The 115,343-nt window shown below is 64.0% G+C and carries 107 protein-coding genes, 1 tRNA gene, 1 other RNA gene and 10 pseudogenes (2 of these 119 cut by a window edge); 52 read left to right on the top strand and 67 right to left on the bottom strand.

Going from position 1 to position 115,343, the window contains the following annotated elements; translation table 11 throughout:
• Positions 1-266, bottom strand: the 5' end (the start) of a protein-coding gene (locus tag B586_RS12710) for an alpha/beta fold hydrolase (protein WP_082607614.1). 604 nt of this gene lie to the left of the window's left edge; only the first 266 of its 870 coding nucleotides appear in the window; it begins with the start codon at positions 264-266; its stop codon lies off the left edge, out of view.
• Between the two features lie 232 nt (positions 267-498).
• On the opposite strand from B586_RS12710, the gene B586_RS12705 reads away from it, so the two are divergent.
• Positions 499-996: a hypothetical protein gene (locus tag B586_RS12705; protein WP_054879756.1), complete on the top strand. Its 498-nt coding sequence runs from the start codon at positions 499-501 to the stop codon at positions 994-996.
• Between the two features lie 14 nt (positions 997-1,010).
• Positions 1,011-2,507: a molybdopterin-dependent oxidoreductase gene (locus B586_RS12700; protein WP_054879757.1), complete on the top strand. Its 1,497-nt coding sequence runs from the start codon at positions 1,011-1,013 to the stop codon at positions 2,505-2,507.
• A gap of 52 nt (positions 2,508-2,559) precedes the next feature.
• On the opposite strand, the gene B586_RS22415 is transcribed toward B586_RS12700, so the two are convergent.
• Together B586_RS22415 and B586_RS12695 are read right to left on the bottom strand one after the other, a co-directional pair.
• Positions 2,560-2,682: a hypothetical protein gene (locus tag B586_RS22415; RefSeq protein WP_257720464.1), complete on the bottom strand. Its 123-nt coding sequence runs from the start codon at positions 2,680-2,682 to the stop codon at positions 2,560-2,562.
• An 85-nt stretch (positions 2,683-2,767) separates the two neighbouring features.
• The gene (locus tag B586_RS12695; RefSeq protein ID WP_054880923.1) at positions 2,768-3,139 is read right to left on the bottom strand and encodes a hypothetical protein; all 372 of its coding nucleotides are present in this window, start codon (positions 3,137-3,139) and stop codon (positions 2,768-2,770) included.
• Between the two features lie 448 nt (positions 3,140-3,587).
• On the opposite strand from B586_RS12695, the gene B586_RS12690 reads away from it, so the two are divergent.
• Genes B586_RS12690 through B586_RS12680 form a run of 3 tightly spaced genes read left to right on the top strand, consistent with a single transcriptional unit; the run spans position 3,588 to position 5,844 of the window.
• A complete protein-coding gene (locus B586_RS12690) occupies positions 3,588-4,148 on the top strand; it encodes a hemerythrin domain-containing protein (RefSeq protein ID WP_054879758.1) in 561 nt (186 codons plus the stop codon).
• A gap of 40 nt (positions 4,149-4,188) precedes the next feature.
• A complete protein-coding gene (locus B586_RS12685; RefSeq protein ID WP_054879759.1) occupies positions 4,189-5,145 on the top strand; it encodes a TIGR03557 family F420-dependent LLM class oxidoreductase in 957 nt (318 codons plus the stop codon).
• A 12-nt stretch (positions 5,146-5,157) separates the two neighbouring features.
• Complete coding sequence (locus tag B586_RS12680) at positions 5,158-5,844, top strand: UdgX family uracil-DNA binding protein (protein WP_054879760.1); 687 nt, start codon at positions 5,158-5,160, stop codon at positions 5,842-5,844.
• Here B586_RS12680 and B586_RS22775 read toward each other — a convergent pair.
• The 7 genes and pseudogenes from B586_RS22775 to B586_RS12650 all read right to left on the bottom strand — a co-directional run bounded on the left by B586_RS22775 (position 5,809) and on the right by B586_RS12650 (position 14,069).
• Positions 5,809-7,371 (bottom strand): FAD-binding and (Fe-S)-binding domain-containing protein, encoded by a 1,563-nt coding sequence (locus B586_RS22775; RefSeq protein WP_418001105.1) that lies wholly within the window; start codon positions 7,369-7,371, stop codon positions 5,809-5,811. The genes B586_RS12680 and B586_RS22775 overlap by 36 nt on opposite strands.
• Positions 7,350-8,576 (bottom strand): annotated as a pseudogene (locus B586_RS22770) (FAD-binding oxidoreductase); the annotation flags it as partial. The pseudogene B586_RS22770 and the gene B586_RS22775, both read right to left, overlap by 22 nt.
• Before the next feature lie 20 nt (positions 8,577-8,596).
• Positions 8,597-9,675, bottom strand: a pseudogene (locus B586_RS12670) (enolase C-terminal domain-like protein).
• Between the two features lie 61 nt (positions 9,676-9,736).
• A complete protein-coding gene (locus tag B586_RS12665) occupies positions 9,737-11,530 on the bottom strand; it encodes a thiamine pyrophosphate-requiring protein (RefSeq protein WP_054879761.1) in 1,794 nt (597 codons plus the stop codon).
• A 47-nt stretch (positions 11,531-11,577) separates the two neighbouring features.
• On the bottom strand, positions 11,578-12,615 hold the full coding sequence (locus B586_RS12660; protein WP_054879762.1) for an SDR family oxidoreductase: 1,038 nt from the start codon (positions 12,613-12,615) through the stop codon (positions 11,578-11,580).
• Between the two features lie 182 nt (positions 12,616-12,797).
• Positions 12,798-13,177, bottom strand: a pseudogene (locus tag B586_RS12655) (superoxide dismutase).
• Between the two features lie 10 nt (positions 13,178-13,187).
• Positions 13,188-14,069 (bottom strand): SDR family oxidoreductase, encoded by an 882-nt coding sequence (locus B586_RS12650; RefSeq protein WP_082607611.1) that lies wholly within the window; start codon positions 14,067-14,069, stop codon positions 13,188-13,190.
• A gap of 231 nt (positions 14,070-14,300) precedes the next feature.
• Here B586_RS12650 and mbp1 point away from each other — a divergent pair, with 231 nt between their 5' ends.
• Complete coding sequence (gene mbp1 / locus B586_RS12645) at positions 14,301-14,537, top strand: microaggregate-binding protein 1 (protein ID WP_054879763.1); 237 nt, start codon at positions 14,301-14,303, stop codon at positions 14,535-14,537.
• A gap of 282 nt (positions 14,538-14,819) precedes the next feature.
• On the opposite strand, the gene B586_RS12640 is transcribed toward mbp1, so the two are convergent.
• From B586_RS12640 to B586_RS12635, 3 genes and pseudogenes are all read right to left on the bottom strand, one after another.
• A complete protein-coding gene (locus B586_RS12640) occupies positions 14,820-15,584 on the bottom strand; it encodes an endonuclease/exonuclease/phosphatase family protein (RefSeq protein ID WP_054880924.1) in 765 nt (254 codons plus the stop codon).
• Positions 15,585-15,624: 40 nt separating this feature from the next.
• Positions 15,625-15,786: pseudogene (locus tag B586_RS20960) on the bottom strand (acyl-CoA dehydrogenase); the annotation flags it as partial.
• Between the two features lie 30 nt (positions 15,787-15,816).
• Positions 15,817-16,311, bottom strand: coding sequence for a glycosyltransferase family 2 protein (locus B586_RS12635; RefSeq protein WP_054879764.1), 495 nt, complete (start codon positions 16,309-16,311; stop codon positions 15,817-15,819).
• Between the two features lie 99 nt (positions 16,312-16,410).
• Here B586_RS12635 and B586_RS12630 point away from each other — a divergent pair, with 99 nt between their 5' ends.
• On the top strand, positions 16,411-16,986 hold the full coding sequence (locus B586_RS12630; RefSeq protein ID WP_054879765.1) for a nucleotidyltransferase: 576 nt from the start codon (positions 16,411-16,413) through the stop codon (positions 16,984-16,986).
• A 3-nt stretch (positions 16,987-16,989) separates the two neighbouring features.
• On the opposite strand, the gene B586_RS20210 is transcribed toward B586_RS12630, so the two are convergent.
• Both B586_RS20210 and B586_RS22090 read right to left on the bottom strand, forming a co-directional pair.
• On the bottom strand, positions 16,990-17,247 hold the full coding sequence (locus B586_RS20210) for a DUF7218 family protein (protein WP_082607610.1): 258 nt from the start codon (positions 17,245-17,247) through the stop codon (positions 16,990-16,992).
• Between the two features lie 83 nt (positions 17,248-17,330).
• Positions 17,331-18,603: pseudogene (locus B586_RS22090) on the bottom strand (catalase).
• 330 nt (positions 18,604-18,933) lie between these two features.
• Here B586_RS22090 and B586_RS12615 point away from each other — a divergent pair.
• Positions 18,934-20,124 (top strand): glycosyltransferase, encoded by a 1,191-nt coding sequence (locus B586_RS12615; RefSeq protein ID WP_054879768.1) that lies wholly within the window; start codon positions 18,934-18,936, stop codon positions 20,122-20,124.
• Between the two features lie 187 nt (positions 20,125-20,311).
• On the opposite strand, the pseudogene B586_RS12610 reads toward B586_RS12615, so the two are convergent.
• Positions 20,312-20,983, bottom strand: a pseudogene (locus B586_RS12610) (PAS and ANTAR domain-containing protein); the annotation flags it as partial.
• Between the two features lie 376 nt (positions 20,984-21,359).
• Positions 21,360-21,806: an HSP20 family small heat-shock protein gene (locus B586_RS12605; RefSeq protein WP_054880925.1), complete on the bottom strand. Its 447-nt coding sequence runs from the start codon at positions 21,804-21,806 to the stop codon at positions 21,360-21,362.
• 141 nt (positions 21,807-21,947) lie between these two features.
• Here B586_RS12605 and B586_RS12600 point away from each other — a divergent pair, with 141 nt between their 5' ends.
• Complete coding sequence (locus tag B586_RS12600) at positions 21,948-22,322, top strand: MerR family transcriptional regulator (protein WP_054879769.1); 375 nt, start codon at positions 21,948-21,950, stop codon at positions 22,320-22,322.
• A gap of 31 nt (positions 22,323-22,353) precedes the next feature.
• On the opposite strand, the gene B586_RS12595 is transcribed toward B586_RS12600, so the two are convergent.
• Entirely contained in the window at positions 22,354-23,814 is a 1,461-nt protein-coding gene (locus B586_RS12595) for an aminotransferase class I/II-fold pyridoxal phosphate-dependent enzyme (RefSeq protein ID WP_054879770.1), read from the bottom strand.
• 175 nt (positions 23,815-23,989) lie between these two features.
• Between B586_RS12595 and B586_RS12590 the strand changes: the two genes are divergently transcribed.
• Positions 23,990-24,553 carry a trehalase-like domain-containing protein gene (locus B586_RS12590; RefSeq protein WP_054879771.1) on the top strand — a complete coding sequence of 188 codons (564 nt, stop codon included), beginning with the start codon at positions 23,990-23,992 and terminating at the stop codon, positions 24,551-24,553.
• Between the two features lie 351 nt (positions 24,554-24,904).
• Here B586_RS12590 and B586_RS12585 read toward each other — a convergent pair whose 3' ends face one another.
• Entirely contained in the window at positions 24,905-25,363 is a 459-nt protein-coding gene (locus B586_RS12585; RefSeq protein WP_054879772.1) for a GNAT family N-acetyltransferase, read from the bottom strand.
• A 19-nt stretch (positions 25,364-25,382) separates the two neighbouring features.
• Positions 25,383-26,282 (bottom strand): haloalkane dehalogenase, encoded by a 900-nt coding sequence (locus B586_RS12580; protein WP_054879773.1) that lies wholly within the window; start codon positions 26,280-26,282, stop codon positions 25,383-25,385.
• A 60-nt stretch (positions 26,283-26,342) separates the two neighbouring features.
• On the opposite strand from B586_RS12580, the gene B586_RS12575 reads away from it, so the two are divergent.
• A complete protein-coding gene (locus B586_RS12575) occupies positions 26,343-27,074 on the top strand; it encodes a DUF2652 domain-containing protein (protein ID WP_047314746.1) in 732 nt (243 codons plus the stop codon).
• Here the strand turns inward: B586_RS12575 and B586_RS20200 are convergent.
• From B586_RS20200 to B586_RS12535, 9 genes are all read right to left on the bottom strand, one after another.
• A complete protein-coding gene (locus B586_RS20200) occupies positions 26,991-27,536 on the bottom strand; it encodes a CbrC family protein (protein ID WP_418001138.1) in 546 nt (181 codons plus the stop codon). The two genes, B586_RS12575 and B586_RS20200, sit on opposite strands and share 84 nt — an antisense overlap.
• A gap of 51 nt (positions 27,537-27,587) precedes the next feature.
• Positions 27,588-28,796, bottom strand: coding sequence for a MalY/PatB family protein (locus B586_RS12570; protein WP_054879774.1), 1,209 nt, complete (start codon positions 28,794-28,796; stop codon positions 27,588-27,590).
• 399 nt (positions 28,797-29,195) lie between these two features.
• Positions 29,196-30,191, bottom strand: a complete 996-nt coding sequence (locus B586_RS12565; RefSeq protein ID WP_054880926.1) for an alpha/beta fold hydrolase — start codon at positions 30,189-30,191, stop codon at positions 29,196-29,198.
• Positions 30,192-30,326: 135 nt separating this feature from the next.
• Positions 30,327-31,685 carry a M23 family metallopeptidase gene (locus B586_RS12560; RefSeq protein ID WP_054879775.1) on the bottom strand — a complete coding sequence of 453 codons (1,359 nt, stop codon included), beginning with the start codon at positions 31,683-31,685 and terminating at the stop codon, positions 30,327-30,329.
• 125 nt (positions 31,686-31,810) lie between these two features.
• Positions 31,811-32,665, bottom strand: a complete 855-nt coding sequence (locus B586_RS12555; RefSeq protein WP_054879776.1) for a sulfurtransferase — start codon at positions 32,663-32,665, stop codon at positions 31,811-31,813.
• A gap of 420 nt (positions 32,666-33,085) precedes the next feature.
• Positions 33,086-34,615 (bottom strand): FAD-dependent monooxygenase, encoded by a 1,530-nt coding sequence (locus B586_RS12550; RefSeq protein WP_054879777.1) that lies wholly within the window; start codon positions 34,613-34,615, stop codon positions 33,086-33,088.
• Positions 34,608-35,252, bottom strand: coding sequence for a TetR/AcrR family transcriptional regulator (locus B586_RS12545; protein ID WP_054880927.1), 645 nt, complete (start codon positions 35,250-35,252; stop codon positions 34,608-34,610). Before B586_RS12545 ends, B586_RS12550 begins: the two co-directional genes overlap by 8 nt.
• 67 nt (positions 35,253-35,319) lie before the next feature.
• Positions 35,320-36,522 (bottom strand): AAA family ATPase, encoded by a 1,203-nt coding sequence (locus B586_RS12540; RefSeq protein WP_054879778.1) that lies wholly within the window; start codon positions 36,520-36,522, stop codon positions 35,320-35,322.
• Positions 36,523-36,561: 39 nt separating this feature from the next.
• Complete coding sequence (locus tag B586_RS12535; protein ID WP_054879779.1) at positions 36,562-38,154, bottom strand: Na+/H+ antiporter; 1,593 nt, start codon at positions 38,152-38,154, stop codon at positions 36,562-36,564.
• A gap of 97 nt (positions 38,155-38,251) precedes the next feature.
• On the opposite strand from B586_RS12535, the gene B586_RS12530 reads away from it, so the two are divergent.
• The 5 genes and pseudogenes from B586_RS12530 (at position 38,252) to B586_RS12510 (ending at position 41,420) form a co-directional block, all read left to right on the top strand.
• Positions 38,252-38,686 carry a protease inhibitor I42 family protein gene (locus tag B586_RS12530; RefSeq protein ID WP_054879780.1) on the top strand — a complete coding sequence of 145 codons (435 nt, stop codon included), beginning with the start codon at positions 38,252-38,254 and terminating at the stop codon, positions 38,684-38,686.
• 30 nt (positions 38,687-38,716) lie between these two features.
• A complete protein-coding gene (locus B586_RS12525) occupies positions 38,717-39,094 on the top strand; it encodes an NYN domain-containing protein (RefSeq protein ID WP_054879781.1) in 378 nt (125 codons plus the stop codon).
• Positions 39,095-39,198: 104 nt separating this feature from the next.
• Positions 39,199-40,167 (top strand): prolyl aminopeptidase, encoded by a 969-nt coding sequence (gene pip / locus B586_RS12520; protein WP_257720463.1) that lies wholly within the window; start codon positions 39,199-39,201, stop codon positions 40,165-40,167.
• Between the two features lie 10 nt (positions 40,168-40,177).
• Positions 40,178-40,795 carry a class I SAM-dependent DNA methyltransferase gene (locus B586_RS12515; protein WP_054879782.1) on the top strand — a complete coding sequence of 206 codons (618 nt, stop codon included), beginning with the start codon at positions 40,178-40,180 and terminating at the stop codon, positions 40,793-40,795.
• Positions 40,792-41,420 (top strand): annotated as a pseudogene (locus B586_RS12510) (ion transporter). The gene B586_RS12515 and the pseudogene B586_RS12510 overlap by 4 nt, the downstream one beginning before the upstream one ends.
• Here the strand turns inward: B586_RS12510 and B586_RS12505 are convergent.
• From B586_RS12505 to B586_RS12485, 7 genes and pseudogenes are all read right to left on the bottom strand, one after another.
• A complete protein-coding gene (locus B586_RS12505) occupies positions 41,417-41,734 on the bottom strand; it encodes a DUF202 domain-containing protein (RefSeq protein WP_156166440.1) in 318 nt (105 codons plus the stop codon). The pseudogene B586_RS12510 and the gene B586_RS12505 sit on opposite strands and share 4 nt — an antisense overlap.
• Positions 41,735-41,745: 11 nt before the next feature.
• Positions 41,746-42,081, bottom strand: coding sequence for a YidH family protein (locus B586_RS12500; protein ID WP_414738711.1), 336 nt, complete (start codon positions 42,079-42,081; stop codon positions 41,746-41,748).
• Between the two features lie 175 nt (positions 42,082-42,256).
• A pseudogene (locus tag B586_RS22085) lies at positions 42,257-42,422 on the bottom strand (hypothetical protein); the annotation flags it as partial.
• Between the two features lie 83 nt (positions 42,423-42,505).
• Complete coding sequence (locus tag B586_RS12495; RefSeq protein WP_236971405.1) at positions 42,506-43,135, bottom strand: PPE domain-containing protein; 630 nt, start codon at positions 43,133-43,135, stop codon at positions 42,506-42,508.
• Between the two features lie 479 nt (positions 43,136-43,614).
• Positions 43,615-43,794, bottom strand: coding sequence for an FAD-dependent monooxygenase (locus B586_RS22765; protein ID WP_418001137.1), 180 nt, complete (start codon positions 43,792-43,794; stop codon positions 43,615-43,617).
• A 273-nt stretch (positions 43,795-44,067) separates the two neighbouring features.
• Positions 44,068-45,369 carry a cytochrome P450 gene (locus B586_RS12490; RefSeq protein ID WP_054879784.1) on the bottom strand — a complete coding sequence of 434 codons (1,302 nt, stop codon included), beginning with the start codon at positions 45,367-45,369 and terminating at the stop codon, positions 44,068-44,070.
• A 370-nt stretch (positions 45,370-45,739) separates the two neighbouring features.
• Complete coding sequence (locus tag B586_RS12485; protein WP_054879785.1) at positions 45,740-46,693, bottom strand: SDR family oxidoreductase; 954 nt, start codon at positions 46,691-46,693, stop codon at positions 45,740-45,742.
• 79 nt (positions 46,694-46,772) lie between these two features.
• On the opposite strand from B586_RS12485, the gene lnt reads away from it, so the two are divergent.
• Both lnt and B586_RS12475 read left to right on the top strand, forming a co-directional pair.
• The gene (gene lnt, locus B586_RS12480) at positions 46,773-48,281 is read left to right on the top strand and encodes an apolipoprotein N-acyltransferase (protein WP_054879786.1); all 1,509 of its coding nucleotides are present in this window, start codon (positions 46,773-46,775) and stop codon (positions 48,279-48,281) included.
• Positions 48,278-48,859, top strand: a complete 582-nt coding sequence (locus B586_RS12475) for an SHOCT domain-containing protein (RefSeq protein WP_236971281.1) — start codon at positions 48,278-48,280, stop codon at positions 48,857-48,859. Before lnt ends, B586_RS12475 begins: the two co-directional genes overlap by 4 nt.
• A 30-nt stretch (positions 48,860-48,889) precedes the next feature.
• Here the strand turns inward: B586_RS12475 and B586_RS12470 are convergent, their stop codons facing one another.
• A complete protein-coding gene (locus B586_RS12470) occupies positions 48,890-49,519 on the bottom strand; it encodes an MBL fold metallo-hydrolase (protein WP_047314637.1) in 630 nt (209 codons plus the stop codon).
• Complete coding sequence (locus B586_RS12465; RefSeq protein ID WP_054879787.1) at positions 49,516-50,601, bottom strand: S-(hydroxymethyl)mycothiol dehydrogenase; 1,086 nt, start codon at positions 50,599-50,601, stop codon at positions 49,516-49,518. Before B586_RS12465 ends, B586_RS12470 begins: the two co-directional genes overlap by 4 nt.
• A gap of 82 nt (positions 50,602-50,683) precedes the next feature.
• Here B586_RS12465 and B586_RS12460 point away from each other — a divergent pair, with 82 nt between their 5' ends.
• The 3 genes from B586_RS12460 (at position 50,684) to B586_RS12450 (ending at position 53,254) form a co-directional block, all read left to right on the top strand.
• On the top strand, positions 50,684-51,769 hold the full coding sequence (locus B586_RS12460; RefSeq protein WP_054879788.1) for a class I SAM-dependent methyltransferase: 1,086 nt from the start codon (positions 50,684-50,686) through the stop codon (positions 51,767-51,769).
• A 13-nt stretch (positions 51,770-51,782) separates the two neighbouring features.
• Complete coding sequence (locus B586_RS12455; RefSeq protein ID WP_054879789.1) at positions 51,783-52,604, top strand: serine hydrolase domain-containing protein; 822 nt, start codon at positions 51,783-51,785, stop codon at positions 52,602-52,604.
• 137 nt (positions 52,605-52,741) lie between these two features.
• Positions 52,742-53,254 (top strand): DUF3145 domain-containing protein, encoded by a 513-nt coding sequence (locus B586_RS12450; RefSeq protein WP_047314641.1) that lies wholly within the window; start codon positions 52,742-52,744, stop codon positions 53,252-53,254.
• 4 nt (positions 53,255-53,258) lie between these two features.
• Here the strand turns inward: B586_RS12450 and B586_RS12445 are convergent, their stop codons facing one another.
• Both B586_RS12445 and B586_RS12440 read right to left on the bottom strand, forming a co-directional pair.
• Complete coding sequence (locus tag B586_RS12445; protein WP_054879790.1) at positions 53,259-54,188, bottom strand: diacylglycerol kinase; 930 nt, start codon at positions 54,186-54,188, stop codon at positions 53,259-53,261.
• A complete protein-coding gene (locus B586_RS12440) occupies positions 54,185-55,774 on the bottom strand; it encodes an FAD-binding oxidoreductase (protein ID WP_054880928.1) in 1,590 nt (529 codons plus the stop codon). Before B586_RS12440 ends, B586_RS12445 begins: the two co-directional genes overlap by 4 nt.
• Before the next feature lie 47 nt (positions 55,775-55,821).
• Here B586_RS12440 and B586_RS12435 point away from each other — a divergent pair, with 47 nt between their 5' ends.
• Positions 55,822-56,391 carry a TetR/AcrR family transcriptional regulator gene (locus B586_RS12435; protein WP_054879791.1) on the top strand — a complete coding sequence of 190 codons (570 nt, stop codon included), beginning with the start codon at positions 55,822-55,824 and terminating at the stop codon, positions 56,389-56,391.
• Complete coding sequence (locus B586_RS12430; protein ID WP_156406768.1) at positions 56,391-57,944, top strand: glycerol-3-phosphate dehydrogenase/oxidase; 1,554 nt, start codon at positions 56,391-56,393, stop codon at positions 57,942-57,944. Before B586_RS12435 ends, B586_RS12430 begins: the two co-directional genes overlap by 1 nt.
• Before the next feature lie 18 nt (positions 57,945-57,962).
• Here B586_RS12430 and B586_RS12425 read toward each other — a convergent pair whose 3' ends face one another.
• From B586_RS12425 to aceE, 7 genes are all read right to left on the bottom strand, one after another.
• The gene (locus B586_RS12425; protein WP_047314645.1) at positions 57,963-59,384 is read right to left on the bottom strand and encodes an acyl-CoA carboxylase subunit beta; all 1,422 of its coding nucleotides are present in this window, start codon (positions 59,382-59,384) and stop codon (positions 57,963-57,965) included.
• A gap of 30 nt (positions 59,385-59,414) precedes the next feature.
• A complete protein-coding gene (gene kasB, locus B586_RS12420) occupies positions 59,415-60,677 on the bottom strand; it encodes a 3-oxoacyl-ACP synthase KasB (RefSeq protein ID WP_054879793.1) in 1,263 nt (420 codons plus the stop codon).
• A 27-nt stretch (positions 60,678-60,704) separates the two neighbouring features.
• Positions 60,705-61,955: a 3-oxoacyl-ACP synthase KasA gene (kasA, locus tag B586_RS12415; RefSeq protein ID WP_054879794.1), complete on the bottom strand. Its 1,251-nt coding sequence runs from the start codon at positions 61,953-61,955 to the stop codon at positions 60,705-60,707.
• The gene (gene acpM, locus B586_RS12410; protein ID WP_047314648.1) at positions 61,952-62,299 is read right to left on the bottom strand and encodes a meromycolate extension acyl carrier protein AcpM; all 348 of its coding nucleotides are present in this window, start codon (positions 62,297-62,299) and stop codon (positions 61,952-61,954) included. Before acpM ends, kasA begins: the two co-directional genes overlap by 4 nt.
• Positions 62,300-62,397: 98 nt before the next feature.
• On the bottom strand, positions 62,398-63,312 hold the full coding sequence (locus B586_RS12405) for an ACP S-malonyltransferase (RefSeq protein WP_047314649.1): 915 nt from the start codon (positions 63,310-63,312) through the stop codon (positions 62,398-62,400).
• A 140-nt stretch (positions 63,313-63,452) separates the two neighbouring features.
• Entirely contained in the window at positions 63,453-64,772 is a 1,320-nt protein-coding gene (locus B586_RS12400) for a PucR family transcriptional regulator (protein WP_054879795.1), read from the bottom strand.
• A 155-nt stretch (positions 64,773-64,927) separates the two neighbouring features.
• On the bottom strand, positions 64,928-67,747 hold the full coding sequence (aceE, locus tag B586_RS12395) for a pyruvate dehydrogenase (acetyl-transferring), homodimeric type (protein ID WP_054879796.1): 2,820 nt from the start codon (positions 67,745-67,747) through the stop codon (positions 64,928-64,930).
• A gap of 221 nt (positions 67,748-67,968) precedes the next feature.
• Between aceE and B586_RS12390 the strand changes: the two genes are divergently transcribed.
• The 6 genes from B586_RS12390 (at position 67,969) to B586_RS20180 (ending at position 71,704) form a co-directional block, all read left to right on the top strand.
• Positions 67,969-68,535 (top strand): hypothetical protein, encoded by a 567-nt coding sequence (locus B586_RS12390; protein ID WP_082607605.1) that lies wholly within the window; start codon positions 67,969-67,971, stop codon positions 68,533-68,535.
• Between the two features lie 109 nt (positions 68,536-68,644).
• Positions 68,645-69,067 carry a DUF3052 domain-containing protein gene (locus B586_RS12385; RefSeq protein ID WP_047314653.1) on the top strand — a complete coding sequence of 141 codons (423 nt, stop codon included), beginning with the start codon at positions 68,645-68,647 and terminating at the stop codon, positions 69,065-69,067.
• Complete coding sequence (locus B586_RS12380; protein ID WP_054879798.1) at positions 69,067-69,528, top strand: peroxiredoxin; 462 nt, start codon at positions 69,067-69,069, stop codon at positions 69,526-69,528. Before B586_RS12385 ends, B586_RS12380 begins: the two co-directional genes overlap by 1 nt.
• A gap of 45 nt (positions 69,529-69,573) precedes the next feature.
• Positions 69,574-69,645 (top strand) — tRNA-Val (locus tag B586_RS12375).
• A 773-nt stretch (positions 69,646-70,418) separates the two neighbouring features.
• Entirely contained in the window at positions 70,419-70,889 is a 471-nt protein-coding gene (locus B586_RS20185; protein WP_082607604.1) for a PE family protein, read from the top strand.
• 251 nt (positions 70,890-71,140) lie between these two features.
• On the top strand, positions 71,141-71,704 hold the full coding sequence (locus tag B586_RS20180) for a PPE family protein (RefSeq protein ID WP_168162534.1): 564 nt from the start codon (positions 71,141-71,143) through the stop codon (positions 71,702-71,704).
• Between the two features lie 422 nt (positions 71,705-72,126).
• On the opposite strand, the gene B586_RS20950 is transcribed toward B586_RS20180, so the two are convergent.
• From B586_RS20950 to B586_RS12355, 3 genes are all read right to left on the bottom strand, one after another.
• On the bottom strand, positions 72,127-72,273 hold the full coding sequence (locus tag B586_RS20950) for a hypothetical protein (RefSeq protein WP_156406767.1): 147 nt from the start codon (positions 72,271-72,273) through the stop codon (positions 72,127-72,129).
• A 386-nt stretch (positions 72,274-72,659) separates the two neighbouring features.
• Positions 72,660-73,121: an N-acetyltransferase gene (locus B586_RS12360; protein ID WP_236971280.1), complete on the bottom strand. Its 462-nt coding sequence runs from the start codon at positions 73,119-73,121 to the stop codon at positions 72,660-72,662.
• Between the two features lie 3 nt (positions 73,122-73,124).
• Positions 73,125-73,394: a type II toxin-antitoxin system TacA family antitoxin gene (locus B586_RS12355; RefSeq protein WP_054879801.1), complete on the bottom strand. Its 270-nt coding sequence runs from the start codon at positions 73,392-73,394 to the stop codon at positions 73,125-73,127.
• 38 nt (positions 73,395-73,432) lie between these two features.
• Here B586_RS12355 and B586_RS22075 point away from each other — a divergent pair, with 38 nt between their 5' ends.
• From B586_RS22075 to B586_RS12340, 3 genes and pseudogenes are all read left to right on the top strand, one after another.
• Positions 73,433-73,822: a hypothetical protein gene (locus tag B586_RS22075; RefSeq protein WP_236971279.1), complete on the top strand. Its 390-nt coding sequence runs from the start codon at positions 73,433-73,435 to the stop codon at positions 73,820-73,822.
• Positions 73,823-73,853: 31 nt separating this feature from the next.
• Positions 73,854-74,050 (top strand): annotated as a pseudogene (locus tag B586_RS20175) (hypothetical protein); the annotation flags it as partial.
• A 109-nt stretch (positions 74,051-74,159) separates the two neighbouring features.
• On the top strand, positions 74,160-75,095 hold the full coding sequence (locus B586_RS12340; RefSeq protein WP_054879803.1) for a cobalamin biosynthesis protein: 936 nt from the start codon (positions 74,160-74,162) through the stop codon (positions 75,093-75,095).
• Here B586_RS12340 and B586_RS12335 read toward each other — a convergent pair.
• Both B586_RS12335 and B586_RS12330 read right to left on the bottom strand, forming a co-directional pair.
• Positions 75,077-75,889 (bottom strand): SURF1 family cytochrome oxidase biogenesis protein, encoded by an 813-nt coding sequence (locus tag B586_RS12335; RefSeq protein WP_047314661.1) that lies wholly within the window; start codon positions 75,887-75,889, stop codon positions 75,077-75,079. The two genes, B586_RS12340 and B586_RS12335, sit on opposite strands and share 19 nt — an antisense overlap.
• On the bottom strand, positions 75,889-76,386 hold the full coding sequence (locus tag B586_RS12330; protein ID WP_054879804.1) for a low molecular weight protein-tyrosine-phosphatase: 498 nt from the start codon (positions 76,384-76,386) through the stop codon (positions 75,889-75,891). The genes B586_RS12335 and B586_RS12330 overlap by 1 nt, the downstream gene beginning before the upstream one ends.
• Before the next feature lie 176 nt (positions 76,387-76,562).
• Between B586_RS12330 and cobC the strand changes: the two genes are divergently transcribed.
• The 4 genes from cobC to B586_RS12310 are packed head-to-tail and all read left to right on the top strand — an operon-like array spanning position 76,563 to position 80,630.
• Positions 76,563-77,627, top strand: a complete 1,065-nt coding sequence (gene cobC, locus B586_RS12325; protein WP_054879805.1) for an Rv2231c family pyridoxal phosphate-dependent protein CobC — start codon at positions 76,563-76,565, stop codon at positions 77,625-77,627.
• Entirely contained in the window at positions 77,624-78,784 is a 1,161-nt protein-coding gene (locus B586_RS12320) for a Nif3-like dinuclear metal center hexameric protein (protein ID WP_054879806.1), read from the top strand. The genes cobC and B586_RS12320 overlap by 4 nt, the downstream gene beginning before the upstream one ends.
• Positions 78,781-79,518 carry a zinc ribbon domain-containing protein gene (locus B586_RS12315; protein ID WP_047314665.1) on the top strand — a complete coding sequence of 246 codons (738 nt, stop codon included), beginning with the start codon at positions 78,781-78,783 and terminating at the stop codon, positions 79,516-79,518. Before B586_RS12320 ends, B586_RS12315 begins: the two co-directional genes overlap by 4 nt.
• Positions 79,515-80,630 carry a bifunctional RNase H/acid phosphatase gene (locus B586_RS12310; protein ID WP_047314666.1) on the top strand — a complete coding sequence of 372 codons (1,116 nt, stop codon included), beginning with the start codon at positions 79,515-79,517 and terminating at the stop codon, positions 80,628-80,630. Before B586_RS12315 ends, B586_RS12310 begins: the two co-directional genes overlap by 4 nt.
• Before the next feature lie 39 nt (positions 80,631-80,669).
• Here the strand turns inward: B586_RS12310 and B586_RS12305 are convergent, their stop codons facing one another.
• Positions 80,670-81,476, bottom strand: a complete 807-nt coding sequence (locus B586_RS12305; protein WP_047314667.1) for a M15 family metallopeptidase — start codon at positions 81,474-81,476, stop codon at positions 80,670-80,672.
• Positions 81,477-81,679: 203 nt separating this feature from the next.
• On the opposite strand from B586_RS12305, the gene rnpB reads away from it, so the two are divergent.
• Positions 81,680-82,110: RNase P RNA component class A (gene rnpB / locus B586_RS19655), an RNA gene on the top strand.
• 24 nt (positions 82,111-82,134) lie between these two features.
• Here rnpB and B586_RS12300 read toward each other — a convergent pair.
• Positions 82,135-83,667: a CYTH and CHAD domain-containing protein gene (locus tag B586_RS12300; RefSeq protein WP_054879807.1), complete on the bottom strand. Its 1,533-nt coding sequence runs from the start codon at positions 83,665-83,667 to the stop codon at positions 82,135-82,137.
• A gap of 434 nt (positions 83,668-84,101) precedes the next feature.
• On the opposite strand from B586_RS12300, the gene B586_RS12295 reads away from it, so the two are divergent.
• Positions 84,102-84,392, top strand: coding sequence for a PE domain-containing protein (locus tag B586_RS12295; protein ID WP_236971278.1), 291 nt, complete (start codon positions 84,102-84,104; stop codon positions 84,390-84,392).
• A gap of 78 nt (positions 84,393-84,470) precedes the next feature.
• On the top strand, positions 84,471-85,103 hold the full coding sequence (locus B586_RS12290) for a PPE family protein (protein WP_054879808.1): 633 nt from the start codon (positions 84,471-84,473) through the stop codon (positions 85,101-85,103).
• Between the two features lie 88 nt (positions 85,104-85,191).
• Here B586_RS12290 and panB read toward each other — a convergent pair whose 3' ends face one another.
• The gene (gene panB, locus B586_RS12285) at positions 85,192-86,028 is read right to left on the bottom strand and encodes a 3-methyl-2-oxobutanoate hydroxymethyltransferase (RefSeq protein WP_054879809.1); all 837 of its coding nucleotides are present in this window, start codon (positions 86,026-86,028) and stop codon (positions 85,192-85,194) included.
• A gap of 145 nt (positions 86,029-86,173) precedes the next feature.
• On the opposite strand from panB, the gene B586_RS12280 reads away from it, so the two are divergent.
• From B586_RS12280 to B586_RS12270, 3 genes are all read left to right on the top strand, one after another.
• Positions 86,174-87,568, top strand: a complete 1,395-nt coding sequence (locus B586_RS12280; RefSeq protein ID WP_054879810.1) for a WS/DGAT/MGAT family O-acyltransferase — start codon at positions 86,174-86,176, stop codon at positions 87,566-87,568.
• Positions 87,569-87,848: 280 nt separating this feature from the next.
• Complete coding sequence (locus B586_RS12275; protein ID WP_156166434.1) at positions 87,849-89,411, top strand: alpha/beta hydrolase; 1,563 nt, start codon at positions 87,849-87,851, stop codon at positions 89,409-89,411.
• Positions 89,412-89,483: 72 nt separating this feature from the next.
• Positions 89,484-91,031 (top strand): alpha/beta hydrolase, encoded by a 1,548-nt coding sequence (locus tag B586_RS12270; RefSeq protein WP_054879811.1) that lies wholly within the window; start codon positions 89,484-89,486, stop codon positions 91,029-91,031.
• 487 nt (positions 91,032-91,518) lie between these two features.
• Here B586_RS12270 and B586_RS20945 read toward each other — a convergent pair whose 3' ends face one another.
• A complete protein-coding gene (locus tag B586_RS20945; RefSeq protein WP_156166435.1) occupies positions 91,519-91,713 on the bottom strand; it encodes a hypothetical protein in 195 nt (64 codons plus the stop codon).
• Between the two features lie 301 nt (positions 91,714-92,014).
• Between B586_RS20945 and B586_RS12255 the strand changes: the two genes are divergently transcribed.
• From B586_RS12255 to B586_RS20165, 4 genes and pseudogenes are all read left to right on the top strand, one after another.
• Positions 92,015-92,497 carry a hypothetical protein gene (locus B586_RS12255; RefSeq protein WP_054879814.1) on the top strand — a complete coding sequence of 161 codons (483 nt, stop codon included), beginning with the start codon at positions 92,015-92,017 and terminating at the stop codon, positions 92,495-92,497.
• 143 nt (positions 92,498-92,640) lie between these two features.
• The gene (gene glnA / locus B586_RS12250; RefSeq protein WP_047314676.1) at positions 92,641-93,981 is read left to right on the top strand and encodes a type I glutamate--ammonia ligase; all 1,341 of its coding nucleotides are present in this window, start codon (positions 92,641-92,643) and stop codon (positions 93,979-93,981) included.
• A gap of 49 nt (positions 93,982-94,030) precedes the next feature.
• The gene (locus B586_RS12245; RefSeq protein ID WP_054879815.1) at positions 94,031-97,051 is read left to right on the top strand and encodes a bifunctional [glutamine synthetase] adenylyltransferase/[glutamine synthetase]-adenylyl-L-tyrosine phosphorylase; all 3,021 of its coding nucleotides are present in this window, start codon (positions 94,031-94,033) and stop codon (positions 97,049-97,051) included.
• A gap of 88 nt (positions 97,052-97,139) precedes the next feature.
• A pseudogene (locus tag B586_RS20165) lies at positions 97,140-97,238 on the top strand (PaaI family thioesterase); the annotation flags it as partial.
• 79 nt (positions 97,239-97,317) lie between these two features.
• Here B586_RS20165 and glnA (B586_RS12240) read toward each other — a convergent pair.
• Complete coding sequence (glnA, locus tag B586_RS12240; RefSeq protein ID WP_047314678.1) at positions 97,318-98,754, bottom strand: type I glutamate--ammonia ligase; 1,437 nt, start codon at positions 98,752-98,754, stop codon at positions 97,318-97,320.
• A 224-nt stretch (positions 98,755-98,978) separates the two neighbouring features.
• Between glnA (B586_RS12240) and B586_RS12235 the strand changes: the two genes are divergently transcribed.
• Positions 98,979-99,401: an RDD family protein gene (locus tag B586_RS12235; protein ID WP_054879816.1), complete on the top strand. Its 423-nt coding sequence runs from the start codon at positions 98,979-98,981 to the stop codon at positions 99,399-99,401.
• 49 nt (positions 99,402-99,450) lie between these two features.
• On the opposite strand, the gene B586_RS12230 is transcribed toward B586_RS12235, so the two are convergent.
• The 5 genes from B586_RS12230 to sucB are packed head-to-tail and all read right to left on the bottom strand — an operon-like array spanning position 99,451 to position 104,616.
• Positions 99,451-100,212: a DUF4191 domain-containing protein gene (locus tag B586_RS12230; RefSeq protein ID WP_047314679.1), complete on the bottom strand. Its 762-nt coding sequence runs from the start codon at positions 100,210-100,212 to the stop codon at positions 99,451-99,453.
• Between the two features lie 26 nt (positions 100,213-100,238).
• Entirely contained in the window at positions 100,239-101,189 is a 951-nt protein-coding gene (gene lipA, locus B586_RS12225) for a lipoyl synthase (RefSeq protein WP_054880929.1), read from the bottom strand.
• Positions 101,190-101,191: 2 nt separating this feature from the next.
• Positions 101,192-101,899, bottom strand: coding sequence for a lipoyl(octanoyl) transferase LipB (lipB, locus tag B586_RS12220; RefSeq protein ID WP_054879817.1), 708 nt, complete (start codon positions 101,897-101,899; stop codon positions 101,192-101,194).
• Positions 101,900-101,952: 53 nt separating this feature from the next.
• Positions 101,953-102,876, bottom strand: coding sequence for a TIGR01777 family oxidoreductase (locus tag B586_RS12215; protein WP_054879818.1), 924 nt, complete (start codon positions 102,874-102,876; stop codon positions 101,953-101,955).
• 15 nt (positions 102,877-102,891) lie between these two features.
• On the bottom strand, positions 102,892-104,616 hold the full coding sequence (gene sucB / locus B586_RS12210; protein WP_054879819.1) for a 2-oxoglutarate dehydrogenase, E2 component, dihydrolipoamide succinyltransferase: 1,725 nt from the start codon (positions 104,614-104,616) through the stop codon (positions 102,892-102,894).
• Between the two features lie 231 nt (positions 104,617-104,847).
• On the opposite strand from sucB, the gene B586_RS12205 reads away from it, so the two are divergent.
• A complete protein-coding gene (locus tag B586_RS12205; RefSeq protein WP_047314683.1) occupies positions 104,848-106,638 on the top strand; it encodes an SDR family oxidoreductase in 1,791 nt (596 codons plus the stop codon).
• Between the two features lie 21 nt (positions 106,639-106,659).
• On the opposite strand, the gene B586_RS12200 is transcribed toward B586_RS12205, so the two are convergent.
• Complete coding sequence (locus tag B586_RS12200) at positions 106,660-108,231, bottom strand: leucyl aminopeptidase (protein WP_047314684.1); 1,572 nt, start codon at positions 108,229-108,231, stop codon at positions 106,660-106,662.
• Between the two features lie 124 nt (positions 108,232-108,355).
• Between B586_RS12200 and gcvT the strand changes: the two genes are divergently transcribed.
• Both gcvT and B586_RS12190 read left to right on the top strand, forming a co-directional pair.
• Entirely contained in the window at positions 108,356-109,459 is a 1,104-nt protein-coding gene (gene gcvT, locus B586_RS12195; RefSeq protein WP_054879820.1) for a glycine cleavage system aminomethyltransferase GcvT, read from the top strand.
• A gap of 56 nt (positions 109,460-109,515) precedes the next feature.
• A complete protein-coding gene (locus tag B586_RS12190; protein ID WP_054879821.1) occupies positions 109,516-110,634 on the top strand; it encodes a branched-chain amino acid aminotransferase in 1,119 nt (372 codons plus the stop codon).
• A gap of 61 nt (positions 110,635-110,695) precedes the next feature.
• Here B586_RS12190 and B586_RS12185 read toward each other — a convergent pair whose 3' ends face one another.
• The 3 genes from B586_RS12185 to B586_RS12175 are packed head-to-tail and all read right to left on the bottom strand — an operon-like array spanning position 110,696 to position 113,186.
• A complete protein-coding gene (locus B586_RS12185) occupies positions 110,696-111,436 on the bottom strand; it encodes an adenosylcobinamide-GDP ribazoletransferase (protein WP_054879822.1) in 741 nt (246 codons plus the stop codon).
• Positions 111,433-112,482: a nicotinate-nucleotide--dimethylbenzimidazole phosphoribosyltransferase gene (gene cobT / locus B586_RS12180; RefSeq protein WP_054879823.1), complete on the bottom strand. Its 1,050-nt coding sequence runs from the start codon at positions 112,480-112,482 to the stop codon at positions 111,433-111,435. Before cobT ends, B586_RS12185 begins: the two co-directional genes overlap by 4 nt.
• Positions 112,482-113,186: a DUF3043 domain-containing protein gene (locus B586_RS12175; RefSeq protein ID WP_054879824.1), complete on the bottom strand. Its 705-nt coding sequence runs from the start codon at positions 113,184-113,186 to the stop codon at positions 112,482-112,484. Before B586_RS12175 ends, cobT begins: the two co-directional genes overlap by 1 nt.
• Positions 113,187-113,361: 175 nt before the next feature.
• On the opposite strand from B586_RS12175, the gene B586_RS12170 reads away from it, so the two are divergent.
• Positions 113,362-114,438 carry a glycerate kinase family protein gene (locus B586_RS12170; RefSeq protein WP_047314756.1) on the top strand — a complete coding sequence of 359 codons (1,077 nt, stop codon included), beginning with the start codon at positions 113,362-113,364 and terminating at the stop codon, positions 114,436-114,438.
• Positions 114,439-114,488: 50 nt separating this feature from the next.
• Positions 114,489-114,845 (top strand): HesB/IscA family protein, encoded by a 357-nt coding sequence (locus B586_RS12165; RefSeq protein ID WP_047314690.1) that lies wholly within the window; start codon positions 114,489-114,491, stop codon positions 114,843-114,845.
• Between the two features lie 2 nt (positions 114,846-114,847).
• On the opposite strand, the gene B586_RS12160 is transcribed toward B586_RS12165, so the two are convergent.
• Positions 114,848-115,343, bottom strand: the 3' portion of a protein-coding gene (locus B586_RS12160; RefSeq protein WP_047314691.1) for an Rv0361 family membrane protein. It continues 158 nt past the right edge of the window; the window shows 496 of its 654 coding nt (coding positions 159-654); its start codon lies off the right edge, out of view; it ends in the stop codon at positions 114,848-114,850.

The following is a 115,343-nucleotide window of genomic DNA, read 5'->3' as shown; positions in this document are numbered from 1 at the left end:
CGCAGCACCTCTTGGATGTCAGCGGCGAAGCTGACCACGCGGTAATCGCCTTCAGTCGACCAGTCCGATTCCCCGTGGCCGCGCAAGTCGACGGTGATCGCCTGCCAGCCACGCTCGGCGACGGCGGCGGCGGCCCGGCCCCACGAGTTGCGGGTCTGCCCGCCACCGTGCAGGAACACCACGGCAGGCGATTGTGGGTCGCCCAGGCGATCAGAAACAATGCGAACACCGCCCGGCCCGTAAGTCAGAAAAGGTTCAGGTGCCATCAGCGTCAGGGGTCATTCTGAACAGATTCAACGTGGATCTTGTTCGGAGGTCAACATCGCAATCATCTCCCGTGAGCCAGCCTGACGGATACGCCAGCCCAGCCGGGGACATAAGTGCTACATCTTTGTCGGTATCTAATCCGAAGCTAAATTCGTGGCGTGCTTTGGTGCATTGTCGTGTTGATCACGCCGACCCAGTTTGTCGCCGAGCAATTCCGGGTACCCGCTGGCGATGGGCCTTCTCGTCGAGATGCGGCCAAAAAAGTGGCACCGGGGTCGGCTTAACCGGGTGCTTCGCCTCGGCGGATACGTTGCTTTTGACCTCCCCCGGGCAGTTGCGGGACTGGGTGCAGCGCTGCTTGTGGGCATTGCCGCGACACATCTCTATATCTTGACCAACCAGCCGACGGTGACCTGGTACTTCATGGTCTACGCATATGTGATGATCGCCAGTTGCGTACTGGCTGGGGGAAGTATCGGCTTTGGCCGGAAACTACGTGTGGCACAGTCCGGTTGGTATTTCGGCAGTCTGATCTCGGTCGTTGTTCTCATCGTTGATACCGTCACTCGGGTCGTCAGTCTGCCCGGTCTCACGGCGATGACGGGGCGGTGGGACTTCGCGCCGGCCACAGTTGCGCTCGCCTTGGCCGGTGCCTTCGCCGCACTGCATGCGTCGGTGCTGCTGGGCATCAATGTCGCCTATCCGCAACGGCAACACTGGGAGGACTGAGCGGGGCGCCGCAGATGACCCAGACAGTGCTTGATTACCCGGTGTGGCTGCGGGTCGACCACTGGCTCAACGTTCTGTTTTTGACGTTGTTGCTGCGCAGCGGAATCGAGATCCTTTCCACCCATCCCAAGCTGTATTGGCACGACGACAGCAAGCCAGGCACCGAATGGGCGCGCTTCACCAACAAGAAAATGCCGACCGACAAGCTTTACGACACCCTCGATGAAGAGGAGGATTTCAGCTCACTGGTCGCCCTGCCCGGCCACAAGAAACTCGGTATGGGCCGTCACTGGCACTTCATCTCGGTGATCGGATGGATTTTGGTGGGGCTTTCCTACTACGTTTTGCTGTTCGCTACCGGCCAGTGGCAGCGGTACTGGCCCAATTCGTGGTCGATCTTTCCCGAGGCCTGGAACGACATCGTCACTTACATGACATTCAATCTGCCCCCGCTGGTGCCTAATGAACCGTTCGACGCCATCCAGAAGCTGACCTATGCGGGTGTTGTTTTCCTGCTCGCGCCATTGCAGATCCTCACCGGCGCGGCGCAGTCCCCGGCGATCGAGGCTCGGTTCCCGTGGTTCGTGCGGATGTGGGGTGGGCGCCAATGCGCGCGCAGTTTGCATTTCCTCGGGTTCGTGGTGTTCCTGGTCTTTATCGCGATCCACTTGTTGATGGTCTTCTGCTGGGGCTGGGGTCGGCTCAATGCTTCGATGATCTTCGGCTCCGTCCGCAATCTGACTTGGGCGACGTTGTGTACATTGCTGATCATCGGCGCGATTGTCGCCGTCCACATCGCGGCGACGGTGTGGAGTCTTCGCCGGCCGGTCCAGGTTCGTCGCATACTCTGCGCGGTGGTCAATCCCGTTCAGCGCATCCTGCTGCGGCCACTGGATTCGCGACAGAACTATCCGAAACGGATGCTGTCGTCCGACCACCGCGTCAACGGCAAACCGCCGTGTTCGATCGTCTACAAGGTGATGGCGGTACACAATTTCGTCGACTGGCGGCTGCGGGTCGGCGGCCTGGTAGAGCGGCCGCTGACGTTGGACCTCGCCGCACTGCGTGCGCTGGCCGAACCAGAGACACAACGGGTTCTGCACAACTGTGTCCAGGGCTGGTCGAGCATCGGCGAGTGGACGGGGCTCCCGATGGCTCAGCTCGCCGATCTAGTGCGGCCCTTGCCGCAGGCGCGCTTCGTGTGCTTCCTGACCATGCAGGACAGTGGCCGTGACGAACCCAGTGCGCAGGGAACCGGGCAGTTCTACGAGGTGCTGGATCTCGAGCTCGTCTACAAACCGCAAACCATCTTGGCGTATGAGATGAACGGAAAACCGTTGCCCATCAAGCACGGTGCGCCACTGCGCTTACGGGTGGAGACTCAAGTGGGCTTCAAGATGGCCAAATGGATCAACCAGATCGAGTTTATCGACGACTATCGCGGCATCGGCTATGGGTTGGGCGGTTGGCGAGAAGACAACATCCATTACGCAAAGGACGTGGAGATCTGAGATGGACGATGACACGATGGTGCGTCCCGAGCTGATCGTCTTAGATCCGGCTTCACGCCAACGAGTGCTCGAGCAGGTCGCGGCAACGCACGGTCAATGCGAGTGCTGCGGGGAAAACGACTTCGACGTCGGTCACGCCCTGTTCCTTGGATTCTTGTTTCTTGATGAGGACCACGATTCGTACCTGGTCGCGTTGACATGCCGCACCCCAGGGTGTGCAAAGCCGCGGACCGGAATCATTTTGCCCAAGAAGGATTTTCTTAGGGACGGCTGCGTTGGCCGCGACGGAAGTGCTTGGCGGTTGCAGGCGGGACGGCGGTGAAGATCGGGTGCGGCAGCTCGAATCGATCGATCAGATCCGATAGCGCGCGTAGCTCGTCGCACAGCGCATGGAATCTGCGTTCATCCGCGTCGCTAAGCAGGCCCAGCGAGCTGTAGTGCACTAGTCGCCGCAGCCGTCCGGCCAGTGCCGTGCCCCACCTGATGCTGAAGTCGTAACGTTGGCCTTCGCTAACCGGGTCTTGTTCGTCTTGCACGCCAAGCTCCTTGAGCGCCTTCGCCTGTTCGCTGAGCATTTCAACGTCATCAGCGATGTCGATCTCTGCGCGAGTGTCTTTTTGTACAGCGCTCATTGATCTCTCCTCTGGTGGATCGTGCGGCCCGGTACCGCCATACCCGAACGGCGCGCCGATTGCACCGCGATGGTCTGGTGTCGGGATCGGTTGCGGCGAGATCCCGGTGTCATCAGTGCCGGGCTCGCGGACCGGCGACGGCATACAGCGTGTTGCTCTCTCGTGACCGGCCACACCATCAGCTCGAGCGTGCTTTCCGGCGATGCTCCTAGGGCAGCACAGCTTGATACCATCGCAGCGCCGGCCATCCTCAGGCGCCGCAGCAGCGCCCCACGAGCCATCCCAAAGCAATACCCCACCTGAGGACGGCTACACCTGTCCGCACGACGTGGGCCAACGAGAGCCGCACTCAACGTTTGGCATGTGGATGGGGCGGGTAGCCAGCTTGGAGCGCGCCTCAGCCCGGCGCGCTGTTGTTACGACTATCTGGAATATCCGGGAGGACATCATGGCTCAGGCCGCTCTTAAGTCACACACCGACGTGGTTGACTTCCTTGTCAGCCAGCACGAACAGATCAAATCACTCTTCGCCGCGACCCTGTCGTCGTCCGGCAAAGACCGGGAAAAGGCCTTCGTCGAGCTTCGGCGATTGCTTGCCGTGCACGAAACTGCTGAGGAAGAAATCGTTCACCCGCGGGCCAAGCGCAAGATCCCCAACGGGGCGGCGCTAGTTGGTGCTCGGCTAGCGGAAGAAAACGAAGCGAAGAAGGTGCTGACCGAGTTGGAGAAGCTCGACGCCGACAGCGAAGCCTTCACCAGCCAACTCGCCGAACTCTACGACGCTGTCATCGATCACGCTGAACACGAGGAGACTGAAGAGTTTGCGAAGCTGGGAGAGGAATTGAGCGACGATGAGCTCGAGCGAATGGGCCGCGCCGCCGCGCTCGCCGAGGCGATCGCGCCGACCAGGCCGCATGCAGGTATCGAATCCCAGGTTGCTAACCTGCTCGCCGGCCCGTTCGCGGCAATGATGGATCGGGCTCGCGACGCCATCACAAGCAAGGGCTAGCCCGGCGTTTCGCGCGCCCAGACAGGGGTATGCCCAGGGCATGACGTCACTGGGTTACTTCCTGTCCTGCGAGGAATTCCCTCCAGATGAGTTGGTGCGCCAGGCGGTGCGCGCCGAGTCAGCCGGCTTCGAACGGCTGTGGATCTCAGACCATTTCCATCCGTGGAACGGCGAGCAAGGCCATAGTCCCTTTGTCTGGTCGGTCATCGGGGCGCTGTCCCAAGCGTGTTCGCTCCCCATCACCACCGCGGTCACCTGTCCGATCGTGCGGATGCACCCCGCCGTTGTCGCACAGGCAGCCGCGACCTGCGCGGTCCAACTCGACGGGCGATTCGTGCTGGGCCTGGGTACGGGGGAGGCGCTAAACGAGCACATCACCGGCGCGCATTGGCCGCCCTCGGCCACCAGGCGCGAGATGCTGAAAGAAGCGGTAGATGTGATCCGGAGCTTGTTCACCGGCAAGCAGATCAGCCATCGCGGCCCGTATTTCACGGTGGATAATGCCCGGATCTATACGTTGCCGGCGAGGTCTCCGCCCATCTACATTTCCGGGTTCGGCCCCCGTTCTGCTCGGCTGGCCGGTCGGATCGGCGACGGCTATCAAAGCACGATGCCGTCGCGCGAGCTGGTGTCCGAATTCCGTGACGCTGGCGGCGTGGGCAAACCCACCCAAGCCGGCTTTAAAGTGTGCTATGCCCCGACAGCCGGAGAAGCTATCAGCACCGCCCACCGCCTGTGGCCAAATGAACAGCTACCCGGCGAGCTTGCCCAGATCCTGCCAACTCCGGCGCATTTCGAGCAAGCATCTAGTCTTGTTCCCGCCTCCGCTGTGGAAGAAGCGGTGCCTTGCGGTCCGGACCTCAAACCGTACCTAGACCGGATCCGCGCATTTTCCGACGCTGGTTTCGACGAGGTATACATTCAGCAGATCGGGTCGGGACAGGGCCGCTTCTTCGACTTCTGGGAATCGGAGGTTGTGCCCGAGATCGCCGTTTGAGCCAGTTTCATCATGGACGCAACGCCTACAGCTGGTGCCGCACGTTACTTGCCTGACGATCGCGCGCTTGATTCATTGCAAACCGCGGCGGGCCGGTGTCAGGGCTGCGCACTGTTTGAGGCGGCCACCCAAACAGTATTCGGTCACGGACGGTCCGGGGCGCCGATCATGTTGGTGGGGGAGCAGCCGGGGAATCAGGAGGACCGAGCCGGTATGCCGTTTGTCGGCCCCGCGGGTCGACTGTTGACCCGGGCACTCGATGAGGTTGGCATTGATCCCGCACTGACATATCGGACTAATGCCGTCAAACACTTCAAGTTCACCCGCAAGCACGGCAAACGACGTATCCACCAGAAACCGAGCCGTACCGAAATTGTCGCCTGCCGGCCCTGGCTCATCGCCGAGATCGAGGCGGTGCGGCCGCAGGTGATCGTGTGTCTCGGCGCGACGGCCGCACAAGCGCTGCTGGGCACGGCATTTCGGATATCTGCCCAACGTGGTCAGCTCACCCAGCTACCTTCGGCGATCGATCTGCAGTTAGCACCCGAGCCGATCGTGCTAGCGACCGTTCACCCGTCGGCGGTGTTGCGCGATCGCAGCGATCGCCACGACGAAGCTTACAAGCTGTTTGTCGACGACCTGCGCGTCGCCGGTGCCGTGCCGTCAGGACGCAGAACTACTCAGGTTGCGGGCCGATAGGGCGGCAGCAAGGACCTGCGCGACGTGCATGGGCCGGCGGTCGGTAGCGAGTTCACGCATCTGGGTGCGGCAACTAAACCCGTCGGCCAGCACCAGGCTATCGGGATCAGCGCTGCGCAGCGCCGGCATCAATTTGTCTTCGGCACATGCGACCGACACATCGTAGTGACCCTTTTCAAAGCCGAAATTTCCTGCTAAGCCACAACATCCGGCGTCGAGTATCTCGGCGTCCACCCCGGCGTCGGAGAGCAGCTGCCGCTCGTGGGTGTATCCCAGTACTGCATGTTGATGACAGTGCTGCTGCACGACCGCGTCCGCGGTGATGCGCGGTGGCTCCCAGTCGGGGGCGTTGCGTGCCAAAAGCTCACCGAGAGTGTATGTCTGGCTTGCCAACCGGTGTGCATCCTCGTCGCCGTAGAGCAGTTCGGGCAGATCGGATCGAAACACCGCGGCACAGCTGGGCTCCAGCACCACCACCGGTGTGCCTGTTCGCAGCGCCGGACTCAGGTTCGCGAGAGTGCGGCACAGCACGCGTTTCGCGGTGCGGAGCTGACCGGTGGAGATCCACGTCAACCCGCAGCACACAGTGCGGGGTGGGACTTCGACGTCGAACCCGGCCGATTCCAGCACCGCGACAGCGGCCTGACCCACCTTGGGTTCGAAATTATTCACGAAGGTATCCGGCCACAGCAGCACCCGCCCTCGCGACGGCGTAGCGCGGCCTGCCCACAGCGGGATCCACCCCATCGAATAGTGCGCCAGTGGCCGCAGCCGGCGTCGATAGTGATGGAAGAGGAACTCGGCCTTGTAGGTCGCCATATCTACGTCAACCGGGCAGTCGCTGCGACAGCCCTTGCAGGCCAGGCAGAGATCCAGCGCGTCGTGGACTTCGGGGGAGCGCCATCCGTCAGTAATGACATCGCCTCGCACCATTTCGAACAGCAGCCGCGCTCGCCCACGGGTGGAGTGCTCTTCCTCACCAGTGGCGCGGTAGCTCGGGCACATCACACCCGACTCGTGCCCGCGGCACTTCCCAACACCCACACAGCGCGCCGCCGCGCGCGAAAAGCGGTGGTCGTCGTCGGTGTAGGAAAACTCGGTAGCGGGTTCGGCGGGACGGTAGTCCACTCCGAGGCGCAGGTTGTCATCGAGCCGATTGGGGTGCATGATCTTGCCAGGATTCATCCGGTTATGCGGGTCGAACAGCGCCTTGGTCCGCTCGAATGCGCCCACCACGCGTTCGCCGAACATGATCGGCAGCAGCTCGGCTCGGGACTGGCCGTCGCCGTGTTCGCCGGATAGCGAGCCGCCATACTCCACCACCAGCCGAGCCGAATCTTCGACGAACGCGCGGTATTTAGCAGCGCCCTCCGCGGTCCGCAGCACGAACGGAATGCGGGTGTGCACGCAACCCTGACCGAAATGTCCATACAGCGACGCACTTTTATAGCCGAAACGGTCAGCAGCCGGCGGAAATCCCGCAGATAGTCCCCGAGTCGGTCCGGCGGTACGGCGGCATCCTCCCATCCCTCATGCGTTTCGGGCTCGTTGGGTGGATAGGCGGTGGCGCCGAGGCCCGCTTCGCGGGCACTCCAGACTTCCTTCTTCCGGGTGGGGTCATCGAGCACAGTGGCGTCGGTGTGCACCCGTTTCTGTAGAGCGCTGATCACCGACTTGGCTTTGCGGTCCGCCTCGTCTTGGCTGTCACCGTCGAGCTGTATCATCAGCCAGGCATTGCCATCCGGCAACTGACGCAGGGCCTTTTCGGCCAGCCGTTGCGAGTGCTCTAGCTCGACCAGGCGGTGATCTAGGCCCTCTAACGCCGACGGATTGTGTTCGAGTACGGCTGGCACCACGTCCGCGGCCGCCGCGATGTCGTCGAAGCCCAAGACCGCGAGCGTGGTCGCGGCCGGCCGGCGCACCAGGGCCAGTTCCGCGTGCAGCACCGTCACCAAGGTGCTCTCGGAGCCGACCAGGGCCTTGGCGATGTTAAAGCCGTTCTCCGACAACAACGAATCAAGGTTGTAGCCCGAAACCCGCCTCGGGATGTGCGGATAGCTGGACCGGATATCGTCGGAGTAGCTGTCGGCGATGGCCTTGAGGCCGCGATAGATCTCGGCCCGCCTACCGTTTTCGTTCAGGATGGCGATGAACTCGTCGTCGTCGGTCTGGTCCACCCACATCCGCACCCCGTCGTAGGTGAGCACTTCAAGGCGTCGCACCGAATCAACCGTCTTGCCATACGCCTGGGCGCTCGAACCGCAGGAGTTGTTGCCGATCATGCCGCCGATCGTGCAGCTGACGTGGGTAGACGGTTTAGGACCCACCATCCAGCCCGACTCCTGCAGCTGCTCGTTGAGCTGATCGAGCTTGATACCGGGTTCTACCACGGCGACACCGGCTTCGGTGTCGACGGAGCAGACCCGGGTGCAGTATTTGCTCCAGTCGATCACGACTGCAGCATTGCAGCACTGCCCGGCCAGACTGGTGCCGCCGCCACGAGATAGCAACGGCAGGTCGTGCTGGTTGCACACCCGGACCGCCTTGGCGGCTGCCTCAGGGGTGCGTGGCAACACAACGCCGATGGGCACCTGCCGATAGTTGGAGGCATCAGTGGCATAGGTCGCACGTGAGCCAGGGCCGAATCGGATCTCACCGTCAACGTATTCACGCAAATCGGCGGCTGCCGCTTCAAATAACGTTGGCGTTCGGTTTGACCGAGTCGTGATCATGTGAATTCTCCGTCGAAATCTCAATCGTCTCGGTATTTTTCGATATCACGGTTGCGAAGCATCAGCCCATGACCCGGTGCGTCCGAGTTGGGGCGAAGCAGTCCGCCGATGGGTTGCGTCGTGCCGTCGAACGCCATCAGCTCGATGCGGGCGTGGTCGTGGAACCACTCCAGGTGCCGTAGGTTGGCAGTGGCAGCGCCCACGTGTAGGTGCAGGTTCGGTGCGCAATGCGCCGAGATATCCAGTCCGTAGCAGCCGGCCACCGCGGCAACCCGCAGCCATTCGGTGATCCCCCGCAGCGTGACGCGTCGGCCTGCAGGCAGTCCACCGCGCCGGCCTGACACATCCGGCGGAAGTAGGTGAGGTCATATCCATACTCGCCGGCAGCCACGTCGGCGGTCACTGCGTCACGAACGGCGTGCAACCCGTCGAGGTCATCAGAGGAGACCGGCTCCTCGAACCAACGCACGTCTAGATCGGCTGCGGCGGCCATGATCCGGATGGCTTGCTTGCGTCCGTACGCGCCGTTGGCGTCGACATAGAATTTAACGGTGTCGCCGATCGCGCCTCGGGTCTGAGACATCCGAGCCAAATCGCGGTCAGGGCCGGTGCCCCAGGATTCGCCGATCTTGATTTTCACCCGAGGAATCTGCAACCGATCGGTCCAATCATGGAGCTGAGCAGACAGCTGTTGTGTGTTATAGCAGGTGAACCCGCCGCTACCGTATACTGCAACCGCGTCGCGCACCGAGCCGATCAGCCGGTGCAGTGGCAGCACCAATAACCGAGCCTTGAGATCCCACAGCGCGACGTCGACGGCCGAAAGCGCTTGCCCGCCGATCCCTTGCCGTCCGACATTACGGAGCGCCTTGACCATAGCGTCGGATGCCCCGGCGACGTCTAAGGCGCTGCGGCCGATCACGTGGTCGGCCAACACTCCATGGATGACGGAAACGCACGCCGGACTACCGTAGGTCCAGCCAGTTCCGACTTCGTCGCCGCAATAAGCCTGCGCAACAACCATTGTCGTGGCATCCCAGCTTAGTGTGCCGTCGGCCTCGGGTGCATCGGTCGGGATGGTGTATGCCGTGGCGGTCAGACCGGTAACCGGCTAGGTGTCGGTCAGCGATGCGGGTTGGGGCATGGCCTTAGATCACCCGTCAACTTTTCTTGTGGGGCAGGAACTCCTGCGCTTTGGTCCTGAGTCCTTCCTTGACGAACCCCACCCGGTCCTTATCGCCGGCGAGTACCGCGGCGCTGGTGGCCTTGAATTGGTCCCAGGTGGCATGCGGCGGGATGGGGGGCATGTCGGGGTCGGTGTAGACGTCCAATACCGTTGGGCGGTCCGCCAACAGTGCGTCGCGCCAAGCAGTGGAGAGCTCTTCTGGGTCTTTGATGGCCATCGCGTTAAGTCCCAGGCTGGCTGCAAAGCTAGCGTAGTCAATGTCGGGGAGTGCCTGGGATTCCACGAATTTCGGTGCACCCGCCATGGCGCGCATTTCCCAGGTGACCTGGTTGAGGTCGTTATTGTGTAGGACCGCTACGACCAGGCGCGGATCATCCCAATCTCGCCAGTACCGTTTGATCGTGATCAGCTCGGCCATCCCGTTCATCTGCATGGCGCCGTCGCCGGCGAACACGATGACCGGCCGTTGCGGGTGAGCGAATTTGGCGCCAATCCCGTACGGAACCCCAGGGCCCATGGTTGCGAGATTGCCTGACAGCGAACCTCGAACGCTGCCGCCGAATCGTAGATTGCGCGCATACCAATTGGCTGCTGACCCGGAATCAGCTGTGACAATGGCGTTGTCGGGTAGCTGGGGGGAGAGTTCGGAGAACAGCCGCAGCGGGTTGATCGGGTGGGCGCTGACCATCGCCTCCTTGTGCATGGTTTCCCACCAGCGGGAGACATTGGCCTCGATGCTCTTCCGCCACGCTCGGTCGGTTTTGCGGTTCAGATACGGAATCAAGGCGCGCAGTGCGGCCTTCGCGTCGGCCACCAGGTTGATCTCGTAAGGGTAGCGCATGCCGATGAATCGACCGTCGATGTCGATCTGTACCGCGCGGCATTGTCCGAACTTGGGCATGAACTGGGTGTAGGGGAAGCTGGATCCCACGGTGAGTAGCGTGTCGCAGTCACGCATCAACTCGTAGCTGGGCCGGGTTCCCAGTAGTCCGATAGATCCTGTGACCCAGGGAAGTTCATCGGATAGCACGTCCTTGCCCAACAACGCCTTGGCCGCTCCGGCGCCGAGTAAGTCGGCGACTTCGATGAGCTCCTCGCGTGCGTCGCGGGCACCAGTTCCTACTAACATGGCTACCCGGTTGCCCTCGTTGAGCACGTCGGCTGCCCGGGCGATGGCCGTGTCGTCGGGGGCGATCGCGGGCCAGTCGATGCCGAGGCTGGAGGGCACCATCTTGAATGCGTGGGTAGGTGCCGAATATGGCAGTTCTTGCACATCGGCGGGAATGATCAAGGCCGTCGGGCAGCGCTGAGCCAACGCAACGCGGAAGGCGCGATCCAGTACGTTGGGTAATTGTTCTGGAACAGTGACCATTTGGACGTAGTCGCTGGCGACATCTTTGTACAGACTTAGCAGGTCGACCTCTTGCTGGTAGGAGCCGCCCATGGCGCTGCGGTTAGTCTGCCCGACAATGGCCACCACCGGAACGTGGTCGAGTTTGGCGTCGTAGAGGCCGTTGAGCAGATGGATCGCGCCAGGACCCGACGTGGCCATGCATACCCCGACCCGGCCACTGAACTTGGCATAGCCGACCGCTTCGAACGCGCTCATCTCCTCATGGCGCGCTTGAATGAACGTCGGGTGGTTGTCCGCGCGGCCCCATGCGGCGAGGATCCCTTTGATGCCGTCGCCGGGAAACGCGAATACGTGCTCAACATTCCACGCCCGTAACCGCTGCAGCAGGTAATCAGCGACATCTTGCTTGGACATTAATCCCTCCTAGCAGAACAGCTTTCATGCTGAGTCCACAACCGTCACTAGTGCCATCGACGTGACCATCCCGCAGCCACCCCGGCAGCAACGGCAAGGGCAGCGGTTGCCGCGCCGCCGAGAAGTCCGTGATGGTGGGAGGCCCACAGCTGCCCACTGCGTCCGGTAGACCGGTCATCGAAAACACCGTGCGGGCCGTAATCGTGACCGTCGCTGTCGTCAGCGGGTTCCCAGATGTTGGCTGGCTGTTCGGGCGGGCGCACCTGCTCGGTTTGCTGTGAGTCAAAGCCGGTGCGGGCTAGGTAGCGATCCAGCAGGCCGGGTGCTATCGCATTGGCCGCCAACGTTCCCGCCGTGCTTCCACCCACCCAATATTCGCGTCGCCGAGGATGATTCGCGGCGTAGAGCACCGCCCGCGCAGCGACTTCCGGCTGGTAGATCGGCGGAACCGGTTGGGCTTGGTGGGGTAGCCGCGACAATACCCAGGAGAACTGTGGGGTGTTGACCGCCGGCATCTGGATCATCGTGACGTGAACGTTGCTGTGGTCGTGCAGCAACTCGCATCGCAGCGCCTCATGAAAGCCCTGAATCGCATGCTTGGCACCGCAATAAGCGGTTTGGAGCGGGATGCCCCGGTAGGCAAGTGCCGAACCGACCTGCACTACGGTGCCGGCGTTTCGAGTTTTCATCCGCTGCAGCGCGGCCATGGTGGCATAGACATAGCCAAGGTAGGTCACCTCGGTGACCCGCCGATACTCCGCGGGCGTGATTTCGCAAAATCGGGAAAACACCGACGTGAAAGCCGCATTCACCCACACGTCAATCGGTCCGAACGCTCGTTCGGCCTCCTCCGCGGCGGCCCTGCACGGCTCCGGTTCGGCCACATCGGTGGGTATCACGCATGCTTTTCCACCGGCGGCTTCGACGTCCTGGGCCGCGGCGTTCAGTCCTTTCTCGCCTCGGGCAACCAGACCGACCTGCGCGCCGCGCGCGCCGAATGCGATAGCTGTTGCCCGCCCGATTCCGCCACTGGCGCCGGTGACGACGACAGTCTGACTCGCCCTAGCCGCCTTGACAGATCCCACAGCTCTTCGAGTACCCGCAATCTTGGCCGTTACTCACTGGAAAGACACCGGACAACCTGAGCAACGACGCTCGCTGCTACCGCTGCGCGTGTAAGACGTTGTGTCGTTGCGCCCTAGGCACGCAGGAGAATCACATAATTGGTTTGGTCCGTGGCCGCAGCAAACCGACTGCTGACGTCGGCTCAGTTGACCACATTCCAGAACGCTTTGACGTAGTCGGCCTTAACGTTGGCGTACTGCAAGTAGTACGCATGTTCCCACATATCAACTTGCAGCAGCGGGATGATCCCAAGCGGCATTCCGCCGTCCGGCGAAAGATTCTGCCACCAGATGGAATGGTTCACGTGGCCGCCGAGATTGAACGCCAGGTCCTTCTCATTGAGGAAAGTGGCGCTGTGGTCGCCTTTTTCGCGGGCTTCGGCGAGCTTGGCCAACGCACCTTGGCGTCCTTAACGTAGGTGGCGTGGTGTCTTCCGTGGTGAATCTCGTTGATCTGTCTCGAAATGTGCGGCTCAAGCGCTCCATAGTAATAGTCCAACTCGGGTAGCACGTATTCGGCCATGAGCGTCCTTTCAATTTCGAGGCGTCAACGGTGTGAAAGATCTTGCGTGCTTCGTCGCCCGGGTTGTCCAAAAGCCGCCTCCGGCTGATGTACTGCTCGGCGTGCCAGTTGGCGCCGGCGCGTGAAGCCAGGTTTCGACGTCGGGACCGATGACAACCGCGTGATCAGGAGCGAGCAGCGCTCCGGTGGCCAGCTCCTCGAGGTCTGGCGGTACCGCGCGCACGCGACGGTAGTCGCCTTGCAAAGCAAGTAGCTTCGCCGTGAACAGAGGTAATCGGATACCGTGCGGACCGGTGATGGTACGGGGCGTGTGCGTTTGACCGAGAGCCGCCTCGACGAGAACATCAGCGACCGAGTCGGCAGCTATTGGTTGGATGAGCCAATCTTGGACGACGACTTGGTGCTCGTTGCAGGTCACTACTGCGCGGTTGGTGGCGAACTCGTGGCAGTGCGTGGACTTCACGATTGTCGCCGGTACCGGGCTGCTGAGCACAACGTCCTCGGCCGCCCGCTTAGCTACGTAGTACGGAAAGCTGTCAAACACCGCCTTATCAGCGCCAGCAATCGTCAACACCACCAGCCGCTGGACTCCTTGCGAGGCGCAGGCGCCCACGATATTGCGCGAAGCTGCGGTGAGTGTGTCGGTGATGGCTAGGTAATCATCGGCCGGCATGGGGGCGGATACGTCGATTGCGATGTCAACGCCTTCTAGGGCCTGCGATAAACCGGTCCCAGTGATCACATCGATTCCGTAGGTGCGGGCAATCTGGACCACCGTGACATCGCGGCCCCTCAGCCTGGCAATGACCCTGGATCCGATGGTGCCGGTGGCCCCGATTACAGCGATACTGGTCGTGACGTCACCCCGTTTTGCTGTAGTTGTCGGGTAGATCGGCTACCCGGGAAAACTCCGTTTAAACGGATTCCGTTGACGCGAGACGGCGTCGCCCGATCACCGATGCCTCGACTACGGAAGCCTTGAACGTCTACTGGGAGCGTTTGGCGGACCGCCCCATGGGAAACCGATAGGTGCGGATGAGCCGATCGGCAATGGGGCGACGTACCCAGACGAATTCGCGACCGACGAGCGCAAGCTCAAAACACCGAGAGGGAGGATCGACACATGGGGGATCACAAGAGCGGGCCAGAAGAAGCCGTTAAAGGCGTCGTCGAGGGTATCAAGGGCAAGGCCAAAGAGGTCGGTGGAACGGTGACCGGCCACGACGATCTTGCCCGGGAAGGCAAGGCGCAACAAGATAAGGCTCATGCTCAGCGTGACGCGGGCAAGAAGGAAGCCGAAGCCGAGTCGGCGCGCGGCGGCGCAAAAGCTGCTGAAGAGCGTCAGCGGCAACACCAATAGTTCGTTCAGGAGATGGGTCCGGCCCGGTTATGGGCCGGACCCATCGAGGTACGCGCAGGCGATTTCCTAGCTGCTCGGCGGAGGTGGAGGGCGGTCGGAATGCATGTCGTGCGGAGGATGTTTCCTTCTTGCGGACCCGGCGGTGTACGTATATCAGCCAGGTTGCAGCGGCCGTTTTCTGGCCAACGCAATTCCGCGCCGAGGCCGAGTGGCGGCTGAGATGGTGGGGTGCTACCCGTCTGACGAAGATGACAAACGCCAAACTGGCTGGCCCCGAATGGCTTACACGTGGTTCAGGGTGACCACGAGCGGCCGGTGATCCGAAATCGGCATCAGCTCAGCGGCCGCCGCGACGCCGCGCAGACAGCGGTCATCAGTGAGGATGTGATCGAGCTGGCGGTCGGGCGCCTGCGCGGGAAACGTGGCTGCCACCGCCAGCTCCCGCATGCCTGACCAGCGGCCTACCGCCCTGGGGGTCATGTTGAGGTCGCCGGTCAGCAGCCGTGGACCCGGAAAGCCGCGCAGGTCGTGAACTAGTCGTCGCAGCTGGCGCCGATTCCAGCCGGGCACGAAGGATAAGTGGGTATTGGCTACGGTGAGCGCGCCCAACGGGGTTCGCAGCTGCGCGATGACCGCCGCTCGGGGTTCTTCATTGACGACCATTATCCGGTTGGCTCCCGGCAAATACATGGGGAAGCGCACCGGAATCCGCGGCAACCGCACTACCTGCCAGCTGGTGACCGGAAAACGGGACAGCAGCGCGATCCCGTACGCAGCGGTCCCGGGTTGCTCACGGCCGGTGGCGGCCATCCAAGTCGCTCCTAGGGTGCCGGCGATCGCCGCAACGAACCGGTGCTCGACGGCTCCCATGGCTTCGGCCGCCGTCGCAGTCAGATCGGCTCGATCGGAACGCGGTTGCTCAAGGTCGACCTCTTGCAGCGCGAGCACGTCAGGATCAAGGCGATGCACGCAGTCCCGTAGCCGCGCGGGATCCACCCCGTCGCCGATGGTGCGGCCGTGCAGGATGTTGAAGGTCGCCACGCGCACGGGTGCTGTCATCTAACAGACTCCGGGTACCCCTTCATGGGCTGACGGCATCAACGTGCGCCTCGGCGATCCGGGCTGCCACGAGATGGGCTTCGGCTAGCAGCGCAAGCCGCTGCCGGCGTTCGGCGGTACGACCCGACGCGGGCAACGGCAACTCCAATCGCGCCGACTCCAGCCAGTGCCGCACTAGGCCCGCCGCCATGAGGAACCTCTCGCTGACTTCTCCAATTGGCTAAGGCGGTGCGGGCATCCATGAGGGGCCCGGGTCGGTGTCTCGGTGAATGCCATAACCGGCGGCCTCAAAACGGGCAACCAAATCGACGTCCTCGCCGGAAGTCAGCGTCCGAAAGCCGCCAACCTGCCAGTACGCTCGGGCACTGAAGCCCATATTCGCGCCGTGAAGGTGTTGATGGTGGTTGTCGTCGCCGGCTTCGTAGGTCTGCACATAGCGGTCGGCAACACCGACGGAATGCTGGTGACAGTCGGCGACGCGCACCACACCCAGGACCATGTCCTTGTCCAGCTCGAGCTGACGTAGCAGCCAACCCGGATCAACTCGGCTGTGGGCGTCGCTGGTGTCCAGGACCACCACGATCGTGACCGGGATCGGCACGCACACAGCGGCGGTCAGCACTGCGCGCAGGCATGTCGGCAGATTCGCTTGCGCATTGTAGGCCGGGATGACGTTGGCGGCCCGGTGATAGAAGCGCAGTACAGGCGCTGACACAATTGGCGATTGCCCATTCCGCCGCCACTTAAACAGACGGCAAACACCATCCAGCCGGCCGGGTTGTCGGCCCTAGTGGTGGGGTATGACTTATCTAGCATGGCAACCACCGAGACACGGGCAAATGCAACGGTCTCACGCGCACAATTGCGGGAGGCGTTGCGTGGCGCTGCAGCGGCGCTCAAGGAGAACGGGCCGCGTTTCGCATTGGCCGGCAGCTATGCGTTGTGGGCTTACGGCGCACCCGAACCCAGCCACGATGTGGATCTGGTGGTCGCCGAATCCGAGGTTGCGACCGCGCGCGCCGCGCTCAGTGATGCGGGATTCTTTGTCGAACACCCGCCGGAAGACTGGTTATTTAAGGCTCGCAGCGGCGATACGGTCGTCGACGTCCTGCACCGCATCAACGGAGTTCCCGTGGATGCGCGCACTCTGGACTGCGCCGAACGGCGCGAAGTGCTAGCAATCACGATGCCGGTGCTGCCGCCGACCTTCGTGCTGATCCAGAAGCTGCGCGCCCTGGGCGAACATCACTGCGATTTTGCGAAATTGCTGCCTGCCGTGCGGGCCATCCGCGAACGGTTGGACTGGGCTCGCATCAGAGCAGAGACGGCCAGCAACGACTATGCGGTCGCGTTCTTGGTGTTAGCTGACCGTCTAGGCCTCACCCGCTGATGCTCAGTGGTTGCGCAATTTGGCGATCAACTTGTCTTTCGTTAGTCTTGAATATCCAGATATACCAAGATCTTTCGCGCGTTTCTTCAGTTGTGGCACCGTCCAGTCGGTATAGGAACCGGACGTGCCGCCCTTGCTCCCGACTGCAGACTTACCCTGGGCGGCAGCTGCGTTGGAAATCCGCGCCGCTTTTTCTTTAGAATTGCCTTCCTTACGTAAATCCTGGTAGAGGCGCTCATCCTTGATCGACGGATTCGGCACGATAGTCAACCTCCCATGCGTGATCGGACACCCCTTCGAGGGTTGCCCCCTCCTAACAACCGTCAAACACGTTCAGTGAATCGCTAGGCCGGTACCAGATCTGTACTTCGCTGCCAGCAGCGGTGTTGCGCGAGCGCGGCCGCAAACTCGTCAACAAACACCTCGGGCAAGTTGTCTGCGGCGGCAGTAGTGGTGATGATGGCTTCGTCGCTGACAACTTCGGGATCGTCGGCGAGGCGGCTCTCGATCCGTGCCGTGCGAAGCAGGTCGATGCCCGCGCCGAACGCGCCGATCGGCTTCAGGTGCTTGTAGGCCTCGATCACGAAGTGCACGGCATAGCCATCGTCGGCAAGCGTGTCTACCGACTGCGGTCCGCATGCCACCAGGACCGCGTCGTAGAGTACCGACGCCGCCGTCGTGAACGCCCGATCCACAGGTAACTCACCGCTCGATCGGCCACTCAGAGCGCCGCCGCCAATGGGGGCCAGAACTTCCACCACCGCCCCATGCTGCCGAATCAGCTCGGTAAAGCGCTGCACCCCGACGACATCCACACCATGCGCGGCCAGCAGCGCGACCTTGCGGGACACGATGGCGTCCCCGGTATCAGCGATTTGGGATAACGCCGGTGATGCGGGGGTGGTGTCGTCGACCGACTCTTCGGGCGGCTCGGGCAGCCCCAGTTTTGCTGCCACCTGGGTTGTTGCCAGCTCGTGGTCGACGCGAGCGAGTTGTGCCACCACAGCAGAACGGATCTCGGATACCTCGACCTTGCCGAGTTCAAACGCGAACGCGGCGACGATATGGTTGGCTTCGATCGCCGACATGCTCTTCCAGAACATCCGCGCCTGACTGTAGTGATTCTGGAAGGACTTGGTCCGCTGTCTCAGCGTGCGCCCGTCGACCCGCTGGGTGTAATGGCGGAACACGTCTGCGTCGGCCTGGGAAATTGTTGCCCACCAGGTCGTAGTTGCCCCGTTCGGTGTAGAACTTGGTGGCGAAACCGCGTACATCGCGGACGGTATCGGCCGAACCGCGCGATCCAGCCACCGTGGAGAACCGCACAAACACCGGCGTCTGGGTACCCGGGGTGGTCAGAAATCTCGCCGCCGTGTACTCGGCCGGCCAATCGTCATACGGTTCGAAGAAGCCGTAGCCGCCGGCTCCGCGCGCATGAACCACGCGTTCTGGAATGCGTTCGTGATCGAAGTGGGTGATCTTCTCACGGGCGTGAAAGTCCTCCAGCAGAGTTGGCCCTCGATCACCGACTGCCAACGAATCATCAGTGTGATCAACCCGGACGCCTTGCTGGGTGGTCAGATTGCCGATATCGCGGCGGACCCGCGACGGCTCCAGATCTCGCTACTTCCCGTCACGGTGGGGTCGGCCTGCATGTTTGTTTATCCCTCCGATTCACTACGGCGGTGCCAGACTTTCGGTCACTTGGGGGTACCATCGTTCATCCAGCCGAAACGTGGAAGCAGAGTCGCGCACCTCTTGACCGCTCTGCTGGCCGCACGCAACGATGACGTCGAGAACGCGCGCTCTGGATTGCCCTGTGTGGCCTGCTGGAAAGGCCGATGCTTCACGGTTTGGCTGGCACCAAATCGGGTACCCGGATCCTGTCGCGGAATATCTTTCGCGTGCCTGTGTGAAAGGAGTTCACCAGGTTCGAAGGGAGCCACAGTGAGAATTGCGTTCGTCAGCGGCGATGACCTTGTCGGTGAGGAAACCGGCTCGCTGTGCAGCGCGCTGGCGGCACAAGGGCATGACATTATCTCCTATGTCAGGCAGGGACGTCGCCACGGTCAGGGAAGTTGCCACGGTGCAAGCGCCACCCACGGCTATCAAGTCGTCTCGACGTGTGTCGGTCCTAATGTGGGGATGCCTGCCCGCGACGTCTTGCCGTTTGTCGGGGACTGGGCCGCCTCCCTCGCGGGCTTGTGGCTGGTGGAGCGACCTGACGTCGTGCACGCGCACGGTTGGCTCGGCGGCTTGGCGGCTCAACTGGCCGCGCGGCGGCAACGCATCCCGACGATCCAAACCTTCTGGGGTCTGGCCGCCACATCGCAGTTGCGCTCCTTCGACGGCCTGGTTCGACAGACCGAACGTGAACGCATCGAGCCGCTATTGGCGCGTAATGCGACTTGGGTGACCACAGAGAGCGCCGCGGACGTCGACGTGCTGGCCAGGTTACGTCATAGTCGGACGCGATTGTCGGTTTTGCCGGGCGGTGTCGACATCCAGCGGTACACACCGGTCGGTCCGGCGCTGGCCCAGAGCGACCGTCATCGCGTTCTCTGCTTAGCATCGAACCCACTGTCGTGCAACGGGTTCGACATCGCAATTCGAGTGATCCGCGGGGTTCCAGGCACCGAGCTTGTGATCGCGGAAACTGCCGCTACTGACCACAGACACGACCGGGCGCGGGCCGAACTCACACGCCTTGCTGCCGAGCTTGGAGTAGCCGACCGGGTCCGTTTCGTAGGCACGGTCGCGGGTGACGAGCTGCCGATGTTGCTGCGATCCACCGACGTGGTTTTATGCACACCGCGGCAGCCGCCGCGCGCGACAACGGTGTTACAAGCCATGGCCAGTGGAGTAGCAGTGGTCGCGCTGCCCGTCGGTGTCCTGGTCGACGCCGTCGTGCACGGCGTAACTGGGCTAGTGCTGTCAGCGGGCAATCCCATTGAATTAGCCATTGCGTTGAAAAGACTTTGCACACAACGGTTTTTTCGCGAGAGCATGGGCGCTGCGGGTCGGAGCCGCGCACTATCCCGCTTCACCTGGGACAGGATCGCGCTCGAGTCGCAGACTATATATAGACAACTCAGTGCGAAGTACTCGTGGCAGCCTGTGCTACAAGAAGTACGGTGACCTAATGGGACGTGCTGCGGGGAGGCGTAGCCTGTCCCGATGGCACGAACAATTCCGCACCTGCAACAAGGACGACGCGGGGCTACAAGCCCTATCCGTTGACGGGCGCGTCTGATCGTTGGGCATCCGTTCCACTGTGAACGGGCCGTGGTGCGCGCTCGTCATGCTTCTTGGGTATAGCCGGGTTGTCTCCGCGAGGGACGCGAAGATACGCTGTCAGCAGTAGTTGGTCGAACTCTGATTGGGCGCTGAAAGCGGGTCCGGCGCCGCGGAAATCTTTACAGATCTGTTCGGCCAACAGCCGCAGCTTGACGTTGGCTTCCTGAGACAGCCATTTGAGCAGGTTGAACGCTGCGTCGTCGGTTATGCCATAGATCAGCATCAACATGCCCTTGGTCTGCTCGATGCTGGCGCGGTTTTCGGTGATCTTGGCTAGCCGCGCTGTGACGATGTCCTCGTGCACTTGTTCAGGCAGGGTCGAAACATCGATGTAGAAACCATGCGTTCCGATCGCTGCCCCTTGGTCGTCGAAGAGCTGATCACCAATCACGACGACGTGGTGCACATTTCCGCGGGTGTCGACGATCCGGTGGCGGGTGCTGAACGCCTTATGTGTGTTTAGGATTTCGTTAATGGTGGCCGCTACCTGACCGCGGTCGTCGGGGTGCTTGTGAGCGAGAACCAGTTCGGTAGTAGGGACGACACTGCCGGGCTCGTATCCGTGCATCTGCTGCACCTGTTCGGACCATTCCCACCGTTGATCGGTGAAGTAGAAGCGGAACCACCCCACCTGTTGCGGTGCGTCGCCAGCGAGGGCCTGTTCGACATCGGCCGACTGGCCGTTGAGCTTCCAATTCATCGTCGACCTTGACTCCTCGGGTCCACGTCGCTGCGGAGACTGACCATCACATCAGCGCACCGTCAGACGAACACCTATCGCCCCGGATACCCGCTCGATAGCGCCATCGGGACAAACAGTGCTGGCTACTCAACGCCAAGGACGGCTGCCGAAGTATCTAGTTGAGGGAACGCCGGTGTAACCATTATGACGCGGTCGTCAACCGACATCGCAGTGCCGATCTGTCCAAGCCCCTCTAGCCGTGCGGGTTGCGAACGCTGGCACATCGGCGGCCAGCAGCCCAGCGTGTCGATCCTTCTATTTGTTAAGGTGGGCTGCTGACCGCCGCGGCCTGCTTAATTTGCTGCGCAAGCCACAGTCGATTAGGCGTCTTCGATTAGGCGTCTATGACTTCGTGTTCGGTGTTGTTGATGGCCTGGTGTCCGTCGCCGCCGCGATCGACGGAGATCTTGCGCGGCTTAGCCCTTTCGGCTACTGGTATCGACAGTCTCAGGACGCCTTCTTCGTAGGAAGCCGCGATCCGGTCGGTGTCAAGGTTCTCGCCGAGCAGTAGCTGACGATTGAATACGCCGCGTGGCCGCTCGGCAGCAAGCATTTCCCGATCGGGGTCGACTCCTGGGCGCTCGGCCCGCACGGTGACTACGTTGCGTTCGATGTCGATGTCCAGCGAATCGGCGTTAATGCCAGGAAGGTCGAACTCGACGACAAATTCTTCGCCCTCACGCCAGGCGTCCATGGGCATTACTGCCGGACGGGCAGACGTTCCTAGCACTTGCTGGGCGAAGCGATCCAGTTCGCGAAATGGGTCAGTACGCATCAGCATGGTGGTCACCTCACACTCCAATCTACTGGGATAAGCCATCTATTATCTGTGTATGATGGCATAGATTTGATATAGCACCATCAATATTTCAATGCAAGTGTGATAGACAAGTTTTCTGTGTAGGTAGCGGAGGAATGTTTGATGGCTGGTCGCAGTGATACCATGGGTTCGCCGGCACCCGATCATGGCGTATATGGCATCTCCGTCGCCGCAGAACTTTCTGGCATCCCGGTGCAGTCGCTGCGGCTCTACGAACGTTACGGGCTACTCAGACCGGCTCGAAGTGACGGCGGAACCCGGCGCTATAGCGCCGACGATTTGGCTCGGTTGCAGCGCATTAGCGCGCTGGTAGATGCCGGCATCAACCTGGCCGGTATCGCCCGTATTCTTGACCTCGAAGACGACAACGCAGCATTGTCACAGGCTAATACCGACTTGCGATCCACCAACACCAGTCTGCGTAACGCGGCGAAGGCGGCGAGGTCTAAGCCCACGTGCGACCGGCCGGCGCCATGAACCCTTCGTACGCGGCACTTTATGGTTCCGGTTAAGCAACCACACGGAATTGCTGCGCAGTGGGATCGGCGGGATCTGGCAGGTTCATGCCCGCCTCTGCGCCCGACCGCAGGTAGTCGACGACGGCGTCGTTGAGCCGCTCGCCCGGGACGACCATGGGTATGCCTGGTGGATAAGGGGTGATCTGTTCTGCTGCGATGCGTCCGGCGGCTCTTGATGCAGGCACCATTTCGGTCGGTCCGAAGAACGCGTCACGAGGCAGACAGACGGTATCAAGTTGCAATTCCGTTGGCGAGGGCAACTGTATTGGTTGCGGGCGCCGGAAGTCCCTTGCCGCTGTGCGCCATTGGGTCATCGCTGCTACGAGTCGATCGGCGGTGTGCTTGTTGTCAGCGAACGACATCGTCGCCAGAATGCGACGGTGATCGCTTAGGCCGAGGTCGAGTTGGCGGTTTTCGCGCAGCCAATCCACGGCTTGGTATCCCGATGTTCCGGTCGCGGAGACGTCCATCAAGACCTGCGTTGTGTCCAGGTCGCAGGACGCTTCTGTGCCCAGTAACTCGTCCTCCAGGACCCGCAGGTCCGCGATTTCGGCGAGGCGGGACCGTAGCTCGCTGGCCAGCTCAAGTTCGGCACTGAGCAGCTCGTGACCGTGCTCAACCATCTGGCGTCGCCAACCATCAAGGGCGGCATAGACCATCACATTCGGGCTGGTTGTCATCAGCAGATCGGCGCATGACGACAACCATTGGGGGTCCACCAAGTCACCCTGTTGGTGAAACACGGACCCCTGCTCAAACCCTGCGCCCACCTTATGCACGCTGACCACGCACACATCTGCTCCGGCATCCATCGCCCACGTTGGTAAGTCTTCGTGGAACGGAAGGTGTGCCCCCCAAGCCTCATCGACGATCAGCGGCTTGCCGCGGCGGTGGCAGACGTCGGCGATGCGTGAGATGTCGGCACAGGTGCCATACGGGCTGGGGCTGACAATGAGGGCCCCGGCCGCGTCAGGGTGCCGCTCCCACGCCTCCTGCACTTGGTCGGGCGAGGGGGGATGGGAGAAGTGCAGCGTGCTATCCCATCGAGGGGGAATCCACCTTGGCTGAACTCCGGAGAAGATCAAGCCGGCGACGATCGACTTGTGGCTGTCACGGGCGACGAGAAGTCCGCCGCCTGCCGCACCAGCCACAGCCATCATCGCGGCCCGCACCGACAGCGAGCTACCGCAGGTGGAGAAGAAGGCCGTCTCCGCGCCGACGGCGTTGGCCATCAATGCCTCTGCCCGCGCCAGAAATTTCCCGCGGGCCAACCGATCGTCGAGTCCGGCGGTGGCGAGCACGTCGTTGCGAAACGCGTCCTTGCCTAACGCGGCAAGGACGCGTTCGTCGACGCCAGCGCCTTGGCGGTGACCTGGCGGTGTGAAGCCGTAACGGTTGCTGCGGTGGTAGTTGACCAGCGCGTCGAGCAGTGGTACTTGGGACTGATCCATGACGGATCGAGTACCCAGCGGTTGACCGGACCAATCGAGACTCGCATGGGTGCGGCGTCGACTGGTCTGTGAATGCCTCGTGCGCGACGTAATCCAGCCTGCCTGAAGCGATTCAGACTGATGCACAAAGGGCGACCGCTGGACGAACGCGTTCCTCCCCAAGTATTTCGGCAATATGCCGTACACCGACGGAGAACGCGGAGTTGTCGTCGGTCCGCGCGGTGACTATTGCTGGATGTGCCTGCTGCGCTGGCACAGCGGTGCGGTGTTCAACTCGTTGCTTGGCGGGGCCGGCTTATACGTCGTCGCGCCCGAGGCGCAACGGTTCGTTTGGGGCGGACCCTATGAGCAACGATCGTTGATCTGGCGTTCGCGCTGGGTCACCAGCGACGGGATCATCGAGTGCCGCGTGGTGCTGGCCCAACCCGCTGATCCGCACACGGCCGTCTTGCTGCGCCGCATCCACGCCATCGACGGGCACCTGCGGATGCGGATCACGCTCGACATCCTGGGCGAGTTCGGTAACTACGCGATGTCGCATCTTTCTTCCGTCGACGTCGATGGGGACCTGCGCTGGGTCGGGCGGTCTGGCCCGTGTCGGTTCCGGTGGACAGAAGCCCATGATGCCAAGCTCGGTGAGGACGGCTCGCTGCACGCGGTGGTCGATGTCCTTCCTGGCCGCGACCATGACCTAGTTCTTGAGTTTTCCGACCACGAACTGGCCGAGGTGACGATCTAGCGGGCGACGCCTGGAAGGCCACCGAACACGCATGGGCGCAAGCAGTTCCAGTAATTGCGGACACTTTGGCCGACGTCGATACTCGGGTCGCATACGTCAAGGGGTAAGAGATGCAATGCGGTGATCGACATGATCGCGTCGTAGTGTTCTGCGGGATTGGGAGCAAGGGTTTAGCCGGGGGCCAACTGGTCGGCGGCGAGCAGCTCGCGACCAGGTCTGGCAGCCGTCGCAGCCACTCGGCAGCCCTGACGGCCAGCGCCTTGGATTGGACCACCTTCGGGACGCCATTTCACGACATGCATCGTCGCGGAGTCCCGTTGGTTGCGCCAAATGATTATTCGTCGGCCGTCGCTACGGCTGGGCGAGCCCCAGGTGCAGGATCGGAAACTGCCGGCCGTCTGAATCGGTCTCTGAACGTCCCAGCGTGATGAAGCCCCGGTGGTGATAGAACCCGACAGCTTGCGGATTCTGTTCGTTCACGTCGACCAGTAGACCTGGAGTCTTGGTCATCGCGGCATGCAGCAGAGCGGATCCAACGCCGTGACCACGATGCTGCTGGTCGATAAACAGCATTTCCAACTTCTGGTCCGCCACCCCGGAAAACCCGACTGGCGTGCCGTCGACAGCGGCTACTGTCAACTCAACCAATCCGAGGTACTCACCGGCCAAACGTGTTTCGTAGTAGTCGATGTCCTCGGAAGATAAGAATTCATGCGTCGCTTCCACGGCGCTGCGCCAAATACGCACAAGTGCGGGCCACTCGGCTGCTCCTCGACATGGTCGCAACACCAACGCATTGGTTGACTCCACACCGAAAGGCTAGGTTAGCTCACGCCCGCTGCCAAGACAGAATGCGTTCGGCCAGTTCTGGTCCGCTGTCCTCCTGGATGAAGTGACTGGCATTGATCCGCGCGTGAGGTTGGCCCGCGGCGCCGGGGATGTGTGCGATCAGAGGACCGTCCGCTCGTCCGAGAATCGGGTCGCGATATCCGAAGATGGCCAGACAGGGCTTCTGCCACCGGCCCAGGGCGTCCCAAGCGGACCGATTGGCCGGAATCGCCGGGTCGTCGGGTGAGGTCGGGACCAACAGGGGGAACGCACGGGCCCCAGCTTGATACGTCTTGTCGGGGAAGGGCGCGTCGTAGCCGGCCCGCACCTTGGCTCGCACCCTGCGGACGGTGCCGACGGCCACGAGGCGGCCGGCGGGCAGCACCGGGGAGTAGCGGGCAAAAGCCCGCCACACGTAGAAGGCGGGTGGAACGCGGCGTTGCGCAGTAGGTAGGAAACCGTTTGCTACCACGAGCCGCGCAATCCGGTCACTCTGCTCGGCGGCGATCCGCAGACCGATCAGCGAGCCCCAGTCCTGGACGAATAACGTGACATCGTCTAACTTGAGGTGCTCAAACCACGACGTCACCCACTCGACGTGGCGCAGGTAGCTGTAGTCCGCGATCCGGGTGGGCTTGTCGGAGCGGCCGAAGCCGATCAGGTCGGGCGCGAGCACCCGGTTCCCGCCATCCGCGAGCGGCGGAATCATTTTGCGGTACAGGTAGCTCCAGGTGGGCTCGCCGTGCAGCAGCACGATCGGTGGGCCGTCGGCGGGACCCTCGTCGAGGTAGTGCATTCGCAGCGGTTTGGTGTCGCTTGCTGCGACGTCGACATAGTTTGCTGCGAACGGGTAGTCCTCTAGGTTCTCGAATCGGCAGTCTGGGGTTCTCAGGACATCCATGATCAGCTCCTCCCGATGTCATTGGGGTAGCGGCCGGTGGGCCGCTACACTGCCGAGTTGATGGCCATACGGTACGCGGTTCTGCTTATCGCTGATATCGGCGGGTACACGCGGTACATGCATTGGAACCGGATGCATCTTACCCATGCGCAACAGACGGTGGCGGCGCTGCTCGAGGCGGTCATCGACGCGGGTAAAGGCCTGAAGCTGGCGAAGCTGGAGGGCGACGCCGCGTTCTTCTGGGCGCCGGACGGTAACGTCAAAGTGCTGGTGTGCGATCGCCTGTCGATAATGCGCCAATCGTTTCTGGTACGACGGGAGCGGCTCAAAAAGGACATTGCCTGCAAGTGCGCTAGCTGCGCGCAGCTGGACAACCTGTCGCTCAAATTCGTTGCCCACGAAGGCGAAGTGGCCGAACAAAAGGTGAAGCGAAACATGGAGCTCGCCGGAGTCGACGTCATCCTCGTGCATCGAATGCTGAAGAACGAGGTGCCGGTGCCCGAATACGTGCTGATGACCGACGTCGTGGCCCGGCGCCTCGACGAGTCGGTGCGCCAGCTTGCCAAGCCGCTGATTCACGACTTCGAAGGCATTGGTCAAACGGCGACACATTACATTGATCTCGCCACGTCCGGGGTGCCGCCACCGCCGTCCGAGCGCAGCTTTCTCGGCCGGTTGGGGGTGAAGCTGAGTTTCGAGTTGAATTCGTTACCCTACATGATGGGTATAAAGAAACCCGGGGCCGGCTTCCGTAACTTGGGCCGCGGCGTACCAGAAACTTCGTTCAGCTGAAACAGGCTGTCCCAGAAGGTGATTCCAGCGAACCGTCGACTGCGGGCGGATGTCAGTTGGCGTCCCAGTAGGCGAGGTGGACGCCCGCAGACCAGGCACCTGAAAAGGTAGCTCCGGGTAACCAACCAGGCCTAGGAAAGCAGCGGCGTCGGCGCAGTGATGCAGCCACTGCGAATCCTGCCAGGCCAGGTACCCCGGCGTTCGGTGCGCCACTTCGAACTTCGTCGTCGCTGGTATGTCGTCGGGCACATTCCAGCTAACGTCGATGAATTCGGCGCGGAATCGACTTGCCGCGGTGCCATCCGAGATACACCAGGGACAGATGTCGGCGTCATCCAGATCCGCCAACGGCGACCTCACCGGGCCGGTATACGTATAGTGGCGAAGTTGTTCGCAGCTCACGCAGTTCACGTCCGCTGCGACGATGGAGCCAGTTCCGACCGGTCGGGATGATAACGAAATTTGGCAGCTTCCAGGGGCCGGAGCCGTTCTCGCTGGGCATCCTTGCGACTGCTACCCGAAATTGACGAGCGCTTGACCCATTCGCGACAGAGCCTCGACGAGAACTGCTTGGGAGGTCGCAAAGTTCACGCGCACGTGTCCGACTCCGCCTGTTCCGAAGGCATGCCCGGAAGTGAGGGCGACGCGCGAGTGCTCGAGGAACCAGCGGGCCGGTCCAGACAGATCGGAAACTGCCGCAAGCCCGTCGGCGACCTGCTCGTCGAAACCGAGATGTCGGCAATCCAGCCACGCCAGATACGTGCCCTGCGGTCGTTGATATCTCACTGCGGGTAGATGCTCGGTGACCAGATCACCGAGCAACGCTCGGTTCGCTTCCAGACCCTGCAACAACGCGTCCAGCCAGCTGCCGCCGGTGCGGAATGCTGCGGTATGCGCGATGGCGCCCAGATGGCTGGGGCCGTGGCTGACTTCTTCGGGCATCCGGCGAAGGTCGGCGGCCGCCTCCCGACCGGCGATGGCAATGGCCGCCTTCAACCCGCACAGGTTCCACGCCTTGGTGGCCGACATCAGGGCCAACGCGTTTTCTGCGCCGGGGATGCTCAGATACGGGGTGAATCGCGCGCCGGACAAGACCAGCGGAGCATGAATCTCGTCCGATACCACCCGAACATCGAACCGGCGGGCCAGGTCGGCAACCCCGCTCAATTCGGCGACGGTGTGCACCGACCCGGTCGGGTTGTGCGGATTACATAACAGGTATGCGACTTTCCCGCTGGGACCGCCCGAACGTCGGGCACGCGAAAACGCGTCCTGCAACGCGGCTAAGTCAAGCCGGCCGTCGCGGCCGAGCGGTGCTTCGACCACCCGACGGCCATCATGTGTCACGAAGGCGTAGAACGGCGGATACACCGGCGGGTTGACGATGACGCAGTCACCGCGATCAGTGACCAGACGTAGCATCTCAACGACACCAAGCATGACGTCGGGAACGACTGCCGTGCGGCTGACGTCCAGGTCGTGCCATTGCCAACGCTGCGAAGCGAATTCACTGACCGCCTCGGCGAACGCGGTTCCGTAGGGATAACCGGTATCGCCGTTGTCGACGGCGCGATGGACGGCTTCGGCCACCGTCGGCGCGAGCCGCACATCCATTTCGGCGACCCACAACGGCAAGACGTCTTCGGGATGTGCGCGCCACTTCATACTGGTGCGGCATCGCAGTTGCTCCACCGTTAGCTGTTCGAGCGGATTAGAAGTCACTCCGGCAGATTAGACGAGTCGGCAACCCTTGTTGCCCCGGCCGGCGTTTGGCTCCCTGCCTGTGGCAAACCGACCTCGATCGCAGCGATGATTTGGACAATGACGTCGACGCGTCTAGTAACCAAGTATTTAGTCAATTGTGCTCACTGGGCCGCCGGGGGCCGCGGACGACTTTTGGAGCTTCATCTGCTGTGGAGGCATACCGCCGTACCTACCGCAGGCACACCGCAGAACGCGATTGTGATTACCGCGCCGGCACGCGCCGCTGCCGGCGGCCACCGGGTGATCGTGGACGGCATGCACCGCGCGCGACACCGCAACCCTCGACCTAGCCGTCACCGCAGAACGTGTCGAGCAGGCGCTCGACACAGGACAGTTCATCCTGCGGCCCCGCACGAGCTAGTCCGATGGCGGGCTTTGATCCACCAATACTGCGCCGTCGGGTTGGTTCCCGAGTGTTTGCAGCCCGATGTCCTCGCCTGCGGCAGTCAGACGAACGATCTGGGCCAATTGCTCAGGGGCGTCGCACTGCAGATAGTGATCGGCGGTCGGCACCACCCAGTAGCGGCTTCGACCGGCCTTGCCTTTCAGATACCTCTGCCATACATGGTCGGCGACGCGTAGCGGCGCGACGTTGTCGTGTAAGCCCCATACCAGAGTGGTGTTGACGGAGGTTTTGGAAAGCGTTTCAAGCCAACCGGTTTCACCTGAAGCCCGCTCATGCAGATATTGAATGGTGTCTGGCAGCACCCGAATTCCGTCGTTGTGGGCAAAGCACTGTGCCAACGCGGCAATCTCGGGGTCGTCCAGGGTGCGGCGCGGCATGAAGGTGGTCATTCCTAGACCTGAGGCCAGGGCCTCCGGCGTGGTTGCCGCCGCCGTGGCGCGCGCCGTTGTGGGGTCGAGAAGCGCGGTTTGGAACGCTGTGAGGTTGGCCAGCGGAAGATAAATGTTGGCATTCGTCACGATGACATCAACGGGTAGCGCCGGCGGATCTTCGGTCGCCAACCTGCCCAGCGCGATGATGCCGACACTGCTGCCACGGTCGTGGGTGAGCATTCGGTATTCGCTTAGCTTCCATACCTGAGTGATCGCGTGGACGAGTAGACGAGCGTCGTCGTAGAGCGAATAGACATAGGGCGCCGGTGGTTTTCCGGACAGTCCGTAGCCCGGAAAGTCAAGTAGGAAGATATCGAACTCTGAGCGCAGTTCGCGCGTCAATGCGAAATAGTCGATGCTCGACGTCGGGAAGCCGTGCACCAACACCAGTGCCGGTGCCCCCGGTGTGCCGCAGCGCCGGGTGAACACCGTGACTTCCTGTCCATCGTTGGCGGCATTTGACGATCGCCAGCGAAATTCCGTGCCGCCACTTTGCCACTCCGTAAAGATGCTCAAGGTGCCAGCATCGCAGAGGTGGTCGCGGTAAGACAACATGAACTACTCGCGCCGGACGCCGGGTCGATACTCGACGCGACTGCCTTGACCCGGATCACGGCCTCCGGCGGTGGGTGATGGTTAACGACGTCTCTGCTAATTCTGCGGGAAGTTGACAATCGCTAGCAGCAGGGGCAGTTGGTTGGTACGCGGTTGCGCTGTCGGCGGCCGGTCTGGACCGAAATAGGTGCCGCTGAGGTAGTTGTCGGCGTTCCAGATTGATGTCGCGGCGACCTGGCCTTGGTATCCGAAGCTGTCGAGCACGTAGGGGAGGGCATCGGCCTCAACGAGCGACGGACCGTTCATGAGCTGGAAATGCAGATGCGGCGCATTGGAATTACCGGTGTTGCCCAGACTCGCGATCTGTTGCCCCTTCTTAACCTTGTCCCCCGGTTTCACTAACAGTGAACCCTTAATGAAGTGGGCGTACATGGCGTACACGCCATCACCGATGTCCATGATGATGTGGTTGCCGTCAATATTTTCCACGGTCAGCTTCGCGGCCAGGACGGGATCGGATGCCGGCAAAATGCCGGGCACGTTTGCGTCGATGGTGTCCATCGTCGAGGTTACGGTGCCGTCAGCCACCGCATACACCGGCGACCCGTAGTCGACATAGCTCTCGTTCGTTGTTTTGTCACCGGTATAGAACTCGCCCTGGTCGTCGGCGCGTTTCCAGTCGATCGCGAAACGTTGGCTGTTGTTGAGCTTCATATTGACCGGAAGTATCGCGTCGCGGTGCGGCCAGCCCGGATCGCAGCACCCGTTGAGCGCCACCCAGTTGGTGCCGCGCAGCGGCGGGCTGATTACCCGCGGTGTGCCGGCCGAGATGTTGAACGGGGCGCCCAGGGTATCGATCGGGCTCGGTTGTGCGGACGCGCCCGGGTTTGTTACGCCCATGCCATGCAGCCGCAACATCACGGCCTTCGGAAACTGCGCCAACGTGTCCAGCGCAAAATCCAGCAGCAGCGCTCGCGATGATTGCGGTGGGATGGAAAAGTCGCCGGCGGGCTCTTGCGTTAGCAGTCGCAATCGGTTGCAGTCGCCGTAGTTACAGGTGGGGTCCACCAATTGCTTGCCGGAGAACGTGGCGAGCACCTTGGACGGGTCGTAGGCATCGACCACGTCTACGCCGGTGAGGTTGGCGGCTACTGCGGTCGCGTTGGTGATCTGCACGTCAAAGGCCAGGTGATACTTGCTGTCGCTGCCCGGGAAAGGAAACGTCGGCCGACTGATCGGCTGCACGGTTAACGGGGTGTATGCATCCGGCACGGTCACCCCCGCGAGCGCTCCGTTTCCGCCTGGGGCTACTGATCCCGAAGCGGGCGTCGTCGCGCCGGGCTTCGTCGGCGCCGTCGACGTGCACGCGGCAACGGTGAGCACTAATACGGTGACAGCCAAGGCATTCCGGAAGGCGATGTGTACTTGGCCGTGCCATTGCCGTTCTTGTGTCATAGGGCTCCTCCAGAGCGTACTCACGATGTTGTGTGATTCTAAGGCGCGGCTTGAGTCCCGTTACGAGGGGCGTCCCAAAGTTGTCTAGCCGCAATTAAATAACGGAACATCCGATGTTGCAGAGGCTATTCGGGACCACGGCCAACGGCGCGGGTCGGATCCGAACTCCACTCAGACCATGAACCGGGAAATAGTGCCGCCGCGCAACCGATCGCCGCAAGTGCGGCGACTGTGACAGTCGCGCTGACACCAGAACCGCAGTACGCACCGACGGGGGCGCTGCGATCGACACCGTGGTCGGACAGCAATTGGGTGAGCGCAGCATCGCTGAGGAATGTGCCGTCGGCCGCCAAAACAGAACCGCTGGGAACGTTCTTCGCACCGGGGATGTGACCGGCGACCAAGTCGACCGGCTCAACCTCCCCGCGGAAGCGTTCCGGTGCGCGCGCATCGAGCAGCGTCACGCTCCCGGCGCCGGATTGCTGCGCCGTCAATGTAGGTCGACCTCCGGCATACAGATTGTCATGCAGCACAGTCACATTCCCGAGCTGCGGGATGACCGGGCCGGTCTCGACGCACCCTCCGCCTGACTGCCACGCAGACAGGCCCCCATCCAGGATGCGTACCTTGGCCAGCCCGGCCGCGGTCAACACCCACCACGCTCGGGCCGAACCGGCTCGATTCCAGTCGTCATACACCACGACCAACACGTCCTGTCGGATACCCCAGCGTCGGGCGGCGGCCTCTAGGCTGCGCCCGGACGGCAGTGGGTGACGGCCACGGCCGGCGATCGTGTGGTCGCTGAGTTCCTCCTCGAGGGACACATACACCGCGCCGGGTAGGTGACCCTGCAGGTAGGCCGTACGCCCGTCAGGCTCATCGAGCCGCCAACGCACGTCCAGTAGGGTTACCGGCTCGCCAGCTTCGATGAGGCCGGCCAGCTCTGCCGCGTTGATCAGCACCTGGTCGCGTGTGTGCACCGGATCATCTCCTTGTCGTTTCTGCGGACAGCAACGAGCCTATCGAGTGACGGGAAAGCCTCGGCGACAGTGACGAATACCGCGCTGCTGCCTTGGCTCGGGCCGAGCGCTACGCGGTGTGCTGGGAACCATTGCGCGGGCTGGCTCCCAACGTTGCAACAATGCCCGCTGCCGCCCGTTGCCAGGTGAATATCTCAGCGCGGCGGCGCGCGCAGCTGCGGCGGTCGGGTGACCTGAGTGTGAGCCTTCCAGCAGCGTCTTTACCGGTCCAGGTAGCACCGCCCGAGCGAGGGCCATAGAAGTTGGCGACCTGAGCGACACGCATACCGCGAGAACAACCGGCACTTGTGTGCCATCAACGATGTGGAACCGACGCGTACCTGAACAGTTCATGAATTCCGATGATCGGTCGACGCCGATTCACTCGTACCCGAACCAGCGTTCTAACGCCGAGCGCAGGCTTGACTTCTCTGCGTCACCGAATGTGTTTGCTGCCCAGGCGATATAGCCGTCAGGTCGGATGAGCATCGCTGCGGCTGGTGGATCGGCGATTGCGGCGCCGACGGTGTCAACACGATCGGCCCACCCGCACGCCACATCCGCGATCCCGCCGGCGGCAAGGTCGAGCAGCACCGGGCGTGCGTAGCGCAACAGTTCGTCGACACGCCGGCCGTCCTGCATAGTCAGGTCAGGCACCAGCCGACCAGACAGCGGATGGCCATCACCCACGTCGTAGGCGACATCAGAACCGGCCAGCAGCGCCGCCATATGCTTGGTGACGTCGGGAATGGTGAAGAGCTCGCCCAATAACAGGCGCAACGCAGCGATCTCGGGTCCCGGCGCCATGAGTGCGGTCTGGGCCAGCGAGTGCATCATCACGCGCTGTCCCACCGGGTGACGTTCGGATTGATAGGTGTCGAGCAATCCGACCGGTGCCCAGCCCTTGATCTGGGCTGCCAGCTTCCAGCCGAGGTTGATGGTGTCCTGCAGGCCCAGGTTCAGGCCGGGACCACCCATCGGACTGTGCACGTGGGCGGCGTCGCCGAGCAGCAGGACCCGACCGTCGCGATAGCGCTCAGCGTGGCGGGTGTTCTGCCCGTTGATTCGACGAAGAGCATGTGGCCCTGGTCCTTTCGGTTCCTCCAGGGGGATATCGGTGCCGAGCACGCGGCTCGCGCTGTCGCGCAGTTCGGCCAGGGTCATCGGTTCTTCGTCGATGGAAAGCCCGAATTCAAGGGTGCCGAGTAGCGGCCGGCCAGGTTCGAACTCGGCGTAGATCATTCCGCCGCGGTCGAACCGGCTGTGTCCGACGGGAAGCTGGCCGAATCCTGGAATGTGGACGCTGCCGTCGGGGCGGCGCAGGTGGTCGGGGATATGTACGTGAGCTAGCCGGCCAACGGTGGGCGCGGTGCTACCAGGGAATTCGATACCCAGCGTTTTACGGACCAGGCTGCGTCCGCCGTCGGCGCCGACTAGGTACCCAGCGGCCATGGCGTAGTCGCGCTCCGCCGAGGACACGGTCAGCGCAACGGATTCCGACGCTGGGCGCAGTCCGATGAGTTCGTGGCCCCAGCGTAGGTCCACCCCGAGATCGCGCGCCCGCTTCTCCAGCAGCCGGACAAGTCGGGGTTGCGGCATGTGCATCGCGTACATCGGATTGTCGGGCAGGCCCAGGAAGTTCAGCGGCATGGCCGCGAATCTCCATCCGTAGCAGGGTTGCGGCGGATCGTCGTCGCCGGTGCATGCCTGATACAGGCCACGCATATCCAGTATCCGAACGACTTGTCCGACAAGGCCGTTAGCCTTCGGCTCGGAGCTAGGGCCGGGCAGTTTATCGAGCACGACGGGTCTGATGCCTGACAGGGCGAGCTCGCAGGCCAGCATCAGACCGTTAGGCCCAGCGCCGGAGATGACGACTTGAGCGGATTCGGGGACATATTCGTCAGCCATGGTGAGCCTTTGTGCGTTGGGGTGCAGGTAGACCCGCGCTGACGGCGGCGAAGCCCGAGCGGAACAGCGCGGCGAGCGCCACCGGCGGATCCGCACGTACGTAGATATCCATTGCTGCGTCGCCAACGGCGCGTATCACTGCTGCGACCAGTCGGGGGTACATGTCGACGTTCGGGTCGGTGCCGGTACGTTGCGCGATCACCTCGAGCCACTCGTCGAACAGCTGCTGCGGCACCGCATTACGGACCTGAGGGTTGCCTACCAGCTTTCGGACCTCGGCGAGCTCCCGGCGGCTCGGCACCCGGCTCTTAGAACCCGGTCCATCGCCGAAATCCGCCTCCAAGGGTTCCAGCACGGCGTAGGTGATCGCCGTCCACAGCGGCTCGTCGGCCGGACGCTGCCGCAGCACCGCGAGGCTGCGACGCATGCGCTCGGTTTGCCGGTAGGCCAGCGCTTCGTATTTCCCGGCGAAGTAGTTATTGAACGTGCGCAGCGACACTCCCGCTAGGTTGGCGATATCGTCGCGGGTCACGTTGTCCAGCCCGCGTTGCAGCGTCAGATCCAACGCGGCGTCGCTGAGTGCGCGCCTGGTGTCGGCTTTCTTGCGTTCCCGCAGTCCGGGTAGCTGATCCGTCATGACAGCCAACATACCGCAGAATATTACACGACGGGTAAAATTGCCTGTTGGGAAATTTCTGTGCTATTCAGCGTTTACCCCAGTCCCATCGCGGTGTCGTCAGCAAGCCCTGCCCGCTGATACGGGTCTCACCCCACTCCTTGTACAGCTCGATCTCGACTGCTTGGTCGCCAGCGTCGGTACCGGGCGGGCCGGCCTCCGCCACGGGCACGGTGTCGAGGAACTCCAGCAGCGACCGGGAGTGGGTGACCACCACAACTTGAGTCCGTGCGGCCGCGGTGCGGATCAGCCCTGCAAGCGGACGCACCAAGTTGGGGTGCAGCGAGGTTTCCGGTTCGTTGAGCACCATGAGCGATGGCGCTCGCGGGCTCAACAGTGCGGCGGCCCACAGCAGGAATCGTAATGTGCCGTCGGATAACTCGGCCGCACGCAGCGGGCGCAGCATGCCGCGCTGCCGCAGCTGAAGGTCGAACAGCCCGTCGTGGACCGCGACCGAGACCGTGGCTCCAGCGAAGGCGTCCGCGACGGCGCGACTTAGATCATCGAACCCCGTCTCGATAATCGTCTGCAGCGCGGCGGCCACATCACTGCCGTCGTCGGCAAGCACTGGGGTGCGGGTCCCCACCTGCGGGTGCCGCGCGGGTGCCGTCGCGTCAACGCGGAAGCCGTCGTAGAACCGCCATCCGCGTAGCCGCTCACGCACGGCTGCCAGTTCGGGAAGTGCGTGCGGGTGGGCATACTCTGCTAGCACGCTGCGGTACGACGGCAACGACCGGCACAGCTCGGTGAAACCGCGGCCGGAGTCCGCGCTGGCCTCGGCAAAGTCCCGGGTCCGGCGGACCAGCGTGGTGCTGGTCCGCAGTACCGGGCCAGCAAACACCGCTTCCCGTTTAATCTCTGGATCGCGGGAGAAGGCCGAGTTATGCCCGGCTGATTGCGGGATGCCTAGGTCTACCAGATAGCCGAAATCACTTGCAGCGAAGCCTAGTTCGAGTGATACGGGCCGAGTGCGTAGGCTGCCCTCAGCCTTCCCGGTGCGTCGGGCGGCGCCCAGGTCCTCGGGCCCGGCCCACAGCGCAGACTGCAGCCCGCCCTCACGAGCGAGGGAGCCGATCACCTCGCCGCGGCCGCACCCTGCCAGTAGCCGCAGGGCGCGGTACAGAGACGACTTTCCTGCGCCGTTGGCCCCGGTGACGATCGACAGCTGACCCAGCGGCAGGACTACCTCGCGCAGCGAGCGGTATCCGCGAATCGCCACTGTCTGCAACATGGGCCCGACTGTACGGTCGGGGACCGACATGCCGTGCGGTTAGTCGGTATCGGCAGCGTCGAGAAGTTGCACCTCCGCGAGATCCAGCTCGGCCTGCAACTCGCGCAGCACGATGTCGTCGATGAGGTTCTGGTTTCGAAGGTCAGTGACCGCCCGGCGCTGGTGCTCGATCACGCCAAGACGTACCCGCCGCACCAGATCGCTTCGTTTAACCAGATCGTTTGTCGCCGAATCGTCGTCGTTGGCGCTGACCACTGCGGCGTGTTCTTCGTACTCCTTCTGTAGGCGGCTCAGTAGCTTCGGGCCGACCCCAAGTTCGCTGGCCACCGCCGGCAAGGCATCGAGAGCGGTTTGAGTGCCAACACTGCGGGCCAATTGCAATTCGTCAGCGTGGGCAACATCTTCGGGCATCCGGGCCCAGCGAACGACGGCGGGCAGCGTGCTCCCTTGGATGAGCACGGTCACCAGAATGACCATCGTCACGACAAAAATGATCAGGTTGCGGTCTGGGAATGGCGCGCCGCTGAGCGTGGTCAACGGGACGGCCAGCGCGGCGGCCAGTGACACCGCACCGCGGAATCCTGCCCAGGCGGTAACGATGCGCTGACGCCAGCCGACTCGACGGGTGCGCTGCACCTCGCGGCGGTCGATGACACGAATCAGCACGGTGGTGAATTCTTCCCAGAAAATTCGAGACACGATGATGACGCCGGTGATGGCAAGAGTAATAAACGCGGCGTGGTGCAGCCCACCCCCGACGTTGGATATTCCGCGCAGCGCGCCCGGGATCTGGACTCCGACAAACACCCACAACGAGCCGTTAATCAGGAACGTTGCAATATCCCAGAATGCATATGCCTGCAGCCGGGAACGTGCCCGGATCACGACCGGTCCCGAATAAGCGAGCACTAGCGCCGACACCATGACCGCGACCACACCGCTGCAGTGGATCGATTGGGCCAACAAGAACGCCGCGAACGGCGTCAGCACGCTCAAGGCTCCTTCCTCGAGCGGGGCGTCGATTCCACGACGCAGCAGGGTTACCAGTCCGCCGACTAGTAGCCCGGCGGCGATACCGCCCAGATAGGAGCCAATAAATCGGACGACCAAATCAATGGGTCCGATCGCGGCCCCACCAACCGCGACGTGGACAGTCACGATGAACAAGACCAGCGCGGTCCCGTCGTTGATGATGCTCTCAGCGCGCAGCACGGTGAGGGTCCGGCGTGGCAACCGCTTGGCCAGACCGGCCACGGCAGCGGCGTCGGTGGGGGAGAGCACGGCGCCGAGCACCGCCGCTGCGTGCGACTCCATACCGAGCGCTCGCGCTGTCCACGACACCGCAACCGCGGTGGCAATCACTAGGGCGATGCTGAGAAACACGATGACGCGTAGGTTCGCGCGGATCTCGCGAAAGCTGGTGTTCATGCTTTCCCAATAGAGGATCGCCGGCAGGAATAGCAGCAGCACCATCTCCCCGTTGATCCGAACACCACCGAACGCAGGGATCAGACCCAGCAGGGCGCCGAGCACAATAAGCAGGACTGGGGGACCCACGCGATAGCGCCGTCCCAAGACCGTTCCCACGATGACGGTGGAGACGAGCACAACGACAATGACAAGCCCAAACACCAGCCCATCCTGCCGTACGTGGGCGGGCGGCCGCGTTGGCGCGCCCCATCCCGCGCAACGGACTAGGCTCCGAGCCGGAATTAGAGGGGTGGTTCTTATGAAGACCATGGGTCTGGTGATGGTCGCCATGCTCGTTTCATCGGCGGTGTTGGGCTGCACGGGATCCACCGGGAGCCCGCCGGCAACCAAAACCATCGACGTCCCCATGGACGACGTCCTGAACCAGAGCACCATTTCTCGAGACATGACACTGGCGGTTGGCGACACGCTGAAAGTGACGTTGGGCTCGAACCACACCACCCCGTACCGGTGGTCGGCGGACGCCAAGATCGACGATGCCACCGTCGTGAAGCAAACCGGTCACGAGTTTGTCCGATCGACCTCTGGTTTGATGGGAGCGCCTGGCACCGAGGTTTGGACGTTCACGGCGTTGAAGGCAGGCACTGCGGCGATCGTCGACAACTACGCCAGCGTCGTGGACAGCGCTGCCGCACCGGTGTGTACGGTCACGGCCAAGGTGACGGTGCACTAGGGCAACCCAGGACGCCGTACCGTCGGATGTGTGCGGTGGATAGTCGACGCGATGAACGTGATCGGGACTCGCCCGGACGGCTGGTGGAAGGACCGTTGGGGCGCAATGGTCGGGTTGGTGGACAAGCTCGAGCGCTGGGTATCGGTCGAAGGCAATGACGTGACAGTGGTGTTTGAGCGGCCGCCGTCGCCCCCCATTCGCTCATCGATGGTTGCGATTGCGCACGCGCCCGAGGCATTCCCCAACTCGGCCGACGACGAGATCGTCCGGTTGGTGCACGCCGACCCGGAACCTCAAGAAATCCGTGTCGTGACATCCGATAGCACGTTGACCGACCGGGTCCAGCAGGCGGGCGCATCCGTCTATTCGGCGGCACGCTTTCGTAAACACATCGACTCGTTCGGCTAACCGATGAGCGCGGAAAGTGATAGCGCATGTGCTATCGCAATCCAGATAAAGCCTCACCTCGCCAGCCAGCACGGGTGGTGCAGCTGTTGATACCTTGAGGCGCTGTGGGGGATCGTCGAAACCTGTATCCAGCGACCGAGCCGTACCAGTCAGGCATGCTCGACGTGGGAGATGGCAACCGCATTTATTGGGAGACCTGCGGCAATCCAACGGGTGTACCGGCATTAGCGCTGCACGGCGGTCCCGGTTCAGGATGCGTGCCGGGAATGCGTCAGCCATTTAACCCTAAGAAGTATCGTGTTGTGCTCTTTGACCAGCGGGGATGCGGACGCAGCACACCGCATGCCAGCAATCCCGCGGTCGACCTTGGCGCTAACACCACCGATCACCTGATCGCCGACATCGAGCGGCTTCGGACCTATCTCGGCGTGGATCGGTGGGTGCTGGCGGGCTGGTCGTGGGGCACTACCTTGGCGTTGGCCTATGCCGAGCAATACCCCGAGCGTGTCACTGCGTTGGTGCTGACGGCGGTCACCACCACCAGCCCGCACGAGGTGCGCTGGATCACCCGTGACGTGGGGCGGCTGTTCCCCGCCGAGTGGTCCCGTTTCCGGGACGGGCTGCCCGAGGCCGACCGGGATGGCGACCTCGTTGCGGCGTATGCGCGGCTGCTCAACCATCCCGATCCAGCCGTGCGGGAGAAGGCGGCGCGGGACTGGTGCGAGTGGGAGGAAAACCACGTTAACCTCGGACCCGTACGCCGTCCCAATCCCCAGTACTCTGATCCATTGTTCCGAATGTGCTTCGCGCGCTTGGTTACTCACTATTGGCTTCACGGTGCGTGGCGTGCTGAAGGCGAACTGCTGGGCAATGTCAGCAAGATCGCTCATATCCCGGCAGCGCTTATTCACGGTCGCCTCGATCTGAGTAGCCCACCCGACATCCCGTGGCAACTCGCGCAGCGTTGGTCCGCAGCGCAGCTGCACATTGTCGCCGAGGCTGGACACGCCGCTGGTGGCGCGATGTCCGATCGTGGCGTCGACGCGCTCGACCGATTCGCTGAGGCACCCTAGATTGCTAGCCATGGGATCTGCCGATGGACGGATTATCGATATTTACCAACGTCATGCGGGCGCATGGTCCCGTGATCGTGGCAATCGGCTAGTCGAACAGGCGTGGCTCGATCGATTTCTGGCTCTGCTTCCGCACGAGCCCACAGTGCTTGACATCGGCTGCGGAACCGGTGTGCCGATTGCCCGCTACCTCACCGAACGTCGCTGCCAGGTGACCGGTGTGGATGGATCCAGCGCAATGATCACCAGGTGCGCGGATCGCTTCCCCGACCATGAATGGCATGTCGTGGACATGAGAACCCTCGCCCTCGGCCGCGCATTCAATGGAATTATCGCTTGGGACAGCTTCTTTCATCTACCCGAGGCTGACCAACGCCGGATGTTCCCGATCTTTAGGCGCCACGCCGCAGCCGGTGCGGCGCTGATGTTCACCAGCGGCTCGTCGGCCGGCGAACAGATCGGCAGTTATCGGGGCGAGCCGCTCTATCACGCAAGCCTTGACACTGCCGAATATCGCGAGCTTCTGCACGATAATGGGTTCGACGTGCACCTGCACGTCGTGGAAGATCCCAGTTGCGGCCATCACACTATCTGGCTTGCGCGACGAGTTGGAGGGCCAGCCGCATGACCAAGCAAACACCAGGGGAGCGCTGGGAGCAGCGCACCGAGTGGCCACTGGCCCTGGTTGCTATTGCTTTCCTGATCATCTACTCGATCGAAGTGTTGAGCCGACCACATGGTCACGAGGGGCGCGTTCTTTGGGCGGTGGGCTGGATTGCATGGAGTCTGTTTGTCATCGACTACTTGGTTCGTTGGATGTTGGCAGCAGACCACAGACAATGGTTTCTGTGCCACCTAGTTGATCTGCTTATTGTTGCCCTGCCAGTCATGCGGCCACTGCGGTTGTTGCGGTTGGTGGTCCTCGTCGGTGCGTTGCAGAAGGCCATTGGTAATGCCGTGCGCGGCCGCATTCTCATATACACCATTTCCGGTGTCGTTCTGTTGATTTACGTGGGCTCGCTCGCCATCCTCGATCAGGAACGCACCCAACCGGGTGGATCGGCGGTATCAGCCTCGTCGGTGTGGTCACTGCATCGCTGGCCTCGTGGATAGTTCAGCGTGTATCGGAAACAGATTCGGCGTATCAGGCTATTACGGCTGCCCACATCAGTGAGCTTCGGGACGAAATCCGGAGGCTGTCTGACGAGCTGCGCAACATGGCTCCTAGCGCTGAGGTTAACGCCGGGCGCTAGCGCAATAAAGCGAACGCGGTCACAGCTGTGAGCACCAGCACCGATATCCCGACGATGTGCACCTGGCGGCGTGGAGTGATGCGTGCGGGGATTGGGCGTTGTGCCAACGCTCGTTGGCGTTGTAAAGCGATCACGTAGGAGCATGACGCCGCGACGGTCGCCAACTCGGCCGGAATCAGCATCGTTAGTCCGTCGGCACCGTGCACGTTCTTGAACGTCAGCATGGCGCCGTTGACCAGCAACGCAAAAGAGGTCCGGGTCCAGGCCAGCGCGGTCCGCTCCGGCTGTAGCCCGGGATCCGGCCGATCGCCCATCGTTGCCTGGCTCAACTCATGACCGCCTTGGCGATTACCAATACCAGCGCGATGATTCCGACCAGGCTGAGACCTAGCGCGAGGTAGCCGGGGGTGGGGTGACGGGGCAATGGCAGGCCACGACGCATGGCGCGATCCGCCTGCCGCCAACGCAGTAACCCCATTCCGCTAGTGAGGGTGGCCAGCACCGCGAGCCCCACACCAAGCACCCGGCGCGCGCCGGGAACGGTCAGCTCCGGAACGAGCTGAACTAGGGCGACTGCAGCGGCCAGCAGACCCAGTGAGGTGCGTTGCCAGGCCAGGAAAGTCCGCTCGTTGGCCAGGGTGAACCGATAGTCGGGTTCGATCTCTGCTTCGCCGTCGGTGCGTTGTTGGTCGGCGGGCGTGGTGGTGTTATCGGCCACGAGGTACCTCGCAGGGCGTATCAGGGAATGGTGTTTGCCGTCGACAGAGTCTACTCAACGGCATGGCTGGCCACGCTGCATTAGCCGGTCGCGGGCCGGCTCCAGCTAAACCGTTGGGTCAGCGATGCGCCGAGCCGGTCAGGGGCCGGCCGTTGGCGGCTTGGAGCAGGCAGATGACGGTGCTTGGCGACGGCAGCGGTGTCCACGGCCATCGGAGCGCGCAGCTACACCTCGGCCAAATGGGCTGTCCCACAATCGACAACGGTGACGGTTACCGGGCTCAGCAGCTGTTTCATCATGGTCGGCGTGTCGAAGTAAATACGTTCGCAGACAAGCATTTCCGTGTCGTCGAACACGAAGTAGGCGGTCACCCGCCACGTACGTGGATCCTAGCTAGCACAGGATCCGCCGGCGGCGGCTCAGGCCACGAAGGCATGGCCGCCAACGCTTCGCGCACGCGCTCCTCATAGCGACACATCACCTCGACGTCCTCGGCCCAGAACATCTCATATTCCCGATCGAGTGCCGCGATCGCCTCATCGTGTCGCGCTAACCCAGAACCCTGCTCTGCCACCAGAGTCTCCCGCTGATTACGGTTATCGGCAACCTCTACCGGGGACCTCATCGCACGATATGCTTCTTGATAGGCTCGCACGATGTCACGGACCTTAAGGGCAGCATGCGCGGCCTCTAGCGAGAAGACATCCAGCCACAGCTGAAACTTCTTGGCTGTCTCGGCCATCCGTGTCGCCGAATCACCTGACCATTGTGCTTGCAGCGCCTGGCCCCAGTCCTTCAACGACTCAGATCTGAGAGGCATTAGATCAGCCAACGCCTCGAAACGGTGGATGACGTCCCATAGCACATAAAAACCAGGGCCGTCACATATGTTACGCGAGTTAACCTCTGGGGGTAGATTGGCATAGAGCAACTGACAACTAGGACCGCCAAACGGGTTGTCGGAGTTATTGTTCGCTGATGGTCGCCGGTCAGGCATCATCTCTTCGTTCCCTTCGGCTGGTCACGACTGCTGGCACTCGTGGGGGTTGATATTTGCGGTGGCTAGATCACTGGACGGCTTGGGTGTTGTCGGTTTCGCCACCAACTTTGACACAGTCGCTTGACTGGGGCACAACACTTTTCGTCGCCGCATCCCTGAAATCCCGCATTACTTTACTGATGTTCTTCAGGTCAACGGCTCTTGACGTAACGACCAGGTGTTTACGGCCACAAAGACATGCAAACTCCGCTTCTCTCAAAGAAACCCAGCAATGCACCCGGGATACTCAACGACCGGTCACGTGCCCTGTCTGCACCGCCGGTGGTGGCTACACGAAGTGACTGGCCCTGACCACTATCGGCTAGCGATGGCCGCAGGCAGATCGGATAAATACCGGATTGGGCGGATGAAATCTTTGTCCTCTTTTTGGCGGAGGCCAGTGAACCCTTCGGCTGCGGGTGGGCTGCGGCTGCAGATCAGGTTTCCATGGGTGCGCCGAACCAGCCGGAGAGCGCTACCTGCAGCGTGAGCACGGTGATGTCATGGCATCGGATAGCGGCGGCCAGCTTCCAGGCCAGGTTGACCGCATCGAGCAGCCCGGCGTTAAGAGCCTCGCTTCCGGCCGGGAAAAGATGGGCCGCATCGCCTGCCAGCAGAATTCGCCCGTCTCAATATCGCTCGGCGTGTCGAGCTTGGAAACGAAAGCGAGACAACCGAATAGGGTCTCCTAACGGGAGATTTGCACCGAGTGCCCGGTGCATGCTGTCTCAAAGTTCGGCCCCGCATCGGGGGGTCGACAAGGTGCGTGAAGTCCAGATGCACGCCGCCGAACGGGAATCGGGCAGCCGGTTCGGTGCCGACTGTGCTGAACCGCTCCAGCAGCCCCCGGGTCCGCTGCATGTTGAGAGTGAGAAGGGTGGGAGTTGGCCTCAGCGCCCAGAATTCGGAGTCCAGGTGACGTTCAGACTCTTGATGCCGCGGATGAATTGCGACAACAGGCGTGCTGGTTCCTCTGCCGCGACGATGTCGGGTACTTCGCGGCGTAATTCGTCGAACACGACTCTGATCTCGCGCCGAGCCAGGTTCGCGCCTAGACAGAAATGGGCACCGCCGCCGCCGAAACCGACATGCGGATTGGGGTTGCGTTCGACGTCAAAAGCCCATGGATTAGCGAACTTTGACTCGTCGCGGTTGGCGGAGTTGTACCACAGTGAGACCTTGTCTCCGGCGGCCATCTTAGTGCCGCGCAGTTCGATGTCCCGGCTCAAGGTGCGCCGCATGTAGACCACCGGCGAGGCCCACCGCACAATCTCCTCGACGGCGGTGGGTGCCAGACCGTCGAAGTCAGACCACCACTTGTCCCGTTCCTCGGGATAGCGGGACAGTGCTAGCACGCCGTGGCTGATCGCATTGCGCGTCGTCTCGTTGCCGGCCACCACCAGCAGGATAAAGAACGAGGCGATCTCCGATGACGAGAGTCGTTCGCCGTCGACCTCGGCTTCCACCAGGGCGGTGGTGAGATCGTCGTGATGATTGATGCGGCGGTCCTCGGCCAGCGCGCTCGCGTAGCCGCCGATGTCCATCGAAACGTGAGTGAATTCCTCGAAGTCGGTCGACAAGTCAGGGTCGCCGAACCCCAGAATCACGTTCGTCCAGTGGAATACGCGCTGATGGTCCTCCTCAGGAATCCCCATCATGTCGCAGATAACCTGCAGCGGTAGCGGTCCAGCGAGCTCGCTCACCAGATCGGCTTCTCCGTTGGGGTGATTGGCGATCATCGACGCGACCAACCGATGGGCCCGCTCGCGCACCGATGCCTCGATGCGGGCCACCACCTTTGGGGTGAACGCTCGGCTCACGATTGACCGCAACCGCTGATGTCGTGGATCGTCAAGCACGATCATCGAGCCGAAGTATTCGGCTATCTCCGGTGTCTGGTCGCCGATCGTAATGTTGGGGCTGGAGCTGAAAATGTCCGGATGGCGGCTCGCGTAGAAGACGTCGTCGAGCTTGGTTAGAGCCCAATGCCCCTCGCCTGCTATGAACCCTTCCATCTCGAGTGCGGGCCAGAACGAGATCGGGGACTCTCGGCGTAAGGTTGCGAAAGCACCATCGCGGTAGTCGTCGTCGCGCTCCCAGAAATCGAACGAGCCGAGACGGATGTCGGCACGGGGAACCTCAGGTGGTATTGCCCCGTTCAGTCGAGGCGCAATGCCTGTCTTGAGGCCCATCTAGACCCTCCTAGGTCCCGCTTCGCCTGTGAAGGAGTGACACCGCGAGCCTAAACCCATGGATCAACGGCTGCCGGTAGATCAGGTGGCGTGCTGTGCAGACAACGTGGTCGGAACGCGGCTCAAAGCGGGTAGTTGTCTGGGGCACCGGTTTCGTGGGGTAGATGGTGCGATGACGCCATGGGTCTGGCCGACGATGCCGCTGAACCCGGCCGAACTGGATCGAGCCCATCACCGAAGCGTGCGAGACTCCCACCGAGCGCACCACCGCGGCGCGCCCGGCGGTCAACGAGTTGCGACCGGGCTGGGTTACCCCCGCTTGACCTTCTGTTGATCGCCGGTGTCGGCACGATTCGCTGAAGCCGAGGGGCTAGTTCGGTGTTGCGTAACTGACCCCGGTGAGCTGCTCGGAAAGCTCCCACAGTCGCCGGCAATCACTGTCGTTGCTGGCTCGCTTGGGCACCTTGGCCGGTGCGACGCCGCCGCCGGCCGCCTCGTAGATGCCGCGCGGTCCATAGAACGCGCCGCCCTCGGCCTGCGGTGTGGCGGCCGCGTACAGCGCGGGCAGAATCCCCTCGTCAATCTCTTGCCACAGGAACGGCGTGAAACGCCATGACGTCTTGTATAAACGCTCCATGAGTGCGGGCCGTTGCCGGCCATGCGAGGGTCCAGTGATCTGCAAGTTGGTCTTGGTCAAGCCGGGATGCGCGGCGTTGGACGTGATTCCCCAGCCCGCCTCGCGGCTGCGGCGATCCAGCTCACGGGCGAACATCAAGACCGCCAGCTTTGACTGGCCGTAGGCCGGCATGGCCGCGTAGGACTTTTCGAACTGCGGGTCGTCGAAGTGGATGCGGCCGGTGCGGGCTGCCAAGCTGCTTAGCGAGACCACGCGCGCGCCCTTGGCGGCACGCAACAGCGGCAACAGGTGTGCGGTCAGCGCGAAGTGTCCGAGATGGTTGCTGCCGAACTGCAACTCGAAGCCGTCGGTGGTGGTGTCGCGCTCCGGCGGCGTCATGACGCCGGCATTGTTGATCAGAATGTCGACGGGGCGGCCCTCGGCGTTGAGTTGTTCGCCCAAGGCCGCAACGGTGGCCAGTGACGACAGGTCGAGGGATTTGATGGCCAGCTTGGCGTCGGGGACTCCCGCGTGGATTTCTTTGATCGCCGCCTCGCCTTTGGCGCGATTGCGGATCGCCATCACGACGTCGGCGCCGGCCGCCGACAGCCGCCGGGCCAGCCCGAATCCCAGACCGCTGTTTGCCCCGGTGACGATTGCCAGCTTGCCCGACAGATCGGGCACGGTGGCGACGAGATCGTTGGCCATGCGTATCACTCCTTTACTTGATGGCTCTTAGTGTGCTCTTCGCCTGGCCGTCGGTGAATCCGGGCGGCATTCTGACGGCATGGTCGCATGCTCGGCAGCGTGTCGAGAGCAAATCCTCGGCCGGGCGGCCGCGTTGGCGGTCGGCGTAGTGCCTGCCGTCGCTTTCCCCGCGCCGGCGTGGTGGTGGCTGGCCTGGTTCGGTGTGGTGCCGCTGCTGTTGGTGGTGCGCGCCGCGCCGACGCCGCGGGCAGCTGCCATACGAGCCTGGTTGGGTGCCGGTGGGTTTGTGCTGACTACCCAGCACTGGCTGGCAACCAGCATTGGCCCCATGCTGGCGGTGTTTGCCGTCGGATTCGGTGCGCTATGGCTGCCGTGGGGTTGGCTCGCGCACCGACTGTTGTCGGCGCCTGTCACCGTGGGCCGCACGGTTGCCGCGCTGGTGGTGTTGCCCAGCGCATGGGTGGCGGCCGAAGCGGTGCGGTCCGTGCCTTGGTTGGGTGGCCCGTGGACGTCGCTGGGCGGATCGCAGTGGAACCAGCCCGTCACGCTGGCGTCGGCCGCATTGGGCGGGGTGTGGCTGACGAGTTTTCTCTTGGTTGCCACCAACACTGCCATTGCCGGCATGATCGTGCACCGTGAGATGCGCGGTCGACTCATCGCGCTGGCGTGCGTAGTGGCGTGCGCAGGAGTTGGCCCGGCCTGGTACCTGCTGGGTCCGGCACCGGCTCGCGGTCCGACGGTGCGGGTGGCGCTGGTGCAGCCAGGCAGCATTGTTGACTCGCGCGCGCGGCAGGCGGCCAGTGAGACGCTCACCGCAACGGTTGCGGGCCAGCGGCCGGATTTGGTGGTTTGGGGAGAAAGCAGCGTTGGACAAGACCTCACCAGCCACCCCGAGGTCCTGGCCCGGCTCGCCGATTTGTCACGGCAGGTGGGAGCCGACCTGCTGGTCAACGTCGACGCTGCGGCACCGAGCGGCCGAATCTACAAGTCCGCGACGCTCGTCGGGGAACGCGCAACGCTGCGTAGCTACCAGAAATCCCGCCTGGTTCCGTTCGGTGAATATGTGCCGCTCCGGCCCGTTTTCGGCTGGATCACCCGCTACACCAAGGCCGCCGCCGAGGACCGGCAACGGGGAACTGGGCCGGTGGCGCTGCGAATTAGCTCACCGGGCACGCTCGTGATCGGGCCGTTGATCAGCTACGAGACAACGTTCTCCGACCTTGCCCGTCGTGAGGTGCAGCTCGGCGCCGAGCTGCTGGTGTATCAGAGTTCCACTTCAACTTTTCAAGGGACTTGGGCGCAGCCGCAGCTGGCCGCTTTGCCGGCGGTGCACGCCGCCGAGGTGGGCCGTCCGGCGGTGCACGTCGGATTGTCGGGCGATAGCTCGGCCTTCGACGCCCGGGGGCGTCGGCTGGCGTGGTGCCCGTCGGGCTACCAGGGTGTGGTCGTAGTCACCGTCTCGTTGGCATCGAGTGCCACCCTGTATCAACGGCTAGGGGACGGGGTTCTGGTGCCGGCGTTCGCGATCCTGGGCTTTGCGCTGTTTCGTTGGCGCCGCTTCCCTCGCGATGACACACTGCGTGGATGAAGAGCAGACGGCCCGCCAGGATTTCGCTGGCGGTCGCCATCGCGATGTTGGTGGTGTCGGTCGCCGGTTTTGTCGTCTCCTTGGTGCTCAACGCATTCTTTCTGGACAAGTACAACGCCTACGGCGAGGTGCCTATCCCGGGATCGGGCAGCCTGCACTTGCCCGCCGGTCAAGTCAGTGTCAGCCTGCACACCGTGGTGGTCGGCGGAACCAACGGCGGCGGCCTTCCGGTGCCACCGCTTGGAGTTACCATCACCCCGCCCGACGGTGTGCCGCAACCGGTGGTGATGGAAAGTATCGGCAGCACAACAACAGTCAACAACGATGCACATGTGCGGGTGTGGATGGTTCAGATTCCCGCCGACGGTAACTACAACGTCACCACCGACGGCCAGATCGGCGGATTCATTAACCCGCGACTGGCCTTCGGCCATCAAAGTTCATACGGCTTTCTGGTCTGGGTGTTTGTTGCGGTGTTCGTGGTCGGCCTGATCGATGTGGCGCTGTCGGTGACCTGGGTGGCCCGCACCCGGCAGAAGGTGGTCTCGGCGGTGGTAGCGGAGACCCCCCACCCTTAGACCGCGAGCGCGCTCGCGGGTAGGCGGGCTCTAGTGGCCTCGCGCTACCCACTCTTCGTAGTGGATGATCTCGTCACCCACCGTGGTGCTGTCACCGTGGCCGGTGTGGACGACGGTGTCGCCGGGCAGCACGCCGAGTCGCCCTGAGATGGACTGCAGAATTGTCGGGAAGTCGGAGAACGAACGTCCGGTAGCGCCCGGCCCTCCGGAGAACAAGGTGTCGCCGCTGAACACCACACTCGTTCCAGGGCCCAACTCGGGGGCATACCAGCACACTGATCCGGGGGAGTGGCCCGGGGTGTGTAGCGCTCGCAACTCGGTGCCGGCGACACGCACCGTATCGCCGTCGAAAACAGTGCGAAAGTCCTTGCTCGGATGCGTTATTCGCCACAGCATCTCATCGCCGGGGTGAAGCAGCACGGGCGCGTCGAGCGCTTCGCCGAGCTCGGGAGCCACTGTGATGTGATCGTTGTGGCCGTGCGTGCACACCACCGCAACCACGTTGCGGCCATCGACTGCCGCCAGTATCGGCGCCGCAGCGTGGGCGGCGTCGAAAACCACGACCTCGGTATCGTCACCGACAATCCAGATGTTGTTATCGACTTCCCAACTGCCACCGTCGAGTTCGAAGGTCCCGTGGGTGACCACCCGTTCAATCACAGCATCACCACCGAGCGCAGCACCTTACCGCCGTGCATCTTGTGGAATGCGTCTTCGACGTCGCCCAGCCCGATGCGTTCGGAGACGAACTTGTCCAACGGAAGCCTGCCCTGAAGATAGAGGTCAATCAGGGTGGGGAAGTCGCGTTCGGGTAGGCAATCGCCGTACCACGATGACTTCAGTGAGCCGCCATGAGAGAAGAAGTCCAGCAGCGGCATGTCCAGGCGCATGTCGGGCGTCGGGACACCCACCAGCACAACGGTTCCGGCGAGGTCGCGGGCGTAGAAGGCCTGCGTCCAGGTTTCGGGCCGGCCGACCGCGTCGATCACTACGTCGACGCCGAAGCCGCCGGTGAGGTCCTGGATGGTTGTGACGACATCGATTTCGCGGGCGTTAATGGTGTGGGTGGCGCCGAACGTGCGGGCCCAATCCAGTTTCGTGTCATCGGTGTCGACCGCGATGATCCGCTTGGCGCCAACCAGTGCGGCGCCTGCGATCGCGGCATCCCCGACGCCGCCGCAGCCGATCACCGCGACGGTGTCATCGCGGGTCATGGCGGCGGTATTGATCGCGGCGCCCAACCCGGCCATCACCCCGCAGCCCAGCAGGCCGGCGACCGCCGGATCGGCCGCGGGATCGACTTTGGTGCATTGACCGGAGTGCACCAGCGTCTTGTCGGCGAAGGCTCCGATGCCCAACGCCGGGGTAACTTCGGTGCCGTCGGTCAGCGTCATTTTCTGTTGGGCGTTGTACGTGTCGAAGCAGTAGTTTGGCCTGCCGCGTTTGCAGGCCCGGCACTGCCCGCACACCGCGCGCCAGTTCAGGATCACGAAGTCGCCCGGCTCGACCGTGGTCACGCCCGGCCCGACGGCCTCGACCGTGCCGGCGGCCTCGTGGCCGAGCAGGAACGGGTAGTCGTCATTGATGCCGCCCTCGCGGTAGGTCAGGTCGGTGTGGCACACCCCGCACGCGATGACGTCGACCACGGCCTCCCCTGGCCCGGGATCCGGGACGACGATATCCACCAATTCGACGGGCTCGCCCTTCTTTCGCGAAATCACGCCGCGCACTGTCTGACTCATGGCGTCCAACCTACGGTGTAGCGTCGCTGAGCATGAGCGCTGGTGACGATGCAGAGCGAAGCGATGAGGAGGAGCAGCGCATATGAATGGAGCACCCGAGACCGCCTCCGAAACCACTGAAGCATTCACCGAGCGAATAGTTGCGGCCATCGACAGCGCCAGTCTGGCGCTGCTCATGAGCGTCGGACATCAGACCGGCCTGCTGGACACGATGGCCGGGCTGCCGCCCGCCACCAGCACCCAGATCGCCGACGCCGCCGGGCTCAACGAGCGCTACGTCCGGGAGTGGCTGGGCGGCGTGACCACCGGGCACGTCGTCGACTACGACGCCGAGGCTCAGACCTACTCGTTACCGGCCCACCGCGCGGCCGTGCTGACGCGGGCGGCCGGGCCAGACAATCTCGCCCTGGTGGCTCAGTTCATTCCGCTGCTCAGCGGGGTCGAACAGCAAATCATCGGGTGCTTCCGCGACGGCGGTGGTGTGCCCTACAGCGAATTTCCGCGCTTCCACTCGTTGATGGCCGAGACGAGCGGTGCGGTGTTCGATGCAGCGCTCGTCGATGTGGTGCTGCCCTTGGTCGACGGCCTTCCGGAACGCTTGCGGTCTGGAGCCGACGTCGCCGATTTCGGTTGCGGCAGTGGTCACGCGGTCAACGTGATGGCACGGGCATTCCCCGCGAGCCGGTTCACCGGCCTCGACTTTTCCGACGAGGCCATCGCGGTCGGCACGGCCGAGGCGGCTCGACTGGGTTTGGGAAACGCGGCCTTTGAGAGCCACAATCTGGCCCAGTTAGCTAAGGCTGCTGCCTACGACGTCATCACTGTCTTCGACGCCATCCACGATCAGGCGCAACCAGCACGGGTGCTGGAAAACATCTATCGCGCCTTGCGACCCGGTGGTGTGCTCCTGATGGCCGACATCAAGGCGTCAAGCCAGCTCGAGGACAACGTCGACGTCCCGATGAGCACCTACCTGTACACGACCTCGCTGATGCACTGCATGACGGTGTCTCTGGCGCTGCAGGGTGCCGGACTGGGTGCGGTGTGGGGAAGGCAGCTGGCCACCACGATGCTCGGCGACGCCGGATTTGACGACGTGCGGGTGGTCGAGATCGAGTCCGACCCGATCAACAACTACTACGTGGCCTATAAGGGGGCCACAAAGTGACCCGCCTAACCTAATGGCTGTTCTGGACGCACTTGACGACTGGCCAGTTCCGGCTGCCGCCGCCGCGGTGGTCGGACCCACCGGCGTGCTGGCCGCTCACGGTGACACTGAGCAGGTGTTCGCGCTGGCCTCGGTCACCAAACCGCTGGTGGCCCGTGCCGCGCAGATCGCCGTCGAGGAAGGGGTCGTCGACCTCGACACTGCGGCCGGTCCGCCTGGCTCCACGGTTCGCCATCTACTGGCGCATGCGTCGGGTTTGGCGATGCACTCCAAGTACGTGATGGCCCCGGCCGGCACCCGTCGGATGTATTCCAACTACGGCTTTAGGGTGCTGGCCGAGACTGTGCAGCGGGAGTCGGGGATCGAATTCGGCCGTTATCTCACCGAGGCGGTGTTCGAGCCATTGGCGATGGCAGCCACCAAGCTGGAGGATGGCGCGTGGGCCGCCGGGTTTGGGGCGACCTCGACGGTAGCGGATCTGGCCGCATTCGCTACTGACTTGCTGCGTCCTGCGACGGTCTCGGCGCACATGCACGCCGACGCGACGTCTGTGCAATTTCCCGGCTTGGACGGCGTGCTGCCCGGGTACGGCGTGCAGCGGCCCAACGATTGGGGACTGGGTTTTGAGATCAAGGATTCGAAATCACCGCATTGGACCGGCACCCTCAACTCGGCCCGAACATACGGCCATTTCGGCCAATCAGGCGGCTTTATCTGGGCAGATCCGGAGGCGGAGCTGGTGCTGGTGGTCCTCACGGACCGCGATTTCGGCGAGTGGGCACTGCAGCTGTGGCCAGCGATTTCCGACGCCGTGCTGTCCGAATACACCCGATAGAGATTGCAGACTAGCGCAACACGGGTCTCACAAGGCACAATAGACACGCAAGACACACAAATATCGGCAAGCATCCGTTCTTGGGGTTCACCAGGTCGTTGGGGAAGACGTCCCTCGTGGAACCGAAGGAGTAGCAGATGCGTGCGTCGAATCAATTCGCCGACGCCACGGCGGGCGTGGTGTATGTCCACGCCTCACCCGCGGCGGTATGCCCGCACGTCGAGTGGGCGTTGTCGTCGACCCTGCAAGCCAAGGCGAACTTGGTGTGGACACCGCAGCCGGCGATGCCTGGGCAGCTGCGTGCGGTCACCAACTGGATCGGACCGGTGGGCACCGGCGCCCGGTTGGCCAACGCGTTGCGCTCGTGGTCGGTGCTGCGGTTCGAGGTCACCGAGGATCCCAGTCCCGGAGTCGACGGCCAGCGGTTCAGTCATACCCCGCAGCTGGGGTTGTGGAGCGGGTCGATGAGCGCCAACGGCGACATCATGGTCGGGGAGATGCGCCTGCGGGCAATGATGGCTCACGGCGCCGACACACTTGCCGCCGAACTGGACTCGGTGCTGGGAACGGCATGGGACGACGCGCTCGAGGTGTACCGCGACGGCGGCGACGCCGGTGAGGTGACCTGGCTCAGCCGTGGGGTCGGCTAACCGGTCACCGGTGGGGACGAAGGATCTGTAGCGCGCCGGCGACCGCGGAGATCTCGGCGGGCAGCAGACACGCGAAATCACCGTCGGCATAGACATTGATGCCGGGGCACTCGACGTGGATTGACTTGGCGCGCGCCGTGCTGACCTCGTTCAGGTTGATGTGGGTGCCTTTTAATACGGTGGGAAATAGCCGGATCAGCTTGGTCCGGGATGCCTCGTTCACCATGGTGATGTCGAGCAGGCCGTCGGTGTGATCGGCGTTGGGACAGATCAGCAGCCCCCCGCCATAACTGCGGGTATTGCCGAAGGCCGCAAGCGTGATATCGGTGTCGATCTCCCGGGTTCCGTCGAGGACCAACCGATACGGCAAGAGTCGCAGCTGCGACAGTTCGGCGACCATCGCCAGGTAGTAGCGCAATCGTCCGTGTGGCCAGCGCATGCGGTTGGCGCGATCGGTCACCAGGGAATCGAATCCGGTTGCCGCTACCGTGCCGAACCACTTGCCCCACTTCTTGCTGCCTTCGCCGCACTGAATCCGGCCCAGGTCAACGGTTTTCGTCCAGCCATCGACGATAATATCGGCGGCGGCTTCGGGATCATTTGTGGGAATGCCGAATTCACGGGCATGATCATTACCGGTTCCAGCCGGGATGATTCCTAACGGAATATCGGTGCCCGCCAACACCTGCAGTGCGTTGGAGATGACGCCGTCACCGCCCGTCACCGCCACCGCGTCGGTGCCCCTCTCGAGTGCCGCGCCGACGAGATACCGCGCATCGTCAGCGTCATCGCCGATGATTTCCACGACCTCCACGCCGTGCTGCTGCAGCCGGGCGATCGCGCGTCGCGCTGCCGCTATTGCACTGCCATGTCCCGAGAGGGGATTGGTCAGCGCGGTCACATGGGCGATTTCACGCTGGCGTAATTGGGTCACGGAATCAGCTTGCCGGGATTGAGAATTCCGGCTGGATCCAACGTCGCCTTGACCGCACGCAACACCTGCACACCCAGATCGCCCACCTCATCGCGCATCCAGGGCCGGTGGTCGGTGCCGATCGCATGGTGGTGGGTGATGGTTCCGCCGGTGGCCATGATCGCATCCGAAGCGGCCTTCTTGGCGGCCCGCCACTGCTCGATCGGATTGCCCCGCTGCCCGGCGACGACTGTGAAGTACAACGAAGCGCCGCTGGGGTACACGTGCGACACGTGACACATCACCAGAGCCGGTGTGCCTGAGGCGGCTAACGACGTGGTCAGCGCTTCGGTGACCGCGGCCTTCAGCGCGGGAATGTTGGACCATTCGGTGGCGGTCTCGAGCGTCTCGCAGAGCGCGCCCGCGGCGAGCAGGGCGTCGCGCAAATATGGCGCGGCGAATCGGCCGCGCTCCCAGGCCTGTGCCGGCCCCTCGCCCAGCGATCTGCCACCTTGGGCCGCCAGCAGCGCACTGGTTTCGGCGTGCCGGCTCTCGACGTGTTCCTTGGTGCCTTCGAACACGGTGATTCCCAAGCAGCCGCCGGTGATTTGGCTTTCGCCGATCGACTCGGTGGTGGCCAGGTTGACTCCCGTCTCGGCCTCATCGGAGAGCCGAATAACGGTGGGACCGGTGGCATTTTGAGTGACGGCCCGCAGCGCCGCAGCCCCGGTCTCGAAATCCGGGAACGACCACGCCTCGTAACGGACGGCCTGCGGCGCGCGATGCACGCGCAGCCGCACCTGGGTGATGACGCCTAAGGTGCCTTCGGAGCCGATCAGCAGTTGTCGCAGATCGGGACCCGCGGCCGATTCGGGCGCGCGACCCACATCCATGGTGCCCACCGGGGTGACCATTCGCAGCCCAAGAATCATGTCGTTGAACCGGCCGTAGCCAGCCGAGTCTTGGCCAGACGACCGGGTCGCCGCGAAGCCACCGATGGTGGCGAACTCAAAGCTCTGTGGGAAATGGCCGAGCGAGAAACCGTGTTCGCCGAGCAGACGTTCGGCCTCTGGTCCGGTGACGCCGGCGCCCAACTCGGCCGCGCCGGACACCTCATCGAGGGCGAGCAGCTGATTGAAACGCCGCAAATCCAGGGAAACCACAGCATCGAACCCGCCGCGGGATGGGTCGAGCCCACCGACGACGTTGGTGCCACCTCCGAACGGGATGACCGCGATGCCGTGCTCGGAGCAGTAACGCAAAATGGCGGCGACGGTGTCCTCACCTGCGGGGCCGCCGGGCAGCAACACCGCGTCGGGTGCATCCTGGACTCCGGTGTCCTGTCGCCGCAACATGTCCGGGGTGGACTTGCCGCCGGCGTGCAACAACCGGTCGCGGTCGGAGGTGCGGCAGTAATCGGCGCCCACGATCGCGGCCAGCGCATCGTGATCCGCTTCCGATAACGCGCAGGGGCGCAGCTGCACCTGGTCGGGATCAAGCTCGGTTTCTTCTCGCTCCGCGAGGTTCAGGACCTGCTTTAGCAAAGACCGGATCCCCTCGGAAAGTGGTGTGGCTGCGGCCGGATCTCCCCACGCGTTCCATTTCATCGGCGGAAGGAGTTCCTCAACATGGGCCATGCGTTACAGTATTACATATGCTGTCAATTAGTAACGCTCCATTGGATACCGCGGAGCGGATACTGCGGGCAGCGGCCAGCTGTGTCGTCGATTTCGGCGTGGACCGGGTGACCCTTGCCGAGATAGCGCGGCGCGCGGGTGTGAGCCGGCCAACGGTGTACCGGCGGTGGCCCGATACCCGGTCGATCGTGGCGGCGCTGCTGACCAAGCGCATCACCGGCGTGCTGCGCGACGCGCCATTGCTCGGCGACGACCGCGAATCGCTTGTGCACCAGATTGTTACGGTCGCTAATCTGCTGCGTCAGGACAAACTGGTGATGTCGGTGATGCACTCGGAGCTGGCGCCGATCTACATCACCGAACGCCTCGGGGCTAGTCAGCAGATGTTGATCGACGCTCTTGCAGACCGGTTGCGAGTGGCCCAGCGGCACGGCAGCGTCCGCACCGGCGACCCCCTGCAGATGGCCACGATGGTGTTGCTGATCGCCCAGTCGACCATTCAGTCGGAGCAGATCGTTCGGCCGATTCTTGATGCCGACGCGCTGGCCACCGAACTCGCCTACTCGCTGAACGGATACCTGTCCTGATGACCAACCCGGCGGCGCTCAACGCCGCGCGTCGCGCGGCCGACCTGCAGGCGCTCGCCGACGGCGAGCGGCCCGACGTCATCGTGATCGGAGGAGGCATCACCGGCGTCGGAATTGCCCTAGATGCCGCGTCGCGCGGCCTGCGGGTGGCGCTGGCCGAAAAGCATGATCTGGCGTTTGGCACCAGCCGCTGGAGTTCCAAACTGGTCCATGGCGGTCTGCGCTATCTGGCGACCGGCAACGTGGGAATCGCCCGGCGCAGCGCCATCGAGCGCGGAATCTTGATGACGCGCAACGCCCCTCATCTCGTTCACGCGATGCCGCAGCTGGTTCCATTGCTGCCGTCGATGGGTCACGCCACGCGAGCGCTAGTACGTGCCGGATTCCTCGCCGGCGACGCGCTGCGGATGCTTGCGGGTACACCATCGTCGACGCTGCCGCGATCGCGCAGGGTTGGGGCCCAGCGCGTCGTGGACATGGCTCCTGCGGTTCGACGTGATGGTCTTGACGGTGGATTGCTCGCCTACGATGGGCAATTGATCGATGACGCCCGACTGGTCATCGCGGTCGCGCGCACCGCGGCGCAACACGGCGCCAGGATCCTCACCTACGTGGCCGCATCCGAGGCCACCGGCACCTCGGTGCGGTTGACTGACCAGCGCACCGGACAGTCGTTCGAGGTATCGGCCGCTGCCGTCATTAACGCCGCCGGGGTGTGGGCCGGCGAGATCGACCCATCGCTGACGTTGCGGCCTAGCCGTGGAACCCACCTTGTCTTTGATGCCAGCTCGTTCGCCAATCCGACTGCAGCGCTGACGATTCCGATTCCTGGTGAGCTCAACCGCTTCGTGTTCGCCATGCCTGAACAGCTAAATCGGGTCTACCTTGGGTTGACCGACGAAGCGGCTCCAGGCCCGATTCCCGATGTGCCCGAACCCTCTTCGGAGGAGATCACGTTTCTGCTGGACACGGTGAACACCGCGTTGGGGGCGACGCTACGGACCACTGATGTCATTGGTGCCTACGCTGGTTTGCGGCCGCTGATCGACACCGGCGAGGGTCGTACCGCCGATGTGTCGCGGGATCACGCCGTCGTCGAGTCGCCCTGTGGCGTCATCAGCGTGATTGGCGGCAAGCTGACCGAATACCGTTACATGGCACAGGATGTCCTGGATCGCGCCATCGGCCTGCGACACCTGCCCGCCGCAAAGTGCCGGACCTGCGATCTACCGCTGATCGGAGCACCGGCCAATCCCGGGCCGCGCGGTTGGCCGCAGCAGGGGCCAGGCGCTGGTGTGCCGAGATCGCTGGTGCAACGTTATGGGGCTGAGGCGCTCAACGTCATCGCCACCGCGACTTGCGCGCGGCCAACTGAGCCGGTTGCCGACGGCATCGACGTGACTCGGGCGGAGTTCGAATACGCGGTGACCCATGAGTGTGCATTGGATGTCGATGACATCCTCGACCGGCGGACCCGGATCGGTCTGGTGCCGCGCGACCGTGAGCGGGTTGTCGGTGTGGCCGAGGAGTTCCTCGTGCTGGGCAGTCATTAGATGGCGCGAGCCAGGAAACTACAGCGGGATGTTCTTGTGGCGGCCGCGGCGCGCAGGCGCCTGAGCCAGTGCCTCGGTGAGTTTGCTGCGGGTATGCGCCGGGTCAATCTTCTCGTCGACCACGCCGATGTCGATGGCACTATCCACGCCGCCGGCGATGCGCTCATGTTCGGTAGCCAACTCGTCGTGTAGCGCTTCGCGCTCGTGGTCCGGTGCTGCGGCCAGCTTGCGCTTGTGCAGGATGCCGACGGCCGCCTTGGCGCCCATCACTGCCACCTCAGCGTCCGGCCACGCGAACACCTTCGTCGCATTCAACGAGCGAGAGTTCATCGCAATGTAGGCTCCGCCGTAAGTTTTTCGGGTGACCAGCGTCACGCGCGGAACGGTGCACTCGCCGAACGCGTGCAGCAGTTTAGCGCCGCGGCGCACCACGCCGCCCCACTCCTGGTCGACACCCGGCAGATAGCCGGGGACATCGACAACCACAACCAGCGGGATCCCGAACGCGTCGCAGAGTCGTACGAAACGTGCTGCCTTCTCGGCGCTTTCGGAGTTCAAACAACCGCCCAGCCGCAGCGGGTTGTTGGCCAGTACGCCAACCGTGCGGCCGGACAGCCGGCCCAGCCCGACGACCATGGACGGTGCCCAATTCGCCTGGAATTCGTCGAAAGGTGTGTCTTCGTCCAGAATGGCGGTCACGATCGGATGCACGTCGTAGGCCCGCCGGGACGATTCGGGCAGTAGCGCGTGGATATCGGTGTCACCGGCCTCGGCCTTGCTACGGTCGAAATGCCCTTGCTGGCAGAACAATCCGACTAACCGGCGGCCGCGCTCATAGGCGTCGAGTTCATCGTCGGCGACGATATGGCACACCCCGGACTTCTTGTGGTGGGTCTCTGGGCCTCCGAGCGAGGCCATGTCCACGTCTTCGCCGGTGACGCTGCGGACCACGTCGGGCCCGGTGACGAACACCCGGCCCTCCGGCGCCATGACGACGACGTCGGTCAGCGCCGGTCCATAGGCGGCGCCGCCGGCAGCAAAACCGACGACCACCGAGATCTGCGGAATGTACCCGGACGCGCGGATCATGGCCTCGAACACCTGACCGACCGCGTGCAGCGCCCGCACGCCCTCGGCCAGCCGGGCCCCGCCCGAGTGCCAGATGCCCACGATGGGGCTCTGCTCCTCAATAGCGGTGTCGTAGGCGTTGACGATGTGCGCGCATCCTTCGATGCCCATGGCGCCGCCCATGACGGTGCCGTCGGTGCAGAACGCGATGGTGCGGACACCGTTCACGGTGCCTGCCGCGGCGAATACGCCGGACCGGTCACGCTCGTGCAGCGGTTCGACGCTGCCATCGTCGAAGAAATTGCTCAGACGCAACAACGGGTCGCGGGGGTCAAGGGACTCGCCCACCACCTCTGGGGCTGTGATTGTCATCGCAGGTCTCCTGTGTCAGTGATGTTCGGGTCAGTATCGGCCGAAGGCGATCGCTACGTTGTGACCGCCGAATCCGAATGAGTTGTTGACCGCATACCGGTAATTACCTGGCCGCGGCTTACCCGCCACCACGTCCAAGTCAATGTCTGGATCGAGGTTTACCAGGTTCAGTGTCGGTGGGATTACCTGGTCTCGCAACGCGAGCACAGTCAAGATCGATTCCACCGCGCCGACTGCACCCACCGAGTGGCCGAGGGCAGATTTGGGTGCGTACACCGCCGGTCGGTTATTACCGAGGGCGCTGTTGATGGCTTTGGCTTCGGCCAGGTCACCGACCTGGGTGCCGGTGGCATGGGCGTTGACGTGGTCGATGTCGCCCGGACTGAGGCCCGCGAGGTGAACCGCACGGGCGATCGCATGCCCAGCGCGTTCCCCGTTGGGGTCCGGCGCCACCATATGGAAGCCGTCCGAGGTGATGCTGGCGCCCATGATCCGAGCCAGGATGTTGGCGCCGCGCGCCTTCGCACTGTCCTCGGTTTCGATCAACATGAGCGCGCCGGCCTCGCCGAACACGAAGCCGTCGCGGTCCCTGTCGAACGGGCGACACGCACCGGCGGGGTCGTCGTTCTTGGTGGACATCACGATGCGCATCTGGGAGAACCCGGCGATCGGTACGGCCTCGATCCGTGTTTCCACGCCACCACAGATCGCGGCGTCGGCTTCGCCGAGCACGATCTGCTGCCACGCATGGGCGATGGCTTCGGAACCAGACGCACACGCCGACACCGGCGTCATCACCCCAGCCTTGGCGTGGCGCTCCAGCCCGACGGCCGCGGCCGCACCGTTGGGCATGTACTTCTGCACGGCCAGGGGCGAGACCGCCTTCATGCCCCGAGCACGCATGTCGTCGTAGCTGAAGATCAGCTCCTCGGCCGAACCCAACCCGGTGCCGATGGACACCATCAACCGATTGGTGTCCACGCCGGGCGAGCCGGCGTTCTCCCATAGCCGCCGGCTCAGCACGGTGGACATTCTCTGCAGGTAACCCATCCTGCGCAGCTCGACGCGGGTCAGCTGGTGGTCGAATTCCTCCAGCAGATGCCCACCGATGCGAACCGGTAGGTCGAACTCCTCGACGAACGGGTCATCGAGCATACGAATTCCGCTTTGGTTGTCGAGCAACAACTTCCACGTGGTCTCCGCGTCTGTTGCCAGCGCAGTCGTCATCGCAATGCCGGTGACGACCACATTGGGAAAAGCTTTCCCTGTAACCAGCTCCGGCGATGTGGTCATGGGTCTAGCGAAGGTTCCTTCCCGTGCTTAGTAGCGCCCAAAGGCGAGCGCCACGTTGTGGCCACCGAACCCGAAGGAGTTGTTGACCGCGTAACGGTAGTCGCCGTAGCGAGGTTCACCTGCGACAATGTCCAGATCGATCTCGGGATCTGGGGTTTCATAGTTCAGCGTGGGTGGGATGACACCGTCGCGAAGAGTCAGCACCGTCAGGACGGACTCCAGCGCGCCGACCGCGCCGATGGAGTGGCCCAGTGCTGACTTTGGCGCATACACCGCAGCCTGCTCGCAACCGGCGACCCGGATGGCGTTGGCCTCCGCGCTGTCGCCGATCGGCGTCGCTGTCCCGTGTGCGTTGACGTGGTCCACGTCCTTCGCCGACAAACCCGCCAGCTCCAGCGACCGGGTCATTGCCCGCCCGGCCCGCACCCCGTCGGCCGCGGGCGCCACCATATGGAAGGCGTCCGAGGTGATGCCCGCACCAAGCAGCCGAGCCAGCGGCTTGGCGCCGCGGGCCTTGGCGTGCTCCTCAGTCTCGATGAGCATCAGGGCACCGGCTTCGCCGAACACAAACCCGTCACGGTTCTTGTCGAACGGGCGCGATGCCCCCTCGGGGTCGTCGTTGCGGGTCGACATGGCCCGCATCATCGAGAACGCCGCGATGGGCAGCGCCTCGATCGGGCCCTCGACACCGCCGCAGACGGCGACGTCGGCATCTCCCATGACGATCTGGCGCCAGGCGTGCGCGATCGCCTCGGAGCCCGACGAACAGGCCGACACCGGTGTCATCACCCCGGCGCGTGCCCCGAGCTGCAGCCCGACGGTCGCCGCGGCGCCGTTGGGCATGATCATTTGAACGGCGAGCGGAGACACCTTACGAGGCCCGCCCGCGTTCATCAGGTCGTAGCTCTCCACGATTCGCTCGGCGCCACCCAGACCGGTGCCGACCACGACGGTGAACCGGTCGGGATCGACCTCCGGGCTGCCCGCGGACTCCCACAGCCGACCGCTGAGCAGCTTGCCCATCCGCTGGACGTACGACATGCGCCGCATGTCCAGCCGGCCCATGTGAGTATCGACCGGCTCCTTGAGGTGGCCGCCGATCTTGACCGGCAGGTCCCACTTGGTGATGTACTCATCTTCGAGTACGTGGATGCCACTCTCGCCGGCCAACAGACCCTTCCACGTGCCCTCGATGTCCGGCGAGATCGACGTCGTCGCTGTGACGGCGGTCACCACAACGCTGGGGAAACCGCCATTAGCAGTGGAAGGCTTGGTCACTTGCTTTCCGCTTCCAGCCTTGCCTTAACGTTCGCGGCGGCGTCGGGGTTCTCCGACACAATCTTGGCGCGCAGCGCCTCGGCGGCCTCGGGGTTCTCTTCCTCGAGCTTCTGGATGTAGGCGACAACGTCACCGACGGTACGCAGACCGGCGAGGTCCTCGTCGGGAATCTTGACGCCGTACTTGTCCTCGGTCTGCACGGCGATCTCGACCATCGACAGCGAGTCAATGTCCAGGTCGTCGACGAACGACTTCTCCGGGGTAACCTCGGACGGCTCGATACCGGTCACCTCTTCGATGATCTCGGCGATACCGGCAATAATCTCTTCCTGAGTGACGGCCACAGTCTGCTTCCCTTCGTAATGTGTTGTGTGCAAATCGGATTGATTTGCTGTTTAGACCTGTGTGGTTGTTCTGGCCTTGCAAATGGCCGGACCGGCGATTAGAGGCTTGCCAACTCGTCCAGGTCTGCGGGCGACTTGACGGCGCGCGCCGTAACCCCCCGAAGCTCGCGTTTGGCGATTCCGGTGAGAGCGCCCGCGGGCGGGAGCTCCACGATCGCCGTGACGTTGTGCTCACGCAGCGTCGCGTTGCACAGATCCCAGCGCACCGGGTGAGTCAGCTGAGAAATCAGGGTCGCCATCCCTGCTGCTGCCGACGTGACCGGCTTTCCGTCGCGGTTGGACAGCAGCATCGCGATGGGCTCGGCGGTCACGATGCTGGCCGCCGCCTCGGCGAAGCCATCAAGGGCCGCGGTCATGAACTCGGTGTGGAACGCTCCGGCCACACCCAGTGCGCGCACCCGAGCCCTGGCTGGGGGGTCTTCGGCGAGCTTTTCTAACGCGGTCAGTCGACCGGCGGCGACAATCTGACCGGCGGCGTTGCGGTTCGCAGGAACCAGGTCAAGCTCCTCGAGGCGATTCAGCACGTCGGCTTCGTCACCGCCGAGCACGGCAGACATGCCGGTCGGCTCGAGGGCGCACGCCTTGGCCATCTCGGCGCCGCGGGTGGCGGCCAGCGCGACTGCATCGTCGGCGGCGATCACACCGGCGATGCAGTACGCCGCGATCTCGCCGACGGAGTGTCCGGCCACGATGAGGTCGTCGGGGGCATTCTCAAACGCGGCATGCTTGGCCAGCTCCTGATGAGCCAGCAGCGCGGCCGCAACAATCAACGGCTGAGCGACGGCGGTATCGGTGATCTCCTCGGTCGAGGCGGTGGTGCCTAGGCGTACCAGATCTAGGCCACTCGCTTTCGACCAGGTCGCGATCTGGTCCGCGGCGCCGGGCAGTTCCAGCCACGGCGACAGCATTCCCTCGGTCTGCGAGCCCTGTCCGGGTGCAAGTAATGCAATCACGTGTCTAAGAGAACACTGTGAAGACGGTTTTGCGGGGTGTAACAGATTATGAACCTCGTCTTAGGTTTTTGTATGTAACCTACAAAACAGTTCGGTAAGCTACGGGTTTGATATCATCCCGCGACCTGCGATCTGGATCACTATCGTCCGGACGGTGTCATGGCACCCCGGATCACCGGCAGTTGTACCTGGGGCATCGTCTTGTTGCCCGTACTCGAGTGATGCGTCGGATAGTTGAGCTGACCCACCGTCGCCGCCACTCGCAGCACATATGCATCGCGTGGCAGGGTGGGATCGCGGCCGGTGAAGTCTGTGATGCGCTTGAGCCGGTACCGCACGGTGTTTGGATGAACGAACAACTTGCGGGCGCAGGCCTCAATCGCGCCGCCGCAATCCAGGTACGCGTCGAGTGTCTCGATGAGCGTCGGCCCGGCATCGGCCAATGGCCGCATCACGTCGGTATGCAACGCCACGATCGCCGATGCATCCCCCATTAAGGCGCGTTCGGGCAGGAGTTCTCTGGCCAGCACGGGGCGCGGCGCTCCATTCCATCCGGCAACGGCGTTCATCCCGGAAATCGCCTCGCTTGCGCTGTGGTAGGCGGCAGTCAGCATCGGTGCTGTCGGGCCGATGACCACCGGGCCGTCGGAGAACGCGTGCAGCAGGTCACCAAAAAACTTGTCGGTCGGCGCTAACCGGCCGGATATGATCGCCACCAACCAGGTACCGTGCACGTCGGTCAGCGCCGCGCGGCCGTGGCGGGCGGCAATATCGCGGACTTCCTGGCTGGCTCGTTCGCTGCTGACCTGGCCGTTTGCGCCGTCGCGGTCCGGCGCCGGGGTGCCGACCACAACCGTCGCTGGCGCGGTCGTGTCCCAGTTCAACGCGGCCGCGCGGGACAGCAGCTCGGGGCCGGTGTCGCCGCGCACCACCGCGTCGACGACGCTGGCCTCCATCCGGCTATCCCAGGTGCCGCGCGCTTCGGCCGCATCGGCGTACGCCGTGGCGGCGGTGAACGCCAGGTCGCGGCTGTACTTCAAGATGCCCACTGTGAGCGCCGTCAACTGCTCTTCGGAACGGGCCAGCAGCGGCACAACTTCTTCGAAGAACTCCATGGTGACGCGCACCATGTCCACGGTGTGGCGTAAGGCGATTCGTCGGGTCAGATCCTGGGGCACCAGTTCGAACGCCTGCGCGGTGTAGCTCACGTCGCTATGCGGGTCTTGCATCCACTCGACGAAGTTGACCACCGCCGTCTGCACCACCAGCGCCACGCTGGCGCGCTGAGACGCTTCCAGGTCGGCGAAGAAGGGCAACCGTTCTTGCATCGCCGTGACCGCTTCAGTGGCCAGTCGACCCGAGTACTGCTTCAACCGTCGCAGCAGCGAATCGGGCACGGTGTCCAGTAGTTCGAGCGGTGACCTGCGTGGCGCTGCAGACGCAAACTGATTGTCATTCACGCCTAAAAGCTACGCCAAGTTTCTGGAAGTTTCCCCCAAAGCAGTGCTCGGCCCTTACTGGTGTCTTACGACCGAAGCCTCGAACGTGAAGCCAGCTTCACGTTCGAGGCCCAACGTGCGGCTGGCCGCACGCTCGGCGGGCGGGTGGGATCAGGTTAGGCAAGACCGGGATCCGACGTCTGCTCTGGGGCGGCCTGCACATCGTCGATCTGGTATTGACGTGCGGCCGCGATCGGCACCGACGGGTCGATCTCACCGTCGCGTGCCAGCGCCTCCAACACCGCGACCACCTGTGATTCGGCGTCGGTGTTGAAATAGCGCCGAGCGGCCGGCCGGGTGTCAGAAAAGCCGAATCCGTCGGTGCCCAGCGTGACGTAGGTGCCAGGAACCCACGGCCGGATTTGCTCGGGCACCGCGCGCATCCAGTCCGATACGGCGATTACCGGTCCGGCGTTATCCGAGCGGGCTTCGGATAAGACCTGGGTCACATAGGGGACACTCGCCGGCTGGTCGGGGTAACGCAGCCGGGCCGTTTCGATGGACACCCCGTCGCGGTTCAGTTCGCCCCAACTGGTCACCGACCACACGTCGGCGGCGACATCCCAGTCAGCGGACAACATCTCGGCTGCCTTCAGCGCCGCGGGCATTGACACCCCGGAGGCCAAGATGTGCGCTCTGTTGGAACGTTGCTCCTTAGCCTTGTGGTAGCGGTACATGCCGCGCAGCACGCCGTCGGGATCGAAGTTCTCCGGCTCGGGTGGCTGTGGGTAGGGCTCGTTGTAGACGGTGATGTAGAAGAACACGTTCTCCGGGTCTTCGCCAAACATCCGGGCCAGCCCGCTTTCGACGATATAGGCGATTTCGTAGGCGAACGCGGGGTCGTAGGCGACGACTGCCGGATTGGTGGCCGCCAACAGCAACGAGTGGCCGTCGGCGTGTTGCAGGCCCTCGCCGGTCAGCGTGGTGCGTCCCGCGGTGGCCCCGAGTAGGAAGCCGCGCGCCATCTGGTCGGCCGCGGCCCACAGGCCGTCGCCGGTGCGTTGGAACCCGAACATTGAATAGAAGATGTAGATCGGAATCATCGGCTCGTTGTGCGTCGAATACGACGTGCCCGCCGCGATGAATGAGCCCACCGACCCGGCCTCATCAATTCCTTCGTGCAGGATCTGCCCGACTTCGCTCTCCTTGTACGCCAGCATCAGCTGGGCGTCGACGGCGGTGTACAGCTGGCCGTTGCGGTTATAGATCTTCAACGACGGAAACCACGAGTCCATGCCGAACGTGCGTGCCTCATCGGGAATGATCGGGACGATCCGTGAGCCGACTTCCTTGTGCCGCAACACTTCTTTGAATGTGCGCACGATCGCCATGGTGGTGGCGACTTCCTGGGTTCCCGAGCCCTTCTTTAGCGCGGCGTAGGTGTCGCGACTAGGAAGCGCCAGCGCTTTGGACTTGGTCCGGCGCTCCGGCAGGAAACCGCCAAGGGCGCGACGCCGGTCGAGCAGGTAACGGATTTCCGGGGCGTCGGGGCCGGGGTGGTAATACGGCGGCAGGTAGGGATTTTCCTCCAACTGGGCATCCGAAATCGGAATCCGCTGGGTATCGCGAAATTCCTTAAGATCTTGCAGCGTAAGCTTTTTCATCTGATGAGTGGCGTTGCGGCCCTCGAAATGCTTGCCCAGCGCGTAGCCCTTGATGGTCTTGGCCAGGATCACCGTTGGCTGTCCCTTGTGGTCGACGGCGGCGCGGTAGGCGGCGTAAACCTTGCGGTAGTCGTGACCGCCGCGCTTAAGGTTCCAGATCTCCTGGTCGCTCATGTGTTCCACCAGCGCCTTGGTACGCGGGTCGCGCCCGAAGAAGTGGTCGCGGACAAAGCGGCCGTCGTTGGCTTTGTACGTTTGGTAATCACCATCAGGGGTGACGTTCATCAGGTTAACCAGGGCGCCGTCCCGGTCGGCATACAGCAGCGCGTCCCATTCGCGGCCCCACACCACCTTGATGACGTTCCAGCCGGCGCCCCGGAAGAACGACTCCAGCTCCTGGATGATCTTGCCGTTGCCGCGCACCGGACCGTCGAGGCGCTGCAAGTTGCAGTTGATGACGAAGGTCAGGTTGTCCAGACCCTCGAGGGCCGCGACATGCGCGAGCCCGCGGCTCTCCGGCTCGTCCATTTCGCCGTCGCCCAAAAAACACCACACGTGCTGGTCGGAGGTGTCCTTGATGTCCCGGTCATGCAGATAGTGGTTGAACCGTGCCTGATAAATGGCGTTGAGCGGGCCCAGACCCATCGACACGGTGGGGAATTCCCAGAAGTCGGGCATTAGCCGCGGGTGCGGGTAGGACGGCAACCCGCCGCCGGGATGACTGTGCTCCTGACGGAACCCATCCAGCTGATCTGCGGACAACCTGCCTTCCAGGAAGGCGCGCGCGTAGATTCCGGGGGACGCGTGACCCTGGATGAACACCTGATCTCCGCCGCCGGGATGCGATTTGCCCCGGAAAAAGTGGTTGAACCCGACCTCGTAGAGCGCCGCGGACGAGGCGTAGGTCGAGATATGACCACCGACGCCCACACCCGGTCGTTGCGCGCGGTGCACCATAATCGCCGCGTTCCACCTGATCCAGGCGCGGTAGCGACGTTCAATGTCCTCGTCGCCGGGGAACCACGGCTCGAGCTCGGTCGGGATGGTGTTGACGTAGTCAGTCGATGTCAGCGCCGGGATCGCCACCCGCTGCTCGCCGGCCCGTTCCAATAGCCGCAGCATCAGATATCGCGCCCGCGACGGCCCCGAGCGCTCCAGCAATTCGTCGAAGGACTCCAGCCACTCCGTCGTCTCCTCGGGGTCGATATCGGGCAGATACGACGCCACACCTTCGCGGATCACCCGAACGCGGTCGGGTTCGCTTGCGCTGCCGGGATTTTTGGAGCTCATGGGGGTTTTGGTCAGATCCGGGCGCGCGAACTCGGTTGTCAACGCACTACTCCTGTAGTTGGCGGGGCACTGGCTGGGATGATGTCTTTGGGGCTATCTGGACCATCGTCCCCCTATCGTGCCGCACCGATATTTCGGGTCGGTAGCCGCCGTCCGGTCGCCCATTGGAGGTCCTCGAGTAAGTGCACGACGAGACCCGTTTGTCGACCCGAACCTGATGCGTCGGGGGCGGTTGGAATCGTGACCCGGTAACGTCACAAGCTGTGCTCACCGCATGGCGTGCCATCCCTAGGCGAGGCGCGCTGCTGCTTGGCTGTAGCGCGGCGGCCTTGATGGGCATCGTAGGCTGCACCGCCGTCACCGATGGAACAGCAACGCCGGACACTATGGTCGCTTCGGCCTACCGCGCCTCGGTGTCCGCGTCGTTGTCAGCTTCGGCGGCGACGTCTAGCATCCGGGAGTCGCAGCGGCAACAATCGCTGACCACCAAGGCAATTCGCAGCTCGTGTGACTCGCTTGCTGCCACCAGCGGCTCGGCAATCGACAAGGTGAACGCTTTTGTTGGGGCGTTCAATCAGGGCCGCAATACCGGTCCGACCGAAGGCCCGGCCATCGACGCGCTGAACGACAGCGCCTCGACGGTTGTCAGCGGTCTCACCGAGGCGCTGTCGTTGCAGCTGCGTGATGCCCTCAACGCGTATGTCGACGCCGCCCGGTCGGTGGCTACCGCCATCGGCACGCACGCCCCGACGTCGGAGTTCAACAAGCGGGTCGATCAGCTCAACGACACCAAGACCAAAGCATTGAAACTGTGCCTGGCTTCGTTCTGAGGTAGCCGCCCGGGCCGAGGTCGGCTTGTGCGACGATGCTTGTGCGACGATAGTGCCCATCGCAACGGCGCGCAGATCAGTTTCGCGGATAGTTGAAGGAGGCTCCACGGTGGTCGCGGCGGATCACGCCCCGAGCTTCGCTGGCAAACTGGGCATCCAACGAGGCCAAGTTGTCCAAGAGTGGGGTTGGGACGAAGACACCGACGACGACATCCGCGCCGCGGTTGAAGAGGCGTGCGGTGGCGAGTTGCTCGATGAAGATACCGACGAGGTGGTCGACGTCTCCTTGCTGTGGTGGCGAGACGGCGACGGGGATCTGGTGGACACCTTGATGGACGCGATTACTCCGCTCGCCGAAGACGGGGTGATTTGGGTGCTGACCCCTAAGACCGGAAAGCCCGGTCACGTACTGCCCGCTGAGATCGCGGAGGCGGCCCCCACTGCCGGCCTGATGCCGACCTCGTCGGTCAACCTGGGTGACTGGAGCGCTAGCCGGCTAGTCCAGCCGAAGTCGCGGGCCGGGAAGCGCTGATGCTGGGCGTCGGAGCCACCGCCCCCGACTTCACGCTGCGCGACCAGAATCAGCAGTCCGTCACGCTCAGCAGCTATCGCGGCACCAAGAACGTGCTGCTGGTGTTTTTCCCGCTGGCATTCACCGGGATCTGCCAGGGTGAGCTGGACCAGTTGCGTGATCATCTGCCGGATTTCGAAAACGACGACAGCGTGGCGCTGGCCATTTCGGTCGGGCCACCGCCCACCCACAAGATCTGGGCGACCCAGAGCGGATTTCTGTTTCCGGTGTTGTCGGATTTCTGGCCGCACGGCGAGGTCAGCCAGCACTACGGCGTGTTTAACGATGCCGCCGGCTACTCCAACCGCGGTACCTTCGTCGTCGATCGGTCGGGGATCATTCGGTTCGCCGAGATGAAGCAGCCTGGCGAGGCCCGCGACCAGCGGCTGTGGACTCAAGCCTTGGCGGCGCTAAAGGCTTGACGTTTGGGTGGTTTGCCCCCGGGCGGGTAGCCTGCGGCGGGTATGGGGCGCGTAGCTCAGTGGTAGAGCTCTGGTTTTACACACCAGCGGTCGGCGGTTCGATACCGTCCGCGCCCACAACTGAAATTTCCAGGTAGAGAATGGTTCCCGGCTGCAGGACACGGCTAGTCGAACCGCCCGATAGGCTAGGAATAGGCCAAGGCGTCCGTGAGCTAGTTGCTGGCCTTGTCCGCAGCGGCATCGCTCGTCGCCGTATAGCGACCCACATCGCCCGACGCTTCGGCCTCCGTGGTCATGTCCTCCCACGGCCAGCGCACCGTGGCGAAGCGACGATAGAAGTTCGATGTTGCCGAGCGCCGTTGTGAGGTTGCCCCGCTGGATTCGGTCCTCGCGGGCGGGCGCGACAGCGTAGATTTCCTGCTGCGGGTTCCCGCCGATCAGTTTGTTGTCCGCTCGTCGAGCACTGCCGCCATGGCGTGTGCGTAGCTGCCCGCGGCGTTGTTCCGCCTGTGGATGCCGTTGGCCACGTTCTGCGCAAACTTCTGGTAGACCCGCCTGATCCTTGACGCGCTAGCGGACACCGGCGAGGAGCTGATAGCCTGGCCGCGCTCCGGCTCGCATTCCCGGCGGCTTTGGGCGCCGGGGAATCCCTGACCCGGCTCTGGTTGGGCGGCCGCGTCTACCTAATTAAAGTTAAGGGCCGCAACTATGTTGGCCTGGCTTCAAGGCGGCGGGAACAAATTAATAGACGCCAGTGTTTTGCAGGCTCTTCGTCCACTGAACGGGGCAAGCCCACCACCGTTAACCCTACTGTAAGATTGCTGAAACGATGTCGTACGATGACGTACACATAATTCAACATAACTAAGCGGTCGAAGGATGTAGTGCCAATGGCGTTTATGCCACAATCAGACTTACCAGAAGGCTCGGATCGGTTGTTACCGCCAAGCTCGCTTCAGCCGCGCCGACGGCCGCGCCGGCTCATACAACAAGAAGACTCCTCCGACGAAGAGATCGAGTCGCTGGCGTTAGTATCCTCACGTAGAAATAAAGACTCGAATGCGTCGTCCCTACGCGACAAGGAGGCGATGCAGGCAAGTCCAGATAGCATGACTGGGATAAGCACCAAGATGGTGGAAATAGCTCACCAGGTTTCGATAGCAAATGCCCAGAAGGCCCCGGCGATGACCAAGATTCCCGCGCCGGGGAAGGATAGCGTGTCAGCTCTGTTAGCGAGATTTTTTAATGCTCGCGGGGTGTCGTACCAGGTGCATACCGATCGCGGCGCGGACATCGGCGAGCAGTTCTCTTGGAGCCTAAAGGATGCCGCAACTGCTTATAGCGAAACTGACAAGATCTGAATGAATTTGATATTATGTAATGCTCGTTTAATGTTCTAATGCTCGCGGGCTGTTGTGCTAGCTGCATGCCGGTCGAGGCATGGGCATCGGCAAGCAGTTGTCCCGGAGCCGGGCTGTCGCACCTGCTTATACGAATACTGTCGAGGACGACGACGAGGATTGTGTCACAGCGTAGCTACTCACGGTGTGTTACCGGCGAATAGATCTACCAGCGATATGTTGACCGTAGAGTTCAGGAGAAAGTAACCGGGGTGTCAAATTTCGACCTATTACCACCCGACGTCAACGTCCTCAATATTCGTGGTCCGGGTTCTAAGCCAATACGGGCCGCTGCAGCCGCATGGACCGATCTGGCGGAAAAGTTGTCTTCTGCGACGAGACAGTGGATATGTCAAGTTGGCGATGCGGAAAGCTGGTTTCAAGGTCCGGCAGCGGAAAGCTTTTCATTAGCGGCGGCACGGTACAGCTCTTGGCTGCAGGGACACGGCAACACGGCTAGTAAGACCGCTGAGTATCTTCATCGCGCGGCGAATATCTACGACGAGACGGTCGAGGGGATGGTGCCGTACACTACGATAGCGACGAACCGCGTGGCTACCTTAGGTTTGAAAACAACTAACCTTTTGGGGCAATTCACCGCCAAAATCGCGGAGCTGGATTACGAATACCAAAAGATGTGGGCCCAGAATGCGAAAATGATGAATACATATCAGGAAGCCATCTTCGATATTATGGGGCAGGCTGAGAGTGAGGGAATTGCACCAGCGCCGCTGGTGATCTCCAGCTCTTCCAGAAGGGAAAGGAGGTACTACTAATCTTAATCTGATTCCCTGTTGGATTGGCGTGGGCGGGGTTTGAGTTTTGACCGTTGGCGGTATGCTGAGCCCACCTGATCTGTCCCCGTAGTTTCGAGCCGCGGCTATGAGGGCCGTCCCCTCGTACCGTAGAGGCATCGCCTTATAAGGGAGTGATGGCGATGGAACGGCGAAGTTTCCCCGCTGACCGAGAGTGAGCGCAAGGAGCTCGACTGGCTGCGCTGTCGATGCACCTGCTGGCGAGTCCACTCCAAAACCGGGCCCAGCTGCCAAGTCTTGGCCCGCACCCGCCGATGGGCCAACACCTGCGAATCATGATCGGTCACTGCCCTGAACCACGACCTCCTCCTTGATGTCTTGGGACACTGAGCCCGTCAACCACATCAGGAGTACGTCCCCTGCATCAACACACTCATCAGCCATCACTGAGTTACTACGCCGTGGGCCGCGGCGATCTCGGCCACCGACCGGGCCGCGTCCCCGACCACCTTGGCCATCTGCACACGCAGCCAAACTTTCCTGTAAGGGATATCTTTCAGAGAAGTGACCACGTAGTCCTTCATCGACATCGATACCACCCCACGACGGGCGCAGCGCCGCACTCTGCTCGTCGGTGACCACATCAACTACCCGCGTCCCGTCGCCGTAGCGCTCAACACGCACAACGCGTACTCCTGGCAGCCCGAACAACACTGTCGTAGCAAGGGCTCTCAGCTGTCGGACACGCCGAACAAAATCAATGGGCTACCTGCCCGCTTAAGGTTGAAGAGTCATTGCACGTTCAGATGCATTCGGGCAGCGGCAAACCGTAGGTCCCGGTGATGAGCACAACCCCTGGTTAGGCCGAATTGAGAGCCATTACGAGACAACCGAATTCGGCCTGTCTCCGAATGGCGGCCCGGTATTCAGTGCTGCCAGCGCGCCCCAAGGGCCTTCGCCGCGGTGGACACCTTCATCACCAGACGACGCTCGCGGTTGCTGACTGGGATGAAGTGGTAATGCCGTAGCAGGACTGCGCTGCGTCGTCTATCGCATCGACGACGATGAGCCGCCCGCCACCGATCTCCGATGCGGCGACGGCTTTCCCCAGCGCATCCAGGAGCAACTGCTCGCCGTAGCCTTGTCCATGCAGTGCTGCATCGATTGCCAGACGAGCAATCAAGTACCCGGGTATGCGGGAATAGCCCCCCGCCATGGGTCCCGACACGCCGTCATCTTTGCGTACGGCCTCGGTGGGGCAGATGGCGAAATAGGCACAGACCTTCGATTCCCCGAGCGGAGTCCACACGTACACGTGCGCTACTCCGCTGCTATCCACACGGCGGGCCTGCTTGACCAGCCAGGTGTTCAGTGTCTCCTTGCCGCAGTTGAACCCTTCCAACGTGTGGCCGTCGTTCAGCCGCGCGGACTCGAACACTCGTCAGCGCCTGGTGAACACCACAGGCTTACGTGCGGCTGCCGCCAGTCGCGGCGCGGCGTCAGCAATGTCCAGCGAGGACATCAGCTTGTCGAATTGCTCGGGCTCCATCACCGTTAACAGCTGCTGCTGCAGGACGTCCTCAGCGCGTTGCATCGCAGCTTTCCGCACGAACTCCGAGGTCTGCTCATGCACAACATTGGCGGCTCGCTGAATGCGGTCCAAGGTCGCTTGCTCCGCGCGAAGCTCGATGCGCTTCGTCTTGACTGCCACGATGACACCTCACTTGCGCGCGGCGCAGTGTACGGCGAATGTACGTACATTACCAGGCAAATCTGCATCATAAGGTCCTTGCCGCGAAAGGCGAGTCCGTCCGCCACACCAGCGGTATCTCTGGGGGTCCGTTGTCGGTGCTGAGCCGGTATGGCAAGGTCGGGGGCGTGGACGAGCAATCTGATTTTCAGAGCGGCAGGGCGGTGCCGAAAAAAGCAGCAGGACGAGTACCGTCCGTCGGGCCGCTGTCGTCCGAGCAACAGCCGGCGACCAAGGCGGATCTGTATGCCGCAGTGGATGCGCTGCGCGCCGATATGCGCGAACTGCTAGAGAACGTCCGTACGTTGATTCAGGCGGCGGACAGCCGGGTGACTGATCTGGAGCAGGCCAAGGGCGAGGTCGGGCACAAGCTACCCGAGGATTGGTGACGCTGGCGCCGAGCCGCAAAGGCGTCTGTCGGTGAAGTCGTTTCGCATCAACGTTCCTGACGACGTTCTCGACGATTTACGTTTCCGCCTAGCGCGCACCCGATGGCCCGCGGCCGAGTGTGTAGATGCACCCACGGCTGGCCGGGTTCGATCGTGGAGTTTCACAAAGTGATTGAGCCGCTGACCGATCCGACAGTTCACGGTGGACGCGCCGAAGGCGCGTGCCACTACCGCATCACACACTGGACAACCACGCCGCGCGGCGATCACTTTGCCGCATTTGAACAACCGGAGCTGTTTGTTGAGAACATTCGCGCGTTCTTCGCAACCCACCGCTATGCCAATCCGGCTCGTCGGCGTGCTGGCCGGCTACCTAGCTGACCTGGTGCTCGGTGACCCGCAACGAGGTCACCCGGTCGCGGTGTTTGGCCAGGCGGCCGCGAAGTTGGAGCACGTCACCTACCGCGACAGCAGGATTGCCGGCGGCGTGCACCTGGGCCTGTTGGTGGGGGTGGTCGGCGTGCTGGGCATGGTGCTGCAGCGCAGCGCCGGACGCCGGGGTCGGCTCTGGTCGATCGCGACCACCGCCACAGCGAGCTGGGTGTCATTGGGGGGAACCTCCCTGGCACACACCGGCTTGGCGATGTCACGGCTGCTGGATCGCGGCGACGTCGAAGCTGCGCGGCGGCTGCTGCCATCGCTGTGCGGGCGCGATCCCGCCGGACTGGACGGCGCGGGCCTTACGCGTGCGGCACTCGAATCGGTAGCGGAGAACACGTCGGACGCCGCGGTGGCGCCGCTGCTGTGGGCGACGGCGGGCGGCGTGCCCGGTGTTTTGGTCTACCGGGCGGTCAACACTTTGGATTCGATGATTGGCCACCGCTCGCCGCGGCATATCCGATTCGGCTGGGCCGCCGCGCGATTGGATGATGCGGCCAACTATGTCGCCGCACGGGCGACCGCGGCGTTGGTGGTGGTGTGTGCACCGGTTGTCGGCGGATCACCGTCGGGTGCGGTGCGCGCCTGGCGCCGTGACGCCGCCCGGCATCCCAGCCCCAACGCGGGCGTTGTCGAGGCGGCCGTCGCCGGGGCACTCGGTGTGCGGCTGGGCGGACCCACCCAGTACCATCATGAGCTGCAGATTCGGCCCACCCTCGGCGACGGCCGACTGCCTACCGTTGCCGACCTGCGTCGCGCGGTGGTGTTGTCGCGGGCGGTCCAGGCGGGGGCGGTACTACTGGCTGGGCTGTCGATTTACCGCCGGCGGCCGTAGCGGTCGGCCAGCTTCTCCTCGACGCTCATCGGAGCCTGTGTCGGTTTCGCCAGCTTCTCCTGGCGGCGGGCGCGGATCTCTGCGTAGGCGAAATAGCCCAATCCAATTGGCGCGAGGATGCCAAACGAGATCCACTGGATGCCATAGGACAGAAACGGTCCAGCGTCGAGATGCGGTATGCCGATCACACCGAGCCCACCGGGTTGGTCGTCGACCAACTGCAGATAGGACCCGGCCAACGGGACCTTTGTCAACCCTGCGACCTGTTCGGTGTTAATCGAATACACCTGCTGGACACCGTCCCTGGAGAACGGTCCTTTGTCTTTCACGGTCGGTTCGGAGTCGCGTAGCCGGGCCGTGATGCTCACGGCCTCAGCTGGCGGGCGGGGGATTGGCGGCACATGCGAGCCTGGTTCGGGACGCACGTAACCACGGTCGACCAGGACGGTCGGTCCACCGTCGACGACGAATGGCGCCAGCACCTCGAAAGCCTGGTCTGAATCAACCACCCGCAACCGGGCCAGCACCTGCACGTCCGGCAAATAGCGCCCGGTCGCCGTAACCCGGCGCCACTGCGCCTTCGGCGCCGACGAATCCTGCTGCGGTAGCAAGGTTTTCAGCGGCACCGGCGGCGTGTTGAGGGAATATTCGATTTGACTGTTTTCCCGCGATGTCCTGGTGTTCTTTCCCAGCTGCCACGGCGCGAGCACCACAAAACATAGGTAGGTGAACGCAATAACCACCAAGGCCAGTGCGATCCAGCCTGGCCGCAGCAAGAACGCCAAGCGGCGCATCAAGGGTGTCCGTTCTGCGCGAGTCGCTCATCGACCCAATCGTGCAGGCCCGGCAAGGCAGCCTCGATAACGGCGAAAACCTCTTCGAAGTCGTCGTGGTCACCGTAATAAGGGTCCTCGACGTCAAGGGCATATGCACCCGAGCTCGGATCGAATGATCGCAGCATCCGTATCCGGCTGTCCTCGACCCCCAGCTGTCGCAACATTCGAACGTGGTTGCGGCCCAAGGCGACCACCAGATCGGCCGACAGATGGTCGGCATCGATTTGGGCGGCGCAGTGGTCCGTGGGGTAGCCGTGGGCACGCAGCACCCGGGTGACGCGCGCGTCGGCGCCATCGCCCACATGCCAGTTTCCGGTGCCGGCACTGGTCACCCGGACTGCGTCGCCCAGACCACGCCGCCGGAGCTGGTCGGCGAACATCTTCTCGGCCATCGGCGAACGGCAGATGTTGCCGGTGCAGACAAACGTGACGTGCAGCGCAGTCCAATCAGACACCGAGCACCTCGGTCTTAGCGCCACAGGTGCCGTCGGCACTTGCGCCGGCGACGACCTCGGGACGGGGAGTTGGGCCATTGGCTGTGCTTGCCACGTGACCATTGTCCTTGATGGGCGCACCCGGGCGTGACGGTGTTCATGACAGGCCCCCACAGTGGCGCACTAGTGTTTCACGGATGGCGAGTCTGGATCACGGCGCGGCGATTCGCCTCACAGCGGCGCGCTATCACGGTGATCAGGCCGTCACGCCTGGCATGCTGGATTTCGCCGTCAACGTCCGTCATAGCCAACCACCGCAGTGGCTGGTGAAACAGCTGGCTGAGCGGCTGTCGGGTCTGGCCCGCTACCCAAGCGCCGACGATGTGCACCGGGCCCAAGACGCGGTCGCCAACCGCCACCATCGAACCCGCGATGAGGTGCTGCCGCTGGCCGGGGCGGCGGAAGCGTTCGCGTTGTTACCCAACCTGCGGCCGGCGCGGGTGGCGATCGTTGCGCCCTCGTTCACCGAGCCGGCCGTGGCGCTGACCGCGGCCGGGGTGCCGGTGCACCATATTGTGCTCGAGCCGCCGTTCGTCCTGGATGGGCTAAACATACCCGAGGACGCCGACCTGGTCGTGGTGGGCAATCCGACCAATCCCACCTCGGTGTTGCACACCCGTGAGCAGCTGCTCGCGTTGCGCCGGCCTGGACGGATTCTGGTGGTCGACGAGGCGTTCGCCGATTCGGTTCCCGGCGAGGCGGAGTCGCTGGCCGGTGACTCGCTGCCCGACGTGCTGGTGTTGCGCAGTCTGACCAAGACGTGGTCGTTGGCGGGGTTGCGGGTGGGCTATGCCCTTGGCTGGCCAGAAGTGCTGGCGCGGTTGACCACCTCGCGGGCGCACTGGCCGGTGGGCACACTGCAACTGACCGCTATCGCGGCCTGTTGTGCTGCCGATGCCGTCGCCGACGCCGCGGCCGGTGCTGCGCGGTTGGTGGCTGTGCGCGCCGAGATGGCGGCCGGTCTGGGATCGCTGGGTGCCGATGTTGTCGACGGTGCGGCCCCGTTCGTATTGTTCAGCATGGCTGATGCGAAACTGGTACGAAAGAGATTGCAGAACAACGGAATTGCGATTCGTCGGTGTGACACGTTCGTCGGTCTCGACGAGCGGTATCTGAGGGCGGCGGTGCGCCCGGAGTGGCCGCTGCTAGTCCAGGCCATTTCGGAGGCGATCGCCTGCGCGAATCTTGGGAGGTGCCAATGAGTGTGCGGCTGGCCGACGTCATCGAAGTGTTGGATCAGGCCTATCCGCCGCGGCTGGCCCAGTCGTGGGATTCGGTCGGCCTGGTATGCGGCGACCCCGCGGATGTGCTGGAGTCGGTGACCATCGCGGTCGACGCCACGCCCGCGGTCATCGATGAAGTTCCCGATGCCGGCCTGCTACTGGCCCATCATCCGTTGCTGTTACGCGGGGTCGACACGGTGGCGGCCAGCACGCCGAAGGGTGCGCTGGTACACCGCTTGATCCGTTCCGGGTGTTCATTGTTTACCGCGCACACCAACGCAGACTCGGCATCACCGGGTGTGTCAGACGCGCTAGCACACGCCCTTGGCCTCACTGTCGACGCGGTACTCGAGCCCCTTCCCGGTGTGGCCGACCTCGATAAGTGGGTCATCTATGTGCCACTCGAGCACGTAGCAGCGGTGCAGGCGGCGGTGTTTGAGGCTGGTGCTGGCCACATCGGCGACTACTCGCAGTGCAGCTGGAGCGTCACCGGTACCGGACAGTTCCTGCCGCATGACGGGGCGTCGCCCGCGGTGGGCAGCATCGGCACCGTCGAGCGGGTGTCCGAAGACCGGGTTGAGGTTGTCGCACCCGCGCGCGCACGGGCCGCTGTGTTGTCGGCGATGCGCGCCGCGCATCCCTACGAAGAGCCGGCGTTCGACATCCTTGCGCTGGTGCCCCCGCCTAGCGACGTCGGCTTGGGTCGCATCGGATCGCTGCCGCGACCAGAATCGCTACGTACCTTCGTCTCCAGAGTTGGCGCCGCATTGCCGCAAACATCCTCGGGTGTGCGCGCCACGGGAGACCCGGATCTGCTCGTGTCGCAGGTCGCGGTGTGCGGCGGCGCCGGGGACTCGTTGCTGAGCCTCGCGGCCGCCGCGGACGTTCAGGCGTATGTCACGGCCGACCTGCGGCACCATCCAGCCGACGAACATCGGCGGACTTCAAACGTGGCGCTAATCGACGTCGCGCATTGGGCAAGCGAATTCCCGTGGTGCGGTCAGGCCGCCGACGTGCTGCGATCCCATTTCGGTGCGGCGCTGCAGGTGCGGGTGTGCACTATCCGCACCGACCCGTGGAACCTGGAGGCAAAACGAGTGAACGATGTGAGTGATAGTTGGAGAGATCAGTCATGAAAGCCGAAGTAACGCAACAACGTTCGCTGTTAGAGTTGTCGAAGCTGGATGCTGAGCTGTCCCGGATTGCGCATCGGGCCACCCATTTACCGCAGCGGGAGGCCTACGAGCGGATGCAGGTCGAGCATACCGCCGTCAGTGAGCGGCTGGCCGCCGTGCGAATTGCGGTGGAGGACTTAGATGCCCAGGTGTCGCGACTCGAGTCGGAGATCGACGCGGTGCGACAGCGTGAAGACCGAGATCGGTCGCTGCTCAAGTCGGGGGCGACGGACGCTAAGCAGTTGTCTGATCTACAACATGAGCTGGAGACCCTGCAACGCCGCCAGACCAGCCTGGAAGATTCCCTGCTGGAGGTCATGGAGCGCCGCGAGGAGCTGCAGGCCCAGCTAACTGCAGAGCTAGAGGCAATCGAGAGGATGCAGGCTGACCTGGACGGTGCTCAGCAGGCTCTCGACGCCGCCATCGCCGAGATCGACCAGGCCCGCCAGCAACATTCCTCACGGCGCGATGTGCTGACCGCGGAACTGGACCCCGCCCTCTCGGCGCTTTACGAACGACAGCGTGCTGGGGGAGGGCCGGGCGCTGGGCAATTGCAGGGACACCGGTGCGGCGCCTGCCGGATCGAGATCGGCCGCGGCGAGTTGGCCCGCATCTCGGCGGCCGCCGACGACGAAGTGGTGAGGTGCCCGGAGTGTGGCGCGATCCTGTTGCGGGTCAAAGGATTCGATCAGTGAAAGTTATCGTCGAGGCCGACGGCGGGTCGCGAGGCAACCCCGGACCAGCCGGATACGGCGCGGTGGTGTGGACCGCGGACCGCTCGACTGTGCTGGCGGAGACTAAGCAGGCGATCGGCAGAGCGACGAACAACGTCGCCGAGTACCGGGCCCTGATAGCAGGTTTGGACGATGCCGTGAAAATGGGTGCCACCGAGGCCGCGGTCTTGATGGATTCCAAGCTGGTCGTGGAACAGATGTCCGGGCGGTGGAAAGTCAAGCACCCCGACTTGATTGAGCTATACACACAAGCGCAGACGCTGGCGTCGCGGCTGGCGCGCGTCAGTTATACGTGGATTCCGCGCACCCGGAACTCACACGCCGACCGGTTGGCCAACGAGGCGATGGACGCCGCGGCTTGCGCCGACGGCCGGGTTGAGAAAGCCGCTTTGCCGCGTGCTCAGCCCGCGGAAACCGTTGCGACGGAATCGCAAACAGCGCCCGGCTGGACGGGTGCGCGCGGTACGCCTACCCGGCTGTTGTTGCTGCGACACGGCCAGACCGAGCTGTCGGTGCAACGCCGCTATTCGGGACGCGGCAACCCGGCACTAAATGACGTAGGTTGGCGGCAAGCTCGAGCTGCGGCGCGGTATTTTGCGCAGCGCGGCGGCATCGCCGCAGTGGTCTCCTCGCCATTGCAACGGGCGTACGACACCGCGGCAACGGCCGCCGACATGCTGGGCGTCAACTTGACGGTGGATGATGATCTGATCGAAACCGACTTCGGGGCCTGGGAGGGGTTGACGTTCGCCGAGGCCGCCGCGCGTGATCCGGAACTGCATCGTCGCTGGCTGCACGACACCGCCGCGTCGCCGCCGGGCGGTGAAAGCTTCGACGATGTGCTGGGCCGGGTGTGCTTGGCGCGTGAACGGATCATCGCCGGATATCAGGGCGAAACGGTGCTGGTGGTGTCACACGTCACGCCGATCAAGATGCTGCTGCGGCTCGCGCTGGATGCCGGTGCGGGCCTCCTGTACCGGCTACATCTTGACTTGGGGTCATTAAGCATCGCCGAGTTCTACCCCGATGGCGCGTCTTCGGTGCGGTTGGTGAACCAAACCGGCTACCTCTGAAGCGCGCCGGAACGGCCCCGAAACGGCCCTCATACCCAATCAACCAAGCGACGACTGTGCGACCGGAAAGTCAAAGTAGGTGCCCGGATGGTGCTCTGGTTGGTAGGTGTAATGCCACCACTCGTCCTCGTAGTTGACGAAACCTTGAGATTGCAGCGCGTCTTTAAGCAGCAGCCGGTTCGTGAGTTGGTCGCCCTGGATCCGCGGATCGAGCGTATGGGCAAGGGTGTCGAAGCAGTCAAAGCCGGTTCCCATGTCGATTGACTCGTCTGGGAACCGCGCCGACGCCGGTGCGGTGCAATCGATCAGGGGCTCGCCGGGCACGTACGGCCGGGCGGGTATGACCGGGAGCTTTACCAACGTGAGGTCCACCGTGCTGCCGCGGCTGTGTCCCGACTGCTCGGCGATGTACCCGTCGCGGAAGAGGGTCGACTTGTCGACGCGCGGGTAGAACTCGGCTTTCATCCGCTGATCACTGCGATCGTTGGCCCATGAGGCGAAGTCGTTAACCGCGCGCTGCGGACGGTAGCAGTCGTACACCTTCAAGGCGTAGCCTCGCTGCTCCAACTGCTGTTGCGCGCGTTTGAGTCCTTCGGCCGCATCACGAGTGAGAATGCACATTGGTGTCTCATAGCCGGTGACAGGGTCGCCGGTGAAGTTGTGCGCCGTAAAGTAGCGGACGTCCTGCAGGATCGTCGGATCGATGTCCTGCAGCGCCACAAAGTCCATCGGCGCAACGGATTCCGGCTGCGCAGCGGCTATACCGCCGGGCGCGGCAGAAAAGGACGCGACCACCGTCGCGAGGAGCGCAGCGATCCTGCGGGCAAAGCCGAGAGAATAGGGCATGGGTCATCTTGACGACCGGATCCACCAATGCGCAACTCGCCGCGCTGTCAACCCAAATCCAGGCCAGGCGCATGCCGCTGGTGGGACAGCAACTGGCGTTTTAACTAGCGTGGGATCCCGCCCCGCACGCTCGGCTATCCATGGCCACGAGCGATGTGCCCCTGGCCCCGACACCCCGCAACGAGTACCGTGTTCGTCGCGGACGAGTTGGCCGGGCGGCCGCGGCTCGTGCCGGGCTTCTGTTAGTTTCCAGAGGTCCGGTACCGGAGTCGAGGAAAGTCCGGACTTCACAGAGCAGGGTGATTGCTAACAGCAATCCGAGGTGACTCGCGGGATAGTGCCACAGAAAACAAACCGCCACCCTCGCGGTGGTAAGGGTGAAACGGTGCGGTAAGAGCGCACCAGCATCCCGGGTGACCGGGGTGGCTTGGTAAACCCCACCCGAAGCAAGGCCAAGAAGGCCGCACCATAAGTGCGGCCGCGCAGGCGTTCGAGGGCTGCTCGCCCGAGCCTGCGGGTAGGCCGCTCGAGGCACCCGGCAACGGTGTGTCCAGATGGATGGTCGCCGCCGCGCTGCCGTTGGCTATGCCGCGGCGGCGGGGAACAGAATCCGGCTTACAGGCCAACTCGCCCGCCCTGCTTGGTTTGATGGCCCGGCTCAGCGCCGCGCTTTGCGCACCGCCTTGTCGAGTTTGCGCAGCGCGGCGTCGAGTTGCCCACGGCAACGGTCGGCAAAGTCGGCTTCCAACTGGAAGAGCAGACCATAGGTAAAGGTGTCCTCGCCGGCGGCGTGCGCGGCCTCGGTCTGGTGAATCAGATGCTCGCGGCTGACCACGCTGTCTTGGTGATCACCCAGCAGAGTTTGGATGGCCTTGGCCTGCTGCGACACGCGGTTCGCTCCAGTCGCTGCCGCGGTGTAGCGGAGTCGCTTGGCGCGCTTACGGATTCGATGTAGTGCTTCATCGACATTGTGTTCACCGCCGTGGCCCGCTTCGCTCTGTTGGGCAGCGGCTTTCTCGGCCTTCGCGGCTTTGCGGACCCGTTTGTAGGCCGCGTCAATGGTGACTGGCGCCGGTTCCTCGCCGACCGGGGCGGCCGGGATGTCGGCCACCACCGAATCGAGGGCGTCGAGCAGACGGAAGTATCGCTGCGACCGCATGGCGATCAGCGACCGCCGCAGCCCGGCCTGATAGCGGCGCTGCGCGCCTTCGACCAGACGTTCCCGTATCGGTCCACGCACCAGCTCCGGTGCCAGCTGGTCCAATTGGCGCTGGTAGCGCTCCTCGAGAACCTCGGCGTCGCGCGCCATGCCCAGGACACTGGCAAGCTCACGCAGTTCATTGAGGATCCACGCGCCGTCGGACAATCCGAACGAATCCTGCGAGTCCCGCAGCAAGCTGCGGATCTTGCGGGTAGTTACCCGCATCTGATGCACGGCGTCGTCCGTGTCGGCGCGCACGGCGCGGTCCCACACCAGCAGCTCGTCAACTTGCTGGGCTACGGCTCGGTGCACTGGGTCCGCGGGTGGCCGCGTGCTGTGCGGCTGCGACGACGGGCCAAGCACCCGTGCCAGCTTGGAGCCGTGAGCGGCGGGGGCAGCACCGGCATCGAGCAGTCGATTGCTCAGCCGATCCAACAGCTCGGAATTGGTGTTCGGATTGACCAGTTCCAGTTCCCATTCGCGCCACTGTTGTTCGGCGGGGTCCCAGCCGGAGCCCGCCGAACTGGCGGCAGACCACGCGGTGACATGGTCGTTGCTGAATTCCGCGAGCGCGGTGCCGTTGATGTCGTACAGGACTTGGCCTTCCCGTTGGGTGGTGATTCGCGCGATGGGCTGCACCGGGCGGTCGCGAACAATCGCCAGCACCACATCCAGCAACTCGGTTGGCACGGTATCGTCGGACGCGGCCAGGGGCGCGCGGATCTCGGTACGAGCATCGGGTCCGGCCGGCAACTTCAGGTGCCAGCCCGCGTCGGGACCACCAGTGCGCCGCCGCAGGGTGACCTTATTGCGCGCCAGGTCCTGTGTCGGCGTGTCGAAGTAGGTCGCATCCAGTGATTGCGTCGGTGACTTCTCGACGCGAGCCACCGCAGCGATGCCCTCGAAGGACGGGGACACGGTCGACTCGACCACGTCGAACTTGCGCTCCACCTCCAAATGGCGCGACGCTGTGGGCGCATTTACCGGCATTTTCTCCTCCGATGAGGGCGCCTTGGCGCAGTCGTGGATGGACGTGGACAGGCATCCATAGCCTGCCACCACGTCACGTTCTCCACCACCTGACTAGCTGCTACTGCACGAGGCACGATGCCTTCTGGACGATCTGCGGCGCCGCCGCAACCTGGGGCACCGACTACAGGGTCGCTGCCGTACCCTCCCATAACCCCGGCGGCGCCGCGAGCACCCAGGAATGCGAAGAGTTCACGGTCCTCCCCCAATAGGAGGGCAAAATTTCATCCGCCCAATCCGGTGTTCATCCGACCCGCCTGCGGCCCTCACCAGCCGATAGTGGTCAGTGGCAGTCACTTCGTATAGCCAGCGTCGGCGGTGCAGACAGAGCACGTGACTGGCCGTTGAGCATCCCGGTACATTGCTGGGTTTTCGTTGAGCGAAGCGGAGTTGGTATGTCTTTTGTGGCGGTAAACACCTCGGCGTTGCGTCAATCAGCCGTCGACCTGAAGAAGATAAGTGAAGACATGCGTGAAATCAGGGATGCGGTGGCGAAAAACGTTGTGCCCCCGGCTAAGGACTGTGTGTCGCAGCTGGTGGCGAGCGGCCTCCTTGAGAACGTAGTGGAGTGCCACCACAGAATCTCTCAGGCCGCGAAGACTTTTGACCTGTATGCGCTCAATTTGCTCATTAATGTTCAGGCGTATGAGGACGCCGAGACCGGCAACACCCAAACCGTCCAGTGATCTAGCTGAAGCTGATACCAGCACCGCAAACATCAACACGAGTGCCAGCGGTCGTTACCAGCCGAAGGGAACGAAGAGATGATGCCTGACAGCCAACCATCACTGAACACTAACTCTGCCTACCCGTTTGGCGGCTCTAGTTGTCAGTTGCACTATGCCAAGCTATCGCCGGAGGTCAACTCTAGTAACATATTTGATGGTCCTGGTTCTAAGGCGCTATGGGACGTCATCGACCGTTTCGAGGCGTTGGCTGATCAAATGTCTCTCAAATCTGCCTCGTTGAAGAGCTGGAACCAGGCGCTGCAAGGGCAGTGGTCAGGTCAGTCGGCGGCACGGATGGCCGAGACCGCCGAGAAGTTTCAACAGTGGATGGTTGACTTCTCGCAGGATGCCTGGAAGGCCGCCCTTAATGTCCGTTACCTCGCGCGGGAGTTTGTCGAAGCGCAACATTCGATGAGGTCTACGGTTGAGGTTGCCGAGAACCGCGCTCAGCGGGCGACTTTGGTGGCAGAGCAGAGTTCTGGGTTAGCGCGACACGATGAGGAGATTGCGGCACTCGATAGGGAGTATGAGAGATTCTGGGCCCACGATGTCGACGTGATGTGGCGCTATGAGATGTACGTGCGCGACAAGTTGGCGAGCATGCCTTCGTGGCAGGAGCCGCCGCGGGCGGATCCTGAGCTGTCGAGGATCCACATACGTGGCGGGTGAGATAGCGATTCCCCCTGCTGATCAATGACTTTGCGAGCGATACGGTTCCGATGTCGAAGATTGGTCGCGCCGATCCGAGGCTAGCGCTTCAGAACCAGTGTTCCTCGGCGGGGAAGATCCCGCTGGCCACTTCTTCTGCGTACTGTGTTGCGGCACGGCGCAACTCGCCGGCGATATCGGCATACCGCTTGACAAAGCGTGCCGCCTTACCGCTGCTCAAACCGGCCATATCTTGCCAGACCAGGACCTGGGCGTCGCAGTTCGGACCGGCTCCGATCCCGATTGTCGGAATGGTCAATTTGCCGGTGATCTGGGTGGCCAACTCGGCCGGCACCATCTCCATTACGACGGAAAATGCTCCGGCTTCGGCAACGGCGATGGCGTCCGCGACGGTTTGTTCGGCGGCGTCACCACGGCCCTGTACCCGGAAGCCGCCGAGGCCGTTGACGCTTTGCGGCGTGAACCCGATGTGCGCCATCACCGGAATGCCCGCCGCGGTCAGGCACGCGATCTGCTCGGCTACCCGCTGGCCGCCTTCGAGTTTTACGGCGTGCGCACCACCCTCCTTCATGAATCGGGTGGCGACGGCCAGCGCGGCGGTGGGTCCGGGCTCGTAGCTGCCGAATGGCAGGTCGGCGACGACCAAGGCGTGTCGCGTACCCCGCACCACGCCGCGGACCAGCGGGATCAACTCGTCGACCGAAACCGGCACCGTGGTGTCGTAGCCGTACACCACGTTGGCCGCCGAATCACCCACCAGCAGCACCGGGATGCCGGCCTCGTCGAAAACCCGGGCGGTCGAATAGTCGTAAGCCGTCAGCATGGCCCACTTGTGGCCTTCGGCCTTCATTTTCTGCAGGTGCTGGGTGCGGATCTTGGTGCGCGGCGTAGAGCTGCTAGTCCCATAAATATTCTGCTCAGACATTACTGTCCTTTGTGTTGGTCGGGTCGATCCTCGTGGCCCGTAAGAAGCTGGTTCGGTAGGGTCCCCGGGTTCGTCTGACCCTGACAGTCTGCCATCTCTTTTGCGCAGTTGCACCATCTGGTCCTGCAAGACATACCATCGGCGCATGCAGCGGCTTAGTGGACTGGATGCCAGCTTCCTGTACCTGGAAACCTCCTCGCAGCCCATGCATGTCTGTTCGATCATGGAATTGGATACCTCGACGATGCCGGGCGGCTATACCTTTGACCGGCTGCGTGACGCGCTATCGCTGCGCATCAAGGCGATGCCGGAGTTTCGCGAACGGCTCGCCAATAGTCCGCTGAACCTCGACCATCCGGTCTGGGTGGACGACCCGAACTTCCATGTGGACCGCCATCTGCACCGTATCGGGTTGCCGCCCCCAGGAGGGCGGGCCGAACTTTCGGAAATCTGTGGCCATATCGCGTCGTTACCATTGGACCGCCGCCGACCGCTGTGGGAGATGTGGGTGATCGAAGGCGTGGCGGGCACCGACTGTCACCGCGATGGCGGCCGCGTGGCGGTGATGACCAAGGTGCACCACGCTGGCGTGGACGGGGTGACCGGCGCCAACCTGATGTCGCGGCTATGTGCCACCGAAGCCGACGCGCCGCCACCGGACCCGGTAGACGGCGTCGGCGGCGCCAGCGGCTGGCAGATCGCCGCGGGCGGGCTCTTGCGGTTCGCCGCCCGGCCACTGCATCTGGCCAACGTGTTGCCCAGCACGGTGTCCTCGGTGATCGCGACGGTGGCCCGGGCCCGCGACGGCCTGACCATGGCGCGGCCGTTCGCAGCGCCCCGAACGTCGTTCAATGCGCGCATCAGCGGCCGCCGCAACATCGCTTACGCCGAGCTGGATCTCGAGGACATCAAGACGGTGAAGAACCACTTCGGCGTCAAGGTCAATGACGTGGTGATGGCGCTGGTTTCGGGGGTGCTTCGACACTACTTGAGCGAGCGCAACGTGTTGCCAGATTCGTCGCTGGTGGCGATGGTGCCAATCTCCGTGCATGGCAAGTCTGATCGGCCTGGCCGCAATCAGGTTTCGGGCATGTTTTCCAGCTTACAGACCCACGTTGCCGATCCAGTGGAACGACTGAACGCTATCGCGCAAGCGAATTCAGTTGCTAAGCAACATAGTTCGGCTATCGGCGCCACGCTGCTGCAGGATTGGTCGCAGTTCGCCGCGCCAGCGGTCTTTGGGGTGGCGATGCGGCTCTACGCCCGAACCCGATTGACCGAGAGCCTGCCGGTGCACAACTTGGTGGTCTCCAATGTGCCCGGTCCCCAGCTGCCGCTGTACCTGCTGGGTTGTGAGGTCAAGGCGATGTATCCGTTAGGGCCGATCTTTCACGGCGCGGGTCTCAACATCACCGTGATGTCGCTGAACGGCAACTTAGACGTCGGGCTCATCTCGTGCCCGGAACTGCTGCCGGACTTATGGGAGATGGCCGACGAGTTCGGCATCGGTTTAGAAGAGCTGCTCGCAGCCATCAAATAGCTACTGGGTTTGATGAGTGGCGACCCGCTGCGCCCGGTTCCGCCGCGCTTGCGATCGCTACTGGGTTTGATGAGTGGCGACCCGCTGCGCCCGGCTCCGCCGCGCTTGCGATCGCCACTGGGTTTGATGAGTGGCGACCCGCTGCGCCCGGTTCCGCCGCGCTTGCGATCGCCACTGGGTTTGATGAGTGGCGACCCGCTGCGCCCGGCTCCGCCGCGCTTGCGATCGCCACTGGGTGGCGGCCGCTCACCAGGAACTGGAGCCCTCTCTGGCAGCATAGGTGAGCATGGCCCTGTCTCGTCGCGACAAGATCGCGCGCATGTTGCTGATCTGGACCGCGATCGCGGCCGTCGCGCTGGTTCTCGCCGGCTGTGTCCGCGTTGTCGGCGGGCGTGCTCTGATGGCTGGGCCGAAACTGGGCCAGCCGGTGGCGTGGGCACCGTGTCGTCCTAGCAACCCCGCGGTGAAACTCCCCGGCGGTGCGTTGTGCGGAAAGCTCGCCGTCCCCGTCGACTACGACCACCGCGATGGCGAGGTGGCGGCGCTGGCGTTGATTCGCTTTCCCGCGACCGGTGACAAGATGGGCTCGCTGGTTATCAACCCCGGGGGACCCGGCGAGTCCGGTATCGAGGCCGCGTTGGGCGTTGTTCAGACGTTGCCGAAGCGGGTCCGCGAACGCTTTGACCTGGTCGGGTTCGACCCCCGTGGGGTGGGGTCCTCGCGGCCTGCGGTCTGGTGCAACTCCGATGCCGACAACGACCGGTTACGAGCCGAGTCGCAAGTCGATTACAGCCCGGCGGGTGTGACGCAGATCGAGGACGAGACCAAGCAGTTCGTCGGTCGTTGTATCGCCAAGATGGGTAAGACATTCCTGGAAAACATCGGGACAGTTAACGTCGCCAAGGATCTCGATGCCATCCGCGCGGCGCTGGGTGATGACAAGCTGACCTACCTTGGCTACTCGTACGGCACCCGGATCGGTGCGGCCTACGCTGAGGCCTATCCGCAGAACGTGCGGTCGATGATTCTCGATGGCGCCGTCGACCCCAACGCCGATCCCATCGAGGCGGACCTGCGCCAGGCCAAGGGATTCCAAGACGCGTTCAACGACTATGCCGCCGACTGCGCGAAGAAACCGTCCTGCCCGCTTGGCGCCGACCCGGCCAAAGCCGTCGACGTCTACCACAGTCTGGTCAACCCGCTGGTCGACCCGAACAACCTGATGGTCAGCAGGCCCGCGCCGACGAAGGACCCGCGTGGGTTGAGTTACAGCGACGCCATTGTGGGCACCATCATGGCGCTGTACTCGCCGACGCTGTGGCACCACCTCACCGACGGTCTGTCGGAGCTGGTCGACCACCGCGGAGATACCCTGCTTGCCCTGGCCGACATGTACATGCGTCGCGACTCGCACGGTCATTACACCAACGCCACCGATGCGCGGGTGGCAGTCAATTGCGTTGATCAGCCCCCGATTACGGACCGGGCCAAGGTCATTGACGAAGACCGCCGGGCACGGGAGGTCGCACCGTTCATGAGCTATGGACAGTTCACCGGTGACGCGCCGCTGGGCACCTGCGCGTTCTGGCCGGTGCCACCGACCAGCAAGCCACACGTCGTCTCGGCGCCCGGCCTGGCGCCGACGGTGGTGGTGTCGACCACCCATGATCCGGCGACACCGTATAAGGCGGGGGTGGATTTGGCGAACCAGCTTCGGGGTTCGTTGCTGACCTTCGACGGAACCCAGCACACCGTGGTTTTCCAGGGTGACAGCTGCATTGACGACTACGTGACGGAGTATCTGATCGGCGGCACCATGCCGCCGAGCGGGGCGAAGTGCTGACGTCTGACAACCACAGATAAGTGACCGACGCGTGACCTTTTCGCGCCGCCGCGGGTATCCGAGGATGCAACGATGGCAGCCATGCTGCGCCTGAGATCGTTGAGCTCGGCGCTGCTTTCGTTAGGGCTGTTGCTACACCCGGCAATGGCGCTGCCAGTGGCTGGCGCCAGTCCAGAGCAGCCCCCGAGCCCGGTGCCGGCCGCGGTGCCACAGCAGAACTGGGGCAACTGCAGCGTGTTCCTGCCCGACACCAGCGACATCCCTTCGGCACAGTGCGCAACGGTGTCGGTGCCGGTCGACTACAACAATCCCGGTGGGGCGCACGCCAAGTTGGCGGTGATCCGCGTTCCGGCGACTGGTCAACGGATCGGGTCGCTGCTGCTCAATCCGGGAGGACCCGGGGGATCCGCGGTCGACATGGTCGCCGCAATGACATCGGGGCTACAACGGACCGATATCGGCCGTCACTTCGATCTGGTGGGGTTCGACCCGCGCGGCGTCGGCCACTCAACCCCGTCGCTTCGGTGCCGCACCGACGCCGAGTTCGACGCGTACCGGAGCGAACCGATGGTTGACTACAGCCCGGCGGGTGTGGCGCACATCGAGCAGGTCTACCAGCAGCTCGCCCAGCGGTGTGTTGCCCGGGTCGGCGCCGCATTCTTGGCGAACGTGGGGACCGCGTCCGCCGTGCGCGACATGGATATGGTCCGTCAGGCTCTGGGTGACGAGCAGATCAACTACCTCGGCTACAGCTACGGCACCGAATTGGGTACCGCCTATCTCGAGCGGTTCAGCGACCATGTGCGGGCGATGGTGCTCGACGGCGCCATTGACCCGACCGTTGGCCCAATCCAGGAAGACATCCAGCAAATGGCGGGATTCCAGACCGCGTTCACCGACTATGCCGCGGACTGCGCCCGCTCGGCGGCCTGCCCGCTGGGCACTGACCCCAGCCAATGGGTCAACCGATACCACGCGCTGATCGACCCGTTGGCCACCACGCCGGGTCGGACGTCGGATCCACGCGGCCTGGGTTACGCCGACGCGACCACCGGCACCATCAATGCGCTCTACACCCCGGCATACTGGAAATACCTGACCAGTGGCCTGCTTGGGCTGCAGCGCGGCACCGATGCTGGTGACTTGCTGTTGCTCGCCGACGACTACAACGGCCGGGACCGCAATGGGCACTACACCAACGACCAGGACGCGTTCAACGCGATCCGCTGCGTCGACGCGCCGGCGCCAACGGATTCGGCGAGCTGGATATCGGCCGACCAGCAGATCCGTCAGGTCGCTCCGTTCCTCAGCTACGGGCCATTCACCGGCACCGCCCCGCGCGATATCTGTGCGCTGTGGCCGGTGCCGGCGACGTCGACGCCGCACCCCGCGCCGCCGGTCGCGCCGGGCAAGGTCGTCGTGGTCTCGACCACGCACGACCCGGCCACCCCATATCAGGCCGGGGTAGACCTGGCTCGCGAGCTGGGCAGCCCGCTGATCACCTACGACGGAACCCAGCACACCGCGGTGTTCAACGGCGACCAGTGCGTGGATACCGCGGTGGTGCGTTACTTTGTCGACGGGATTTTGCCACCGGCGTCCCTGCAATGTCAGCCCTAAGCCGGACGTAACGGCTGCCAAGCTGGGAACTTCGCAACGCTAATGGGCTGGTCTGGTAACGCAGAAACTTCTGCGCGCTATTTGTTCCGGCCTTGGCGTACGAGCCCTCGGGCTGTTTCGTCCGGGCAATCAAAGCCAGCGTCTTTGAACTGCTTCTGAATGGCGCGTACCGCTTCGTCTTCGCTGACGCCGGTAGGAACGTTGACCCCTTGGGGAACTTCTCTTTGACGACCCGCTTTATGGCCTTGGCTACCTCGTCAGCCCAGTCGTCGTTTCCCAGGCTTCCCAGGCTTCCCAGGCTTCCCAGGCTTCCCAGGCTATCCCGGCGGGTAACGGCAAATCCAGATTTGTCCCGCTAGCGTTGCTTTTCGTGCTGCATTGGATACATGCGAATTGGGGTCATTTGGTGTTGCACTGGCTGTCGCAGCATTGGGGTGATGTCGTGCCGGCGTGGTTGGCGGTTACGGGCGAGCCCGTGCGAGCAGCCCTATATTTCGACGTCGTCGATGGACGCGAGACGGTGGAACTCGACTTGTTCGTCGCAATGCAGACGCAGGATCGGCGGGTCGCGGTGAGTTGGCGCCCGACGCCCGATCGCACCGGCGACCCATGGACGCAGCGCTTGGGCCTGCCATAGGTCGATCGGTGTCACGATGATCGTCCCAGTAGGCGCGTGCGTCATGAAACTAACTGAATTTCGTGTTACGTTAATGAAGTGAGACCGCCGAGAGTTCCCGGCTCGGCCCTCAAACACGGGTATACCGAGGACGACATACGACATGCCCTGAAGCACGTGCATATTTCTTACGATGTGATCGACGACGATCCGCCTCGGACCTGGGTATTTGGGTTCACGGCGAAGGGAACTCTGGTTGAACTGGTCGTGCTTCATCAGGCCAAGGAAGACCTCGTGATCCATTGTATGAAGGCCCGGAAGGGCGAACTCGACAAAGCTCTCCGTGTTACGGGAGGCAGGTACTGACATGGCAACTTCGAAGAAGGATGCGGCCGCCGCAAGTAAAGCCCTTAGAACGGGCAGACGCAACAAGCGGATCGCTGCGTCGGCGTTGTTGCAGGCCCAGCGTGGGGCCAAGAAGATGCCTGCCAAAACGGTGCGTTCCGGAGGACCGGTCCGACGCCCTGTGGCGAGGGAGACGCCCGCCACCATGAAGCCACCTATGCCGACGATGCCGCAGGGGAGGGGGCACGTCGGCGACGAACGCCCCCGGCCAGAATCGGTAGACGAGAAAACCATCGCGCGTTTGGTCGCTGAAGCTGAGAACGGTATTCCCGCCGAGAAACTGCGTCGTCGTGGGCGTCCCGCGATCGGCGACGAAGCGGCAAGCACGTATTCGGTGCGGCTCCCCGACGACTTGGTAACCCTCGCCGATGAGCGTTCCGAGATCGATAGTGTGACCAGAGGGGAGACGATCCGTCGAGCGCTAATTGAGTACTTGACGAAGTGACCTCAAGCTGACCCAAGATGACTTTGCCATGTGTCGGATAACTGAGGCACAGCGCTTTACTGACTTGCAGGTTTTAACCAGCGTGCATGGCACTAGTTACTTGCGTAACACAGAATTAACAGCAGTTGCATAATGTGCGGGTTATGGATCGACAGAAGGAATTTGTCCTGCGCACGCTCGAGGAGCGGGACATCCGCTTTGTGCGCCTGTGGTTCACCGACGTGCTCGGCTACCTCAAGTCGGTCGCGATTGCTCCCGCCGAGCTAGAGGGTGCTTTCGAGGAAGGCATCGGCTTCGACGGATCCTCGATCGAGGGCTTCGCGCGGGTCTCGGAATCTGACACCGTGGCGCACCCGGATCCGTCGACCTTCCAGGTCCTGCCCTGGGCTACTCCCGCCGGTCACCACCACTCGGCACGGATGTTCTGCGATATCACCATGCCGGACGGCTCGCCGTCGTGGGCAGACCCGCGACACGTGTTGCGGCGTCAGCTGACGAAGGCCAACGACCTTGGTTTTTCCTGCTACGTCCATCCCGAAATCGAATTCTTCCTCCTCAAGGCCGGGTCCGAGGAGGGGGCGACGCCCATTCCCGTCGATAACGCCGGCTATTTCGACCAAGCGGTGCACGACTCGGCGTCGGACTTTCGCCGGCAGGCGATCGAGGCCCTGGAATTCATGGGTATCTCGGTGGAGTTCAGCCACCACGAAGGTGCGCCCGGGCAGCAGGAGATCGACCTGCGTTTCGCCGACGCGCTGTCGATGGCCGACAACGTGATGACCTTCCGCTACGTCATCAAAGAAGTCGCGATCGAAAACGGTGCACGGGCATCATTCATGCCCAAGCCGTTCGCGCAGCACCCTGGCTCCGCGATGCACACCCATATGAGTTTGTTCGAGGGTGACGTTAACGCCTTCCACAGCCCCGACGATGTGCTGCAATTGTCGGAAGTCGGCAAATCCTTTATTGCCGGGATCCTGGAGCATGCCTCCGAGATCAGCGCGGTCACCAATCAATGGGTCAACTCCTACAAGCGGCTGGTGCACGGCGGTGAAGCGCCCACTGCCGCGTCGTGGGGGGCGGCCAACCGGTCGGCCCTGGTGCGGGTGCCGATGTACAGCCCGCATAAGGCGTCGTCGCGGCGGGTCGAGGTGCGCAGTCCCGATTCGGCGTGCAACCCCTATCTGGCATTTGCCGTGCTGCTGGCCGCCGGCTTGCGCGGGGTGGAGAAGGGTTACGTGCTGGGGCCGCAGGCCGAAGACAACGTCTGGGACCTCACGCCCGAAGAGCGGCGCACTATGGGATACCGCGAGCTGCCAACCAGTCTCGACAGTGCGCTTCGCGCCATGGAGGCCTCCGAGCTCGTCGCGGAAGCCCTGGGGGAGCACGTTTTTGACTTCTTCTTGCGCAATAAGCGCGCGGAGTGGGCGAACTACCGTAGTCATGTCACGCCCTATGAGCTGAAGACTTACCTGTCGTTGTAGCCCAGTTCTTCCCGGTCGGTTCGACCGGGGGGCGCGTTGCGCTACCGTCGTGGTCGTGACCAAACCCACGACGGAGCGCCCCAGGCTGCCCGGCGTCGGCCGGCTTGGATTGCTTGACTCTCCCGCCGCGGAGAACCTCGCGCTGCTGGGCTGGTATGGCCACGACGACCGGGCACACGTGGACCTGTTGTGGTCGCTGTCGCGCGCCCCAGACGCCGATGCTGTGCTGCGCGCCATGGTTCGGCTGTTCGAGAACCCAGACACCGGATGGGACGAGCTCAATGCCGCTTTGCTCACCGATCGCGGTCTGCGCGGGCGGCTATTTGCCGTGCTGGGCTCGTCGCTGGCGTTAGGCGATCACCTGGCCGCCCATCCGCAGTCGTGGAAGCTGTTGCGCGGCAGGGCCAAATTGCCGTCGGCCGACCAGCTGCGCCAGGCGTTCGACGAGTGCGTGAGCACGTTCGAGAGCGAGGTCGGGGACGAAACTTTGGGGACGTCGGACGCGGTGGTGCCTCGGCTACGCACGTTGTATCGTGACCAGCTGCTGGTGCTGGCCGCGCTCGATGTGGCCGCAACGGTCGAAGACGAGCCGGTGCTGCCGTTCACCGTGGTCGCTGCCCAGCTGGCCGATACCGCGGACGCCGCGATGGCGGCCGCGCTGCGGGTGGCCGAGAAAACTGTGTGCGGTGATCGCACGCCACCGCGACTGGCGGTCATCGCGATGGGCAAATGGGGTGCCCGCGAACTCAACTACGTCAGCGATGTCGACGTCATCTTCGTCGCCGAGCACGCCGATCCGCTCAGCACTCGCGTGGCCAGTGAGATGATGCGGGTGGCCTCGGCGGCGTTCTTCCAGGTGGACGCCGGGCTGCGGCCGGAGGGCCGCAGCGGTGAGCTGGTCCGCACAGTTGAGTCGCACATCGCCTATTACCAGCGCTGGGCGAAGACCTGGGAGTTCCAGGCGTTGCTGAAAGCCCGCGCGGCGGTTGGCGATGCGGAACTGGGTGAGCGTTACCTGGCCGCGTTGATGCCGATGGTCTGGGTTGCCTGCGAGCGTGCGGATTTCGTGGTCGAGGTGCAGGCCATGCGGCGGCGCGTGGAGCAGCTGGTGCCCGCGGATGTCCGCGGCCGCGAGCTCAAACTCGGCAGCGGCGGACTGCGGGACGTGGAGTTCGCTGTGCAGCTGCTGCAGCTGGTGCACGGCCGCAGCGACGAGTCGCTGCATGTGGTTTCCACGGTGGACGCGTTGGCGGCGTTGAGCGAGGGCGGCTACATCGGCCGTGAGGACGCCGCGAACCTGACTGCTTCCTATGAGTTTCTGCGGCTGCTCGAGCACCGGCTGCAGCTGCAGCGACTCAAACGCACCCACCTGCTGCCCCAGGACGACGATGAAGAGGCGGTGCGCTGGCTGGCCCGCGCGGCGCACATCCGTCCGGACGGCCGGCACGACGCTGCGGGGGTGCTGCGTGAGGAGCTCAAGCACCAGAACCTGCGGGTGTCGCAGCTGCACGCCAAGCTCTTCTATCAGCCGCTATTGGAGTCGATCGGGCCGGCCGGCCTAGAGATCGGTCACGGCATGACTTCGGCGGCAGCCGAGCGGCAGCTGGCCGCGCTGGGCTACGAGGGCCCGCAGACCGCGTTGAAGCACATGTCGGCGCTGGTCAATCAGAGCGGACGGCGAGGTCGGGTGCAGTCGGTGCTGTTGCCCCGGCTGCTCAACTGGATGTCGTATGCGCCTGACCCCGACGGCGGGCTATTGGCCTACCGGCGCCTGTCCGAGGCGTTGGCGGCCGAAACCTGGTACCTGTCCACGCTGCGTGACAAGCCCGCGGTGGCCAGGCGGCTCATGCATGTGCTGGGGACCTCGGTGTATGTGCCGGATCTGCTGATGCGCGCCCCCGAGGTCATTCAGCGTTATGGCGACGGGCTAGCGGGCCCGAAGTTGCTCGAGGCCGAGCCGGCCACGGTGGCTCGCGCGCTGATCACGTCGGCGGGCCGGCACGCCGACCCGATGCGGGCCATCGCCGCCGCGCGTAGCCTGCGGCGTCGTGAGTTGGCCCGGGTCGGTTCCGCGGACCTCCTGGGCTTGTTGGAGGTTACCGAGGTGTGCAAGGCACTGACGTCGGTGTGGGTGGCGGTGCTGCAGGCCGCTTTGGACGCAGTGATCCGGGCCCACCTGCCTGACGACGGCCCCCAAAAAGGCAAGGCACCGGCGGCGATCGCGGTCGTCGGCATGGGCCGATTAGGCGGCGCCGAGTTGGGTTACGGGTCCGACGCCGACGTGATGTTCGTCTGCGAGCCGGCGGCTGGTGTCGAGGATGCACAGGCGTTGCGGTGGTCGGCGACGATCGCCGAACAGGTTCGCAGACTGCTGGGGACACCCAGCGTTGACCCGCCGTTGGACGTGGATGCCAATCTGCGGCCCGAAGGGCGCAACGGGCCGCTGGTCCGCACCTTGGCGGCCTATGCCGCCTACTACGCGCAGTGGGCTCAGCCGTGGGAGATTCAGGCGCTGCTGCGCGCCCACGCGGTGGCCGGCGACGCCGATCTGGGCCAGCGGTTCCTGCTGATGGCCGACAAGACGCGCTATCCGCCCGACGGTGTATCGGCCGAGGCGGTGCACCAGATTCGCCGGATGAAGGCTCGGGTCGAGGCCGAGCGGTTGCCGCGCGGCGCCGACCCCAACACGCACACCAAGCTGGGCCGCGGGGGACTGGCCGACATCGAATGGACCGTGCAGCTGCTGCAGTTGCGGCACGCGCACGAGCTGCCGACCCTGCACAACACCTCGACGTTGGAATCCCTGGACGCCATCGCGGCGGCCAACCTGGTCCCCGCAGCGGACGTGGACCTGCTGCGGCAAGCGTGGCTGACCGCTACCCGGGCCCGCAATGCGCTGGTGCTGGTCCGGGGTAAGCCCACCGACCAACTGCCAGGGCCCGGACGCCAGCTCAACGCGGTCGCTGTCGCCGCCGGCTGGCCAAGCGGCGACGGCGGCGAATTCTTGGACAACTATCTGCGGGTGACCCGACGTGCAAAAGCGGTCGTGCACAAGGTGTTCGGGAGTTGAACCAGGAGGCTGGTTGGAGTTGGCTGCCATCGAGGTGTTGAGCGAAGCGCACCACATGCTCGGCGCGGCGGCAAGCCAAGGCCCGACCAAAGCCTATGCGCGCGGTTATCTTTCGGATGCCGCAGGGATCACCGTCGAGGCGGGAGGGGTATTCATCGAGCCAGCGTGGGCGCGGGAAGTCGAATGAAGTTCTGCGCACTGTCGGCAGATCGCAAGAACCCGCTCGGCTCGTCACCAAGCGGGTTCCCGCTTCCCCCGAGACGTCCTTAAACGTCGTAATACAACGCAAACTCGTACGGATGTGGTCGAATGTTGACCGGTTCGATCTCGTTCTCGCGCTTGAAGTTGATCCACGTCTCGATCAAGTCGGACGTGAACACGCCTCCCTCAGTGAGGTATTCGTGGTCTTCCTCTAGCCGGTCGATCACCGCAGCCAGCTGGGTGGGGGCCTGCGGAATGTTCGCGGCCTCCTCCGGTGGCAGTTCGTAGAGGTCCTTGTCGACCGGCGCCTGCGGCTCGATCTTGTTCTTGATGCCGTCCAGGCCCGCCATCAGCATGGCGGAGAACGCCAGGTAGGGGTTGCCCGATGCGTCGGGGCAGCGGAACTCTAGCCGCTTGGCCTTCGGGTTGTTGCCGGTGATCGGGATACGCACACACGCCGACCGGTTGCGCTGGCTGTAGACCAGATTGATCGGGGCCTCATAGCCGGGAACCAATCGCTTGTAGGAGTTCACCGTCGGGTTGGTGAACGCCAGCAGCGAAGGCGCGTGGTGCAGCAGGCCGCCGATGTAGTGGCGTGCGGTGTCCGACAAACCGGCATAGCCGGTTTCGTCGTACATCAACGGGGTGCCGTCTTTCCACAGCGACTGGTGGGTGTGCATGCCGGAGCCGTTGTCACCGAACAGCGGCTTCGGCATGAAGGTGACTGTTTTGCCGTGCTGCCACGCGGTGTTTTTGATGATGTACTTGTACAGCTGCATGTCGTCGGCCGCATGCAGCAGCGTGTTGAACTGGTAGTTGATCTCGGCCTGCCCGCCGGTACCCACCTCGTGGTGGCCCTTCTCTAACACGAAGCCGGCGTTGATCAGGTTGGTCAGCATCTTGTCGCGCAGGTCGACGTACTGGTCGTTGGGTGCCACCGGGAAGTACCCGCCCTTGTGGCGAACCTTGTAGCCGCGGTTGGGGCTGCCGTCGGCCTCGGTCGCCGCGCCGGTGTTCCACCACCCCGAGATGGCATCGACTTCGTAGAACGAACCGTTCGAGCGTGAATCGAAGCTCACCGAGTCGAAAATGTAGAACTCGGCCTCGGCACCGAAGTACGCGGTGTCCGCGACACCGGTGCTAATCAAATAGTTCTCGGCCTTGCGGGCGATGTTGCGCGGGTCGCGCGAGTACGGCTCGAGGGTGAACGGGTCATGGACGAAAAAGTTGACATTCAGCGTCTTGGCCTCACGGAACGGGTCGATGCGCGCGGTGTCCGGATCGGGAAGCAGCAGCATGTCGGACTCGTGGATGGACTGGAACCCGCGAATCGACGAGCCGTCAAAGGCCAGCCCGTCCTCGAACACGCTTTTATCGAAGGCCGAAGCCGGAATAGTGAAGTGCTGCATAATGCCGGGCAGGTCACAGAACCGGACGTCGACGAATTCGACGTTCTCGTCCTTGGCGAGTTTGAAGACGTCGTCGGGCGTCTTTTCCGTCACAGAATGCTCCTTTACTTTCCTGATCCGCGGCCTGACGCTATGGAGCTGATATTGCCGGTCAGTCACCCCCGTATTGCGCCGAGGTTACTTGACCATGCCGCCCACGACCGAGGCCGGGTTGCCCGCGGGTTCTATTGTGGGGCCATGGACCGCAAGATCGTATCTGGTCTGGTGTGCAGGCGCAGCGGTTCATCGCGGCCCCGCCCCGAGCATCGGATCGGCCGATGACCTCGGCATCACGCCCCGCACACCCCGGCGCGGCCCTCGGCTTGCCGGAGCACGGGCCAGGATCATTGGCCCCGATGGGACGCCGGCTGGTGGCGCTGTCGATCGACTGGCTGATCGGCTACGGCTTGGCGTTACTGGCCTTGGGACTCGGCGCCATCTCCGTGGAAATGTTGTCGACCGCGGTTTTGGTGATCTGGCTCGTTGTCGGTGTGGTGGCGGTGCGGCTCTTTGGTTTCACGCCGGGACAATTGGCGCTGGGTCTGCAAGTGGCGGCGGTGGACGGTCGCGTACCGGTAGGGGTTGGCCGGCTGGTGGCGCGGGGGTTGCTCATCGGAATGGTCATCCCGCCGTTGTTCACCGATTCGGACGGACGCGGATTGCACGATCGGGTGACCGGCACGGCGGTGGTGCGACGCTAGGTCTTATGCGTGCCGCTGTGCCCGGCTTCGCCGCGCTGCGTGGCGGGAGCTACTTGCGGCGCACGGTGCGCTGCACGCCGCGCATCTTGCCGGCGTTGGGCAGCGGTCCCTTCGGCATCAGACTGGCACCAGCTCGCGATCCCAGCGCGGCCAGCCGCGACTCCAGCGTGTCGATTTGTTTGACGCTGATATTGGCGGGCAAACGAGTGAGATGGCGCTCCAACTTGGCCAGCGGAACCTCGCCGTCGCCGTTGCCGACGATGATGTCGTAGATCGGCACGTCGCCGACCAAGCGTGCGGTGCGCTTCTTCTCCTGCGCCAGCAGCGGTTTGACCCGGGCCGCCGATCCCTCGGCGACGAAGATGACTCCAGGCCGGCCGATCACTCGATGCACCGCGTCAAAGTGGCCAGTAGCGGCCACTCCCGGGCTCACCCGCCACTTGCCACGCAGGTTGTCCAGGGCCCACGCCGCCGCGCCTGTTTGGCCTTCGGCTTTGTGGTAGACCGATCGCTGGGCTCGGCGGCCGAAGATGATGAACGCCACCAACGCCCCGAGCACCACGCCGAGCGGGATCAAGGTGATCATGGTGAATCCGCCGACCAGCACTCCCGCCGTCACCGAGGCGCCCACGATCACAACGAAGGCACCAATCATGTACGGCAGCAGCCGCTTGTCCTCCGTGCGTTGCATCGTGAACGCCTGCCACAGCTGATGGCGGCGCTGCCGAGACGCGGCCTTGCGGGCGGCCTTGGCTTGGTTTTTGGCGGCCTTCGCCGCCGCGTTCGCAGCGGCATTTCGCGGTTTAGCCATAGTTACCAAGAATACGTAGGTGCGGCTTAACGGGATGCCGAGGCACTCGAGGTCCGGATGCCTGCTGCCTGCTCGTAGAGCCGACCGGCGCGGTACGACGACCGCACCAGTGGCCCGGCCAACACGCCTGCGAAGCCCAAACCTTGGGCGTACTGCGCGTACTCGACGAACTCCTCAGGCCTGACCCAGCGCTCCACCGGGTGGTGGCGCGTCGACGGACGCAGATATTGGGTGACGGTGACGATGTTGCAGCCGGCGTCGCGCAAATCGGCCAGGGCAGTGCGCACCTCGTCGGGGGTTTCGCCGAGGCCGAGGATCAGGTTGCTCTTGGTGACCAGACCGGCCGCGTGCGCCGCGGTGAGCACGCCCAGGCTGCGCTGGTAGGTGAAAGCAGGTCGAATCCGTTTAAAGATGCGTGGCACGGTTTCGACGTTGTGCGCCAACACTTGCGGGCGGGACTCGAAGACTTCCGCCAGCCGCTCGGGCTGCCCGTTGAAGTCCGGAATCAACAGTTCGACGCCGGTCGACGGGTTGAGCTCGTTAATGGCTCGTACCGTCGCGGCGTACAGCCAGGCGCCGCCGTCGGGCAAGTCGTCGCGGGCGACCCCGGTGACGGTGGCATACCGCAGCCCCATGGCTTGCACGCTCTCGGCGACCCGCCGGGGCTCGTCGCGGTCTAACGCAGCTGGCTTGCCGGTGTCGATCTGGCAGAAGTCGCACCGACGGGTGCACTGATCACCGCCGATCAGAAAGGTGGCTTCCCGGTCCTCCCAGCATTCGAAGATGTTGGGGCAGCCGGCCTCTTCACAGACCGTGTGCAGACCCTCGCGGCGGACCAGGCTTTTCAGTGCGGTGTACTCCGGCCCCATGCGGGCCCGGGTTTTGATCCACGGCGGCTTGCGCTCGATCGGGGTCTGCGCGTTGCGCACTTCCAAGCGCAGCAAGCGGCGGCCTTCGGGCGCTGCGGATTCCGACAAAGTCACGGTATCGATGCTACGCGGGCGGGGGTGGGCCGCCAGGTCAGGGCCAGCCGACCGTCCAGGGCGTCGCCGACGGCCGCGGCGACCGCCGAGACGACATCGTCGACAGCAACGGTGCGTCCGAGTTCGGCGGACAATGATGTCACCCCGGCGTCGCTGATGCCGCACGGCACGATGGCGCGGAACGCGTCCAGATCGCACTGGCAATTAAGCGCGAACCCGTGCATCGTCGTCGCACGCGACACCCGCACGCCGATGGCGGCGACCTTGCGCGCGGGTTGACCGGCGCTGGCCGGCACCCAGACCCCGGACCGGCCGTCGACTCGGCCGGTGTCCAGGCCCAGCTCCGCGCAGACCTTGATCAGTGCCTCCTCGAGGCGCCGAACATAGTTGACCACGTCGAGCGGCTCGGCCAGCCCAATGATCGGGTACCCGACCAACTGTCCCGGGCCGTGCCAGGTGATCTTGCCTCCGCGGTCGGTGTCCACCACGGGAACGCTGTGCAGCGACGGGTTTGGTCGTTCGTGTGGCTGGGTGCGCCGTCCGGCGGTGTAGACCGGCGAGTGCTGCAGTAGCAGCAGCGTGTCGGGTCCGCCGGCCATCCTGGCGTCGGCCAGGTCTCGCTGCAGCTGCCAGGCGACGCGGTAGTCGACGGTGCCTAGCTGGCGGACGTCGATCGCGGTCGGGATCGACCGGATGGAATCCATCAGGTCAGGCTACCCGGATCTCCGCGGCCGGATCCGGTGGGCGATGCAGCGGGCTAATCCTGGTCCGGCCGGGCGGTCGCGTAACCGAGCGCCTCACCGATGGTGTTGTGGTGGAACTGGAAACCGGCGCGCTCCAGCGCGGCGGGGATAGCGCGCTGACCGATGAGCAGCCCCTCGTCGGCGAACTCTCCGAGGGCGGCCCGTACCGCGATACTGGGCAGCATTAACGGGGTCGGGCGGTTGATTGCCCGGCCGAATGCGGTGGTGAACTCCGCGTTGGTGACGGGGGCGGGCCCGGTCAGATTTACTGGGCCGGACAGCGATGGGTGCGAAATGGCGAATAGCAGCGCCCGCACCTCGTCCTCGAGGCTGATCCACGACATGTACTGACGGCCGCTGCCTATCCGAGCGCCCAGAGCAAAAGAGAACAACGGTCGCATCCGGCGCAGCACACCACCCGTTGGGGCCAGCACCACGCCGGTGCGGGCCAGCACCACACGGGTGCCGGCGTATTGGGCCGGCAGTGTGGCGGCCTCCCAGTCCTGGCACAGCTGGGCCAGGAAACCTGTTCCTGCTCGGTCATTTTCGTCGACGACGCGGTCCCGGGTGTCTCCGTAGTAGCCCACCGCGCTGGCGTTGATCAAGGTGTCGACGCCGGCTTCGGCGACCGCGGCGGACAACACTTCGGTCGGAGTGATCCGGCTGTCCCGCAGACTCTGCTTGAAGGAGCCCGACCACCGACGCTGGCCTAGGTTGACCCCACACAGGTTAACGACAGCATCGACGGCGGTCAGCGCGTCGGCGTCGAACTCGCCGCTCTCAGGATTCCAGTGCAGTTCCTCGGCGTTCGCCGGTGTCCGTCGCACGATGCGCAGCACCGGGTGATCGGCAGCGCGCAGCGCCGCAGCCAAAGCAGTGCCGATCAGGCCGGACGAACCCGCTATCGCGACAACGGCCTTACGACCAGCTTGAGCCACGTTGGCAAGCCCCTCCTAAAACCCTAGGTCGGCCTCGAACGCTCCCTCTTCGAGCCGGTGCTTGATGGTAGTGAGGAAACGTCCGGCATCGGCGCCGTCGATCAGTCGGTGGTCATAGGTCAGCGGCAGATAGCAAATCGAGCGGACCCCGATCGACTCGTTGCCGCTAGCATCGACGACCACCCGCGGGCGTTTGACGATGGCCCCGGTACCCAACATCGCGGCCTGCGGCGGAACCAGGATCGGTGTGTCGAACAACGCGCCCTGGCTGCCGATATTGGTGATGGTGAACGTGCCGCCGGACAGCTCGTCGGGTTTCAAGTTGCCCGACCGGGCCCGGGCGGCGATATCAACAATTGCGCGGGCCAGCCCGGCCAGCGACAAGTCACCGGCATTGTGGATCACGGGGGAGAGCAAGCCCTGGTCCGTGTCGACGGCGAAACCGAGGTGCTCGGCGTCGTAGTAGGTGATCTCCTTGGTGTCCTCGTTGTAGCTGGCGTTGATATTGGGATGAATCTTGAGGGCGTCGATCGCCGCCTTGGCGATAAACGGCAGGAACGTCAGGTTGACGCCCTCGCGCTCGGCGAACGTCGCCTTGGCTTTGGCCCGCAACCCCACAATCTTGGTCATGTCGACCTCATGGGTCTGGGTGAGCTGCGCCGTGGCCTGCAGGGATTCGCGGGTCTTTTTCGCGGTGATCTGGCGAATCCGGCTGGCCTTCTGGGTGGTGCCCCGCAAGTGGGCCAACGCGGGTGCCGGGGTGGCAGCGGCCGCCGATGGCGCGGACGTCGGCGTGGCCGGTGCGGTTGGCACGGCTGCAGGCGCCTGCCGCTGCGTCCGTTGCTCGGCTGCGGCCAGCACGTCCTGCTTACGGATACGACCGCCCACACCGGTGCCGGTCACCTGGGCCAGGTCGATGTTGTTTTCGGTGGCGAGTTTTCGTACCAGCGGGGTCACGTATGGCGCGCCATTGGCTCCCGACTCGGCCGCCGCCGGCCGGGGCGGTGCGGGTTCGGCTTTCGGTGCGGGCGCGGCTTTGGGTGCGGGTGCCGGGGCCGGTTTGGCGGCAGGCTCGGGTGCCGCTGGCGGCTTGGGTTCGGCTATGGGCGCCGGCGCGGGGGTGGCGCTGCTGTCGAGAGCTTGCACACTCGAGCCGATCCGTGCCAATTCACCGCCAACCGGGACGGTCGCGTCCTCGTCGGCGGTGATGCTGACCAAAACGCCGGCCACCGGTGAGGGGATCTCGGTGTCCACTTTGTCGGTCGATACCTCGACCAGTGGCTCGTCCGCCTGAACCGATTCCCCGATTTTCTTGAGCCAGCGAGTCACCGTGCCCTCGGTGACCGACTCGCCGAGCTCGGGCATCAGCACCGGTGTCGCGGTTGTTGCGCCGGAAGGTTGCTGGGCCGGGGTGGCCGGTTGGGATGGCGCTGCGGGTTCGGGTTGGGCCTTAGGTTCTGGCTGGGGTGCAGATGGCGCGGCCGCCGCTGGAGCTGTCTCTGCAGGCGCGCCGATGATGGCAAGCTCACCGCCCACCTCGACGGTGTCGTCCTCCTGGGCGATGATTTTGGTCAGCACGCCCGCGGCAGGTGAGGGGATTTCGGTGTCGACCTTATCGGTCGACACCTCGACAAGTGGCTCGTCGAGTTCGACCGTGTCGCCTTCCTGCTTGAGCCAGCGGGTAACCGTCCCCTCGGTGACGCTTTCGCCGAGTGCCGGCATCTGGACGGAGAAGGCCATCTGTTTTGACTCCTCGATAGCTCATAGTCGGAGCAGCACCGGGCGTGGAACCCAGTGGATGTCGAAACCATCCTGTCACTGCGCCTTCGGCGGCCCGCACCCAGGGCGCAGCGTGCTCGTGATGTCGGGGGCGGCGGGGATCGCACAGGGGGCTTGCTACCGTGTGGCGACTGAAAGTCGCAGCAGGTCTTACAGCAGGTCTTACAGCAGGTCGTGGTAGGCGGAGGTGGGATGCCAGCAACGCAGTCGATACACGAGGTGCCCCACCAGGTCGTCGAGAGCCCGGACGGCGTCCGCCTCGCTGTCTATCACGATGGCCAACCCGAGGGCCCGACCGTCGTGCTGGTGCACGGCTTCCCCGATTCACATGTGTTGTGGGACGGTGTCGTTCCGCTGCTGGCCAAGCGGTTCCGCATCGTGCGCTACGACAACCGTGGTGTCGGCCAGTCCTCGGTGCCCAAGCCCGTTTCGGCGTACACCATGGCCCGGTTTGCCGACGACTTTGCCGCGGTGATCGGCGAGCTGAGCCCCAACCAGCCGGTGCACGTACTGGCCCACGATTGGGGTTCGGTGGGTGTGTGGGAGTACTTAAGCCGGCCCGGTGCCAGCGACCGGGTCGCCTCCTTCACGTCGGTGTCCGGTCCCAGTCAGGACCAGCTGGTCGACTACATCCTGAGCGGTCTGCGGCGGCCGTGGCGCCCGCGTACCTTCGCGCGCGCGATAGGTCAGCTCTCCAGGCTGACCTATATGGTGCTGTTTTCGATACCGGTGTTGGCGCCGATGGTGCTGCGGATCGCGCTGTCGAGTGCGACGGTTCGGCGCACCATGGTCGACAACATCCCCACGGATCAGATCCATCACTCCGCCACCTTGGCCAGGGATGCCGCGCACTCGGTGAAAACCTATCCCGCCAACTACTTTCGAGCGTTCTTCGGCAGCCGACGCGGCAAGCGCGTCCCGGTAGTCAACGTGCCTGTGCAGCTGATCGTCAACACGATTGACCGGTACGTGCGGCCCTACGGATACGACGCGACCGCGCGGTGGGTGCCCCGGCTGTGGCGCCGCGACATCAAAGCCGGTCATTTTTCACCGATGTCGCACCCGCAGGTGATGGCAGCGGCGGTGCACGACCTGGTTGACCTGCTCGACGGCAAACAGCCGAGCCGCGCGCTGTTGCGCGCGCAGGTAGGACGTCCCCGCGAGTCGTTCGGCGACACCCTGGTGTCGGTCACCGGCGCCGGCAGCGGCATCGGCCGCGAGACCGCGCTCGCCTTCGCGCGTGAGGGCGCCGAGGTGGTCGTCAGCGATGTCGACGAGGCCGCTGCCAAGGACACTGCAACGCAGATCGTGGCGGGTGGCGGCGTCGCCTACGCTTATGCGCTCGACGTGTCCGACGCGGCGGCGGTCGACGCGTTCGCCGAACAGGTCAGCGCTAAGCACGGCGTCCCCGACATTGTGGTCAACAACGCCGGTGTCGGGCAGGCGGGTCGGTTCCTGGACACCCCGCCCGAGGAGTTCAACCGTGTGCTTCAGGTCAATCTCGGCGGAGTGGTGAACTGCTGTCGGGCGTTCGGGCAACGCCTGGTGGAGCGCGGCACCGGCGGGCACATCGTCAACGTGTCGTCGATGGCCGCCTATGCCCCGTCGCAGTCGCTGAGCGCTTACTGCACTTCCAAGGCGGCGACCTACATGTTCTCTGACTGTCTGCGGGCCGAACTCGACGCCGCCGGGGTCGGGCTAACCACGATCTGTCCCGGTGTCATCGATACCAACATCATCCAAACCACTCGCATCGACGTGCCGGCGGCAAAACAAGAGCGAGTCGGGGATCGGCGCGGGCAGCTGGACACGATGTTCAGGCTGCGCCGCTACGGACCCGACAAGGTGGCTGATGCGATCTTGTCCGCGATCAAGAAGAACAAACCGATCCGCCCGGTCGCGCCTGAGGCTTACGCGCTTTACGGCATTTCCCGGGTGCTGCCGCAGGCATTGCGCAGCACCGCGCGGGTGCGAATGGTTTAACCCGGTTCGAGCCGACGGCGGTTATCCGTGGTCGGCGATGTCCTCGAGCATTGCGAACATGGTCCGGGTTGGCACACCGGTGGCGCCCTTGGGCGTATACCCCCACGGGCTGCCGGTGTTGTAGGCCGGGCCGGCCACATCGATGTGCGCCCAAGCCACTGAATCGGCGACGAATTCGCGGAGGAACACCCCGGCCACCAGCATGCCGGCGAAACGCTGGCCGCTGACATTGGCCAGGTCGGCGACCGTCGACTTCAAGTCGTCCTTGAGTTCGTCGGGCAGCGGCATCGGCCAGCCGTTCTCGCCGACCCGCTGCGAGGTCTCGGCAACCCGGTCGCGGAACTCGTCGCTGCCCATCACCCCGGGTATGCGTGTGCCCAGGGCCACCGTCTGCGCACCGGTCAACGTGGACGTCTCGATCAGGTAGTCCGGGGTGTCTTCGCAGGCCCGAACAATGGCGTCGGCCAGGATGAGCCGGCCTTCAGCGTCGGTGTTGAGCACCTCGACGGTGGTCCCGCCGTACTGCGTCAGCACGTCGCCGGGCCGCTGCGCCGTTGCCGACGGCATGTTCTCAGCCATTGGCACGGTGGCGATCACATCAATCGGCAGCTCCAGTTGCGCGGCCAGCGTGACGGTCGCGATGACCGCGGCGGCCCCAGCCATATCCGAGGTCATATGGTGCATCGACGCCGCGGGCTTGATCGAGATGCCGCCGGTGTCAAAGGTGATGCCCTTACCGACCAGGGCCACCTTCTTGGCCTTTTTGGGGTTCTTGGCCAGCCGTGATCCCCGATGAATCAGCCGCACTAGCCGCGGTGGCCGCGACGAACCCTGGCCAACCCCGATCACCCCGCCGTAGCCGGCCTTCTGCAACGCCCTATCGTCGAGCACCTCCACCTCGAGACCAGCGGATTCGCCCAAAGCCTTTGCGCGTTTTGCAAATTCGGCGGGAAACAGGTGACTTGGTGGAGTGTTGACAAGATCACGGGCGGTGGCAACTGCGGTCGCCACGGCGGCGCCGTGCGCGCTCTGTTTCTTCGCGTCTTTGGCACTCGCCAGCACCGTGATGTTGCGCAGCCCGTTGTCCTTCGGCGCGGTTTTGTCGCTGCGGAAGTCGGTGAACCGGTAGCTGCCCAGCATCAGCCCCTCAACGACGGCCGAGCAGATGTTGGCACCGGATTCACCAGGCAACTCGGCCAGTGTGGTGATCACTGCCTCCGCGCTGCCGAGCGACCGCGCCGCCACACCGGCGGCGCGACGGATCGTGTCGGCCGGCCACTCCGACCGCGGCTTACCCAACCCGATCGTCAACACGCTGCCCACCGGCAGCGACGGCGCCACTAGCCGGTGCACCTGTTCACTGCCACCGGTGGCTTCCAGCGCGCGCAGGCCGGCCTCGATGTCGGCGACCGCAGCTGCGGTCAGGAAAGGTTCGCCCGCAGCAACGACCGCGCTCGGCCGGTCTTCGGATTTGTCACCGTCGCCGGTGCCGACGACGGGCACGATCAATACCGAGGAACCGATGTCGCGTTTCGGCAGCGACGTAGCGACATGGACAGCGGGGCCTTGGTAACCCGGTTCGGTGGTGGTCACGGCCAATCACCCTAGTGGTGATCGCCAGCGCGGCGAAGCCGGGCGCAACGGGTCACCACTCATCGAACCTAGTCACCGGGGCGCGGATTAGCTCGCCAACCGCGACGGATTAGGGTGGGACGCCGTGACTGATGCGCCGCAGCTACTCAAGGGACCGCTAGAAGACCGTCATCGCGAGTTGGGTGCGAGTTTCGCCGAGTTCGGTGGCTGGCTGATGCCGGTGTCGTATGCCGGCACCGTCAGCGAACACAACGCGACCCGCAACGCCGTCGGCCTATTTGACGTCAGCCACCTCGGCAAGGCGTTAGTTCGCGGGCCGGGTGCTGCGCAGTTCGTCAACTCCGCGCTCACCAACGACCTGGGCCGCATCGGGCCAGGCAAGGCGCAATATACGTTGTGCTGCTCGGAATCCGGCGGCGTCATCGACGACCTGATCGCCTACTACGTCGATGACGATGAGATCTTTTTGGTGCCCAACGCCGCCAACACCGCCGCGGTGGTCGACGCATTGCAGGCGGCTGCGCCGGCCGGTCTGACCATCACCAACCAGCATCGCTCCCATGCGGTGCTGGCGGTGCAGGGGCCTCGATCAACCGATGTGCTCGACGAACTTGGGTTGCCAACCGGGATGGACTACATGGGCTACGCCGATGCCTCCTATTCGGGGGTGCCGGTGCGTGTCTGCCGCACCGGGTACACCGGCGAGCACGGCTACGAACTGCTGCCGCCCTGGGAGTCCGCGGGTGTGGTGTTCGACGCTTTGGTCGCCGCGGTGGCCAACGCGGGCGGGGAGCCGGCCGGTCTGGGCGCTCGCGACACGCTGCGCACCGAGATGGGCTACCCGCTGCACGGGCATGAACTTTCGCTCGACATCTCCCCGCTGCAGGCCCGGTGCGGCTGGGCGATCGGCTGGCGCAAGGATGCGTTCTTTGGCCGGGATGCGCTGCTGGCTGAGAAGGCGGCGGGGCCGCGACGGCTGCTGCGGGGCCTGCGAATGGTTGGCCGGGGAGTCTTGCGGCCCGGGCTGACGGTGCGTGCCGGGGACACCCCGGTCGGGGTCACCACATCGGGAACGTTCTCGCCGACCTTGCAAGTCGGTATCGCGTTGGCGTTGATCGACAGCGCCGCCGCGGTGGCCGACGGCCAGCAAATCATCGTTGACGTCCGCGGCCGCGCTGTCGAGTGCGAAGTGGTGCGTCCGCCCTTCGTCGAAGTGAAAACCCGCTAGCCGCCCTGCTTTAGCGCCGCAAAAACCCATTCGCACACACATATACAATCGGCCCCATGACCAGCGGCTCCCTTGAGTTCACGGTGTCACGCTCGGCGCATCCGGTGACCGATGCGCAGCGTGAATCGATCCTGGCTGAGCCGGGCTTCGGTAAGTACCACACCGACCACATGGTGTCGATCGACTACAGCTCGCCGGATGTGGGAGGCCGGGGGTGGCACGATGCGCGGGTCATCCCCTACGGCCCGATTCAGCTGGATCCGTCGGCGATCGTGCTGCACTACGCGCAGGAAGTGTTTGAGGGGCTCAAGGCCTACCGCTGGGCGGACGGGTCGATCGTGTCGTTTCGCGCCGAGGCCAACGCGGCCAGGTTGCGCTCGTCGGCGCGACGAATCGCGATTCCCGAACTGCCCGACGAGCTATTCATCGAATCCCTGTGTCAGCTCATCGCTGTCGACAACGCGTGGGTGCCTCGGGTCGGCGGCGAAGAGGCGCTGTATCTGCGGCCGTTCATTTTCGCGACCGAGCCGGGGCTGGGGGTGCGGCCAGCTAAGCAGTATCGGTACCTGCTGATCGCCTCGCCGGCCGGGGCGTATTTCAAGGGCGGCATCAACCCCGTCACCGTCTGGGTGTCGACGGAGTATGTGCGGGCTAGCCCGGGCGGCACCGGTGCCGCCAAATTCGGCGGCAACTACGCCGCGTCGCTGCTGGCTCAGGCCGAAGCCGCCGACAACGGGTGCGACCAGGTGGTGTGGCTGGACGCTGTCGAGCGCCGCTTCGTCGAGGAAATGGGTGGGATGAACATCTTCTTCGTACTCGGCAGCGGCGGGTCGGCACGCCTGGTCACCCCCGAGCTGTCCGGCTCACTGCTGCCCGGCGTCACGCGGGCGTCGTTGCTGCAGCTGGCTAATGATGCCGGATTCACTGTCGAAGAGCGCAAGATCGATATCGACGAGTGGCAGAAGAAAGCGGCCGCCGGAGAGATCACCGAGGTGTTTGCCTGCGGCACCGCCGCCGTCATTACCCCGGTCTCGCGGGTGAAGTACGGCGAGGTCGAGTTCACCATCGCCGACGGCGCGCCGGGTGAGGTGACCATGGCGCTGCGCGACACGCTCACCGGAATCCAGCGCGGCACCTTCGCCGACACCCACGGCTGGATGGCCCGGCTGGGCTAAGACCGTTTCACCGCCGAGCGTGCGGCTGGCCGCACATTCGGCGACGACTGTGCGGCCAGCTTCACGTTCGAGCTAGGGCCGCGAGCGCCAGCGCACTGGCCGTCGTGGTGAGTTCGATCGCGGCGCCCAGCACGTCACCGCTGATGCCGCCGAACCGGCGCACACAGTGCGCCACCAGGGCCGCGCCGCAGCACACCGCCACCAGCACCGCGACCGGCCCCTGCCACGGTCGCGGGCCTGCGATCAGCGAAACGGCAAGCAGCACGACGAGCCAGGCCGCGACCACCGGGGCGGGTTGGGTGCCGGCGACGCGCGCGCCCAGGGCGCTGCCGTCGGCGGCCGGCACCGACCGGCGACACGCCAGCACCGCGGTGACCCGGCCGGCGAACACAGCCAGGACGATGCCCGCCGTGTTCAGCATCGAGAACGCCAGCCCCTGCACCGTGATTGCCAATACGACAGCCGCCACCCCGAATGGTCCGGTTGACCCGTCGCGCATCACCGCAAGCGCCCGCTGCGGCGGCCCGTAGCAGCCCAGCCCGTCAGCCGTATCGGCGACGCCATCGATGTGCAGCCCGCGGGTCGCGAGCAGCAGTGCCGTCACGGCGAGCAGCCCGGGCAGTGCGCTAGACGGGCCGAAAAACAAAGTGCCGCACCATGTAACGGTCGCGGCCAACGCTCCCAACGCGGCGCCGACCACTGGAAGTGCGGTCATGGAGCCGCGACCCATAGGGTCGCGCCCGGCCTTCGGCACCGGGATAACCGTTCCGAAGGCGAAGGCTGTTGCCAACGAACGCATCACAGCGAGGTCGCCGGACCGGCTACATCAGCTTCGGTGAAGGTCGTCATTGACGACAACGCGGCCACCGCGGCGCGCAGCACCGGTAGCGCCGCCGCGGCGCCGGTGCCTTCGCCCAGCCGCATGCGCAGGTCCAGAATCGGGTCCAAGCCCAAAGCCGCCAAAGCCAGGTCATGACCAGGTTCGGTGGACCGGTGACCGGCCTGCCACCACTGCCGGGCGCCCGGTGCCAGGCGCTCGGCGACCAGGGCGGCCGCCGTCACCGCCAAGCCGTCGAGCAGCAACGGGGTACGCCGTACCGCTGCCTGCGCACAGAAGCCCGCCATCGCGGCCAGGTCGGCGCCGCCGCAGCAGCGCAACAACCCGACCGGGTCGGGCAAAACCAGCCGTGCCCGAAACAGGGCATCGCGCACCGCAGCCGTTTTGCGTGCCCAGCCGGCGTCATCGATCCCGGTGCCGAAACCCACCACGGCGACCGGTTCGGCGTTCGTCAACGCCGCCACCAAAACCGCTGCCGCAGTGGTGTTTCCAATCCCCAGATCGCCGGCGATGAGCAGGTCAGCGCCGCAGTCGACTTCTTCGTCGGCGATGCGTTGACCGGCTGTGATCGCGCGGGCAGCCTCGTCCTCGGTTAACGCGTCCTGGATCGCGATATCGCCGCTGCCGCGTCGCACTTTGTGGATGCCGATCTGCGGCGACAACGTGTCCGCGTCGACCGCCAAATCCGCGACTCGCACCGTCGCGTCGGCGATACCCGCTAGGACATTGATTGCCGCCCCGCCGCGGTCGATGTTGGCCACCATCTGGGTGGTCACCCGCGGCGGGTACGCCGACACCCCGGACCGGGCGACACCGTGGTCGCCGGCGAACACCACTATCCGGGCACGCTGGAATTGCCGTGGCGGACACTGGCCCTGGCACGACGCCACCCAGACCGACAGGTCTTCAAGACGGCCCAACGCGCCGCGCGGCTTGGTCAGGGTGTCCTGGCGAGCGCGGGCGGCGGCTGCGACGCGGCCGTCGGGCGGCGACACTGGCGCGAACTCCATTAACCGACACTGCTGCCGCGCTCGACTTGGGGCCGGGGTGCGCGCAGCCGGCGCATTTGGGATGCCCGGCCGGTGGCGTAAAGGCCCAGCTTCCACCGGCTTTCGGTGTTGGACGGAAACTTCGCGTCGACCAGCTTGCTGACCTTGCGGCCCAAGATGATTCCGTCGATACCCATCACGGCCATCAGCACCAGCATCGCTGGAGACATGTACAGCTGCAGCTGCGGAACCCCGAACATAATGAACAGCAGAGCCAGCGCTGACGGCATGAACAGGCCGAGCGCGTTGCGCCGAGAATCCACGACGTCCCGGACGTAGCGGCGTACCGGGCCCTGATCGCGTGGCAGCAGGTAGGCCTCTTCGCCGGCCATCATGCGCTCCCGGCGATCCGCAACCCGGGCCCGGCTGGCGGCCCGCTCGGCCCGGCGCTCCGCACGGCTGAGCTTGGGGCGGGCCAGCGACTTGCGCCGGGCCCGCGCCTCGGAGGTAGTCATCGGCGCCGGCGCAATCGGCCCTTTTTTCGTGTGGCGTCGGTCGGCATCGTCGCGCTTGCGGGTGGGCCGGCCCTTGGGGGCGGTCGTACTCGACCCGCGTGTGTTCGGCGACCTAGCCCCCGAACTAGCCTCCGAACTCGCCCTGTCGTCCGATGCCGCCGGTGCCTCGGTGTCCTGTTCGTAGCTCTTCTTGCGGCCCAGCAGCTTCACAGTCGCCAGGTTACTTCGCCAGCAGCTGGCACTGGAATGCGCCCGTATTATGCGTGCGCCAGTGTCACTTGGCTCTACTCTTACGTGTGATGAACGGCTACCTGTGATGGACGGCTCGATGGCCTCGGATGATGATACCGACGACCTTGCGCCAGGCCGAATCCAGCTGCCCGCGATGCGCGTGCTGGTGGCCCCGGATTGCTACGGCGGCAGCTTGTCCGCGGTGCAGGCCGCTGCCGCGATCGCGACTGGCTGGACCCGGTCACGTCCGGGCGATCGGTTCCTGGTCGCGCCCCAGTCCGACGGCGGCCCCGGTTTCGTCGAGGTGCTGGCCAGCAGGCTGGGGGAGCTGCGGGGGTTGCGGGTTTCTGGACCGCTGGACGCCCTGGTGGACGCCGAGTGGGTGTTCGATGCCGGTTCGGCAACCGCCTACCTGGAGTGTGCGCAGGCGTGTGGTCTGGCGTTGCTTGGTGGTCCGCCCACACCGGAGACCGCGCTGTCGGCGCACAGCAGGGGGGTAGGGCAGCTCATCGCGGAGGCGCTGCGGGCCGGGGCGACTCGGATCATTGTCGGTTTGGGAGGCACCGCGTCCAGCGACGGCGGGCAAGGAATGATTGCTGAGCTCGGCGGCCTGGACGGCGGCCGCCAACAGCTGGCCGACGTCGAATTGGTCGCCGCCTCAGACGTCGAATATCCGCTGTTGGGGCCGTGGGGCACGGCCAGGGTGTTTGGGCCGCAGAAGGGCGCGGACACGACTACCGTCGCAATGCTCGAAGTCCGCCTCGAGGCGTGGGCGCTCGAAATGGAGGACGCGGCCGGACGCGACGTCAGCGCCGAGCCGGGTGCGGGCGCCGGCGGTGGTATCGGCGCCGGGTTGCTTGCGCTGGGCGGCCAGTGCGAGTCCGGCGCGGCAATCATCGCCGAACACACCCACTTGGCCGACGACCTTGCCGCGGCCGAGCTGATTGTCACCGGTGAGGGCCGGTTCGACGAGCAGTCCCTGCGCGGAAAGGTAGTTGGCTCGCTTGCCGACGCGGCCGGTCCGCTGGGCATTCCGGTGGTGGTGCTGGCCGGGCAGGTGTGCCTGGACAAGTCCGCGTCTCGATTAGCGGGCATTATGGCTGCGTTGTCGATTGCCGAATACGCCGGTTCGGTGCGGCTGGCGCAGGCCGACGCGGCCAACCAGCTCATGGGTTTGGCGTCTGTTGTCGCGGAGCGACTCGGGAATAGCGGCGTTGCAAGGTACCGTTAAGGCGATGGGCTGGCGAACCCACCCCAATAATGATGCATGTAGGAGAAGCAATGACGGTGCAGAACGAGTCAAGCGCCAAGACCCACGGAGTGATCCTGACCGATGCCGCTGCCACCAAGGCGAAGTCGCTGCTGGACCAAGAGGGCCGTGACGACCTGGCGCTGCGTATCGCGGTTCAGCCGGGTGGGTGCGCAGGGCTGCGGTACAACCTCTTCTTCGACGACCGGACCCTGGACGGCGATCTCACCGCGGAGTTCGGTGGTGTGACCTTGACGGTGGACCGGATGAGCGCGCCCTATGTGGACGGCGCGTCGATTGATTTCGTGGACACCATCGAGAAGCAGGGCTTTACCATCGACAACCCCAACGCCAGTGGCTCCTGCGCCTGCGGGGATTCGTTCAACTGAGGCTAGCGCGAGCCCGCGGTGCGCAGCATGTACGAGCACACCAAGACCTGGCTGCGGGCCTGGCTGCGCTGGTAAAGCAACTGTGCGACACCTTGTAGCTGCCCACGCATCGGGCCTCCGGTGGCCGGCGATGCCCGCATGGTGAATAGCACCTGGGCCTGATACGGCGACCAGTACACGATCTTGTCGATCGAGGTCAGCTCGACCTCGGAGAACTGCTTGCGGAATGCGTCGCTGCTCAGCCGCGCCAGCGCCTGGTCGGGCCGCCGGTCGCGGACGGCGTCGTAAATACCGCACAGCGCGTTGCGGGCGATGGTGTCGACGTCGCGCTGTTCGAGGGCGTCCAGATAGCCCTGAATCGCGGTCTTGGCCGTCGTCTCGGAGAATGTGCCCCCGGTTTTAGACCCGTTGGTGCGAACCCCGTAGACGATCGCCGCCGTCATCGCGGCTACCAGCGCGATAGCCACCAACACGCTGATGATCAGCCGCTTTGGCCGT

The organism is Mycobacterium haemophilum DSM 44634, from assembly GCF_000340435.2.
GTDB classification, from domain to species: domain Bacteria; phylum Actinomycetota; class Actinomycetes; order Mycobacteriales; family Mycobacteriaceae; genus Mycobacterium; species Mycobacterium haemophilum.
The sequence above is the reverse complement of the archived record's forward strand: the minus strand, read 5'-3'. Positions and strand labels throughout refer to the sequence as shown.

Coding starts and splice junctions, on each gene's coding strand:
- B586_RS12340 (WP_054879803.1), top strand. CDS start 74,160: ATGCCAATCCGGCTCGTCGGCGTGCTGGCCGGCTACCTAGCTGACCTG.
- lipB (WP_054879817.1), bottom strand. CDS start 101,899: ATGGATTCCATCCGGTCGATCCCGACCGCGATCGACGTCCGCCAGCTA.
- B586_RS12595 (WP_054879770.1), bottom strand. CDS start 23,814: ATGGATCAGTCCCAAGTACCACTGCTCGACGCGCTGGTCAACTACCAC.
- B586_RS12295 (WP_236971278.1), top strand. CDS start 84,102: ATGTCTTTTGTGGCGGTAAACACCTCGGCGTTGCGTCAATCAGCCGTC.
- B586_RS12515 (WP_054879782.1), top strand. CDS start 40,178: ATGGGATCTGCCGATGGACGGATTATCGATATTTACCAACGTCATGCG.
- panB (WP_054879809.1), bottom strand. CDS start 86,028: ATGTCTGAGCAGAATATTTATGGGACTAGCAGCTCTACGCCGCGCACC.
- B586_RS12495 (WP_236971405.1), bottom strand. CDS start 43,135: ATGCCTGACCGGCGACCATCAGCGAACAATAACTCCGACAACCCGTTT.
- B586_RS12505 (WP_156166440.1), bottom strand. CDS start 41,734: ATGGGCGATCGGCCGGATCCCGGGCTACAGCCGGAGCGGACCGCGCTG.
- B586_RS12255 (WP_054879814.1), top strand. CDS start 92,015: ATGGCAACTTCGAAGAAGGATGCGGCCGCCGCAAGTAAAGCCCTTAGA.
- B586_RS12575 (WP_047314746.1), top strand. CDS start 26,343: ATGGCCATACGGTACGCGGTTCTGCTTATCGCTGATATCGGCGGGTAC.
- B586_RS12290 (WP_054879808.1), top strand. CDS start 84,471: ATGATGCCTGACAGCCAACCATCACTGAACACTAACTCTGCCTACCCG.
- B586_RS12320 (WP_054879806.1), top strand. CDS start 77,624: ATGAGTGTGCGGCTGGCCGACGTCATCGAAGTGTTGGATCAGGCCTAT.
- B586_RS12680 (WP_054879760.1), top strand. CDS start 5,158: ATGGACGCAACGCCTACAGCTGGTGCCGCACGTTACTTGCCTGACGAT.
- B586_RS12605 (WP_054880925.1), bottom strand. CDS start 21,806: ATGCTGATGCGTACTGACCCATTTCGCGAACTGGATCGCTTCGCCCAG.
- B586_RS12235 (WP_054879816.1), top strand. CDS start 98,979: ATGACCTCGGCATCACGCCCCGCACACCCCGGCGCGGCCCTCGGCTTG.
- B586_RS12165 (WP_047314690.1), top strand. CDS start 114,489: ATGACGGTGCAGAACGAGTCAAGCGCCAAGACCCACGGAGTGATCCTG.
- B586_RS12700 (WP_054879757.1), top strand. CDS start 1,011: ATGACCCAGACAGTGCTTGATTACCCGGTGTGGCTGCGGGTCGACCAC.
- B586_RS12270 (WP_054879811.1), top strand. CDS start 89,484: ATGGCAGCCATGCTGCGCCTGAGATCGTTGAGCTCGGCGCTGCTTTCG.
- B586_RS12490 (WP_054879784.1), bottom strand. CDS start 45,369: ATGGGCCTCAAGACAGGCATTGCGCCTCGACTGAACGGGGCAATACCA.
- B586_RS12205 (WP_047314683.1), top strand. CDS start 104,848: ATGCCAGCAACGCAGTCGATACACGAGGTGCCCCACCAGGTCGTCGAG.
- B586_RS12580 (WP_054879773.1), bottom strand. CDS start 26,282: ATGGATGTCCTGAGAACCCCAGACTGCCGATTCGAGAACCTAGAGGAC.
- B586_RS12530 (WP_054879780.1), top strand. CDS start 38,252: ATGAAGACCATGGGTCTGGTGATGGTCGCCATGCTCGTTTCATCGGCG.
- B586_RS12440 (WP_054880928.1), bottom strand. CDS start 55,774: ATGAAATGGAACGCGTGGGGAGATCCGGCCGCAGCCACACCACTTTCC.
- B586_RS20945 (WP_156166435.1), bottom strand. CDS start 91,713: ATGACGCACGCGCCTACTGGGACGATCATCGTGACACCGATCGACCTA.
- B586_RS12560 (WP_054879775.1), bottom strand. CDS start 31,685: ATGACACAAGAACGGCAATGGCACGGCCAAGTACACATCGCCTTCCGG.
- B586_RS12280 (WP_054879810.1), top strand. CDS start 86,174: ATGCAGCGGCTTAGTGGACTGGATGCCAGCTTCCTGTACCTGGAAACC.
- B586_RS12305 (WP_047314667.1), bottom strand. CDS start 81,476: ATGCCCTATTCTCTCGGCTTTGCCCGCAGGATCGCTGCGCTCCTCGCG.
- B586_RS12590 (WP_054879771.1), top strand. CDS start 23,990: ATGCCGTACACCGACGGAGAACGCGGAGTTGTCGTCGGTCCGCGCGGT.
- B586_RS12315 (WP_047314665.1), top strand. CDS start 78,781: ATGAAAGCCGAAGTAACGCAACAACGTTCGCTGTTAGAGTTGTCGAAG.
- kasB (WP_054879793.1), bottom strand. CDS start 60,677: ATGACCACATCGCCGGAGCTGGTTACAGGGAAAGCTTTTCCCAATGTG.
- B586_RS12540 (WP_054879778.1), bottom strand. CDS start 36,522: ATGTTGCAGACAGTGGCGATTCGCGGATACCGCTCGCTGCGCGAGGTA.
- B586_RS12685 (WP_054879759.1), top strand. CDS start 4,189: ATGACGTCACTGGGTTACTTCCTGTCCTGCGAGGAATTCCCTCCAGAT.
- sucB (WP_054879819.1), bottom strand. CDS start 104,616: ATGGCCTTCTCCGTCCAGATGCCGGCACTCGGCGAAAGCGTCACCGAG.
- B586_RS12665 (WP_054879761.1), bottom strand. CDS start 11,530: ATGTCCAAGCAAGATGTCGCTGATTACCTGCTGCAGCGGTTACGGGCG.
- B586_RS12600 (WP_054879769.1), top strand. CDS start 21,948: ATGGCTGGTCGCAGTGATACCATGGGTTCGCCGGCACCCGATCATGGC.
- B586_RS12450 (WP_047314641.1), top strand. CDS start 52,742: ATGCGTGCGTCGAATCAATTCGCCGACGCCACGGCGGGCGTGGTGTAT.
- B586_RS12430 (WP_156406768.1), top strand. CDS start 56,391: ATGACCAACCCGGCGGCGCTCAACGCCGCGCGTCGCGCGGCCGACCTG.
- B586_RS12550 (WP_054879777.1), bottom strand. CDS start 34,615: ATGGCTGACGAATATGTCCCCGAATCCGCTCAAGTCGTCATCTCCGGC.
- cobT (WP_054879823.1), bottom strand. CDS start 112,482: ATGGAGTTCGCGCCAGTGTCGCCGCCCGACGGCCGCGTCGCAGCCGCC.
- B586_RS12460 (WP_054879788.1), top strand. CDS start 50,684: ATGAATGGAGCACCCGAGACCGCCTCCGAAACCACTGAAGCATTCACC.
- B586_RS22775 (WP_418001105.1), bottom strand. CDS start 7,371: ATGGGAGGATGCCGCCGTACCGCCGGACCGACTCGGGGACTATCTGCG.
- B586_RS12695 (WP_054880923.1), bottom strand. CDS start 3,139: ATGAGCGCTGTACAAAAAGACACTCGCGCAGAGATCGACATCGCTGAT.
- B586_RS12380 (WP_054879798.1), top strand. CDS start 69,067: ATGCTGGGCGTCGGAGCCACCGCCCCCGACTTCACGCTGCGCGACCAG.
- glnA (WP_047314676.1), top strand. CDS start 92,641: ATGGATCGACAGAAGGAATTTGTCCTGCGCACGCTCGAGGAGCGGGAC.
- B586_RS22075 (WP_236971279.1), top strand. CDS start 73,433: ATGTACGTACATTACCAGGCAAATCTGCATCATAAGGTCCTTGCCGCG.
- B586_RS20185 (WP_082607604.1), top strand. CDS start 70,419: ATGGCGTTTATGCCACAATCAGACTTACCAGAAGGCTCGGATCGGTTG.
- B586_RS12190 (WP_054879821.1), top strand. CDS start 109,516: ATGACCAGCGGCTCCCTTGAGTTCACGGTGTCACGCTCGGCGCATCCG.
- B586_RS12300 (WP_054879807.1), bottom strand. CDS start 83,667: ATGCCGGTAAATGCGCCCACAGCGTCGCGCCATTTGGAGGTGGAGCGC.
- B586_RS12425 (WP_047314645.1), bottom strand. CDS start 59,384: ATGACAATCACAGCCCCAGAGGTGGTGGGCGAGTCCCTTGACCCCCGC.
- B586_RS12335 (WP_047314661.1), bottom strand. CDS start 75,889: ATGCGCCGCTTGGCGTTCTTGCTGCGGCCAGGCTGGATCGCACTGGCC.
- B586_RS12690 (WP_054879758.1), top strand. CDS start 3,588: ATGGCTCAGGCCGCTCTTAAGTCACACACCGACGTGGTTGACTTCCTT.
- B586_RS12170 (WP_047314756.1), top strand. CDS start 113,362: ATGCGCGTGCTGGTGGCCCCGGATTGCTACGGCGGCAGCTTGTCCGCG.
- B586_RS12230 (WP_047314679.1), bottom strand. CDS start 100,212: ATGGCTAAACCGCGAAATGCCGCTGCGAACGCGGCGGCGAAGGCCGCC.
- B586_RS12485 (WP_054879785.1), bottom strand. CDS start 46,693: ATGGCCAACGATCTCGTCGCCACCGTGCCCGATCTGTCGGGCAAGCTG.
- B586_RS12630 (WP_054879765.1), top strand. CDS start 16,411: ATGGCAACCACCGAGACACGGGCAAATGCAACGGTCTCACGCGCACAA.
- B586_RS12705 (WP_054879756.1), top strand. CDS start 499: ATGGGCCTTCTCGTCGAGATGCGGCCAAAAAAGTGGCACCGGGGTCGG.
- B586_RS12465 (WP_054879787.1), bottom strand. CDS start 50,601: ATGAGTCAGACAGTGCGCGGCGTGATTTCGCGAAAGAAGGGCGAGCCC.
- B586_RS12475 (WP_236971281.1), top strand. CDS start 48,278: ATGAAGAGCAGACGGCCCGCCAGGATTTCGCTGGCGGTCGCCATCGCG.
- B586_RS12545 (WP_054880927.1), bottom strand. CDS start 35,252: ATGACGGATCAGCTACCCGGACTGCGGGAACGCAAGAAAGCCGACACC.
- B586_RS20950 (WP_156406767.1), bottom strand. CDS start 72,273: ATGTCGATGAAGGACTACGTGGTCACTTCTCTGAAAGATATCCCTTAC.
- B586_RS12435 (WP_054879791.1), top strand. CDS start 55,822: ATGCTGTCAATTAGTAACGCTCCATTGGATACCGCGGAGCGGATACTG.
- cobC (WP_054879805.1), top strand. CDS start 76,563: ATGGCGAGTCTGGATCACGGCGCGGCGATTCGCCTCACAGCGGCGCGC.
- mbp1 (WP_054879763.1), top strand. CDS start 14,301: ATGGGGGATCACAAGAGCGGGCCAGAAGAAGCCGTTAAAGGCGTCGTC.
- B586_RS12455 (WP_054879789.1), top strand. CDS start 51,783: ATGGCTGTTCTGGACGCACTTGACGACTGGCCAGTTCCGGCTGCCGCC.
- lnt (WP_054879786.1), top strand. CDS start 46,773: ATGGTCGCATGCTCGGCAGCGTGTCGAGAGCAAATCCTCGGCCGGGCG.